Origin of the sequence: Sphingobacterium lactis (genome assembly GCF_051951495.1) — a bacterium.
In the GTDB taxonomy this organism is placed as follows: domain Bacteria; phylum Bacteroidota; class Bacteroidia; order Sphingobacteriales; family Sphingobacteriaceae; genus Sphingobacterium; species Sphingobacterium lactis_A.
The window spans coordinates 57,672-173,014 of record NZ_JBNHAS010000004.1; the positions used below are offsets into that span (position 1 = coordinate 57,672).

Below are 115,343 nucleotides of genomic sequence, written 5' to 3' on the forward strand. Positions count from 1 at the left end.
GTTATTGTGCTTAGGGATATTAAAATCAGGATTGTTTGTAGGGGCGATGCATGCATCGCCCGCATAACTCTAATTTCTTACACCCTTTCTATCTCACATCTAACATCTCACATCTAACAGCGTAGCGGTCTACCCCTCAAACTCCACCTTAATTTCTACTTTCTTGCCATCATTGCCGAGTTGCCAATCTGGTCCATTTTGGATAATCTGAATTGCTTTTTGGTTCAATTCTGGGTTGCTGCTTTTCTTTACCTTAAAGTCAAATGGTCGACCAAAGGAGGAGATATCAAACACAAGGGTAACTGTACCTTTTCCAGCTAGAGATTGTGCCGTTTGGTCCTTTAAGTATTTCTTGTATGCTGTCCAGCCAGCAAGTGGTTCCGATTTAAATCGACTGCTTTTACCACCATAACCAACTACGGTCACTTCTTCAACCATGCCCATTTCTGGTTGTAATTGTACGATTTTATTGTTGCTGGCGATGATACGTTTTGTTTCATAACCTAGGGATAAGATCTCCAATTCTTGGTTTTTGGAAGATAAAGGCATGATGTATTGACCGGAGGAATCTGTAACTGTTACCTCATTAGTTTTGATGTCTCTGACAGTGACATGCGCCAATGGCCTTCCGGAGTTTTGATCTAATACGCGTCCAGTAGCTATTGTCTTTTTATCTTGAGCTGAGGACAGTGGTGCAGATCCTATGATAATATTCCCCTTCATATCATTGTTGCCACGAATTTTTAAAGACCTTTCGTGCAACGCCATATTCTCTGAGTAATAATCCTGCATTTTGTTTTGAGCGATGTAGTTATTATCTGCTTTTTCTTCCTTGGCTTTTTTTGCTCCAAAGGAGTCCGTAGACACCTGGTTTCCCGAAGGAACGGATGGTAATCTTAATGTAGGTCGTTGAATTTCGACTACTGCCTCCTCCGATGTGCGTCTGTTCTTGGCATTCGGGTTATGGAAAGCTATGCGCTGCTCCTCAATAGGTTCATCAATTATGCTGTCTATTGGAGCTACATTGACCGTCGTGTCAGCGGGAGACGCCATGTCGGTATGTGCAATACTATCTTCATACTTAATCGTAGATTGTTCCCGATTCATGTACCAGATCATACCGATACCAAAGGCCAGTAATATAGTAGCTGCAATGGATAACCAACGGTATTTATTGAAATTGATGACTTTCTGAGGATGCGTACGATCGTATATAGCGCTGTCCAAGTCTTTTTGATCCAGTTCAGAATCTAATTCCTTCTCTGCTTCCAATCCAAGGATTAAATCCATCAACAACTCATCTTGATGAGAGGCTTTTTCTATGGCATACATCTCCGAAGGACTTAATTCCCCGTTGACATATTTCCGTAAATAAGCGATATCAAAATGATTATTCATGATTGCTCCTTTCCATGCAGATTTTCAGATTTCGCTTTCCGTTCTGAATATAACTCTTTACATCATTCAAACTAAAGCCTGTCAAATCTGCTACTTCCTTATAACATTTCTGTTCGATGAAGAATAGCTGAATACTCTGTCTTTGCTTTTCCATTAATCCGTCTAAACAACGCTCCATGCGACTCAATTGTTCCTCTTTCTCCGAATAGTTTTCCTCCTGATGCAGGTTTACTCCAAATTCCACAAAATCATCTGTAACAATTTCAACCTTATTTTTTGCAGAACGAAGGGCCATCAAACAATGGTTCTTGCCAACAACATATAACCACCTGGGAAAATCCTGTATCGTTTGTTTCTTGACTTTTTCAATGAGTTCTTCGAAGATGTGCATCACAGCGTCTTTGCTACGCTCAGGCTCCTTAAAATACCTTAAACAAACATAATAGAGCATCTCGCTGTGCCGTTGAAAGAGACCACCCAAATGTATAAGATCACCAGTCTCCAAGTAGGCTTGGAGGAGTTCGTCGTCAGTATGATTGGTTTGCTTAGACAAATTGTAACGGCTTAATTATGGCTGAAAAATAATTTTTTTTTCTCGTTTATGGAAATTTCATTTTTAATGCATCCCTTGAGAAAATTTACACGCTATGAAAAGAATCATCTATTTATTCGCCGTCTTAATCCTCCTAGTAGGTGCAGACCAGGCCATTGCCGCAGAAATATCAGGATATGTAAGGGACAATGCTGATAACAAAGCTTTAGCTGGAGTACAAGTTTTAGTGAAAAATAAAAATATTGCTACGACCACTGATAAGAACGGATTCTATAAAATCAATGCAGAATCTGGAGATCTATTGATGTTTTCCTATTTAGGATACAAAACAAAAGTGGTAAAAGTCCCTAAAAGCAATAGCTTGAATGTACTATTAGATCAAGGAAATAATCAGTTAGAAGAAGTAGTTGTTGAAAGTTATGGCAGACCCAGACATGCGGATGGAAAAGTTGTTGGTAGTGTTAATATGAGTGTGAGAATGCCAATGCCTATGACAACGAATTCGGAGACTTATCAGGACATTAAGGAGAACACCTTTTTATCCCCTTGAAAGATCCTCTTTCTACCTTTGCAGTAGATGTAGATGCTGCTTCCTATAGCAATGTGCGCAGGATGATCAATGCCGGTCAATTACCTCCTAAGGATGCAGTACGAGTAGAGGAAATGATCAATTATTTCCAATATAACCTTAACCCACCTACCAATGGGGATCCTGTTAAGATTTATACCGAACTATCGGTTGCTCCTTGGAATCCAGAGCATAAATTAATGCGTATCGCATTGAAGGCTAAAAATATGCCTACAGAAAAATTACCGGCATCAAATTTTGTCTTTCTAATCGATGTATCTGGTTCTATGTTTGGAGCCAACCGTCTTCCTTTGGTTAAATCTTCTTTGAAGTTATTAGTAGATCAGTTAAGACCAGAAGATAAAGTGGCTATTGTGACTTATGCAGGTTCAGCTGGGTTAAAACTCAAAAGTACTTCAGGGAGTCAGAAGATGACTATTAAGCAAGCCATTGATGAGTTAGAAGCAGGAGGATCTACAGCTGGTGGGGCTGGTATCAAGCTAGCATACAATATTGCTAAAGAAAATTTTATAAAAGATGGTAATAATCGTATTGTCTTAGCGACAGATGGCGATTTTAATGTGGGAGCTTCATCTGATGAAGCGATGGAAGATCTGATAAGCAGAGAACGTCAAAGTGGTGTTAACTTAACTGTACTTGGTTATGGTATGGGAAATTTGAAAGACAGCAAAATGGAGATACTTGCCAATAAAGGTCATGGTAATTACGCCTATATCGATAACATTTCAGAAGCCCGTAAGGCTATGGTGACAGAATTTGGTGGAACCATGTTTACAGTTGCCAAAGATGTCAAAATTCAGGTTGAATTTAATCCTGCCTATGTGCAAGCCTATCGATTGGTTGGCTATGAAAACCGTTTGTTGGAAGCCGAGGATTTTAATAACGACACGAAATTAGGTGGTGATATGGGGGTAGGGCATACCGTGACTGCGCTGTATGAGCTTATTCCAACAGGTATCATCTCCCAGATCTTCGGGAAAGTTGATCCATTGAAATACCAAAAGGATAAGCAAGCACCTGCTGGAGCTAGCAATGGTGAGTTGGCAACTGTCAAGTTCCGTTATAAAGAACCGACTAGCGATCGAAGTAAATTACAACAACAGGTCGTGTCAGATAAAGCTATAGCTATTGAAAATGCAAGTGAAGATTTTCGTTTCGCTACTGCGGTAGCCGAGTTTGGAATGCTTATCCGTAATTCGGACTTCAAACAAAAAGCAAACTTCCAAAGATTAATTACTCGCGCAAAAGCAGCTAAAGGTAAAGACGATGAAGGTTATCGTGCAGAATTTATCCGTATGGCCGAAAATAGTAAATCGTTGTTCGATACCAATGGATTTAAAGAAAGTGAATAATAATGATGGAATAAATCATTCCCATTCATAAATAGGGTGCAAAGAAAAAGAGGAATATTACATTCCTCTTTTTTTGTTTTTATATTCTAATAAATTAAATCCTTATAAAATTTCTGATTAAACTTATCTACTTATCGTGTTTTTGTTTTTCTTTCCATTGCTGTGCAAAGGATTTATCAGCAATTTTTGGAAGTTCTCTTTTATCACCCCAAGCTTTTTTGAAGAAATTGCGTACAAAGAAGTTCTTTGTTTTTCCGCCGAAGAAGTCTATTAATTTACGCTTCTGTATTGCCCAGGTAAACATCTTCCAGCCTTTTTTCTCCATCGAGGTAGCCATGCCTTCTTGCACAGAATCACGACGATTTAATAATAACATTTTCTGAATATCAATTCCCACAGGACAAACTTCCGTACACTTCCCACATAAAGAAGAGGCAAAGCTCAAGTGTTTGAATTCCTTCATGCCGTTCAAATGCGGAGAGATCAAGGAGCCTATTGGTCCTTGATAGGTGGTTTCATAGGTGTGGCCACCGATATTCTGATATATAGGGCAAACATTCAAACATGCTCCACAGCGAATACAGTAAAGTCCTTGACGCTGCTCCTTTTGTTCCAATACATTGGTCCTGCCATTATCCAAAAGGATAACATACATTTCTTCAGGTCCATCACGTTCCGTACCTTTTTTCGGGCCAGATAATAAAGTGTTATATACCGTTAAGTTCTGCCCGGTACCATGTGAAGCCAATAATGGCCAGAACAAATCCAGGTCATTCATATTCGGGATAACCTTTTCAATTCCCACTACTGCAATATGTACCTTTGGAAAGGTAGTCGTTAATCGAGCATTACCTTCGTTTTCCGTAATCGCGATACTTCCTGTATCGGCAACCAGAAAATTAGCACCCGAAATACCGATATCAGCTGTTGTATATTTCTCCCTAAGGATCTCACGAGCCTTCATGGTCAATTCTTCTGCACTGGCCTCCAAAGGTGTGTCGAATTTCTCATGAAATAACTTGGCGATATCTTCCAGACTCAAGTGCATAGCCGGAGTCACAAAGTGATAAGGCTTATGACCTAATAATTGGATAATAAATTCACCTAAATCACTCTCAATGGTTTCAATTCCTTTCTTTTCCAGAAAATGATTTAATTCTATTTCCTCTGTAGCCATGGATTTAGATTTCACAACCGACTGGGCACCATGATGCTCCATGATACGCCAAATCTCTTCCTGTGCCTCTTTAATATCATTTGCCCAAATAACCCGGCCTCCATTAGCCGTGAAATTAGACTCAAAGTCCAATAGATACTTGTCCAAATTCTCCATCACCTTCCATTTAATCAGGTTGGCTTTGACTTTGGAATTCTCTAAATCGAAAAATTTGCTTTTCCCCTTTTCAAAGGCAACATTATATTTATCAATACCGGTATTGATAATCTGACGATGACGAGCGTCAAAAGATTTTGTCGCGCTATCTTGTAGAAATTTGTCAGCTATTGTTTGTGCCATAGGGGTGGAGTTGAATTCTTGCAAAAATAAAAGTTGGCCGGGATACAGCCAACTTTTAAATATAGTAATTTAATATAAATGTTAAACGCTTATCGTCATTTATTGTTTTGGTTCAATAACATTCAAGCTTAACTCATCCAATTGTTCTTTGGCGATTGTTGCAGGCGCATCAATCATCACGTCACGTCCAGAGTTGTTTTTAGGGAATGCGATAAAGTCACGAATAGTTTCTTGACCACCTAAGATAGCTACTAAACGATCTAGACCAAAAGCTAATCCGCCGTGTGGTGGAGCGCCATATTGGAAAGCATTCATTAAGAAACCAAATTGATCTTGTGCTTGTTCTTCAGTAAAACCAAGATGCTTGAACATCAAAGCTTGCATGTCTTTGTCATGAATACGGATAGAACCACCACCGATCTCATTACCATTTAATACCAAGTCATACGCATTTGCACGAACCTTTCCTGGATCAGTATCCAATAAAGGCATATCTTCTATTTTCGGAGAAGTGAATGGGTGGTGCATCGCATGATAACGGCCACTTTCTTCATCCCACTCCAATAATGGGAAATCAATAACCCAAAGAGGAGCAAATTCATTCGGCTTACGTAATCCTAAACGATTACCCAATTCCATACGTAATGCACTTAGTTGCGCTCTTGTTTTGTTGGCTGGACCGGATAGCACCATGATTAGATCCCCAGCTTTCGCTCCAGTAGCTTCTGCCCATTTCGCTAAATCCGCTTGATCGTAAAATTTATCGACTGATGATTTATACGTTCCATCAGCTTCACATTTTACATATACCATTCCTGAGGCACCAACTTGAGGGCGTTTTACCCAATCCGTTAGTTCATCAATTTGCTTACGCGTATAAGACGCAGCCTCTGGTACCGCAATACCAACTACTAATTCCGCATTATTGAAAATGGCAAACTCTTTTTGTTGAGCAACCGCATTCAATTCGCCGAACTTCATACCGAAACGAATATCCGGTTTGTCATTCCCATAAGTTCTCATCGCCTCATCGAAAGTCATTCTAGGGAATTGCTCAATTTCAATCCCATGAATGTTCTTTAATAGATGACGAGTCATACCTTCAAATACGTTTAAGATATCTTCTTGTTCAACAAAAGACATTTCACAGTCAATCTGCGTGAACTCGGGTTGTCTATCTGCACGTAAGTCCTCATCACGGAAACACTTCACGATTTGGAAATATTTGTCTAGGCCACCTGCCATTAACAATTGCTTGAATGTTTGTGGAGATTGAGGCAGTGCATAGAATTGTCCTGGATTCATTCTTGAAGGAACGATAAAGTCACGCGCCCCTTCAGGAGTTGACTTAATTAAATAAGGTGTTTCAACCTCACAAAAATCTAAACTCGAAAGGTAATTACGAACTTCTTGAGCCACCTTATGGCGGAATAATAAGGAATTCTTTACCGGATTACGGCGAATATCCAAATAACGATATTTCATACGGATATCTTCACCGCCATCAGTATCATCTTCAATGGTGAAGGGAGGTAACTTGGATTCATTTAGAACTTCCAAATCACTCACTTTGATTTCTATTTCACCAGTAGGAATCTTATTGTTTTTGCTGGAACGCTCAATGACGGTTCCCGTTACTTTGATTACATACTCCCGGCCCAATTCTCTAGCCTTGCTGCGTAATGCCTCATCATCCTCACTGTTGAAAGTAAGCTGGGTAATGCCATAACGATCCCTAACATCGATAAAGGTCATCCCACCTAAATCACGAGATTTCTGCACCCATCCACTTAGGGTTACCTTTTTTCCGAGGTCTGTGATTCTCAATTCGCCACAAGTATGTGTTCTATGCATGATTATTTTTTAATTTTTTTGCGTTACAAAATTATCGGATTTATGTGAGATAGACAATAGAATAGCAGAATACACATAAAATGAAGAAAAATGATAGATAATAGATAATAGACATCAGACATCAGAAAACAGATTGTAGGATATACTTGATGGCGGGCGATGCATGCATCGCCCCTACAAACAATCGTGAAAATATTGGCAATTATACTTTAACCGTAGGGTCGAAGCATGCTTCGACCGTTTCCCCTTTTCTATCTCATATCTCACATCTAATAGCGAAGCGGTCTCACATCTACTTTCTGTTGTCTTTTGTCTGTTGTCTCAACGTCTCTCACAGGGGTTGGATTCGAGACTCTAACGGATCTCCTTCGGAACTTGTTCGGAACTCCTTCGGATCTCGTTCGGTTCCGACCGAACGAGATCCGAAGGAGATCCCTATCAGATCCAAGGAAATTCCCTAAGTGTAGCGAATCCATATACTGTCAATATCGAAGGAAATATAACCTTGACTTAACTTCTTCTAGACAGAAGAGCTTATCGTTTTTGACGTATCCTAAAATCAACCTAAAGGTTATTCGTTTGAGAGCCAAAAGTTCATCTAGAAAAGAAACATTTTGGAATAAATCTCCCACTTTGCCCCCTTTCAAGGCACAAGTAGTATGACCTTGCTCCACTTCACCCCACAAGGGCAAAAATTTGGTCTTGTAACAGCTGTTTGCTAGTGTTTTAGCTAGTCAAAGGTGCTTGATTTGGACCATTTGATACAAAATGTAATTTATTGTGTTTCAATATTATTATCGCTTTTTGACCAGTTTAAGGCCTATTTTGTAGTAGATAGGCTATGTGGAAAACTTTTTTGTGGGGCATTGTGGGGGATTGTGGGAGAAAGTGTATACTTTTACATAATAATTACCGTAGAAGTATAGAAATGGAACCATTAATTGGCGAGTTTGAATGCAAGCTAGATAGCAAGGGACGCATGGTCGTACCTGCTTCGCTCAAAAGGCAATTGCCTGATGTTGAGCGTCTAGGTCTTGTTGTGAACCGTGGGTTCGAAAAGAACTTGGTGATCTATACGCGGGAAGAGTGGAATAAGAAGATGGCTCAACTGTCGAGTTTGAATCAATATAATCCAAAGACGAGGAATTTCATCCGGATGTTTATGCGTGGTGCTACGGAATTGACTTTGGATGCTGCGGGAAGAGTTTTGTTACCGAAATCGCTTTTGGAATATGCGAATATTCAAGGGGAGGTTTTCTTGCAGTGTCAAATGGATCAGATTGAGGTTTGGGCGAAAGAAGAATACGAAGCATTGATGGAAGCAGGATTTGATGAAGGTTTCTCAGAATTGGCACAAGAGGTAATGGGTAATTTTAATTTTGGGGGAATGCCAAATGAGTAATGAGATTGGATACCATGTTCCTGTCATGTTACGCGAGTGCATAGAAGCACTAGCAATCAAACCAAACGGGGTTTATGTGGATGTGACTTTCGGTGGAGGAGGTCATTCCAAGGAGATCTTGAAACACTTAGGGCCGGATGGCCGACTATATGCATTCGATCAGGATCCGGATGCGGTTAAAAATGCCTTGGCAGATGATCGCTTCCGTTTGATTCATCAGAATTTTAAGTTCTTAAAAAATAATTTACGTCTAGAAGGGGTGAAGCAAGTGGATGGGATTTTGGCGGATTTGGGGGTTTCCTCGCATCAATTTGATGCTGCAGATCGCGGTTTTTCCATTCGTTTCGATGCCGATTTGGATATGCGCATGGATCAAATCTCGGATTTGGATGCGAAGAAGGTGTTGAATACCTATCCAGAGGATGAGCTTCATCGAATCTTCGGCATGTATGGCGAAATTCAAAATGCTAAATCTCTGGCAAAGGCAATCGTTACAGCACGCTTGACCAAAGAAATTCAGACTGTTGCGGAATTGAAGCAGGTGATTCAGAAGCTGGTGCCAAAAGGAAAAGAGCATAAGTACCATGCGCAAGTTTTTCAAGCTTTACGCATTGAGGTAAATAAAGAGTTGGAAGCCCTTCAAGAGTTTCTGTCGCAGACGGAGCAAATATTAAAGCCAGAAGGAAGATTGGTCGTGATGTCCTATCATTCTTTAGAGGATCGATTGGTGAAGAACTACATGGCCAAAGGGAAATTCAAAGGTGAGGTAGAGAAGGATTTCTTCGGTAATGAAATCAAACCATTTAAAGTAATCAGTCGTAAGGCGATAGTAGCCGATGCGGAAGAGGTTGCTCGAAACAATAGAGCCCGCAGTGCAAAATTGCGGATTGCAGAAAAGATTTAACGAGAGATTAGATGGCAAAAAGGAATACGATCAAGCAAAAGGAACTGAGCGAAGAAGTTCAGGAGGAGATGTCGGATGAGTTGGAAGAGAAAGTAGAAGAGACCGAGAATTTCCTCAAGACCTTTTTTTCCTCCCAAAAGCTATCTGCCTATCTAGTTACGAAGAACCTGCCATTTGTGGCTTTTCTTGCTTTGTTAGGTTTGGTTTATATCACCAACAGACATTTGGCAGAGAACACGGTTCGTCGAATTGATAAATTGGGAAGAGAGGTGAAGGAATTGAGTTGGGATTATAAATCCTTGAATGCTGAGTTGATGAAATTAACAACGCAGACGGAGATTGCCAAACGGGCAGACACACTAGGATTAAAAGAGCGGACGGAGCCGCCAATTAAATTAGAAGTAATAAAACAAGAGCAAAAGTAATCACATTACCAAACATGAATATTAGGAAAACCATATTACTGCGGGTGTACCTGGCGTTCGGACTAATGGTCTTCGGGGCCTTATTGGTCTTTGGGAAGTTGTTGCATTTGCAATATGTAGATGGTGCGCGTTGGCGTGAGATTGCTGATAGTTTGACTATCCGCGAGCGGGTTGTGGAAGCGGCACGTGGAAACATCTACTCCAATGATGGAAGTTTACTGGCTACTTCGGTACCAGAATATGATATTAGGTTTGATGCGATGGCCATTCCATCCGAGCATAATGATGTCTTCAATGCTCGGGTGGATTCTTTGGCCTCCAGCTTGGCGAAATATTTTGGTGATCGTTCTGCTCGTCAATATCTGACGCAATTGAAGGAAGCAAGAGCTAAGAAGCATCGCTATGTTTTGATAAAACGTGCTGTTTCGCATCAGCAATTAAAGGATTTGAAGAAATTTCCTTTATTCAAGACTTTTAAAGAAGATAAGCAGCGCTTTTCCAGTAGCTTAATTGCTGTTCGCGAAAACAAACGTATTCTTCCTTTCACCAATCTAGCAGCACGTACTATTGGTTATAAAAATACCAAAGGAGATACCGTTCGAGTGGGATTGGAAGGTGCTTATGGCGATTATATCGAAGGAAAGAGCGGGGTGCAGTTAATGCAGCGTATAGCAGGTGGCGTTTGGATTCCTGTGAATCGCGAAATGGAAGTAGCGCCTACTGATGGTTCGGATATCATTGCGACCATCGATGTCAATATGCAAGATATGGCACAGCGTGCCTTAGAAAAACAATTGCAAATTTCAGATGCGGATAATGGTTGTGTGGTATTGATGGAAGTGAAAACCGGAGAGATTCGTGCGATTGCCAATTTCACAAGAGATGGTGAAGGCGTTTATCGTGAGAAATTCAACTATGCCATTGCTCAAGGAGCTGACCCAGGATCAACTTTTAAAGTAGCCTCTTATTTGGTGGCTTTAGATGATAATAAAGTCAATCTAAATACAACAGTGGATGTTGGAAATGGTACCTATAAGGTTCCTTCCCATACCATTAAGGATTCTCACGCGCCTAAAAAGTCAGTAATGACTGTTTTAGAAGCGTTTGAAGAATCGTCGAACGTGGCCGTTGCAAAACTGATCAACCAACATTATGGTAGCAGTCCTGAGAAGTTTACTGGGAAATTACAATCATGGGGTTTAAACCAACAATTGGGTTTACAGATTCCTGGAGAAGCACAGCCATGGGTGAAAATGCCGGATAGCCGTTCATGGAGTAAATTATCCTTGGTACAGATGGCTTATGGTTATGAGTTGAAATTAACGCCATTGCAAACATTGACCTTATTCAATGCGGTTGCTAACGATGGTAAAATGATAGCTCCATTATTTGTTAAGGAAATTCAGCATTTAGGGCAGCCCATTAAAAAGTTTGAAGCTCGCGTAATTAACAAGCAGATTGCTTCCCCGGAAGCGATTAAATCCATGCAGACCATGATGGCGGGTGTGATGAACGAAGGAACAGGAAAACGCTTGAAAAGCCCATTATACACTTCAGCTGGTAAGACTGGTACAGCACAGATGGCTGATGGTTCACGTGGTTATGGAGCTAGACGATATCAATCTTCTTTCGCAGGATATTTCCCAGCGGAGAATCCAAAATATTCCATGATTGTGGTTATTCGTAATCCGAGAAACGGTTATTATGGTGGTTCTGTTGCGGGACCTGTATTCAGGGAATTAGCAGATATGGTTTATGCGAATGATCTTTCGATGCACCATACGTTTGCTGAGCGTCAGGTGAATGTGGCAGGTGCGAAAGTACCATATACCTTAAGAGGTTCAAAAGAAGCAACAGCTAAAGTTTATGAGAAGTTAGGCTTCAAAACGGTGAATTGGACTTCATTAGTTAAAGCAGAAAAAGATTCAGCAACACAGACAAATTTACCATTTGCAGTAGCGGAGGTTCGTGAGGGCTTAGTTCCAAATGTTAAGGGAATGGGTCTAGTGGATGCGATATATGCCATGGAAAATGCTGGTTTTAAAACCACTGTTCATGGAAAAGGAAAAGTTATCAATCAATCATTGGCAGCAGGACAACGCTTGAAACCTGGTACCCGTGTATTAATAGAATTGAATTAAGATGTTATTAAAAGACTTGTTGCACGGCATACCGGTACAGGAGTACCAAGGCGAATTGGAAACAACGGTTTCCAGTCTGTGTCTTGACTCGCGCAAAGCAGAGGCGGGTTCCGCTTTTGTTGCTGTACGTGGGCATCAAACCGATGGTCACTTGTTTATTGCAAAGGCAATTGAACAAGGCGCAACAGTAGTGGTGGCTGAGGAGCTGCCTCAAGAAATTCAAGCAGCGGTTACTTATGTTTTGGTTCCAGATTCAGCGTATGCCTTAGGGGTAATGGCAGGGAACTTCTACGGTAATCCATCAAAGAAATTGAAACTAGTGGGTGTTACAGGAACCAATGGAAAGACAACCGTAGCAACTTTACTGTTCAATTTATTTGGAAAATTAGGATACCATGTGGGTTTACTTTCTACCGTTCAAAATCAGATCGGTGAACGTATCATACCTTCGACACATACTACACCTGACCCTATTTCTTTGAATGCTTTATTGAAAGAAATGTTGGAAGATGGTTGTGATTTTTGCTTCATGGAAGTGAGTTCGCATGCGGTGGTTCAACAACGTATTGCAGGACTTCGTTTTGCGGGTGGAATATTCACGAATATCACGCATGACCACTTAGACTTTCATGGAACCTTTGCCAATTACATTAAGGCAAAGAAAAAGTTCTTTGACGATTTAGATCGTTTTGCTTTTGCCTTGACCAATGTGGATGATAAGAATGGTCAGGTTATGTTGCAAAATACATTTGCACACCGCAAAACCTATGGTTTACAGCAAATGGCTGATTTCAAAGCGAAGATTTTGGAGAGTCATTTTGATGGTATGCTCTTGCAGATCGATCAGCATGAGCTATGGGTGAAATTGGTGGGTCACTTTAATGCCTACAACCTGTTAGCGGTATATGCTGCGGCGATCTTGTTAGAACAGGAAACCATGCACGTGTTAACAGCACTTTCCGAGATTACTGGAGCAGAAGGAAGATTTGAGACCTTGAAGGCGAAAAATGGGGTGGTTGCAATTGTCGATTATGCACATACACCGGATGCGGTTGAAAATGTCCTAGAGACCATCAATGGATTGCGTCAAGAAGGACAACAAGTATTGACGGTATTGGGTTGTGGTGGTGACCGCGATCGTACGAAACGTCCGGAAATGGCGGAGGTAGCTTGTCGTCTAAGCGATAAAGTTATCCTAACATCAGATAACCCAAGGTCAGAAGAACCAGGAGCTATTATTAAAGAGATGGAAGCAGGAGTTCCAGCTGAGAAGAAAAAGAATGTATTCTCCATTACTGATCGTCGAGAAGCTATCCGAGCAGCCTTTCACCTTGCGCAAGCAGGAGATGTGATTTTGGTGGCTGGAAAGGGGCACGAGAAGTACCAAGAGATAAAAGGAGTGAAGAACCACTTCGATGATAAAGAAGAATTAATAAAGATTTTTAACGAACATAACTAAACGGATGTTATACTATTTATTCACTTGGTTAAACGAGCATATCCACATTCCAGGAGCAGGATTGTTTCAATACATCTCTTTCCGTACGGCAATGGCGGTTATTGGTTCGTTAATTATCACCACTGTCTATGGTAGCCGTTTAATCCGTTTACTGCACCAAAAACAAGTAGGAGAGAGCATTCGTGACTTAGGATTAGAAGGGGAGAAGAAAAAACAAGGTACTCCAACCATGGGAGGTTTGATTATTATCGCCGGTATTCTTATACCGACTTTGTTATTTGCCAAGCTGGATAATATCTATGTCATCATCATGATCATCACTACCCTTTGGATGGGCGCTATTGGTTTCTTGGATGACTATATCAAAGTTTTTCGCAAGAATAAGGAAGGTTTAGCAGGTCGTTTCAAGGTGATTGGACAAGTAGGTTTAGGTGTCCTAATAGCGATTACGATGTATTTTCATCCGGATATCGTTGTTCGTCAACAAGTAACCAACCCTTCTTCATCAAGACCAGTCGAGGTTGTTATCAATCCATCAACCGGGGAGAAGATTTATGCGGAGAATGTGAAATCGACTAAGACAAACATTCCGCTTTATAAAAACAATGAATTCGATTACGCCAAGGTTTTGGATGTATTCGGTTTAAATAATGTATGGGTCACTTTTGGATTGTTTTTGATCGTTGTGGTCTTAATTGTTACCGCAGTTTCCAATGGTGCTAACCTGACAGATGGTATAGATGGATTGGCTACGGGTACATCGGCAATTATCGGTATTACATTAGCGATTCTAGCCTATGTTTCGGGTAACATTATCTTTTCGGACTACTTAAACATCATGTATATCCCGAATTCCAGTGAGCTGGTAATTTTTGCGGGAGCCTTTGTTGGAGCATGTACTGGGTTTTTGTGGTACAATGCCTATCCGGCACAAGTGTTCATGGGTGATACAGGTAGTTTAACTATTGGAGGTATCATCGCTGCATTTGCCATTTTGATCCGTAAGGAATTATTGATTCCGGTATTGTGTGGGGTGTTCTTGTTGGAGAACTTATCCGTGATCTTGCAAGTATCCTATTTCAAGTACACGAAAAAGAAATTTGGAGAAGGTAGACGCATCTTTTTGATGTCGCCATTGCATCACCATTACCAGAAGAAAGGTTACCATGAATCCAAGATCGTAACACGCTTTTTAATCGTATCGATTATTCTAGCCATCATTACGATTGTCACATTGAAAGTTAGATAACATGTCAAATATTGCAAATACATATTACCCACAATCAGGCCGCTTAGTGATTCTAGGTGCGGGAGAGAGTGGTGTGGGTGCCGCAATCTTAGGTAAGGATAAGGGCTTTGACGTGTTTGTTTCAGATATGGGAACCATAGCTGAAGGATATTTGAACAGCTTGCAAGCAGAAGGTATTGCCTTTGAATCGGGACAACATACAGAGGCTTTGATTCATAATGCTGATTTAATTGTTAAAAGTCCGGGTATACCTGAAAAGGCGGCATTGATTCAGCAATTGCGCGCGATGGGCAAACCGATTATCTCGGAAATTGAATTTGCAGCCCAGTATACTGATGCAAAATTATTCTGCATTACAGGTTCCAACGGTAAGACAACGACTACCTTATTGACCTACCACCTTTTAAAGGATGCTGGATTAAACGTGGGCTTGGCTGGGAATATCGGGAATAGTTTTGCTTTACAGGTGGCGCGTGAGCAACACGATTGCTACGTATTGGAAATTTCCAGTTTTATGCTGGATGATATGTATCATTTCCGTGCTGATGTAGCTGTATTATTAAACATTACCCCTGACCATTTGGACAGGTATGAATATAAGATGGAGAATTATGTGGCTTCTAAGTTCCGCATCGTGCAGAACCAAAAAGAGAGTGATTATTTCATCTATTGTCAGGATGATGCGGAGACCGTTGCGGCCTTAGAAAAGCATCCGACTGCGGCAATGCATTTGCCATTTACACAAGAAGGAACATTGGCACAAGGTGCTTATGTGGACAGCGACAAGAACTTAAACATCATAGTACCAAATAGAGAAGCTTTTATCATGAATATTGAAGAATTATCACTCCAGGGCAGACACAACGTGTATAACAACAGCGCAGCAGGTTTAGTAGCGAAGGTTCAGGAATTGCGCAATAAGGTTATGCAGGACAGCATGCGTTCATTCGAGAATGTGGCGCATAGACTGGAGCATGTAGCATGTATTGGCGGTGTAAACTATATCAACGATTCTAAAGCGACGAATGTGAATTCGGTTTGGTATGCCTTAGAAAGTTTCAGCACCGAAATCGTTTTGATTATGGGTGGTGTAGACAAAGGCAATGACTACGAGATGTTGCGTGATTTAGTGAAATCAAAAGTTAAAGCCATCATCTGTATTGGTAAAGATACGAGTCGTATTCATGAGGCGTTTGAGGATGATACCGATGTAATTGTGAATTCCGCATCTATGGGTGATGCTGTTCAGATTGCATCGCATTTAGCGAAAAAGGGAGATACCGTTTTGTTGTCACCAGCATGCGCCAGCTTTGATTGGTTTAAGAATTACGAAGATCGCGGCGATCAATTCAAAGATGCCGTAATGCATTTATAAGAAATTACATAAGGAGGAGCAGGACTATGGAATACATTTTTTCTAAACTAAAAGGCGATAAGTGGATCTGGATCATTGTGATCTTGTTGTCCATTTGGTCTCTACTGGCTGTTTACAGCTCAGTAGGTACGCTGGCTTATAAAGAAGGCAAAGGAACAGAATTATACTTGTTTAAGCACTTCTTTATCGTAGCTGCTGGTTTAGGATTGATGTACTTGTCGCACAAATTGGATTACCGTTATTATGCGGGTATTTCCAAATTGCTCATGATCATCACGATCCCTTTATTGTTATACACGCTATTATTTGGTAGTAAGGTAAATGAGGCGAGCCGTTGGTTAACTATTCCGGTAATCAATCAGACTTTCCAGACATCAGATTTGGCAAAATTGGCTTTGATTACCTTTTTGGCGAGGATGTTATCGCGTAAGCAAGAGGAGATTAAGGACGTCAAGAAATCGTTTATTCCTATTATGGGAGCTGTATGTGCGGTTTTCGTGTTAATTGCTTTAGCGAATCTATCGACTGCATTGATGTTGTTTGGGGTTAGTGTGTTGTTGTTGATGATTGGCCGTATTAGTTTTAAACAGATTGCGGTGGTTTGTGTTGGGGGAGCTGTTTTATTATTGTTGGTCATCTTTTTAGGCCCACGTCGAGCAACGTATGTGAGTCGGGTTCAGGGCTTCTTCAATACGGAGGAAGTTCACGATGGAAAAACCAGTTTTCAAGATGATAAGAACTTCCAGGCTAACAATGCGAAGATTGCCATTGCTACTGGAGAGATGTTTGGAAAAGGCGTAGGTAACTCCGTTCAACGAAATGTATTGCCACACCCGTATTCCGATTTCATTTTTGCGATTATCATTGAAGAATATGGTACAATAGGCGGGGCTATACTCTTGTTTTTATACATCGCTTTAATGTATCGATGTATACGGATTGTGACGATGAGTCCAAGAGCCTTTGGAGCCTTTTTGGCGGCTGGCCTTGGATTTAGTTTGACCATACAGGCATTAGCCAATATGGCAGTAGCTGTTGGTTTGGGTCCAGTAACCGGGGTGCCATTGCCATTGGTAAGTATGGGAGGTACATCCATTCTCTTTACATCGGTAGCCTTGGGTATTATTCTGAGTGTAAGTAGAAATATTGAAGAGTTAAAAAACCAGGAAGAATTGGAACCTGTAGTTCGCCCAGCGAAAAAGGTGGTGGTAGGTACGATTTAATCGGGTTGGATTTTTCAAAAAATTAGTAAAAAAGAATTAACAAATGGCGCATAAAATAATCATAAGCGGAGGCGGAACTGGAGGACATATCTTCCCAGCAATTGCCATTGCTAATGCGCTAAAGAATATAGCTCCGGATACGGAGATCCTGTTTGTAGGGGCAAATGGCAAGATGGAGATGGAAAGAGTGCCGGCTGCAGGTTATGAGATTGTAGGATTGGATATCGTAGGTATCAACCGTCAATCGCTATTAAAAAATATTGGTCTTCCATTCAAGATGTTGAAAAGCATGTGGAAGGCAAGAAAAGTTCTTAAAGAGTTTAAAGCAGAAGCTGCAATTGGAGTTGGAGGGTATGCATCGGGGCCATTGTTGATGATGGCTAATATGATGGGCTTACCAACTTTTATCCAAGAACAAAATTCTTTTGCTGGAGTAACCAACAAGAAATTGGGTGCAAAAGCAAAAAGAATATGTGTTGCCTATGAAGGGATGGATCGTTTTTTTCCGGCAGATCGTATTCTGTTAACGGGTAATCCGATTCGTAAATCTTCAGTCGCTATTGAAGGAAAGCGCGAAGAAGCTATTCATGCATTTGGTCTAGATGTAGCGAAACGCACGGTGTTAGTAACGGGAGGTAGTTTAGGCGCATTAACCTTGAATGATTGTATTCAAGCTGGTATACCAGATTTAGTTGCACAAGGTATTCAGGTTATTTGGCAATGTGGAAGTTACTATTACGAGAAGGTGCAAGCAGAAATCGGAGAACAACTTCCGGAAAGCATCAAGTTGATGCCTTTCTTGGAGCGTATGGATTATGCTTATGCAGCGGCTGATGTGATTGTTGCTCGTGCTGGTGCTGGCACCATTTCCGAATTATGTGTGATTGGGAAACCAGTAATATTGGTTCCTTCGCCAAATGTGTCGGATGATCACCAAACTAAAAATGCCATGGCATTGGTGAAAAAGGATGCGGCGATTATGGTTAAGGACACAGATGCTCGAGGAGCTTTGGTAAAAGAAATTATTGCCTTAATGCAAGACTCTGCGAAGCAGGCGCAATTAGGAGAAGAGATAAAGAAATTGGCTTTGCCAGATGCTGATGAAGTCATCGCCAATGAAGTTTTAGAATTAATTAAAAAATAGAAAATGAATATCGACAAAATAAAAAGAGTTTATCTATTGGGAATAGGTGGAATCGGCATGAGCGGATTGGCTCGTTATTTTCGTCGTTTAGGATGTGAAGTAGCGGGATATGATCGTACTTCTACCGAATTGACCAGAGCTTTAGAAGCAGAAGGGATGCCAGTATCATACGATGATAATGTTGCGACTGTTCCTGCAAACTTTCAAGAGCCAAGTGAAGAGACTCTTTTGATTTTCACTCCGGCTATTCCTAAGGATTTGGCATTAAAGGCATTTTTTGTGAATCAAGGTCATGAGTTGTTTAAGCGTTCGCAAGTATTAGGATTTATTTCCGCTAGCCGCTTTACTATTGCTGTTGCAGGAACACATGGTAAAACAACCACCTCGACCATGGTGGCACATATTTTAAAAGATTCAGGATACGATTGCTCGGCCTTCTTAGGTGGTATCAGCAGTAATTATCAAAATAATGTATTGTTCGGAGAGAACAATGTGGTTGTGGTGGAAGCGGATGAGTATGATCGTTCATTCTTGACCTTACATCCAAACATCGCTATTGTGACTTCAGCAGACGCAGACCACTTGGATATTTATGGAGATCCTGAGGAATTGGTGACCTCGTTCAAGTTGTTCTTGGATCGCGTTGTCGATGGCGGTGATAAGATTGTTAAGAAAGGTCTGCCATTTAGCGGCAACATCACTTATTCTCGTGAAGAGCAATGTGATGCTTATGCTGAGAATGTGCATGTAAGAGATGGTGAGTTCTATTTTGATTACCATTCTGCAGACTTAACCATTAAGGATATTCACTTGGGTATACCAGGATTGCATAATGTGGAGAATGCGGTTGCTGCGATTACTGTTGCGAAGTTGTTAGAAATTGATGCAGATAAGATCGTTCAAGCCTTATCGAATTTCAAAGGCGTAAAACGTCGCTTTGAGTTTTTGGTAAGAACGAAAGAACATGTTTACATCGACGATTATGCACACCATCCTGAAGAATTGCGTGCATTCTTAACCTCGATGAAGAAACTATATCCGAACAAAAAATTGACCGTTGTTTTTCAGCCACATTTATTTACTCGGACTAGGGATTTTATCGATGGCTTTGCGGAAGTATTGGGCTTGGCAGATGAGCTTTTATTGATGGAAATCTATCCGGCTAGGGAGCTTCCGATTGAAGGTGTTGACTCGAGTTGGTTATTGTCTAAGATTGAATTGGAGAGTAAACGATTGGTAAGTCCAGAACAGGTATTGGAGATTGTAAAATCAGAGAGCCCGGAATTAGTTGTGACTGTTGGGGCTGGAGATATTGATAAATTGGTTAAACCATTAAGTGATATTTTGAGAAATGATAAATAAGATCAGAAATATCAAATGGCGTCAGGTTGGCTACTTTTTCTTGAGTATAGCAGCCATCGTTGGTGTTGGGATGTTGATGAGCCTTGTGACCAAAAAGGATCAGGTTCAAGTATGCTCGGCGCTAAAGGTAATGGTTCAGGGAAAAGAAACTTTCATTGATCAAAAGGATATCACTGGAATGATTCAAGAAAAATTCGGACGTGTGGTTGGCCGTACTTTGAATGAGGTTCCATTGCATAAAATTGAAACCGAGTTAAAGAAATCACCATACGTGTCCGAGGCTGATGTGCATATTGATATGGATGGTGTGATGCAGGTGAAAGTACAACAGCGTGAAGTTGTTTTACGTGTAATCAATCAAAATGGTCAGGAATACTATGTGGATTCCAAGAATCAAAAGATTCCAGTGACCTTGAAATATGTGCCGCATGTGATGGTAGCCAATGGGTTTATCCGCGAGGGATATAAAAAAGCTTTGGAACCAGTACAAAGTAAACAAGTAAAAGAACTGGTACAGGTAGTGGAAGAAACGAAGTCGGATGAGTTATGGTCCAATCAGATTGTTCAATTATATGTGAACTCGGATTATGACATCGAAATTGTGCCTCGTGTAGGCGAGCAACAATTGATCATCGGTTCGGCTGATTCATTACAATACAAATTGGATCGCTTGGCCAAGTTTTACACCCATATATTACCTAAGGTAGGTACCGATGCCTACTCGAAAGTGAATGTAAAATATGGCGGTCAAATTATCTGTGAACGCAAAGGAGAATGGTTCATCGATAGTTTACAAATGAAGATCAATAAAGGAATTTAAAAAAAGGAAAAAGAGAATAATTTACAGCATCAAACACAGCATATGAAACCTAGAATTGTAGAAAATGAGAAAGAGAATCCAATCATCGTAGGGTTGGATATCGGTACCACAAAGATTTGTGTTACAGTAGGTCGTCGAAGTGGTTCGAATAAGGTTGAGTTATTAGGAGTTGGGAAAGCCGAGTCTGCAGGGGTTAACCGTGGTGTCGTAGCGAACATCCAAAAAACGGTAACGAGCATTCGCGAGGCAGTTGCAGTTGCAGAAGGCCAATCAAACGTGGACATTAAAGTTGTCAACGTAGGAATTGCTGGGCAGCACATCAAAAGTATCCAACACCGAGGCATCCTTACCAAGAACGATGACGATGAAGTTGGACGCATCGACATTGAGCGTTTAATTTCTGACATGTACAAATTGGTCTTGAATCCTGGAGAGGAAATCGTTCATGTATTGCCTCAGGAGTTCACGATTGATAATGAGCCTGGTATTAAGGAGCCGATTGGAATGGCTGGAAGACGTGTAGAAGCGAACTTCCATATTATCTCTGGTCGAGTAACCGATATCAAGAACATTAAACGTTGTGTGGACAATTCAGACTTAGAGGTATCCGAATTGATCTTAGAACCCCTTGCATCATCAGAAGCTGTATTAGATGAAGAAGAGAAAACTGCAGGAGTAGTTTTGGTTGATATCGGTGGTGGTACGACTGACGTGGCTATTTTCCACGAAGGCATTATCCGCCATACTGCTGTAATTCCTTTGGGAGGAAATATTGTGACAGAGGATATCCGTCAAGGATGTTCAGTGTTGCGTAATCAAGCGGAACAATTAAAAGTTCGTTACGGTTCTGCATTGGCAGATGAGAACAAGGATAATGAGGTGATCTGTGTACCTGGTATCCGTGGAAGAGAACCGAAAGAGATTTCTGTAAAGAATTTGGCCTATATCATTCAAGCGAGAATGGAGGAGATTATTGAGCACGTTTATTACGAGATCAAGTCTTCGGGTTATGAAGATAAGCTAATTGCAGGTATTGTGATCACCGGTGGTGGGGCACAGTTGAAGCACTTGGTACAATTAGTGGAATACATTACGGGCATCGACTGCCGTATTGGATATCCAAATGAGTATTTGGCAAAAACCGATATGTTGAACAAACAAGCATTTGATGAGTTGAAGAGCCCATTGTATGCAACAGGTATTGGATTATTGATCAAAGGTATCCAGTCTTTGGAAGAAGAAGAGAAACGCAACGAAGAAAGAACTACGAAAAAAGCGGGCGGAGTAAAAGAAACGACCAAAGAAGACGTTAAAGTAATAGCGGAAGGGCAGAATAGAAAAGAAGGTTGGTTAACGCGATTCTTAGGCGATTGGATTAAAGATGGAGCTGACATCGATGATGACACTTTCATTGGCAAGAAATAATTATCAACATAGCAGTGTTTTTTCCACATTTTAACAAATGTGGAAAACTCTTGTTAAGTATTTGGTAATATTACATTAGAATTGTTGAGTCAAGTTGCGATAACGTAATAGATTGATGAAGAATTAAATAGGATAAATTATATGTCGATACAATTTGAAATGTTAAAGGAGAATTCATCAATTATCAAGGTAATTGGTGTTGGTGGTGGCGGCGGGAATGCTGTTAACCACATGTACAAGCAAGGAATTAGTGGAGTAGACTTCATCGTATGTAATACGGATGCGCAGGCATTGGAGTTGAGCCCTATTCCAAATAAGGTACAGTTAGGAGCAAGTTTAACCGAGGGAATGGGTGCTGGTGCAGATCCTGACGTTGGTGAGAATTCAGCTATCGAGAGTATTGAGGACATCAAGCGTATGCTTGGTACCAATACGAAGATGTTGTTTATCACTGCGGGTATGGGCGGTGGTACAGGTACTGGAGCAAGTCCGGTATTAGCAAAAGCTGCGAAGGAGTTGGGTATTCTAACCGTTGCTATTGTAACTACCCCTTTTACATTTGAAGGTAAGCGTCGACGTATGCAAGCCGAAGATGGCTTGGAAGAGCTACGTAAATATGTAGACTCCTATTTAGTGATTTCGAACGATCGTTTACGTGAGATCTTCGGAAACTTAACGATGACTGCTGCATTTGCGAAAGCGGATGATATCTTAACGACAGCAGCGAAAGGTATTGCAGAGATCATTACCATTCCGGGATATGTAAACGTCGATTTCAAAGATGTGCGTACCGTGATGAACGATAGCGGTGTTGCTATCATGGGTAATGCTGTAGCCAAAGGAGAGCAACGCGCATTAGATGCTGTAACAGGCGCATTGGCATCTCCATTATTAAAAGACAATGAAATTGAAGGTGCTCGTTATATCTTATTAAACATCACTTCCGGTACTCGTGAGGTTACTATGGATGAGGTGGCGATCGTAACGGATTACATCCAAGAAAAAGCTGGTCTTTCAGCTGATTTAATTTGGGGTAACTGTATCGATGAGGATTACGATGAGGAACTTTCAGTAACGATAATTGCAACAGGTTTTCAGACTGCTGAAGAGCGTGTAAAAGAAAAGGAAAAAGAGAAAATCGCTATTCCCTTGACTCCTGAAGTACAAACTTCTGCATTCGTTAAACCAGTAGCAACCAATCAGTTTGTTGATCGTACGGCAAATGAGCCTTCGGCTTTTGTTAAACCAAGCCAACCTGCTGAACCAACTAACAATCCACAGGGTCCACAAGCTGACCTATTTTCAAACAAAGTAGCTAGCTCTGCGCAAGCAAACGCGGTTGAAAATAAAGAGCCTAACTTGATTCGCCATACCTTGGAATTAGATGATAATGCCGATATGGATGAGGTAGAAGAAGATCCAAATCCACATGGATTTGAATTGAAAACTTCAACATCGATGTTTGAATTCAAACTTCCAACAGTATTTGATTCTTACCAAGCAACGGAAGAGCCTCAAGCAGAAGAAGAGGAGTTTCAACCGAAAGCGGAAGTGGAATTAGAAGAAGCAAAGAAAGAAGAAACAAACTTCGAAGATCAATTAATGAAAACTAAGGAACGCATCCTTCGCTTGAAAGAATTGAGTATGAAATTGAAATCTTCAAATGGTCTACAAGAATTAGAGAATGAGCCAGCGTACAAGCGTAAGCAAAAAACCTTGGATGATGTTCCTCACTCTTCACAATCTCAAGTGAGCCGTTTCACTTTATCATTTGATGATGGTGAGACCGAGATTAGACCGAACAACTCGTTTTTACACGACAACGTAGATTAATCTTATCCTATTTAATAAAGAAAAGGGTGGCCTGTGAAGGACACCTTTTTTTATTTATTGGTGTTTGCTTTTTTAATCGCTTGCATTCTAATTTGATTTGGCGCAAATAAAACGGGCGATAAACAGATATTGTAATTTAATGAACAGGATCACGAAGAATTCTTACTATGGCCTATTCCTCAACTTGTTAAAAACTCAAATTTGTTTTGTTTATTGAAAAAAGGTGTTAATTTTAAGGGAGTTACTAAAAATTATCACAATTAAAACTAAAAGTTATGGCAAGTAATGATAAGTTCAAAGAATTAAAGTCTTTAATCGACGGCTTGGAAAATGATGCAGAGAAATTTTATTCCAAAGGGAATAGCGCTGCTGGGACACGTGTACGGAAAGGGTTGCAAGATATCAAGAATATGGCGCAGTCATTGAGATTGGGTATACAGGAGTTGAAAAACAAGAAATAACCTGTTACATAATCTTGTTACACATGAAGCCCACTACTGGGCTTTTTTTTTGTGCCATAATTAGCTTAAATTTATAGCATGAAGAACCTACAGAACCCGATTTGGCTTATGAGCTCAGCCTATGACCAGCTTAGTCAAGATCAACTTTTAGATAGTGCATTAGCTGCAGGAGCCCAAGGTATTGATCTTTGTGTTTTCCGTAAGGATGGTACTCGTCAAGACCATACAGCTACGCACTTGGAATATGAAGATTACGGTCCAGAACAAGCAAAACAAACAATCCAGAAATTTAATGAAAAAGGGTTAAGGCTTTCCCTTGGTGCCTTTGAAAATATGATTGGTGGTGAAGAGTCAGAGCGCGTGAAAAATCAAAACCACCTGCTTAAATTAATTCGTATCGCCCATTTGTTAGGGGGTGATGAGAATGATGTCATGGTTGGGACTTTTGTTGGTTATAACCATGATTTAGGAAATCAGATTGATGGTTTCCAAAAGAATTTAGATGAATACAAAAGGGTATTTGAACCCATTGTGAAATATGCGGAAGATCTTGGGGTGACTATTGTTTATGAGAACTGTCCAATGGAGGGCTGGAGGTCTTCTCGTTATACCAGTACGTACAATAACCTTCCGGGTGTATTGGCGGCAAGAAAGCTCATGTATGCCCTGATTCCAAGTAAGGCTCATGGTGAGATTTACGACCCCTCGCATGATATTTGGCAAAATACAGATCCAGTAGATGTAATTGATCAGATGGATATAGATCGATTAAAGCGCATTCATGTTAAGACGACTAAGATGAATGCGGATAAAGGTTCTATTGAATGGGGTGGAATGTATCCGATGCAATATGTTGATCCAACATTAGCGGCTAAAGCAGGTGTTAATATCCCGCAAAACGATTGGGATAGGCATCATTATACAGCGATGCTTCCAGGTTTTGGAGGAACAGATGATATGGATTGGAATTCATTCGTCGAGATACTTCACGATAGAGGCTTCTCCGGGCCGTTTGAGATCGAGAATGAGGCCAAGAACTCCAAGGACACTCATAACATGGCCGCGATTAACCAAGGGGCTAAAAACACCGTTAATTTCCTTGCGCCACTTTTATGGGAGCTGGGAGAAAAGGGTTATGCCTTTTCAGAACAGAAAGGTTTGAAAGAAATGGAAAGAAAGGATATCCCAGTTCAGACTATCGACAAACTGAAAAAATAACAGATAAAAGAAAAGGAATAACTAAACGTTATTCCTTTTCTGTATTCATTTTGAATAAGGAAATCAAATCGGGAATATTGGTAACACCCAATTTTTCAAATATCCTGCTTTTATAGGTGCTGACAGTGGAAGAGCTTAAGTTCAACCTACTGGACACTTCAATGATTCCTAATCCTTCGATCAAATGCCTTGCGACATCCATCTCACGATTGGAAAGTTTAAATAAAGGATTTAAGCTATCCACCTTAGATTTGCTGGTTGTCAATTTCTGGACATATAAATCCTTGATTGCATCAGACATGTATCTACCGCGTTCAAATATGCTGTTTATGGCATTGGTGAACTCGGTCATGCTTGTCGTTTTATTCACATATCCAGCGGCACCAGCTTCAATATATCGAAGGGCATACAAACTTTCATCATAAGAGGAGAAGACGAGGATTTTAAGGTCATCCTGGATGTCTAAGAGTTCTCTTATAACTTTAATGTTATTTCCGCCGGGCATATTGATGTCTAGGAGCAATAGATCATACCTATTTCTTTTCAGTTCTTCGAAAACTTCATCATAGGTTTGGGCATGCGTAATTTCTACAGCCTTAATGGTTTCTTTAATGGCAGTAGAGACCCCAAGTCTGACAATGATATGATCGTCGGCTATTAAAATTTTTTTCATCGTATTTTTATCTCTAACCGGCATTTTTTCTGCTTTTTGGCTCGGTTTATTCACCAAAAGACAGGGTTTAAATATTCAATTTAGTAGCTAAATAATTTCTTCAAATATAAGGAAAATGTGACAATTCACTTCTCAATAAACATTTTTTTCAAAATGTAGGTTTCAGACTACCTAATATAGCTAATTATTTTCGATAATATTTTAGTATATCAAGCTAAAGCGTTTTTTTTGTGGATTATTTATGTTATTTTTCAGTTACAATTAACATTTTTCACATTTTAAGACTATTAAATCAATGGGATTTTTAAAAGAATTTAAAGAATTTGCGATGCGAGGCAGCGTTATTGACCTTGCAGTCGGTGTAGTAATCGGTGGTGCATTTGGTAAGATTGTTACTTCTTTAGTAGATGATATTATCATGCCTCCGATTGGTTTTATTACAGGTGGAGTTGACTTCTCCAGCATGAAATATGTGATCAAGGCGGCGGACGAAGCTGCCGGTGTTGCAGAGGTTGCAATTACTTATGGTAACTTCATCAACGTGATGATCCAATTTATCATTATTGCATTCTGTATCTTTTTGGTGATCAAAGGTATTAATTCCTTGAAACGTGAGAAACCAGCAGAGCCAGAAGCAGCTCCAGCGCCTACGAAAGAAGAGGCATTACTTGCAGAAATCCGCGATATCTTAAAAAACAAATAAGTCATCCCACAAAATTTAAAAAAGCAGGTTATGGCGGGGATTCCTAAAATAATTTGCTTTTTTTTATTTATTTGGTCTAAAGGTGTTGCGTAATTGTGAAATAAACTTTATTTTTGCATTCCTCTTTTGAGGGATAAATTGATTAAAAGTATTAAAACAAGCATAAAAGCGTCATGAAGAGAACATTTCAACCTTCGCAAAGAAAAAGAAGAAATAAACACGGATTCAGAGAGCGTATGAGCTCAGCTAATGGTAGAAGAGTATTAGCTTCTCGTAGAGCTAAAGGAAGAAAACGTCTAACAGTTTCTGACGAATACCGTCACAAAGGTTAATCGAAGAAGTTGCCGGTGAGGGTGAGACCGTGCTAATTCAGCCGGCTGAACAGTCATCGCAATGAAACAATATACATTCACAAAAGAAGAACGATTATGTAGTAAAAGGTGGATAGACCATCTTTTCCATAATGGTTCTTCTTTTGTTGTGTATCCTTTCCGGGTAGTATTTGCCCAGTCTCCACAAGAATTGCCCTTCCCGGTACAGGTCATTCATTCTGTATCCAAGCGAAAATTTAAAAAGGCCGTCGATCGCAATCGTTATAAAAGACGTATGCGTGAAGTCTATCGTATAGAAAAAGAAAGCTTATACGTACTTTTGACGGAACATTCCCTACATTTGTTTCTTGCAATTCAGTATATCAGCCAAGAGGATATTGCTTTTGCCGATATGCAGATGAAAATGCAACAACTTATAGAAAAACTGAAGAATGAACTTGTTAAAACTAATCTGGGAAAAGGGGATTAAGCTTCCATTGAAGTGGCTTTTCCTGGTGGTTATTCGTTTTTATCAGTTATTTATTTCACCATTCTTGGGTGCTTCTTGTCGATATTCGCCGACTTGTTCGCAATATGGGAAAGAGGCAATTTTAAAATATGGCCCATTTAAAGGGGGCTGGTTAACCATCAAACGGATTGCACGTTGTAATCCATGGGGTGGACATGGCCACGACCCTGTACCTTAGAACATGACAACACCTAGCTTTATCCTTTCCATAGAAACCGCAACACCGGTTTGTTCTGTATCCATTTCTAAAGATGGTGCTCCTTTCGTATGTATAGAAAGTCCTGAGCCCAACACGCACGCTAGTGGATTAACCGTTTTAATTCAAAAGGCCATCGAGAAAGCTGAAATTACGTTTTCCGATTTATCAGCGGTGTCAGTTAGTATGGGGCCTGGGTCTTATACAGGCCTACGAATAGGTGTCTCAGCCGCAAAAGGATTGTGCTATGCGTTGGATATCCCTTTGATCGGAATCAATAGCTTAGAAGCGATGACAGCAGGTTATCAGGCTAATTCTACTCTTGAAGCTAGTCTAGTTTTGTTGTGCCCAATGATCGATGCTCGAAGACAGGAGGTTTATACTGCTTTCTTTGATTTGGAGAAAAACCAACAAGAGGATACTCAAGCCCTTATTGTTGATGAGCAAAGTTTTGATTCCTATTTGGAAAAAAGCTATGAAGTGTATCTTTTTGGTTCTGGAGCAGATAAGTTTGAAGTTTTATTTGCTGATAAGCCGAATGTCCATATTGTTCCGAAATTTGAAACATCCGCGACCTATCAAGATAAGTTGGCTTATGAAAAATTTCAAAAGCAAGAATTTGAGGATGTGGCTTATTTTGAGCCTTTTTATCTAAAGGATTTTGTGGCTACTAAATCGAAGAAGAATCTTTTATCATAACCATCGCTTGCGTTTGAACCATAGGTAAATAATTACAGCCAATAGGAGCATTCCACCCATCACCATGGGGTAGCCGTAGTACCATTCTAATTCAGGCATGTTTTTGAAGTTCATACCGTAAATTCCTACTATAAATGTCAGTGGCATAAAGAATACGGAGATTATGGTCAGCGTACGCATAATCTCATTGGTATGGTTTGATTCGATATTGAAATATATAGATAAGAGTTGTGCTGTGTTTTCCGATATATTTCGATATAAAGTATTCGTGCGCGAATAGATATCCCGTAAGTCCTGGGTATAAATGTTTTGGTATTCAGGCATGTGGAAGTAATCCACAATGTCTTTATAGAGTGTTAAAATAATCCGAATTAAATCTACCTGTCTCTTCAGGTAGTAAACTTTCCGCATAAATGGTTTTCTTCGGTTGTGCAAGAAAACAATCTCCTCATAACTATCTAATTTTTCCGAAAGTTCATTCATAATGAGATCCTCAAAGGATTTGAGTGAGGATGAAACTAAGGTGTTGACTAAGCTTTTGCTGGATTTCAGTTTCTTATTACCCTTGTCTAACTCCATGAGATTGTTTAAAAAGTCGATTTCATTACGGTGTACCGTAATTAGGAAATCCTGATCATAGAATAGGGAAATGCGATTTGTAATGTCGGTTAGGGTATCGGAACTTTCTGGGAAATGGCTGGTTATGGTTCTTAGAATAAGGAAGTGGTAGCTTTCAAATTCTTCAATCTTTGGTAAATGACCAATTTCCAAGCAATCCTTAATAGAAGCATCATTGAGGTCGAACTTTTCTTTTAAATGTTTGAAATCCTCAATGGAAGGATTTGCAATGTCGTACCAATCAAAACCGTTTTCCTCCTTACTTAGTATTTGCCTAACCATAATTTCGAATTAATGATGGAAATTAGGGAGTTTTCCTTAGAAATCAAAGTTCATAAAGATCAATATTCAGGTTGATGGAATTCGGACTGAATGATAATAAATGGAAGATTTGTATAATAAAAAAGGTGCTTTTCATGGAAAAGCACCTCTATTGATAAAATTTCTGTCTGCCTTATTTCTTTGCAGAAGCGTTTTTATCGCTATATTCTTTGTTTAGGGCATCGATTACCTGTTTAGTGATGTCCATGGATGGTTCAGCATAAAGAACGGTTGGGTTAGTTTTAGAATAGGTTAAAACTAATTTGTATCCTTTTTCTTCGGAGTGTTTTTTCAAATATTCCGTAACTGCTGAATATACTTTTGAGAATTCTGTTTGTTCTTCTTGAGCGATGTTAGAAGATGCATTTTGATCCATACGACCTAGGTCACCTTGAAGACGTACAAGACGCTCTTCAGTAGCCTGGCGTTCTGTGGCGCTCATGGAGCCAGCTTTTTGTTGGTATTCTGCTAACTCACGTTGGTAAGCTTGTCCTTTAGCTTGAAGGTCATTTTGTGCTTTTTTTACTTTTGCCTCTAGCTTTGTGCGGACATCTTTATAGTATTGGTATTTTTCAGAAAGAGAATCTGAATTTACATAAACGATTTTTTCTTCTTTAGCTACCTCTTGGGTACTTGTAGCAGGGGTGCTGCTTGCAGGCGTTTCTTTGCTCGCTTGCTGATTACATGAAACGATAGCCGCCGTAGCAACTACTCCTAAAGTCAATTTTACTAATTTATTCATTCTTTTCTTGTATTTCGATTTTCTGAAGAACAAACCTAAGATAAAAAAATGAAAAATAAGTACATCTTGCTTTAAAAGGCAAAAAAAGCCACTTATTTAATGGTTTTTTTTCTATCCATTTCATGGTATTTTTAGGCTCTTAATGTTTGATTTATAAGGTTATTTTTCGTATTTTTGAAAGTTAATCAACAGTAAATTTTAATACATTTTCATGAGCGAAGAAAACAAAAAACCGTCAACGTATTCAGCGGACAATATTCAAGTTTTAGAAGGATTGGAAGCAGTACGTAAGCGTCCTTCCATGTATATTGGTGACACTGGTCCGAAAGGCTTACATCACCTGGTTTATGAAGTAGTCGATAACTCCATCGACGAAGCTGTTGCCGGTTATTGCGATGATATCGTTGTAACCATTCATAAGGACAACTCTGTTTCCGTAAAAGATAATGGACGTGGTATTCCAACAGGGATCAACAAAAAGGAGAATAAATCTGCCTTAGAGTTGGTAATGACTGTATTGCACGCCGGTGGTAAATTTGATAAGGATACTTATAAGGTTTCCGGAGGTTTACACGGTGTGGGGGTATCCTGTGTGAATGCTTTATCAACCCTTTTACGTGCAGAAGTGCACCGTGAGGGTAAGATTTTCTTGCAAGAATATATGCAAGGAAAACCACAGTTTGAAGTTAAAGAAATTGGAACAAGTAATGACACGGGTACAATTGTAACTTTTCATCCAGATCCGGAGATCTTTACGACTACAATCGTTTATAACTATGACACCTTAGCTAACCGTCTGCGTGAGCTATCATTCTTAAATAAAGGTATCCGTCTAACGTTAATCGATGAGCGCGATATTCAAGATGATGGTAGTTTCCGTAGTGATATTTTCTTTTCAGAAGGTGGATTACAAGAATTCGTGAAATTCCTAGACGGTAATCGTACATCCTTAATTCCTGATCCTATTTATGTTGAAGGAATTAAGCAAGGAATTCCGGTGGAATTAGCTTTACAATATAACGACACCTATTCGGAGAATGTTCACTCTTATGTGAACAACATCAACACTATTGAAGGAGGTTCGCATGTGGCTGGATTCCGTAGAGGGTTGACTCGTACGTTGAAGAAATATGCCGATGATTCAGGATTGTTGAAAAATCAGAAGGTTGAGATTGTTGGTGATGACTTCCGCGAAGGTTTAACTGCTGTTATTTCCGTAAAGGTTGCTGAGCCTCAATTTGAGGGACAGACCAAAACTAAATTGGGTAACTCGGAAGTAATGGGCGCTGTTGATGTGGCTGTAGGGGAGATTTTGAGTGCTTATTTGGAGGAAAACCCACGCGAAGCAAAACTGATTGTACAGAAAGTAATTGTTGCTGCTCAAGCACGTGCTGCAGCTCGTAAAGCTCGTGAGTTGGTGCAACGTAAAACGGTTATGGGTGGATCTGGACTTCCGGGAAAACTTGCTGACTGTTCTGATAATGATCCTGCAAAATGTGAGATTTTCTTCGTTGAGGGAGATTCAGCGGGTGGTACTGCCAAGCAAGGCCGTGACCGTCGTACGCAAGCAATCATGCCGTTACGTGGTAAAATCTTGAACGTGGAGAAAGCTATGGAACATAAGATCTATGAGAACGAAGAGATCAAAAATATGTTTACAGCATTGGGCGTTAGTATTGGTACTGCAGAGGATTCTAAAGCATTAAATACTGACAAACTTCGTTATCATAAGATTATCATCATGACGGATGCCGATGTGGATGGTTCGCACATTGCTACCTTACTATTGACGTTCTATTTCCGTTACATGAAAGAATTGGTAGAGCGCGGGTATGTGTACATTGCTACTCCTCCACTATATATGGTGAAAAAAGGTAAGGATTTTGAATATGCTTGGACAGAGGATCAACGATTAGCAGCCATTCAACGACTTAAAGGAGCAGGAAAAGAGGATAGTGTACATGTTCAACGTTATAAAGGTCTTGGAGAGATGAACGCGGAGCAGCTATGGGAAACTACCATGGATCCTGAAAGACGTACTTTACGCCAGGTTACCATTGAGAATGCTGCAGAATGCGATCGTATTTTCTCTATGTTAATGGGTGATGAGGTAGCTCCTCGCCGTGAGTTTATTGAAAGAAATGCTCGTTACGCTAAAATTGATATTTAAGCTTAACTTGTTAAAATAAAGGAAAGGGATGATCAAATGATCATCCTTTTTTATTTGATAAATAGTTGATTATTTGTAATTTGACTCTTAAAGAAGCCTAAGGTTATGAATTCAATTCTGTCTAATAGAAAAGGGATATGTAGTTATTTACTTGTTTTCTTCCTGTTTCTGATAAAGTTAGAAGCTTATGGGCAACCGGTTCATTTTGATGAAAATTCTAGCTTAGAATCCCATCTTGTTGCATCAAGGAATTCAGGGAAATTGATTTTCATTGATATGTATACGGATTGGTGTGGTTCCTGTAAGTGGATGGATGCTGAAGTGTTTTCTCAAGTGAAATTGGGAAAGAGGATGAATGCAGAATTTATCAATGTCAAAATAAATGCAGAGAAGGGAGAAGGTATTGCCATTGCAAAAAAATATTATGTAACTAGTTATCCCACTTATTTATTTTTAGATCATGAAGGCACATTAATCCATAAAGCTACCGGATTTATGGTTCAAGATAAGTTAGTTGAACATCTCACAAAAGCACAAGAGAGTTTGACCTCCAAGGATAACTTGAAAAAACTAACACAGGAATTTGAATCGAACAGAAAAAATTCAGCATTTTTTTATCAATATCTAAAGAAAAGGACCTCTTTGGCTTTAGACAATGCGGATTTGATGGATGAATATGTTTCACTAATCGGAACTCAGGAAGCGGCAAAATTGATCAACCTTCAATTAATAGCCGATAATGCTTCTTTTAATGCGAGAAGCCTAAAATTAGGTCAAGCATTAGATGTTTTGATTTCACGTTCTATTGCCTATGACTCCTTGGAGAATAGTGAAGATGTAGAAACATATGTGCAGATGGCTCAAATGAATTCACTTAACCGAGCAATTGAAAATCGGGATGAAACATTACTTGAAAAAGTTATTAGTTATAATAAATACCTGGACTTGGCTGTTTTTGATGAGGAGCAGGATGATGCAATTCGGCTAAGGTACTTTTATGCCACTAAGAACCCCGAACAGTATAAGAAAATTGCCAGAATCTATTTAGAGGATAAATTACTTAAATTGAGTCAAGACTCCTTATTAAAGTTGGATGGTTTAATCTACGAATCTGTTAAAAAAAGAATGGAAGATCGTTCGAAGGGTAATCTAAACCCTGAACAGAAAAAACATTTATTGACCTATAGACATACACAAACAATAGTAGTAAATCGAGGAATTCTATCAGTTTGCCAGCGTTGGATGGAGCTTGATCCTAAAACCAATGAAATGTCTCAATTGATTAATTGGATCAACTATTCTTTGAAACTAATGGAAATAGATCAAGATTACTATCATAAAATTATTCCTGAAAGCCTCTCCTTACTTGCTAAAATTCATTATTTAAAAGGTGATAGGAGTTTGGCTATAAAGACAAAGAAGGCAGCTATTAAAGCCTTAAAAGCTAGAGATTTTGAAAATGAAAGGGAGCTAGTCCATTCTTGGGAAAAGGAATTATTATCCATGTAGAATCTTTTCTTGAACAAAGACCTTTTTTATATAGAGTTACTGTTAAATTTAAATTAACTTTTAAAACTTAAAGTGCATTTTTGATTAAATTAATTTCTAATTAATATACCGTACTTATTTTTGGAATATCCAATTGGATATTTGAAAATTTTAAAAGTATGGTCTATAAGCTTGTGTTATTATGTTTAATGTTGCTAGTTATTATTGTCAGCATTAAAGCCCAAGAACAAGAGCAGATTGAATCAGAAATATTGAATGATTTGGAACTATCGGAAGCAGATGAAGATTATGCTGAACGTATAGACGAATTAGCATTTTTAAAGGACAAGCCATTAGATTTAAATCGAGTAAATGAGGAAGAACTGAACCAATTGTTTTTTCTAACTGTAGAGCAGGTTTTGGCTTTTTTTACTTATCGCCAAAAAGCAGGACCTTTTTTATCAATCTATGAACTTCAATCTATACCTGGATTTGATCTGCACACTATAAATCTCATTTTACCGTATGTGAAAATTTCTTCAGCACAGGATGTGTCGAAGGATATTTGGGAATTAACTAAGTCGAGAGGTAGTGGGTGGGTTATGGGAACATATGGACGTATTCTTGAAAATCAAGAGGGCTATATCCGTCAGGGAGATGCTCGCTTACGTTATTTAGGATCAGCAGATAAAACTGCTGTTCGATTCAGGTGGAATCAGAAAGACAAGTTATTGCTGTCTTTAAATTTGGAAAAGGATGCTGGAGAGCCATTTTCAATGGATTCCGGTAAACTTAGTTTTGATCACTATTCAGGATCAGTTTATTATCGTGATTTGCAGAAGGGGAAACACTTGATTGTTGGTGATTATCATGTGCAATTGGGTCAAGGCTTGATGATATGGACAGGATCTCAATTTGCAAATCGAAATAGTCTAGCTCCAGTTTTACAGCAACCAATTGGTATAAGACCCCATACGGGAATGATGGAGAGTAAGTACCTCCGAGGTGCGGCAGGTTCTTGGAAAATTGGCGCACTTACTTTAGTTTCTTTTCTCTCTTACTTACGGCAAACTGGAAGAATTGAGGAAGTTGAGGATGGAAGTCATTATATCCGAAGCATGCAAAGCAGTGGTTTACACCGAACAACTACAGAATTAAAAAATCGGGCTTCTTATGCTGTTTCTCATGGCGGAGCTGCTGTCATGTATAACCTTTCAACACTTAAGGTTGGTTTGGGAGTTTTGCATATGGAGCTTGACAAGCCCTATTCTCCGCCGATTAGAAAATACAACCAAAATAGATTCCGAGGAAGACAGTTAAACCAAGTGCAGATGAACTATCAATACAACTGGAAAAACCTGTTGTTTTATGGTGAAACGGCACATAGTATTGGTTCTGGTTGGGCGAATTACCATGGGGTAAGTGCTGCCTTAGGACGCGCTTATTCCTTAAATATTCGGTATAGAAATTATGACGGGAACTACAAACAAACTTATGCACAGTCTTTTCAAGCACATGGGAATTTGGGCAATGAAAAAGGTTTTTTTGGAAGTTTCGGTTTTCATCCAAATAGAAAAATCAGTTGGATTAGCAGTTTCGACTATGTGAAATTTGATCAGCCATTATATCGGGTTGACTTACCAAGTGCTGGATACCTCCTTCAATCCCAATTGATGTATTCTTGGTATAAAAGGGGACATGTTCGATTTCGATATCAATACAAATGGTATCAGCAGAATTTTTCTGCCTCTAAAAAGAATCTCTCAGGTTTGGCAAATGCCTTGAGGCAGCAATTTAGAATTCAATTTCGATATCAATTAACAGAACGATTAGGAATTGCGAATCATCTGGAGGTGAAATTTCATGGGAAAGATGCAGAGCAAAATCAGCAAGGATTTTTGGTTTACCAAGATGTGTCATGGCGTGGGTTGAAGAATTCATGGCAAAGCAATTTTCGTATTTCCTGGTTTGATGTAAATGGTTATGATGCGCGCATTTTTACTTATGAACGCGATCTACTTTATGCTTTTTCTTTTCCCTCCTTTTATAGACAGGGGTTTCGCACATACCTAAATCAGAAATGGCGAATTAGTAAAAACCTTGATTGTTGGCTTCGTTATGCTTTAACGTGGTATCCCAAGGAAGAGTCAATTGGTTCAGGATTAGACAAGATTATTGGAAATAAAAAATCAGATATAAAATTTCAAATTCGTTATCAATGGAAATAAGAGAAGATGGTCAATCCGTACTAAAAATGCGGATTTTTATAGTGCTATTAATTAATCTCATAGCAGGAATTATTGTTGGTAGTTTTGTTCAATGGAACATTTCTCTCCAATTTGTTTTGTTAGGTTTAGTCGGGATTTTATTGGTTCTTGTAGGTATAAGAAATAGGGGAAGTGGACAGTTTATTAACGATAAACTGCTATTAATAATTCTATTTATTTCTTCCATGTTGGTCATGAGTTTGCAGATGCCCAAGCAGCATGAATTAGAGATCAAAGAAGGAAATTTTGTTGCGGAGGTGGTTTCTATTCCTACGCATACGGATAAGCAATTACGCTGTTTAATGCAAGTAAAAAGCGCATCCGATGGCAAAATTGAGCATGAAATTAATTTAAGGGTACTTGGAGTTTTTTGGAAAGATGGGGCTGATAATCTAGCCTTACATATTGGTGATAAAGTACAGGTCAATGGAAAATTGAAAGCCATGCCTCCAACTTATAATCCTCATCAATTTGATTACAGCAAATATATGAGAAATAAGGCCGTCTATTACTCCTTGGAGGGGCAGGTTTCAAAAATGAATCTATATGCTAATGGTAGTGTTTGGAATTTTCTCCGAATAACCAAAGGTTGGCAAAAGCAATTCGTTCATAAATTTAGCAACTACATCAAAAATAGGGATGCACTTAATATGGCATCTGCAATTGTGCTTGGATATCGAACGAATTTCCCGGGTGAACTAACCAAGATATTTAGTGGTACAGGAACTATTCATGTATTAAGTATTTCAGGAATGCATATCGGTGTAGTTTTCGGATTCCTGATGTTTTGTTTGGGATTTATGCACCGATTGCCAAAGGGTCATGTTATGCAGTTAATTGTGATACTTTTATTGGTTTGGATATACTCAAGTATTGCTGGATTTGCTGCACCTGTATTGCGAGCAGCAATTATGATCACGTTGATTTCATTTGGACGATTACAAAACAAGTTTATCTTTTCCACGAATATACTAGCAGCAACAGCTTTTTTTATCCTGCTCTTTGATCCTCATATGCTCTTCGATATTGGGTTTCAACTTTCCTTCACTGCTGTATTGGGTATAACACTATTTTATCCTTTATTATCTGAATGGCTACCAAAAACAAATTCCTTTTTCATGCCTGTGCAGAAAGCCATATTCGTGTGTATTTCGGCTCAGATTCTGACAACACCACTTACCTTATATTATTTCAATCAATTCCCGGTTTATTTTCTAATTGCCAATCTCTTTATTGCTATCCCATCAACGTTGCTAGTTTGGGCAGGTGGAGTTTTGATGATTAGTCCCATTGAGGATGTGAATAATGGGTTGGGTTTATTTATGGAATATACCTTGAAATATAGTGTTGCAGTTCTTTCTTGGATTGAAACTTGGCCATTTGCAATTATAAAAAACACCTTTATGAACCTTATGCTCGTGGCAGGTTGTTATCTTACTTTACTTCTCATTCTTTCCGCTGCATATCATCGAATGAAAAGCTATATCATCTTCGGTTTAATAGGCTTATTATTCATTATAGTTTATGCCTTGTTTCAACGGATTCATGATATGCGATATTTTGGATTACACATCTATAATGTGCAAAGAAATATCGCTTTTAGCTATATACAAAATGGTGAAGTATTGGTATTTTCCAATAAGGATTCCATTGGTGATAAAAGTTTACAGTATTCCATTTCAGGCGACCTAGATCATTATGCTGATAAAGCCAATCAGCGGTTTGTATCCTTGAAAGATATTCAAAAGTCTCCGATTTATATTGGAATTGATCCTAGGATTCAAGTTCAGGTAGGCGATGTAGACTCTCATGATTTGCAAATTCCTTGAAAGGTTCTGATACTCCGCGAGAATGGAGAATTTAATGAACATGTGCAAGTTGAACTGGTTATTTTAGATGGTTCAAATTCTTGGGAATATATAGCTAATTGTAGCAGGCGGTTGGATTCTCTGAATCAACCCTACTATATAATGAAGGATAATTTTGCGTATGTTTGGGAGAGAAAAATTCATGGAGCAAACAAGTTTAGCCATATTAAAACAATATTGGGGATACGATAGATTTCGTCCATTACAGGAAGAGATTATCCATGAGGTTTTATTGGGTAAAGATACCCTCGGTTTGATGCCCACAGGAGGTGGCAAATCTCTTTGTTTTCAGGTTCCTAGCTTGCAAATGGAGGGAATATGCATTGTTATTTCACCCTTGATAGCTTTGATGAAGGATCAGGTGGAGAATCTTCGTAAAAGAGGCATTCAGGCGGTCGCTATTTATTCAGGGATGACTTATCGGGAAATCGATATTACCTTGGATAATTGTATTTTCGGTAATATCAAGTTTCTGTATTTATCTCCTGAAAGGTTGTATTCCGACTTGGTACAAGAGCGGATACGGCACATGAAGGTTAACCTATTCGCAATTGATGAAGCGCATTGTATTTCACAATGGGGTTATGATTTCAGACCACCATACTTAGAACTAACAAAATTAAGAGAACTACAACCAAAAGTGCCTTTCTTGGCATTAACAGCTACTGCGACGCCACGTGTCGTTCAGGATATTCAAGAGAAATTAGGTTTTCGAGAACAAAATGTATTCTCTAAGAGTTTTCGTCGAGAGAATTTGGCCTATATGGTTTTTGAAGAGGAAAACAAGATGAATCGCATGCTACGTGTTATCAAAAAAATGGGTGGTACCGGAATCATTTATGTTCGAAATAGGAAGGAAACACAGGAGGTTGCTCGTTATTTGTTGAATCATGGCGTACCTGCGGATTTTTACCACGCTGGTTTAAATATGCAGGAGCGGATGAAAAAGCAGGATGACTGGACTCATAACAAAACCCGAGTAATTGTTGCTACGAATGCTTTTGGGATGGGGATTGATAAACCCGATGTTCGATTTGTTATTCATTTGGATATTCCTGATTCCTTGGAGGCTTATTACCAAGAAGCAGGTCGCGCAGGACGAGATGAGAAGAAGGCATTTCCAGTCTTGTTATATGACCAATCCGATAGAGAAAGACTTTGGGAGAATTTAGAAAATGATTTCCCTGGCATTCCTTTTATTCAACAGGTTTACCATCATGTCTGCAATTATTATCAGATAGCTTATGGAGCAGGGAAGGATCAGGTCTTTGATTTTGATTTGGTGGATTTTTGCAAACAGTATAAACTGGAGGTGTTAAAAACTATCAGTGCCCTTAAGTTTTTAGAGAAGGATAAATGGTTAACAGTGAGCGAAGCAGCATATATTCCTTCTCGTTTTAAATTTGAAGTTGACTATCAGGAGCTTTACAAATTTCAAGTGCAGAGTGCTTTTTTTGATCCTTTGATAAAAGCAATTCAACGTTCCTATGGTGGTACATTTGATTTTTTTGTTCCTTTAAATGAATTTGAATTAGCCAAGAAGATTGGTAAATCATATGAAGAGATTGGTAAAATGCTGAAGCTAATGCAGCAACAGGAAATTGCCACTTATATTCCTAAAACTGATGCAGCTCAATTGCAGTTCTTACAAGCACGAGTAGATTATAAGAACCTGTATATTGACAGTCAGTTTATAGCTTCTCGACGTGCATTCCGGGAGGAACAATTAAAAGCCATTTATCAATACTTAGATGAGAAAGTTTGTAGGAGCATTTCCTTACAACGTTATTTTGGTGAACAAGATGTAGAACCCTGTGGTCAATGCGATCTTTGTGTAACAGCAGCCTATAAAGGAGATGTATCTGCAAAGGTTGAAAAGGAGATACAGGAAATACTCATTGCTCAACCATTAGACATTCATGAGCTCATGGACCGTTTAACCATAGGAAAAGAAGAGATACGAATAAAAACCCTTCGTAACTTAATGGATAAAGGACAAATTCGATTAGAAAATGGTATCTATTCATGGATTGTTTTTTAAATAAATAGATCCAAGCTGTTTATTGCTCCAGATAACGCTGTATTTCCCCTTAAATCAATTAGTTGTTGCGGAAAAGTTCCATTGATTACTTTTTGTTTTGTCAAAAAAAGTGATAACTTTAATATCAACCAAATAAACTTTCTATGGAACAATTTATTATCTATTTGCCTGCAGCATTAGCTGTTTTAGGCTTGCTCTTCATGCTTGTAAAAGCACAATGGGTAAATAAACAAGATGCTGGTGATAACCACATGCAGACGATTTCCAAGAGTATTAAGGAAGGTGCTATGGCCTTCTTAAAAGCGGAGTATCGGATTTTGTTCATCTTTGTTATTATTGCCTCCATTGCCTTATTCTTTGTGTCAACAATTGTAGAAACGACGCATTGGATTATTGTGGTTGCTTTTATCTGTGGGGCATTCTTCTCAGCATTAGCTGGAAACATTGGAATGCGCATTGCGACCAGTGCTAACGTTCGTACTACCCAAGCGGCAAGAACGAGTTTGCCACATGCATTAAAGGTTTCTTTTTCAGGTGGTACAGTAATGGGCCTTGGAGTAGCAGGACTAGCAGTATTAGGATTGAGTATTTTCTTTTTATTGTTCCTCAAAATGTTTGTTACCGAGGGAGGTAACTTCACCAATGAAATGACCGTTGTCCTAGAAGCATTGGCTGGTTTTTCTTTAGGGGCTGAATCTATTGCTTTATTTGCTCGTGTGGGAGGGGGTATTTATACCAAGGCGGCTGATGTTGGAGCAGATTTAGTTGGAAAAGTAGAGGCTGGTATTCCAGAGGATGATCCTCGTAATCCAGCAACTATTGCCGATAATGTTGGTGATAATGTGGGCGATGTGGCTGGTATGGGAGCTGACCTTTTCGGTTCTTATGTAGCGACTGTTCTTGCATCCATGGTGCTAGGAAATTATATCATCAAAGAAATGGCCGAGTCTACTGGCACAGTTTATACAGATGCATTCAATGGTATGGGACCAATTCTATTACCAATTGTAATTGCCGGTGTAGGTATTTTAGCTTCGATATTAGGTACTTTTTTAGTGAAGGTGACGAGTAATGATGCCAAGGAAGCTCAAGTACAGAAAGCCCTTAATATGGGGAACTGGACTTCCATTCTCTTGACGGTTATATCTTGTTATTTCTTAATTCAATATATGCTTCCTGAAGTTATTCATATGAAATTTTTCGGAGAAGGCTATAAAGAAATTCCTAGAATGAATATCTTTTATTCCACTATAGTGGGATTGGCAGTAGGTGGATTAATATCTGCTTTCACGGAATTTTATACCGGTTTAGGAAAGAAGCCAGTTTTAAATATTGTACAGAATTCATCAACAGGTGCAGCAACTAATATTATTGCAGGTTTAGCCACTGGAATGAAGTCTACGGCTTCTTCGGTATTGTTATTTGCCTTAGCCATTTGGGGTTCTTATACGTTGGCAGGTTTCTATGGAGTAGCTATTGCAGCTTCAGCTATGATGGCTACTACCGCGATGCAATTAGCCATTGATGCCTTTGGACCAATTGCAGATAATGCAGGTGGTATTGCGGAAATGAGTGAATTGCCGAAGGAAGTACGTCAGCGTACGGATGTATTGGATTCCGTAGGGAATACTACTGCGGCCGTAGGAAAGGGGTTTGCAATTGCTTCAGCAGCATTGACCGCACTAGCTTTATTTGCAGCCTATGTGACCTTTACAGGTATTGATGGTATTAATATTTTCAAAGCCGATGTATTGGCAGCTTTGTTTATTGGAGGTATGATACCTGTTGTATTTTCTGCTTTAGCGATGCAGTCAGTTGGAAAGGCGGCAATGGATATGGTGAATGAGGTGAGAAGACAGTTTCGCGAAATTCCAGGAATATTGGAAGGAACCGGTAAACCAGAATATGGAAAATGTGTGGATATTTCAACCAAGGCTGCATTACGTGAAATGATGTTGCCAGGAGCGATTACGATTATTACTCCAATTATTGTTGGTTTTGTTATGGGGCCAGAAGCTTTAGGAGCCTATATGGCGGGTGTTGCGGTATCAGGAGTATTATGGGCAATCTTCCAGAATAATGCTGGTGGAGCTTGGGATAATGCTAAAAAATCCTTCGAAGCAGGGGTTATGATCAATGGTGAAATGACTTTTAAAGGTTCAGAAGCACATAAGGCTGCTGTAACAGGTGATACTGTTGGAGATCCCTTTAAAGATACCTCAGGACCTTCCATGAATATCCTAATCAAGTTAACTTGTTTGGTAGGGTTGGTTATTGCGCCAATTTTAGGTGGCCATGGTTTAACAACAACTGCTAAAAAAGAGAAAGAAGTAAAAACCGAAAAAGTGGTTATGCTGAATAAGGATCAGAAATAATTAAGATCCAAACAATATAAAAACACCGTATCGAATTATTCGATACGGTGTTTTTTTTATTCATTCAAATTAAGGAATTCAAAATATAAAGGACCCTTATTCTAGTTATTCCTTAATCTTCACTTCTAAGTTTTCAGACCTGGCATTTACAGCAGGATCGTACATACAATCGATGGTCGTTATTCCCGAGTTGAATGTACCCACATTGTTTGCTTTGATCTCATAGCTGAAGGTATGTTTTCCCTTGGCCAGGTAATCGAAGAAATAATTGGTGGAAGCATCCTTCAGGGTGAAGTAATAACCTCTTCGCCACTGATATCCCGAAGCCTGATATACAGGTTCTACTCCGGACGGTCTACTGTCCTTCAGGTGAACATAGTTCAGGTTCTTATCTGCAATGACGGTTATTTCAACCTTGATCTTGTCGCCTAATCGTACCTCTTTTGCCTCTTCCCATTTTCCATTTCTTTCGATCATGTATTTCTTGCTGACCGCAAGTTCATTTGTCGTCTGTTTAACATCCGCTGCAGGTACAAAGTATTGGTGATAGATTCCGCCATAAACCGTGCGGTCATTGTTGTTGGTCACAGCGATGTTTTTATTGGCATTCAATTCTTCTTTGCCCCATTCCTTGCTCACCTGACCCAGGACGACATCATCTAATTTCACATCCTGTTGATCGACTTTCAGGCTGATGTTGTTCACGAGGACAAAGTCAGCCGGATTGTTGGCTAGAAGTAGGGCATAGATGGCATCTACGGTCATCCAGGTGCTGTACCAATGGTTTGCATTTTTCTTATAGTACAGGTACTGTGTGATTCCCATCAGCTTGCTCGGGTCATTCAGCTTGTAGGCTTCTACCATATAGGACTGGAGACTGACATTGTTGTATTTATTGTCATTACTGCGCCAGTAGATTCCCTTGTCCTCATCCGTGATCATTTCCTGCTGAAGCCTATTGCGGATCTCGGTTGCCTCTTTTCCCGTTCCGTATAACAGGTTTACCACCCAGGCTTTTGCGGCATCTCCAGCGCTTCCCGAAGCGGATAGGAGCGGGGTGTTCAGTAACCTTGGTTTAAGCTTGTTTAGGTTATCCTTAGGAATTGTTCTATAGGCCGTCCAATAGTGACGGGCATGTAGGTAGTTCAAGGCCATGTAAGCTCCGGACTTCGGATTGAATACCGCCGTGTCCTTATCCAGGTAATCCATGAGGTTTTGGCTTTTTTGCATTAGACTTGGCTCAATCAGTGATTTATCCAATTGTAATACCTTGCCGAACACTTCCAGGATACGGATGGACATATAGGTATCCGCACGTCCTCCCTTGAACCAAGAGAAGCCACCGCTGGAAAGCTGATTGTCCATGATCTTTTTCTCTATCTCCTGAAGCTCACTTGAAATATCGGATTGGAACAGTTTTGCCAATTGTTTCAATTTCTCCTGATCATTTTCAATCTGTCTGATCCATGGCATCTCTTCCATTTTGATGTCCTTTAGTGCAGCATTGGACTCCAGGTTGCCCTTCATTTCCTTGCTGTCGATGGACTTGAAGTAGTTGGATATGGCAGGATAATGTTTTTCCATGTACTGCAGTACCTTCAACCCGAACCACTTGCTGGCCGATTGTTCGGTACATTCATAAGGATAGTTTTTCAGATAGTCCAGTGCGGAAATGATTTCCAGGATCGGATTGCTCTGCACCTGTACCTTGGCCTGAACATTGTCCTTGCCTCCGATCTTGATCTGATAGGCCTTTTCCTGTTTGGCCTTCAATAGGATCTTCTCCGTATCGGTAATAAGAACTTTATCGGACAATATTGGTAGCTCCACGATTTCACCATCGGAATGAGTGTCCGTGGCTGCAATTACCTTGACCTGTACGGAATGGATATCTGCTGGAATTCGTAGTTTCCAACTGACAGTACCGTTGTTCTGCGGGTCTACCTGGAACGGAACGGTCAGTCCACCTTCCATAAACCTGTTACTGATATTGTTATTGGTTTCCGGATCGATAAGCTCGATACGGGCATTCCCTATCTGGATTTCCTTACTTAGGTTCTGTACCTGCGCTTTGATCAGGATTTCATCCCCTTCCCTGAAATATCGAGGCAGATTCGGACGCAGCATTAGTTGTTTCTGTGTCTGGCTAAAGAATGTTGCTGAACCGGCATTCAATTCCTTATCATGTGCAAACAGAAGTAGTTTCCATTTCGTGAGTGCTTCAGGACTATCAAATTCAAAACGTACCGTTCCTTGCTCATCACTGTAAAGTTTAGGGAAAAAGAAGGCAGTTTCTTGAAGGTTTTTACGTGCTTGGACTTGATTAAGTTGATCCTCTGCTTTTTTATAATCTTTTGTTAGGACAATAATCACCCCATTTGCTGCCCTACTACCGTAAATAGCTGTAGCCTCATTACCTTTTAATACTTTAACTTCCGCAATATTATCTTTGTTCAAGCTATTAAACTGTGCGGCACTGATTACTTCACCATCCATTACATAAAGCGGTGTTTGAGCGTCTCCTGCTGCATCCGCATTTCCTCTAATAGCAACACCTGGAACTGCACCGGTAAGTTCTTGTTTAGCTGATCCTACAACAACTACCTCATTTAACTCCGAACTCCTCGACATACTGTCAAAAACGGCCGGCTCTGGAAATCGAATCATCTGGCTCCATAAACCATAATTAAAAACGACAGGCAACTCGTTGTCTAGGTAATGAAAAGCATCCATACTTTGGAAAATGTCTCGAGGATAGCTTTTCTCATGAAATGTACTATACCAATTGTAGAAATTCGGCGAACCATAATACGGATACCGTAAAGCAAAGGAATAAGGGAATGCATTTGAACTAAAATCATCTAATGCGCTGTCATACATCGTAGCCAGAACTTCTGTTTGCATTTTCTTGTCCTTTTGGCTGATGCTGAAAGACCAAGTTTCCTTTTCTCCGGGACTTATTTTATCTCGGAAACTATGTGTTTTAATGTTTAGATATTTGTCATCTCGATTGATTGGAATATAAATATTCAAGCTCTCAAATTTATTATTTACCAAAAAGACGGCCACATAGCTAAGGTTGTTGTTTACCTCGTCTTTAGCTAGGGTAAAACTGTAGTTTATTGATCCATTTTTCCAAGATAATACCTCGGGATCTAATTTTTTACCATTTTTGATCTTATAAAGGAATAATTTTTTGGCGTCTGGTTCATCCGTTTGGAAGTTGATTTTAACCAAGTCTCCCGCGGAATAACGAATACTATCTAAACTTGAAACTAGAAATTCAGACTTATTAGTTTTTTTGGTAACAGGGTCATATAAATTCACAAAACTAGTACCCACAATAGTATCATTTTCAAAGACTGAATAGGCTTTTACCTCATATCTTCCCATGGTAAATAAGCTAGAATCTATTTTCACCAAATTGGTATCGCGAGTGTCAAAGTTATAGGAAGCAATTAATGTCTTCTGTTCTTCATTCTTAAAACTGAAATCCGGATCTATATTCTTTGGAAAGTATTTTTTGTATTCCTCCTTGCTTAGAATATGCTTGGTAATGGCACTATAAATATTCTTTTCATTTGCAGGAATAACGACATTTGGTTCGCCATATTTATAAATTTCTACCTTTCCAGCAAATTTTAAAGGTTGGTTATTCTGATTAGTGGTATTGACCCACAATTTTGACCAGCGTAATGCTTCTTGTCTATTGTCAGCTTCTACCTGAATTCGCCATGGTTTATTACTGAATTGATAAGATCCCGATGCAGTCTGCAATTCACCTGTTTGATTGACTACTTCGGCAGTGAATCTAAAGAATATATTCTCCATCCCCTTATAGGTACTGTCCATTAAAGGGATTTTGAATTCAAAATTGCCTTTTTGGTCAGTGGAAATCGTATCTGTTAGATTGTTCCTATTTCGGTAATATGGATATTCATTACTAGATACCTCTACTTTTATCCGAACTTCAGCATCAATCAAAGGTGCACCAGAAAGCATTTCCGCTTTTCCTTTAAATATGGTAGTATCTTTCTTGGTATATGTTTCCTTGTTTACCTCTAATTGAACCTTGAAAGTCGGACGCTTATATTCCTCCACCCTGAAATATTTATTTCCAATTTGTTGATTTTTATAATATACTTCCATGGAGAAGTTACCGGCCAAGGTATTGCTTGGGAGATTAAAACTACTGTCTGCTGAACCGTAAGCATTGCTTTTTAGGAATATCGAGTCTATCTTTCTACGGTTGGCATCAAATAAGCGGATTTCAATTTTTTGATCTGCTAAGACTTTTCCTTTTTGATAATGGTTATTATAAACCACAGATTTAAAATATAGCTTTTGACCTGGACGATAGATGGCACGGTCCGTCAATAAAATTGCTTGAATATCTCCTTCTTCGTCTTCCTCGTCACCCGAATTTACGTCATGAGGAAAATGAGAAATCTCTGCTAATTCAATAAGCTGATCTTCGCCTGGTATTGCGAGATAATAATCCTGAAGATCATACATTGCCTTTTTAGCGATGGACTTAAAAGTGAATTGACCCTTTGCATCAGTCTTTAAAGTCGATATTAATTTGGCTTTAGTGGAATCCGGGAAGTCGTATAAACTCAGTTTTTTATTTGAAAAAGGCTCTCCGGTAACTCGATTAATCAAAATACCAGAATACAAATCATAATCATCCTGTTCATCCGTTAAAGAGGCTTGAAAAAATTGATCACTAATATAGATTTGGCTACTTGAAACATCTTCGTATAATCCATCATCCTTAAATTCCTTGTTATTGGATACTATTATAGTATATTGACCATACGGTAACGGATTTAATTTATAGATGCTTATTTGCGGATCATAGCTGTTGAAATCTGTTAATTTGATAACTTCTTCATATACCAAAGGTGCCTGAATGGATGTTATTTTGCTAATGCTATCGTATTTTATGCTGTAGAATTTTGGGTTCTTAGTCTTAAGGGTGCTATTATATACGCGGATATACAGTGAGTCTAAATTTTTACCAGAAACCTTAATGGGTACATATTGATTTGCTGGTGCGAATTTATTATTGCTTATGCCAACATCAACTTTCTTAATTTCTTTGTAAAGACTATTGACATTTACCAACCAAGGTGAGTTCGGATAATCGGATTTTGCTTGATTTAATAGTTTTATAGCTTCTTCATATTGTTGAATCTCAAATTTTCTTTGAGCTAATAAGAAAAGTAGATAGGCATTAAAATTACTCTTTTGGCTATTGATGATTTTTGAGATTTCATCGTTAAAAATTAAATTATTGGAATAGCTAATATCTAGTGTAATAAAACGAAGGTTCGCTTGTGCATCAGCATAATTGTTTCTTTTATTTAATGCACTGAGATGCTTAATTAACTCATCGATCTTCTTTTTATTTTCCTTTTTATCGCGCATTAAAAAGTCCAAATAATCTTTCGTGACAAAATGATATAAAGTAGGGCTTAAGCTAATGTTTTTCTGATCATTTAGCATGGCAGACCATGACCCGATTTTCGATTTTTCTAACTCTTCGCGGTCTTGAATGGATAGCCTATAAATGGAATCGATTATTCGCTTCTTTTTATCTTCATCTGCCTGAAAGAAGATGTTGTCTGATTTGGAAAGATAACGGAATTCATTGGATAGGAGGTAGGAAGCATAGAAGTTCTGTAGAACAGCTTTTCTGAGACCTTTGGACGCGGCAATGTTTGATTTGAAATGCTTTTCTTGGTTCTCGAAAACTTGATCATCATCCACATTATTTCCCTTTGCTAAGCTTTCTGCCAAAAAAGCTTTAACCCAAGTGCCTTCATCATTGTTGCGTATAGCCATTACCTTGATATCAGCTAGGATGGGAAGGGTCTGATCATAGTTCTTAATACCAATAAGACGGTTTACCTCCTTCCATTTATCCTCTAGGCTAGTCTGTGCCAGGGAATAGAATGGAACAATACAGGTAATTACAAATAAAATAGAGATCCAAAGGGCTTTTTTCATAATCAGTTTGACGTTTGTTAATAATGTGCAATTATTTTTAACAACGGATGCAAGATAATTATGTTTTCCATAACTCGAATGAAAAAATAAATAATTGGAGGGTGCTAAGTATTGGTAATCAATGTTATTGATGTTGCCTGCATAATGAATTTACTCAATAATCTTCACTTCTAAGTTTTCTGATCTGGCATTTACAGTAGGATCGTACATGCAATCGATGGTTGTTATTCCCGAGTTGAATGTACCCACATTGTTTGCTTTGATCTCATAGCTGAAGGTATGTTTTCCCTTGGCCAGGTAATCGAAGAAATAATTGGTGGAAGCATCCTTCAGGGTGAAGTAATAACCTCTTCGCCACTGATATCCCGAAGCCTGATATACAGGTTCTACTCCGGACGGTCTACTGTCCTTCAGGTGAACATAGTTCAGGTTCTTATCCGCAATGACAGTTATTTCAACCTTGATCTTGTCGCCTAATCGTACCTCTTTTGCCTCTTCCCATTTTCCATTTCTTTCGATCATGTATTTCTTGCTGACCGCAAGTTCATTTGTCGTCTGTTTAACATCCGCTGCAGGTACAAAGTATTGGTGATAGATTCCGCCATAAACCGTGCGGTCATTGTTGTTGGTCACAGCGATGTTTTTATTGGCATTCAATTCTTCTTTGCCCCATTCCTTGCTCACCTGACCCAGGACGACATCATCTAATTTCACATCCTGTTGATCGACTTTCAGGCTGATGTTGTTCACCAGGACAAAGTCAGCCGGATTGTTGGCTAGAAGTAGGGCATAGATGGCATCTACGGTCATCCAGGTGCTGTACCAATGGTTTGCATTTTTCTTATAGTACAGGTACTGTGTGATTCCCATCAGCTTGCTCGGGTCATTCAGCTTGTAGGCTTCTACCATATAGGACTGGAGACTGACATTGTTGTATTTATTGTCATTACTGCGCCAGTAGATTCCCTTGTCCTCATCCGTGATCATTTCCTGCTGAAGCCTATTGCGGATCTCGGTTGCCTCTTTTCCCGTTCCGTATAACAGGTTTACCACCCAGGCTTTTGCGGCATCTCCTGCGCTTCCCGAAGCGGATAGGAGTGGAGTGTTCAATAACCTTGGTTTAAGCTTGTTTAGATTATCCTTAGGAATTGTTCTATAGGCCGTCCAATAGTGACGGGCATGTAGGTAGTTCAAGGCCATGTAAGCTCCGGACTTCGGATTGAATACCGCCGTGTCCTTATCCAGGTAATCCATGAGGTTTTGGCTTTTTTGCATTAGACTTGGCTCAATCAGTGATTTATCCAATTGTAATACCTTGCCGAACACTTCCAGGATACGGATGGACATATAGGTATCCGCACGTCCTCCCTTGAACCAAGAGAAGCCACCGCTGGAAAGCTGATTGTCCATGATCTTTTTCTCTATCTCCTGAAGCTCACGTGAAATATCGGATTGGAACAGTTTGGCCAATTGTTTCAATTTCTCCTGATCGTTTTCAATCTGTCTGATCCATGGCATCTCTTCCATTTTGATGTCCTTTAGTGCAGCATTGGACTCCAGGTTGCCCTTGATTTCCTTGCTGTCGATGGACTTGAAGTAGTTGGATATGGCAGGATAATGTTTTTCCATGTACTGCAGTACCTTCAGCCCGAACCACTTGCTGGCCGACTGTTCGGTACATTCATAAGGGTAGTTTTTCAGATAGTCCAGTGCGGAAATGATTTCCAGGATCGGATTGCTCTGCACCTGTACCTTGGCCTGAACATTGTCCTTGCCTCCGATCTTGATCTGATAGGTCTTTTCCTGTTTGGCCTTCAATAGGATCTTCTCCGTATCGGTTATCAGGATCTTATCGGACAATATTGGTAGCTCCACGATTTCCCCATCGGAATGCGTGTCCGTGGCTGCAATTACCTTGACCTGTACGGAATGGATATCTGCTGGAATTCGTAGTTTCCAACTGACAGTACCGTTGTTCTGCGGGTCTACCTGGAAAGGAACGGTCAGTCCGCCTTCCATAAACCTATTGCTGATATTGTTATTGGTTTCCGGATCGATAAGCTCGATACGGGCATTCCCATTCTGGATTTCCTTACTTAGGTTCTGGACCTGCGCTTTGATCATGATCTCATCGCCTTCCCTGAAATATCGTGGGAGGTTTGGACGCACCATTAGTTCTTTCTGTGTCTGGCTATAGAAGGTCGCTGAACCGGCATTCAATTCCTTATCATGTGCAAACAAGAGTAGTTTCCATTTTGTGAGTGCTTCAGGGCTGTCAAATTCAAAACGTACCGTTCCTTGCTCATCACTGTAAAGTTTAGGGAAAAAGAAGGCAGTTTCCTGAAGGTTTTTACGCGCTTGGACTTTCTCTAGCTCTTGCAACGTTTTTTTGTATGCAAGACTTTCTTCCAAATTAGGACCTTCAGAATTAATATTTCTTTCGTTTCCCAAGCCTGAAGTACTGAAGCTATGAAATTGGTGCGAAGCAAAATCATAGACTAAATTTTTTGTATGATGATCTAAAGGATTCCAAAGGGAGTAGTTAATAACACTTGGTAGATTACTAGTTAAATAGGAAATCTTTTTCAACTCCTTATAATTAGTTGAAGAGTAGCTTTTTGGTAAATATTCATATAAGTCATCATAAGTCAAAAGTCGACTATTATAAAAGTCAATTTCTGAATAAAAAGAACTAGGAATACCATGTGATTCAAACATATCCAAAGAAGCATCGTACATAGTTGCTAATGTTTCAGCTTGTACTGTTTTGTTGTCTTTTTTGATACTAAAGCTCCAATTCTCCAATTTGCCGGGAGTTATTTTATCTCGAAATGTCTGAACCTGAATTTGCAATTCTTTTTTTGGAACAATTATTTTTATCCTGGCGGTAGTATTTTGAATTTTATTGTTCACAATTAAGACAGCATTAAAATTAATCGTGCTAATCCTTTCATGGACAGGAATATTAAAAGTATATTTTATTTCTCCATTATTCCATTCAAGCACTTCTGGTAAATAATTGATGTTATCTTTTTTCTTGTAAAGAATTAGAGTTTTGGCATTGGGTTCATCTGAAAAGAATTGTAAAGTGACTTGATCACCTGGAGAATAAGTTGCCTTGTCTAATTTTGAAATTAGAAATACCTTGTCCGATGTTTTATTGGTAGCAGGATCGAATACTTCTATATTTTTTCTTTCTATAATGGAGTCTTTTCCAATATATGAAGTAGCCACAATTTGATATGTTCCCCTTGGATAAAGGTTTGAATCAATATTTATAACACTAGATTCGTTACTATCGAATGAATAAGACGTAATTAAAGTTTTAGTTCTCCAGTTTTTTTCTATTAAAAAGAGCTTTGCCAATTCCGGGAAAAACTTTTTATACTCCTCCTTTTGGAGAATATGTTTCCTGATTGGGTTATATAGGTTTTCAATTCCTTTGGGAAGGAGGACTGGTGATTCATTTATTTTATAAATATCAATTTTCCCTTTCAACCCTAAAGTAATATTGTTATGATTTGTAGTATTGAGGATTACTTTAGTCCACCCAAATTCTTGTTGATATGTTTCTGACTTAATTTCAATTCTCCAAGGTTTCTTATGGAACTTATAAGTTCCTTTCGAAAATTGCATTTCTCCAGATTGGTTGATTACTTCTACATTATAAGTTATTTCAGCTTTCTCTATTTTTCCGAAAATTGAATCTGTCAAATGAACCTTGAATTTGAAGTTCCCATCTTTATCGGTGTAAAGTGTGTCTTTTTTTAGAATGTTATTAGAAGACACGATATTATCCCAACTGCCTAAAATAACCATCACATGTACTTTTGACTCTTTTAATGGGACACCCGAAAAGCTTCTAGCATTTCCTTCAAATATGGCAGTGTCTCCTGAGTGTAGCGTCTGTTTATTTGGGGTAAATTTCACTTGGAATGTGGGACGTTTATACTCTTCAATTTGAAAATAGTAATGCCCCAATTCTCTTCCTTTTGATTTAACTTCCAAAAAGTAGTGTCCTGGTAAACAATTTGCTGGTATTAAAAAGCTACTATCAACCGAACCATATTCATTCGTTTTTAGATTTTGCTTATTTAATGTTCTCCAACCGGCATTAGAAAATCTTACTTGTACATCAAGATTTGGAACTACTTCTCCTTGATTTAATAGTTTGTTATATACGATAGCTTTAAAAAATACACGCTGTCCTGGCTTATAAATGATTCGGTCAGTTAATAATAAGGCTTCATTAAAATAACCATTGTTTGAATATCCTCGAAAATTATTAATGAATTTGATGAAAAAATCAGTTTTAATAAATTGACCTTCTGAAGGATTATATAGATAGAAATTTTCGGCGTCCTGATTACTAAAATATTCTATATCTGAATAAAAGAAAATACCCTCTTTATCTGTTTTGAGTTTTTCTACAAATTCAAATTCACCTTGCAAGTTCAACTTATATAATATTAAGGAGGTATTCGCATATGGTTTCCCTGTCTTTATATTTAAGGCAATCCCAGATGGAGGAGTCATATGACTATTCCAAGAAGGAGTATTTTTTTGTAGGTATAAATCTGTCGTGATAAAGTCTAATGATTTGACTTCATTTAATAATCCATCGTCCTTAAACTGGCGATTATTTGAAATCAAGAGCGTATAACTGCCGTACTCCAGAGGATTTATTTTATATATCGTAGTTTGTTCATTAGGATTATTAAATTCTTTTGTACCTAAATGTTCTTCATAAACTAATTTAGCCTTTATAGAAGCAATATTCGATGAGTCATTATATTGAATATGTGGTTGGTTAGGGTTGGTTAGGGTTGTACTCGTATTATAAACTTTTATAAATATGGAGTCTATATTCCTTCCCCTAATCATTAATGGACTGTATTGTTGGCTTGGAATATTTTGATCTAAAGTAACATCTAATATTACCGCTTGAATTTCTTTTTTTAATTGAATGGCATTTTCAATCCAAGGAGAATTTGGGTAATTTTGTTCTGCTTCATTTACTCGAGTTAAAGCTTTACTAAATTGGTGATTATCCACCATTCTTTTGGCGATTACCCATAATATATAAGCGTTATAATCACTTTTCTGCGAATCCACAATTTGTTGAAGATCTTCTAAATCATAGCTATTGTTATTTATCGATTTTTGTAGGAAAAGAAAATTAGCTTGCGCATTTGCTAATCCCAAGCTTTTATTCAAGGAGTCTAAATTTCTGGTTAACTTTTCCAGTTTTACGCTGTTTTCCTTTTTGTAATAACTTAAAAATTGGAAATAATTTAAGGCTATATGATGGTAGAGTGTAGGACTTAACTCCAAATTCTCTAAACCTGTAAATAAATAGTTCCAACTTTCAATTGGTTCTTTTGCTAAAATTTCCTTCATTTTCAATGAAGACTGAAATAAAGAATCGACAAAGAATTCAATTCCGTTGTTTATTGGTTTGTGCGCGATTTCTTTACGGCTGATTATAAACTTCGCATAAAAATTCAATAACACAGCTTTTTTAAGGCCAGAAGTACTTTCAATTTGTTTTTCAAAATGTTCACTCCTTGCTGCAGTAGGATTTATTACATTTTTATTCGCTCCAATAATTAGATTTTCAGCTAATATAGCACGAACCCAACTGCTATTATCTTTCCTGATATTAGCGATAGATTTTATCTCTTTAATTAATGGAACTGCCTGATCAAAATTCTGAATAGAAATTAAATAATCTACTTCTTTCCACTTTTCCGCTAAGGATTTAGAATTGTTGACTTGTCCAATTGAAACCAAAGGAAAAACTAATAAAAGGAAGTAATAAAAAAATTTCATAGTTAATATTAGGTTAAAGCAAATTATGTTGCTTAGCTTAATGATGAATTAAGCTTCCTTTTTCCATAAAAAACTGGAAAATAAATGAGATCTATAATAGGAGTTTATATCAATGAATCTACAGTTTGTAGAAATAATGAAATCCCCGGATTCCTATTCCCTTGATTCCACACCAACGACAAAGTAGTCCTTTGTGGTAAATGACTTAAATCCAGAAAATCAACATGGGTATGGTATCCTTTCTTTAAGGAGGAAGGTACTATTGCTACCCCTAAACCTTGGCTTACCAAATTAAAAATACTTAATGCATTTACCGTTTTCAAGGTTACATGTGGCTCAAAACCATGGTCCTGAAAAATACTCATAACCAAATCATAATAGGAACTGCTATATGCCTTGGAAAATAAAATAAAAGACTCCTCTCGAAAGTCTTGAAGGTTTACTTTTTTTATCTTTTTGTTTTTCTCATTTTTGGGTACTACCAAAGAGAAATGATCAGTCATAACCGGAATGGATTGAAGCGGACTTTGAGCATTGTCAATACGAACAAATCCAAAGTCCAATTGATTCTTTAAAAGAAGATCCAATTGTACCTCATTGGAGAGTTCGCTAAGTGTAATGTCAATAAGGGGTTGCTCCTTCTTAAGATTGACCAATAGTTGAGGAAAAATAGTCTGAACTGCAGAACCAATAAAACCCAGTTTTAGGGATGTTAGTTTACCATCCTTAATCTTTTCTACCTGCTCTTTGATTCTATTCATTTGGGTGAACAATAAATCAACTTCTTTTTTCAAGTAATACCCAGCTTCTGTCAGTTCCACATTTCGCTTATCACGAATAAAAAGAGGCGTCTGGTAATAATCCTCCAGTTGTTTAATTTGTCTTGATAGGCCAGGCTGTGCTATAAATAACTTTTCTGCGGCTTTGCGAAAATGCAATTCTTCAGCAACCGTTTTGAAATAATGCAGATGTCTGAGTTCTATTTGATAATTCATAGTTATCAATCCTTGTGAAAAATGGTATTACTAATTATCAAATATAGGGGCTAAATTTGATAGATAAGGTTGAATATTATGGAAAATTTTAAATACGGTGAAGATTTTTTAAGCAGTTCCCTAGCCATAGGTATTGCTAAAGGTGAAATTAAAGGCTATCTAAGCGAAGATAGTCAAGCTAAGGTAAATCAGAGTGCACAATATGTACAAGATATTGTAGATGCAGGAAAAGTGGTTTATGGTATTAATACGGGCTTCGGTCCATTGTGTACCACCTTGATAGGAGCACAAGATACGCGTAGACTTCAAGAGAATATTTTGAAAAGCCATGCTGTAGGTATGGGTGAAGCAATCGACAAAGAATTGAGTAAGCTGATGCTGATCTTGAAGGTGCATGCTCTAGCGAAAGGATTCTCGGGCGTACAGATGAGTACCATAGAACGTATTATTTGGCATATCCAAGAAGATGTTATCCCTGTAGTTCCTAAGCAAGGCTCTGTTGGTGCATCGGGCGATTTAGCACCATTGTCGCATTTGTTTTTACCGCTTATCGGTCATGGTAAGATTTGGAAAGACGGAAAACAGGTGAATACTGCGGAAGTACTATCTGCCTACAACATGGAGCCCATTGCTTTGGGTGCTAAGGAAGGGTTAGCATTAATTAATGGTACTCAATTCATGGCTGCACATGGTGTCAAGGCTGTTGTAGAAATGAACCGATTAATGAACAATGCCGATTTAATTGCTACCCTAATGATCGAGGGATTGAATGGTTCAATCAAACCTTTCTTTACAGAATTACATCAGCTAAGGCCATATAAAGGAAATAGCTTTGTCGCTTCAACTGTTTTTAACCTGTTGAAAGGTTCAGCTATTTTAGAATCGCATAAAAACTGTTCCCGTGTACAAGATCCTTATTCTTTGCGTTGTATACCTCAAGTTCATGGGGCATCCCGTAATGCTTGGTTACACTTTAAGGAAATCATCGAAACAGAAATCAACTCCGTAACGGATAATCCTATTATCATCAATAATGAACTAACTATCTCGGGAGGTTCTTTCCATGGTCAACCAATTGCATTACCATTGGATTATGCAACATTGGCATTGTCCGAATTGGGTAATATATCCGACCGCCGCGTGTATTTATCCTTAGAAGGTGAAACCAATGGCGTTCCTAAGTTGTTGATGAAAAGTACTGGTTTAAACTCTGGATTTATGATTCTTCAATACAGTACAGCAGCAATAGCATCTGAAAATAAAGGATTATGTTTCCCAGCTTCAGCGGATAGCATCCCAACCTCATTAGGTCAGGAAGACCATGTCAGTATGGGTTCAATATCCGGTAGAAAATTACTGCAGGTCTTAGATAATGTCGATAAGATCCTAAGTATAGAGTTGTTATGTGCAGCACAAGCTAAGGATTATCATGCACCATTAAAATCTACTCCTATTGTAGAAGCTTTGCATGCGCATATTCGTCAGGTTATTCCGCATATTGAAGAAGATCAACCAATGCAGGATATTTTAGATCAAGCATTGGCCTTGGTGAAATCAGGTGAACTGATTGAGCTGGCGAAGAAAATCTCCAAAGAGCAAGAAGTTGCTTATTTTGGTGAAGGAACAGATTATTTTGAAAACTATTAATTATGGATCAAAGAAAGAAGTTAATAGGACCTTTTAAGCAATTGCTCAGCCTAGCCAATCTTCCAATTAAAGGTGCATTGAAAGATGCCGATATGGAGGTTTTGGAACATGCTGGATTGCTGTTAGAAGGTGATAAGATTAAAGCAGTTGGCACTTTTGAGGAATTGAAGGCTGCCAATACACAGGATACTGAAATCATCGAATTAACGGATAATTACGTGGTTTTACCTGGATATATTGACTGTCATACGCATATTGCTTTCGGTGGAAACCGAGCAAATGATTTTGCCATGCGAAATGCAGGTAGTTCCTATCTGGAAATAGCTGAAGCGGGTGGTGGCATATGGAGTACGGTAAAACATACCAGAGCATTATCAGAAGATGAATTAGCCGATCTTACCAGCAAAAGAGCTGATACGCTCCTGTTGCAAGGTATCACGACAGTGGAAGTGAAAAGTGGCTATGGACTAAATGTAGAAGAAGAACTAAAGACGCTTCGAGCCGTAAAACAAGCAAACCAACATAGTGGAGCAGATTTGATAAGTACTTGTTTGGCAGCGCACATGTGTCCAAAGGATTTTGAAGGAACCCCGGAAGAATATTTGGCAGAAATTGCGGATCAATTGTTCCCGATTTTAAAAGAAGAAAATCTAACCACACGCATTGATGCTTTTGTAGAGCGTAGTGCTTTTTCTGCAGAACAAACTAAGCCTTATTTTGAAAAGGCTAAGGATTTAGGATTCGATATTACCATTCATGCTGATCAATTTAGTACCTCTGGCTCCGCATTAGCGGTGGAATTAGCTGCGGTATCTGCTGACCATTTAGAAGCATCTGGAGATACTGAGGTATTGGCACTTGCTCAATCAGACGTTGTTGCAGTTGCTCTGCCTGCGGCATCATTGGGTATTGGATGTGCTTTTACTCCTGCTAGAAAGCTACTCGATGCAGGTGCTAGCTTAGCCATTGCTACAGACTGGAATCCTGGATCTGCACCAATGGGTAAATTAATCGAAAGCGCAAGTATACTAGCGACGATGGAAAAATTAAGTAATGCAGAGGTTCTGTCTGCCATTACCTACCGTGCAGCAAAGGCTTTAAACCTAAAAGATCGTGGTCGCCTAGTTGAAGGCCTTTTAGCGGATTTTGTAATTTATAAAACAGATAATTATCAAAACATTACCTACCTACAGGGTGCTTTACAACCAGCACAGGTTTGGAAGACCGGAAATAAGGTGGTTGATAATTCTAATTCCTAAACGATGAACACTACATTTCAAGAAGCTATTAAGCAGGGGATTCCAAGTGAATTACCTGCGAAAGCTCAACTCGATACAAGCGTGAGCCATGCTCCAAAACGCAAAGCTATATTAAGCAAAGACGAAGAGAAATTGGCAATTCGAAATGCCCTACGTTATTTTCCTAAAGAATGGCATGCTGAATTAGCTGTTGAATTTTTGGAAGAACTGCGTGAATATGGAAGGATCTATATGTATAGATTCCGCCCAACCTATCCAATGCATGCTCGACCGATATCGGAATATCCAGCACAGAGTGAACAAGCTGCAGCTATTATGCTGATGATCCAAAATAACCTTGATCCAGCCGTTGCACAACATCCCCATGAATTGATTACCTATGGTGGGAATGGTGCAGTATTTCAAAACTGGGCACAATACCTAGTTACCATGAAATACCTATCGGAGATGAGTAATGAGCAAACTTTGCACATGTATTCTGGTCACCCGATGGGATTATTCCCATCTTCAGAGCAGGCTCCACGTGTGGTAGTTACCAATGGGATGATGATTCCTAATTACTCAAAACCGGATGATTGGGAGCGGTTTAATGCTTTAGGTGTGACCCAATATGGTCAAATGACCGCTGGATCCTATATGTATATCGGACCACAAGGGATTGTTCATGGTACTACGATTACCGTGATGAATGCCTTTAGAAAACACCTGAAACAAGGAGACTCCATTAAGGGTAAAATCTTTTTGACTTCTGGACTTGGAGGCATGAGTGGAGCTCAGCCAAAAGCAGGTAATATTGCCGGATGCATAACCGTATGTGCGGAGGTGAATCCTGCCGCTGCCCATAAGCGCCATGAACAAGGATGGGTAGATGTGTTGGTAGATAACATGGAAGACTTAATAAACCGTGTCAAGGAAGCTCAAGAAAAAGAAGAACTGGTTTCCATTGCCTATATTGGTCATATTGTCGATGTCTGGGAGCGGTTCTACGAGGAAGAAGTTTTTGTGACTGTTGGTTCTGACCAGACATCATTACACAATCCTTGGTCTGGAGGATATTATCCAGCAGACTTAAGCTTTGAAGAATCGAATGAACTGATCGCTAATAATCCAGATAAATTCAAACAAGAAGTACAGAAAACCTTGGTTAGACATGCTGCTGCTGTCAATAAACATGCAGAAAGAGGTACTTATTTCTTTGATTATGGCAATGCCTTTTTATTGGAAAGCAGTCGTGCAGGTGCAGAGGTCATGGCCGAGGATGGCATCAATTTCAAATATCCTTCTTACGTTCAAGATATTTTAGGACCTATGTGTTTTGACTATGGCTTTGGTCCATTCCGTTGGGTTTGTACCTCCGGAAAAGCAGAAGATTTACGTCTAACGGATCAATTGGCATTGGAAGTAATGAAAGAGCTTCAAGCTGATGCTCCAGAAGAAATTTATCAGCAGATGGCAGATAACATCAAATGGATAGAAGAAGCGGAACAAAATAAATTAGTCGTAGGTTCTCAAGCACGCATTCTTTATGCGGATGCTTTGGGTAGAGCGCGTATTGCCGAAGCTTTCAATAAAGCCGTACAAGATGGTCGCTTGTCTGCTCCTGTGGTGTTAGGACGCGATCACCACGATGTTAGTGGTACTGACTCGCCTTATCGCGAAACCAGCAATATTTATGATGGTAGTAAGTTTACTGCGGATATGGCTATACACAATGTCATTGGTGATAGCTTCCGTGGCGCTACTTGGGTGTCAATCCATAATGGTGGTGGAGTAGGTTGGGGAGAAGTAATCAATGGCGGATTTGGCCTATTATTGGATGGCAGTACAGACGCAGACCGTAAATTAAAGCAGATGCTTTTCTTTGATGTGAACAATGGTATAGCACGTCGTGCCTGGGCGCGAAATAAAGAGGCACAACAAGCTATTGAAACGGAATTAAATAGAACATCCACCTTGAAGGTTACAAGAGCAATAGGGGTAGAGGATGAGCTAATAGATAAGCTGTTTTCTTAGGCAATTAATAGCGAAATATGGAAGCATTAGGAAATGTACTTTATAAAGCTGCTGATGCAGCAAAATGGACTGGCCGAATTGATGGTGAAGATCCTTCATCCAAGCGTTGGCATCAAATCATAGATTTGATTGACCTAGATAAAGAATTGCCCGTTATGCAATTCAAAACTGTATTATTAGGCTTTTGTTGTGATGAGGGCGTTCGAAGAAATCAAGGTCGAGTAGGAGCGAAAGATGCTCCAGCAGCGATGCGTAAAGTGCTTGCAAACTTACCTGACCATTTATTTCCTTCCTTCGAGATTGCCGATGCGGGTGATGTCATCTGCGTTGCGGAAGATTTAGAAGCTGCTCAGCAAGAGTTAGCTAAGCGAGTGCAACAGATTCTAGAAATGGGCGGACTACCTATCGTTTTAGGTGGCGGACATGAGGTAACTTATGGTCATTATAAAGGCCTAAGATTAGCAAATCCCACCAAGAAAATCGGTATTATCAACTTAGATGCCCATTTAGATATTCGTCCATTGAAAGATTGCAAAGGGAATTCAGGTACAGGCTTTTTTCAAATCGCAGAAGAGTCAAAAACCGAAGGACTTGAATTCAATTACATGGCCATCGGTATACAGCAAATCAGTAATACGCAAGCTTTATATCAATATGCAGAGGAACATCATGTCGAGATTATTGAAGCTTATGATGTTCACCCTTGGGAATTAGAGAATATTCAGGAAAGAATTCAAGCTTTTGCAGATCGCGTAGATTGCCTTTACCTAACGATCGATATGGATGTTTTTGCAGCGCCATATGCGCCCGGTGTCAGTGCCCTGAATTTCAATGGACTGGTACCAGATGCAACATTTATTCGAATTCTGGAATGTATTCTTGGGCAAGCCAATTTATGGACTGTAGACATTGCAGAATTGAATCCACTCTACGATATTGACAATAGAACGACAAAGTTAGCGGCAGATTTAATCTTTCGTATTGCGAGTAATCCTTAATTATCCCTAACTTTAATTGCACTGCAACAAAAACTATTATCATGTCAAATATTGATTTCATCCGAGAGGAAACTGCGGCTAATATTGGGAACTTTATGGTAGGTCGTCTTTTGCCTTTTCGTCAAAAACGTTCTATAGGTCCCTTTGTTTTTATTGATCATATGGGGCCAGCTTGTTTAGCTGACCATGAGAATTTAGATGTAGGGCCTCATCCACATATCGGTTTATCGACACTAACTTATTTATTTGAAGGTTCTATTTTTCACAGAGACAGTATAGGTTCTGCTGTTGAAATTAAACCTGGTGCTGTCAATTGGATGACAGCGGGTAAGGCAGTTGTACATTCGGAAAGAACGCCCGAATACCTTCGTCAAAAAGATAAGTTCTTACATGGATTACAAATTTGGGTAGCATTGCCTAAGGAGTTGGAATTTCAAGAACCAGAATTCCACCATATCGATGCCGAAGCTATTCCTCAATGGGAAGAAGATGGTGTCTCCTATAAACTAATTGCCGGAGAAGCTTTTGGACGTAAATCCCCTGTTCCGGTTCATAGCAAGCTATACATGATTGAGATTAAAGCTAGTCAGGATAGCTTTATCGATATACGAAATGAACTATATGGCGAAAGTGGCTTATATATTTTGGAAGGCGATATCAAAAGCAATGGCTTCGATTATGGACCTAAACAAATATTAATCACATTAGATGCGCATTTATGTTCTTTTGAAATGAAAGCAGGGACTACCGTTTATATCTTCGGTGGAGAACCATTCCCAGAGGAGCGCTTTATCTATTGGAATTTTGTCGCAACCTCTAAAGAGATTATCGAAGAAGCAAAGCAGAAATGGATAAATCATGAATTTCCAAAGGTGCCAGGTGATGATGGCTATGTGCCTCTACCGGAACCTCGAAAATAAAATTTATATTCAAAATATAAAGGCCTTGTTTACGACAAGGCCTTTTTTATGCTTTATTATTGTTCAATTGGGCTATTGGGATCTGCGCCCCACTCGCTCCAAGATCCATCATAAACGGCTATTTGTTCAATTCCTAATTCATGGGCTGCTAAAGCTAATATGGCAGCTGATACTCCAGATCCACACGTAAAGATATTACGTTTATCCGGATTTGTTTTTCCGTCAAATAATAAGGCTAATTCTTCCTTGTCCTTATAATCTATGCCATCCATTATGGTGTCAAATGGAAGGTTTTTAGAGCCTGGTATATGTCCAGATCGTAAGCCTGGTCTTGGTTCTGCTGCGGTGCCATGAAAGCGTCCAGAACTGCGGGCATCAATAACCTGAACATGCTTATCATGATATAGCGATAGCAATTGCTCCTTGCTTACCAACCATTCTTTTTGTGGACTAGCCTTAAAGTTCCCAGGTTGTACAGCAGTCTCATCCATATAATGATCTTCTAAGGGTAATCCCGCAGCTTTCCATGCTGGAAGACCTCCCTTTAAAACATATACTTGTTCCAATCCCATATAGCGGTACATCCACCAAGCCCGAGGGCTCGAGTATATTCCCCAACGATCATAAATAATTAATACCGAGTCTTGATTAATTCCTAATTTTTGAGCTTCCTGTTCAAATTGTTTAGGAGAAGGTAGGGTATGCGGGAAAGGACTATCATGATCTGAAAATGCACCTTCGATTGCAAAGAATTGGCTGTTAGGGATTAATTCCAAGGTGCTGTTGTCCAATTTCTGGTTTACCTTATCGATGCTGGCATCCAAGATGATTGCGTCCTTTTCGAGGATCAATTGCAGGGCATGATCTGTAGATATGATGGCTGATGATGACATGTTTATTTCATTGTTTTGATTAAAGCTACGGAAATCTAAGAACAAAAAAAGCCCCGAATTATCTTCGGGGCTTCAGATTATGTTTTAGAATCTAATTACTTAGATTTTTTCTCATTATCTTCCATTTGCTCTTTCAATTGAGCTAGAACGTCAAGATCTCCTAAAGTTGCTTTTTCAACTGAATCTTTAACTTTCTTCACTGCTGCGTTAGCAGTTTTAGCTTCTTTTTTACGAGCGTTGAACTCTTCGATACGAGCTTCAGCTTTAGCATCTTCCCAGATACGAGAGTGAGAGATAACTAGACGTTTGTTCTCTTTGTTGAACTCAATGATTTTGAATTCAGCAACTTCGTCAACTTTCAATGCAGAACCGTCTTCTTTTACAGAGTGTTTGTTAGGGCAGAAACCTTCAACACCATATTGTAAAGCAACGATATCTCCTTTGTCACCAACTTTGATTACAGTACCTTCGTGAACAGAACCTTCAGTGAAGATTGTTTCGAAAGTATCCCAAGGGTTTTCCTCTAATTGTTTGTGACCTAAAGAAAGTTTGCGGTTTTCTTCGTCTAATTCCAATACCACAACATCTAATTTCTCACCTACTTTAGTGAATTCGTTAGGGTGGTTAACTTTCTTCGACCAAGAAAGGTCAGAGATGTGGATAAGACCATCGATTCCGTCTTCTAACTCAACGAATACACCGAAGTTAGTCATGTTTTTAACAACAGCTGATTGTTTAGAACCTACCGGGTAACGCTCAGTGATGTTTTGCCATGGATCTGGAGTCAATTGTTTGATACCTAAGCTCATTTTACGCTCTTCACGATCTAAAGTTAAGATCACAGCTTCGATTTCGTCACCTACTTTCAAGAACTCTTGAGGAGAACGTAAGTTTTGAGACCAAGACATTTCAGAAACGTGGATTAATCCTTCAACACCAGGGATGATTTCTAAGAAAGCACCGTAGTCAGCTACAGTAACGATCTTACCTTTAACTTTAGAACCGATTTCTAAACCTTTGTCTAAAGATTCCCAAGGGTGCTCAGAAAGTTGTTTCAAGCCTAATGCGATACGTTTTTTCTCATCGTCAAAGTCAAGAACAACCACGTTAATAGTTTGGTCAAGTGCAAGAACTTCTTTCGGATGCTCGATACGGCCCCAAGAGATGTCTGTAATGTGAAGTAATCCGTCAACACCACCCAAGTCGATGAACACACCGAAGTCAGTGATATTTTTAACAGTACCTTCCAATACTTGTCCTTTTTCCAATTTCGCAACGATCTCTGATTTTTGGTTTTCCAAATCGTCTTCGATCAATACTTTGTGAGATACTACAACGTTTTTGAACTCATGGTTGATCTTAACAACTTTGAATTCCATTGTTTTACCTACATAGATATCGTAGTCACGGATCGGTTTAATATCAATTTGTGATCCTGGTAAGAATGCCTCAACACCTTTGATGTCTACAATTAAACCACCTTTAGTACGTGATTTAACGAAACCATCAATGATTTTGTCATTTTCCAATGCCTCGTTGATCTCTTCCCAAGATTTTTGTGTTTTAGCACGTTTGCGTGATAATACTAATTGACCGTTTGCGTCTTCTTGAGACTCAACGAATACGTCAACAGTATCACCAACTTTTAAGTCAGGTAAGTCACGGAACTCAGATAATGCTACTAGACCGTCTGATTTGAAACCGATGTTTAAAACAACATCTTTGTTATTGATAGATACAACAATACCCTCAATAATTTCACCTTGATTGATTTGGTTAAACGTACCTGCGTACTGCTCTTCTAATTGAGCACGCTCAGTGTCGCTGTAGTTACCAAAAGCTTTCTCATCAAGATCCCAATCGAAGTCTCCTTGTGGAGTACTCCAAGTGTTCGATTTAATCTCATCGATTAAATTTGAATCTGCCTCAGACTCAATCTTTTCAGTGTCCTTCACAACTTTTGTGTCAGCACCTTGTAGCTCTGCGTTTTTCGCCGCTAACTCTTTTTCTGCTTCTTGTTTTTTTGCCATTAATTAATTTTCTCCTTTTCCCTACGTGGTAGGGACTGCAAAGATACGAAAAAAGTTTATTTACAAGAGTTTAGAGAAAAAAAAGTTTAGCTTACCGATATCCTATAACTTTTCCCCCGAATCCTCAAAGATAGGATACAAGGTTTTTAAGATGATTTCCGTAAGCTTCTTCTCATTGAATGGCTTAATCAAGATCCCGTCAAATCGTACCTTACGTAACTTCTCAAGATTCTTAACTTGCTCGTTATCAGATGATGTGGCGATTATTTTTACCTGATCCCATTCTGCGTTTTGTCTGATTTTCTCCAATAATTCATCACCAGTCATAATGGGCATATTAATATCGGTAACTACAACATCAATTTTTTCCTGCTCAAGAATTGTTAAAGCCTCTTTTCCATTTGTAGCCGTAAACACTTTATTATGTAACGAGAAGAATTGCCGTAAATAAAGAAGGTTTAACGCATTATCATCTACAATTAGCCAACCCAAATCAGTAGATAGTTCATTTACCCGATGTACATTAATCGTGTTCTTTCGTCTGTATTTCGGTTGGGGAATAGGAATGTCAACTATAAAGGTGGTACCAGAACCTGTGGTGGTGCGGAATCCAATCTTACCATCCAGCATATTGACGATGTTCTTTGTGATATATAGTCCCAAACCAACACCACTGTCAATTTTATTAGACTTATTAACTGTATAGTATTTCTTAAAGATGTTTTTCTTTAGATTATCAGGAATGCCTTCTCCTTGATCTGAAACTTGAATAATCAAATGACCCTTCTCGTTTACCCGCATACTACTGGTTACAGTACCTTTAGAAGAATATTTTATCGCATTGCTGACCAAGTTGTTCAAAATCTGCCGAACCTTGACTTCGTCAGTGTAGATAATGGATGGTACATCTCGGTTAATCTGATAATCTAAGCCTATGTTTTTCAATTTCGCCTGATGCTGATGCCCTTCAATTACTTCCAAAAGCAAATCATTATAGTCAAAATGTGTCGGGTCAATCGAATCGTGTTGGTCAATCTTACTTAAATTTAAAATATCATTAATGGTTTTGGAAGTCATGGTGATATTTGAATAAGCAGATTCCAATAAGCTAATATCTTTAGGTTGGTATAAATCCTTCCTACTCTTCAATAAATCCACTATACCGATAAGCGAATTCAATGGTGTCCTTATCTCATGTGTGATCTCTGCTAGAATATCCGTTTTCTGTTCTGCTAACTTGGATGCATACACTTTTTCTTCCATCAACTTACGTTCATAATAAGCAGAGAAGAATTGGTAATAGACCAGAATACAGATAATAATAAAGACGAAGGTTAAGGATACAATTATCTGCCAACGGAAAGTATCGGTACTGGCAATGAGTGTGCTCAATTCACGATCTGTATTTCCACGTTGAATATCAATTCTTTCATCGTGGATCATTCGAATCAATTGATTGGCACTGTGTAAGAGGGTGAAATTATCCGCTAACAAGGCTCTTTCATTCTTACGAAGCTTGGACATGGTTGTCCGAAGCTCCTTCAGCTTTTCAGCAGTTTGCAAGTTGTTTTCTGAGATAATCTCTTCCAAAGTTTTGAAAATCTCTGTTTTTTCAACATTATACGTGTCATATCCATTAACCGAAACTGTATCTTCCTTTTTCTGAAAAATCCGTTGTAATAAAGGCTTACGCTTAATGACCATTTGTGTATTTCGCTCACTTTGCAATTGAAACCTATCGGTGTCTGCTATGGTATTTTGCTTAGGAATGCGAAACATGGAATCATCTGAAGCTTTGGCTTGAATGTCCTTTAATAATTCTGATGCCGAGAGCATAGAATCGACTTTGGCATTTAACGAATGATATTTAGGTAAGAGATCGGCAACTCGTGTAGAGGTGGGAGATTCAGAATTTCCTAAGGTTATAAAATCTTTAGTTTTTATTAAGGAGTCAACTGCAGACTTTAAACGTGTCAAACGATCCCTGTAGGTGTCGTAATCCTGTTTATTATATGAAATCGAAAAATTACGGAAGCTGTTTTCTGCCTCATTGAATAGATTCAGTAATTCGCTGAAATCATTTTTATCCCCATTGATAGCCACGTAGATAGATTGAATTCTATTTTGAATGGATTTATATTGGATAAAAGAAAATAGGAAAACTACGACAAACGTAATGAACAATACGATGATGGAGGATAATAGGATATTACGAACATTTCTGTTTCGTTTACTGCTTCTTAATATTTCTTTATCTTCCATAGATCGTGCAAAGTTAATTAAAAAGCGTTATTATTTGTTACATGAGTTATTTAAGTTTTGTCTGGCTTAAAGGAATTGTACACTCTAGGTTTGACAATTTTTATACTCTGTTTTGATAGGGCAATACTTGCGTTTAATTCAAATCCAATAATTAATATTAAAGCGTTAATATACATCCAAATCATCACTACGATCAATGTACCGATAGATCCGTATAGTTTATTGTAAGCTCCAAAGTTGTTAATGTAGAAGGTAAAAAGGGAGAAAGAAAGCATGGCCAAGAAGGTTGCTAAGGTAGCGCCGGGAGTGAATAATTTCCATTTTTTTGTAGAGCTTGGTCCAAATTTGTAGATCAAACTGACTGTAAAAAAATAGATACTGAAGAGAATTAGCCACTGAGCGGTCTTAATAAGCATGGCCCAAAACCATTTTAAGTCGTAATCAATATGTGATTTTAGGTAGTTGATTAAGTAGTTTGATCCTGCATATAAAGCAATCCCAACGGCCAATGCTAATACGATGGCAATCGCCAATCCTAAAGCAATGATGCGTCGCTGTAACCAAGTCCTTGATTCCTTCGATAAGGCTGCTTTATTGAAGGTCATCATTAAGGTCGTCATCCCATTGGTCGAGAAGAATGTACAGAGAACAAAACCCGCCGATAATAAACCTGAATTCTGACGTTTAATGATGTCCACTAAGGTAGTTTGCAAAACCTCAAAAGCATTGTTTGGTAGTGCCAATTGAATCAGATCCAGCAGTTGTTCCTGGAAATTATCAACTGGAATATAAGGGATAAGCGTAAATACAAAGATGATTCCCGGAAAGATTGCCAACATAAAGTTGTAGGCTAGGGAAGAGGCTTTGTTTAAGATAGACTCTCGAGCGATCTCCTGAAAGAAAAAGGCCAAAACAGTATACAGTGGTAACTTCCCAAATCCAGGCAAGGTAGCACCTTTTGACCATTCTATAAGTTGGTCATAAGGTTTGAACCGCAGAAGTTGCTCTTGTACTCTTTTCATTTATTCTCCAAAATATGGAGCCATCTTGTCAACGAATACTTGTGGTGGCTTGCATGGACGACCTCGTTCCATATCTACAAATACCAATTGGGTATAACCGGTGTTTAGCAGCTCGCCCGCTTCGTTAAATAGCTCGTATTCAAATTTAATACGAATGCCTGGCTTTTCCCGAATATAGATATTAATCGTTACTAAATCATCATATTTCGCCGCTTTAATGAATTTACAATTCAGATCTGTAACAGGCAACATCACACCCATATCTTCCAGTTCCTTATAGGAAACTCCAGTACTACGAAGCATCTCTGTGCGTGCTTCCTCATAATAGGTGGCGTAATTCCCATAATATACATAGCCCATCTGGTCAGTTTCCGCATAACGAACGCGGATATGGTGTTTAAAACTAAACATGTTTATTTCTTGATGTTTCTAGCGTCTAATGCTTTTTGGAACTTACGGGCATTGATCTGATGTTCTGCAACATTCGTAGCAAACAAATGGTATCCTGAAAAATCATCCTTCGCACACATGTAGATGTATTCATGATGATCGTAGTTTAATACCGCATCAATAGATGCAATGCTAGGCATCATAATCGGTCCCGGAGGAAGTCCTTTGAAACGATACGTATTGTAAGGGTTGTCAACAACCAAGTGTTTGTTAAGTACACGACGAATCGTGAAATCATTGTTAGCGAAAATAACCGTCGGATCAGCTTGTAATAACATGCCTTTTTTCAAACGATTTAAATATAAGCCTGCGATTTTTGGCATTTCATCCACGTGTAAGGCTTCCCCTTTTACGATAGATGCTAATACGCTAACCTCCTGAGGGCTTAGGTTTAATGCTGCTGCTTTTGCTTTTCGGTCAGCATTCCAAAATTTTTCATATTCCTTAGAAAAACGTTCTATGATTTCTTTAGGATTTGTGTTCCAATAGATTTCATAGGTATTTGGGATAAACATGGTAAAGAAATTATCCTTGTTAAATCCGTGCTTTTCAGCCAAGGCCTCATCGTTTAATAGGTTTAAGAATGCCAAAGAGTCTGCTTCAAATTCTTTTCCTAATAGCCCAGCAAAGTTTTCTTTGAGACGAATGTTTTGGAAACGAAATTTTACAGCATCTTGATAGCCTGCACGCAGGTTACCAATAAAGCGACGGTTGCTTAAATCTTTAGATAATTTATAACGTCCTGCTTTAATCCCTGTCTTCTCCAAATCCATGAATTTCGCTGCATAGTTGAATAGACTGCTGTTCTTTACGATTCCTTCAGATTCTATACGTTTCATGACATCCGCATAGGGCTCATCCGTTTTTACGTAAAAATATTCTTCATCAGTTGCAATGGAAGGAGCCATAAACATAAAGTAGGCTGTACCTGCCACCGTCAATCCGAGGACAAGAATTAATAATCCAATATAAAGGGAGGTTTTGCTCTTTTTACTATTCGTTGCCATGTTATGGATTTTGTTGAGGTGTAGTTGGAGTTGTTGGAGTTTCTGCTGCTGGCTTCGCTAATGTAACATGGATAGCTGAACCAATGGAAATAATACGTGCACTTGTATCAGGGCTTTGTTTCACAATAACCGAGTTTAAGGAATCATTGGATCCATCGGAGAAGGTCACACCACCTAAGGTCAAACCTACACCTGCCAAAGCAAATTTAGCCTCGCTTAATGGTAACCCCAATAAATTTGGGATCTCTACCTCACTATCGCCACGGCCATTTCCTAATACTAAACTAATCTTAGAACCCTTAGGAACCATACGCCCTGCACGCAAAGGCTGCCCTGCAAATTTGACATCTAATACCACATCGCGAGCGATATCATTGATATAAGTAGTATCCGCAATTTTTAAAGAGTGATTCTTTAAAATTGCTGACGCCTCAATAAAAGTCTTGTCCAATACCTCTGGAAAAGCAATTTCAGGAGCAGTTTGTGTAATGATCGTTAAATAGATCGTACGACCACTCTTCACATGCGCTTGAGGATCTGGATCCTGATCAATGACCAAGCCCGGTTTGGCATCCATCTGGTAAATGGAATCCACTTCATATTCTAATCCAGCCTTATCTAATATGCTTAATGCCTCAGAAATATGTAAACCTTTCAATACGGGTACTTCTTGTGAGTCTCCATGTTTGGTGTAGAGTTTTAAACCAAAATAAACAACAACAAAAAGAACCACTAAGAAAATAATGGATCCGATAAGGTTTTTCCTGAACGCATCCGTTCTTAGGTATAAAAAGAATTTCGACATTGATCTTTTGCTTTTTTATGTTTGTCCTAACAATATTAATTCCATTTTTCGGAATTCTAACAATCAGGCATGAATATAAGCGCAAAAATATTCGTTTTATCTCGTATCTCAAATTATATTTGCTTCTTGAATTATACATATGAAAACTAAAGTTGCTCTAATTACAGGCGGATATACCGGTGAAGCGGAAGTTTCATTCAAAAGCTCGGCATTTGTTTATTCCCAAATTGATAAGGAAAAATACGATGTTTATACCATTAACCTTGGTTTAGACTCTTGGTTTTATACCGATGAACAGGGAGTGAAACATGAAATCGACCGTCAGGATTTCTCCTTGAACCTGAATGAGAAAATCAACTTTGATGTAGCATTTATTATTATTCATGGATCGCCTGGTGAGGATGGCAGGTTGCAAGGTTATTTTGACATGATTGGTTTACCTTACACCACTTGTTCTGCTTTAACCTCTGCATTAACCATGAACAAGGGATATACGAAGGCTATAATCCAAGATATTCCCAATCTACATGTTGCACCATCGGTTTTACTTTTTAAGGAACACCGTCCTGCAGCAGTTGACCTTGTAAAAGAAAATCTTACTTTACCATTATTTGTAAAACCGAATGCCGGTGGCAGTAGTATTGGTATGAGCAAGGTGAAGACATGGGAAGAGCTTCCCGAAGCTTTGAACAAGGCTTATGATGCGGAGAACACCGGAAAGCAAGTGTTGGTTGAAGAGTTTGTTACAGGCCGTGAATTTTCTCAAGGTATTTATAGAAATGCCAAAGGCGAATTACAAGTCCTTCCAGCAACAGAAGTGAAGACCACACGTGAATTCTTCGACTTTGAAGCGAAATATACGCCAGGACTTACAGAGGAAATCACGCCTGCCGATTTGACAGCAGCACAAAAAGATCTTGCAGACCAATTAATACAAGAAATCTATATTCGGTTAAATTGTAAAGGAATGGTTCGTGTCGATTTCTTTATCGAAAACAATACTGATAAATTCTACTTTATCGAAATCAATACCGTACCGGGTCAAACTGCCCAAAGTTTTATCCCTCAACAAGTACGAGCATCCGGCAGAAAAGAATCTGATTTCTACGGAGAATTGATTGAAGCAGCTTTGTTGGTTTGAGACCGCTGCGCTGTTAGACATGAGATATGAGACCGCTTCGCTGTTAGATTTAGATATTAGTGGTGAAAAACGGAGGTTTGTAGGGGAATGATTTACGGTTAGCTCTAGTGTCGATGCATGCATCGACCGCCTATAAAACAATTTCAAAACCCAATTTGCTTTTCGAAGCAAGACTTTAGATTTTGAATTTAATTTAAACGGTCGAAGCATGCTTCGACCCTACAGTTATCATCGTTTTTACTAATTAAATCACGATTGTTTGTAGGGTCGATGCATGCATCGACCGTTAATAAATAATATCTAAAAAACACTTACAACAGGTTTCTTAAAAACGGGCGGACATTCCGTTCGTTTTCGTTGGGGGTGAACCCCCTTTCCTCAAACTCACTCAGTACCGCCCCTACCCAACGTACTACTTAGACAGTTTAAAGGTTTTTATCTTCGATAAGCATTGACTCGGCCAAGTGAGGGAAACAAATACTCTTCGCTCTGAGGTGTAAATGATACATCTATTTTCTCGTCTTAGGTCTTTATACTCAATACTTTCTACTATATACTGCCCGCAGGGCTCTGACTCTTCTCTTCGCTCTGAGTAGTATGTCTTATTAGGCCAATAAGTCTTTTAGACAGATGCCTTTTGTCTCCAATCTAATAGCGTAAAGATATCCTATCTCATATCAAATTCATATCTATTATCTGTTGTCTGTTGTCTGTCGTCTCTTAAGTAATCTACTCGTATTACCTTCGGTATTCACAGTATATGGATTCGAGAACCCTAGGGAATTTCCTAGGATCTGCTAGGGATCTCCTTCGGATCTCGTTCGGTTGGAACCGAACGAGATCCGAAGGAGATCCGAACAAGTTCCGAAGGAGATCCGTTAGAGTCTCGAATCCAACCCCTGCTAAACCCCTGCTAAACCCCAAGCAAACCCCTTGAAAGTCCAAAGGAATATGCAGGAAAACTAGACATAAAAAAGGGAGTAAACTGTTTTGAATTTAGCTTACTCCCTTTGATTTTTTGCAGTTATTATTTATTGCAATTGATTAAATAGTAATTTGAACGTTCCGTGAGTTTGTGAACGGAAATTGATATCATTTCCGAAGGATACTAGTTTTCCTTTTCCGATTGGGGTTTCGAATGCTAAAACGCCGTCCTTAAGGTATTTTTCTCCCCATGACCATCCGCTTTTCAGAACCTGATCACTTGCAAACCATAACAATGGTTTGATTTTATCATCCTTGATCTTGTAGAGGTTATCGTTGCTGTAATATAAATCGATCTTTTCACCATAACCCCAAGTGCTTGGGCTGTTTTGGCCAACATGAGCAATTAATACGGATCCAGGCGTGTAGAAGTCTGTGCGTTTTAACGGTTTGTGATCTGCATCTACTAAGGCATCTTCTACAGCTAGGTTCAGGTGTTCAGCCAGATCGGAGCTGTTGCCAATGGTAATTACCTTGCCACCTTTTTCCATAAAATCTTTCAATACAGGGATGGATTTATCGACCGATAAGCGACCCCAACGCTCTTGGTATTCTGCTGGAATGTTCTCCGGCATTTCCAAGCTTCCTCCACGGGAAAAGGTTGGATTACCTGTTCCACTGTATCGAGGGATGGAGTTACCTGGGAATATCAACACATCGTATTTAGCGTTCAGATTTCCTTTGTCAATTGCAGAAGGGTAAACTACTTCAAAATTATAGGCATTTTGTTCCATAAGGAATCTCAACCATCCTGACGGCATAGAACCACCGTAGCTGTCCCATAGGCCAATGCGAAGGGATTTCAATGGTTTGGCAGATTTCGGAAGTGCATTAACACCTGTAGCATCAAATGTCAAGTCTACCTTTTGATTATTCTCTACGTAGAAATCACCAGATACTTGATCACGCCAAGCTTTTGATTTTTGGTTCAATTGCTGGTTAGCAATCTTATAGCTATCGTTGATACTTGCAGGCAATTTGATGTATTTGCCAACAGGTTTATTGGTTGCCTTAATAGGGATAACTTCACCAATGCTTAGGTTTTCAAATGGACCTTGGAAGTCATCTAGAATCCGATCGAACTTGACATCCATTAAGTATGCTAGAGTCCATCCAGCAGCATCGTACGGTGGGATAGGAGGGCCTCCTGGGTATTCAAAATCATCCGGGTGATCCTGTGGCTCAAACATATCAAGGATATGTGGACGGAATGCCTGATTGGTCTTGATCACATAAGATCCTTTTGGATAGGATTTACCGTTTACCGTAAAGCTGTTATTCGCTTGTTGGACCTGAATGCCGTTTTGAATTAAGGCATTTAAGAATTTCTTGGCCGTGCTAAAGTCCGCTTGGTCCGCAGGGATGATGTATCCTCGAGGACCTCGTAGATCTTTATTCTGAAAAAGTTCGCCTAGAATATTTTGAACCTGAGAACGGTTTACTTGGTTGTTTCCTTTTCTGCGAGCTTGATTGAGTGCTGTGTCGATGATGGCTACCTTTGATGGAGATAATGGCCAAAAGTCTTTGGAACCTCTTTCTATGGAGTTTCTTCCCATTCGATAGATGTTGTAAAGTACCTCATCTTTATAACGACTGGCATAACCCATTACCGCATAATTCAATGAAACCGAATAATCTATCGACTGTTGGAAGTGCCATTTTTGAGGGACTACCGGGTTTTGTGTATTGCTTGAAGGGATTAAACGACTCGGCACGAGCGGGATTTCATAGGGTGTAGGGTTACCAATGATTTCGGTTAATAATCCGATCACATTGTGGAAATAAGTCGTTGTTCTCAGTCCGCCATTATACCAAGTAGAGAATACAGATCCCCCTTTGGCGGTGTAGCCTGGTTTGTTTTCTGCATTCATTCGAGAAGACATGGCTGCGCCAAGCGCATCAATGCCCGACATGAGTAATGGGTCAAATACATAGTTGAAAGGGTCACGATATGGTGCTCCAGCAACCACAGCACCTGCAGGGGCAGTTTGGTGGTGGTTGTACATGATTTGAGGTACCCATTCTACAAATAATTGTTTCGCGATGTTTTGACTCTCTTTAAGGTTTAGCATGAAAAAATCACGGTTATTATCATGTCCCGCATACTTTTGATACAGTTTAGGAATATAACTGGTTGATCTTTTTAATGGATCTGACTCGCGCATATACCAATCGCCTACCAATTCATGTCCGTCAGGATTAGCATGGGTAAGTAGTATGATGGATTGATCTAGAATTCTTTGGGTTTCCTCGTTGTTAGAACTCGCTAATAAATAAGCCGTTTGAATCAGTTGATGAGTAGCTACTACTTCATTGGAGTGTAATCCACCGTCAATCCACACGACCGATTTTCCTTCTTTTGCTAATTTACGCGCTTCCACCTCTGGTAGGTTCGCTTGCGCCATTGTCCTGGAGATGGTTTGGAAACGATCGATATTTCTTAAGTTCTCCGGTGAGCTGATGATCAACATGAGTTGATCGCGGCCTTCCTCGGTTTTTCCAATGACTTGAAGTTTGACACGGTCAGATTGTTTGGCGAGCTTATGGAAGTATGCCTCTGTCTGTGTATAGTTTGCCAATTGGTAATCATCACCAATATTAAAACCAAAATGTTCTTTGGGGCTGCTTATCTGTTGAGCCTGAAGCGGATGAAAGGAAATCCATGCTAGGGCCAACAACCAATAAGGCTTTCGAAATTTTATCATAATCTAATTGGGTTAAAATGATTGACCTAAAGATAGAAAAGGATAAGGAAAGACAAGGCTAAAGTGTTGGTAAAAAACAATTTTCACGATAATATTACAGAACGATTCTAGGGATTGCTTTGTTCTTAGTGCAAACTGTTTCGTGCTTAATAAAAATATTCTACATTGCTAAGCTGTTCTGTCTTAAAACAATAGCGATTATTTTTGTTAGAGCCATTTGTAATTTTGTATATTTGGGTTTGATGATATTTTAACAATATGATATTAGTTGCAGATAGTGGTTCATCAAGATCAGACTGGATGCTCCAGCTTCCAGATAGTAAACCATTAAGTTTCAGTACCAAAGGCCTCAATCCGTTTTTTGTAAGTGAAAAAGAAATTACCAATACCATGTCTGATGTTCAGGAAATTATTCCATACATCAATGAGATACATGAGGTGTATTTTTTTGGAGCTGGGTGTTCCACCCCCGATCGTCGGGAGTTGGTATCTAATGCCTTATCCGAAATATTTCCGAGTTCCTATATTTCCGTGGAGAGCGATATTTTAGGTTCAGCCTATGCTACCTTTGGAGAAAGCAAAGGATTGATATGTAATCTGGGTACTGGCTCCGATATAAGCTTTTTTGATGGTGAAGTTCTAGCGCCGAGTGTGCACGGCAATGGCTATGTGCTAGGGGATGAGGGTTCTGGTGCATGGTTCGGGAAACAATTGATTACAGATTATCTGTATGAGACTATGCCTCGTGATTTAATGCGTGTATTCAAAGAAGCCCATCACATCACCAAGGACATTATCATTAAGAATGTTTATCAACGCGACCGTCCAAATGCTTATTTAGCAAGTTTCGCCAAGTTTATGGGCGATAATCGTGCGCATCCTTATATCGATAATTTACTGCGTAATGGTTTTGATGAATTCGTTCGTACCAATATAATGACCTATCCGGAATTCTGGGAACATGAAGTGCACTTTGTAGGACAGATTGCTTATCATTTTGACTTGCATCTACGTGAGGTGTGTTCACTTCATGGCGTCAAAATTGGCACGATATTGAAGAATCCTATAGAAGAGATTTTCCACTTTGTGGTGAATCGTGAATTGAACGTTGAAATTTAAAAATAATAGAAAACATGATGTATTCATTGATTATGGTATTTACCCTGTTGTTTCAACAGCCTACGGTATATGATTATAGCTTTAAAACGCTAGATGGAAAAAAGGTTTCCCTTTCCGAATTTAAAGGAAGACCGATGCTGATCGTTAATACAGCTTCAAAATGTGGCTTTACACCACAGTATAAAGAATTGCAAGAATTGCATAAGAAATACGGTGATAAACTAGTGGTTATCGGCTTCCCATCAGACAACTTCAAGAATCAAGAATTTGGAAGTAGTGAGGAAATTGCTGAATTCTGTGAAAAGAATTATGGTGTGACATTCCTATTGTCAGACAAAGTTGATGTAACAGGAGAAAAGATGGATCCACTTTTCAAGTACTTAACTACTGCTGAGAATCCTGATTTTACAGGTGCCATCAACTGGAACTTCGAGAAATTCCTAATTGGTAAAGATGGTAAATTAGCACACCGCTATCGTTCGAAAGTTACACCAATGGATCAGTCCATTATTAAGAATTTATAATTCATAAGAATTGAAAAAAGCATCTGAAAAGATGCTTTTTTTATGCCATATAATTTTTGGTAAATATCAATTTTATGCCTTACAGAAGCTGATTGGCTGTTCTTGTGATCTGTTTAATCAAAGTCGTTAAATGACTGTTTTGGAGGTCAGCGGAATAACACAGATAGACTTTGCTAAACATTTGCAGGTTTTTCCTGCTTGGACTGAATAGGCTTAAGTCCTTCCGGTTTATGCACATGCTTTTTGGAGCGATGGCTAATCCCAAACCTAAACTTACTAATTCTAATATCGCATTCATATTATTGCATTGATGTCGGAAGCTTGGCTCTATTCCCAGTTGCTGGCAGTAGTCCAGCGTTTCTTGGTAATATTGCGGGGCATACTGTGGATTGAAGGATATGAAATTCAATTGTTTCATGCTTTCATTCCAATTTCTGATACCTGCAGGCCCAACCAGGCAAAGTTCCTCTTGATACAGCAAAGTTTGATTGATTCCCGAAGGGATGTTGTCCGTGCGAATAATGGCTAAATCTAATTTTCCTTCTTGGATTGCTGATAACTGTTTGATGCTCGAAGCTTCAAATAAGTTGATCTGTAAAGCAGGGTAGCTTGTTTTCAATTCTTCAAGAATTCGAGCAATTAATATTTTAGAGGTGGAGCTGATAAAACCAAGTTTTATCTCACCTGATAATTGATCATGGATTAATTTTGTGTTATTTTTTACCTGTGCTAATTGCTGCAATAGGCTTGCTGTCTGTGTGTATAAATATCTACCTGCATCTGTTAGTGCCACTTTTTTGTTCGTTCGGTTAAAAAGACTGACACCTAATTCGAGTTCCAATTCCTTAATCTGCCTACTCAATGGTGGTTGGGAGATAAATAAGCGTTTTGCTGCATTGCCAAAGTGCAATTCTTCGGCTAAAACTTGAAAGTATTGAATGTGTCTAAGCTCCATGATACCTTTTTGGTATTGATTTATGATAAAAATAGTATTTTTTAGGTATTGATAGGACAATTATCTTTGAGAATATAAACTTTAGGGTATGAATAAATCGAGTATTAAAGAAATTGAACAGCGTTTTGATGCTGATGTGGAGCGTTTTTCCAATTTAGAAAGCAGTCAAGCCAATACGATTGATGCGGTGTTGAACATGGAGTTAATAACGGATGGTATTCAACGTTTGTATCCGAATTTGGAAAACCTGTTGGATATTGGATGTGGTGCCGGAAATTATGCGGTTAAAACCATTATGAAGACACATAATCAGGTTAATGTGGATTTGGTTGATTTGAGTCAGCCCATGCTGGATCGAGCAAAGCAAAGGGTTGAGGAAGTGAGTAATGGACGCGTTGAAGTCTTTAAGGGAGATTTTAGAACTGTTTTTTTGGAAGAGAATAAATACGATGTCATTATCGCTACGGCTGTTTTACATCATTTGAGAGAAGATGCAGATTGGGAAAAATCCTTAAAGAAAATATACAGTCTGCTGAAACCTGGTGGGAGTCTATGGGTTTTTGATTTGGTGGAACAGAATAGTCCTGCTCTGCAAGAATTCATGTACAAGGAGCGATATGGAGATTTCTTGGTTGAATTGAAAGATAAAGCTTATCAGGAGCATGTATTTGCTTATATCGAGAAAGAGGATTCGCCTAGACCTTTACTTTTTCAATTGAAGATGATGGAACAAGTGGGATTTAAAGATTTAGATATTCTGCACAAGAATCTATGCTTTAGTTCTTTTTTGGGATTTAAATAGGATAGGGGAGTTTAAATTAACAGGGGTCCTCAGTATCCAATTCAAAGTAGCAGCTACGGCATCTTGGTTCGTAGCTTTCTTTTTCACCTAGCAATACACGCGCATCACTTTGTTGGGTTCGGTAAGAATAATTTGCAGGAGCCCCACATTGCACACAAACGGCATGTACTTTAGTGACTTCCTCCGCAATCGCCATTAGGCTTGGAATAGGGCCAAATGGTTTGCCTAGATAATCCATGTCCAATCCAGCAACGATAACCCGAATACCGCGATTTGCTAATTGAATGCAAACATCGGGAAGCTCCTCATCAAAGAATTGAGCTTCATCGATACCAACTACTTTAGTTTCTGAACTCAGCAAGAGAATAGCTGAAGAATGGGCAACTGGAGTAGAAGGAATGGAATTGCTATCGTGGGATACGACCTCGTTTAATCCATAGCGGATATCCACCTCAGGCTTGAAAATCTCTACTGGTAACTTCGCAAATTGAGCACGCTTCATCCGACGGATAAGTTCTTCCGTTTTACCCGAAAACATTGATCCACAAATAACTTCAATGCTCCCGATACTATCGCGACGACGATTAAAATTATGTTCTGAAAACAACATCATGATGATTGCTCGTATTTATAAAATTAAAGGATATTTTTAGCTGAAGAAACCTGAATTTCTTCGGTCTATTCGCTTACGAATATCAGAATTAAATCTTATTTTTGAAGGAGAGGCTATAAATAAAAACCTAAACTAAGTAAGAGTCAGTTTGTTTAATTTTTATAAGTTGCCAAAAAACGGATAGCAAAAATTAGAATCAATACACAAGACTATGTCATATACAAATCAGGATATTTTAGGAAGAATTGGAGATTTATTAGTTGATTTAAACGAGCGATATGCAGCTTTAAATTCAGATGACTTGGGCAAAAATCGTTTGGAATTACTGATGCTTAGTGCGAAAGCTAAGTATTTAGCAGAGCATCTGACGATTTTAGCACATGAGCAAGCGGATCCTAATCAGCCTGCGAAATCTGTTGTTTCGGAAGAATCTATTTTCACTCCTCCGGTTGAGGTTTCTGCTCAAGAAGCGGATAACCAACCTGTAGAAGAGGAAATCCAAGAAGTAGAGCCTGTAGAAGAGGAAGAGTCTTCGGTAGAAGAATATCATGAAGAGATTCCATTCACAAGTCAATTTGGTGCAGAAAGCAACAAACAGGATGAGGAAGTAAGAAAAGAGGAGCAAGAAGAGGTGGAGAATACAACGGAAGCGGATAAAGAGGAGATAGAAGAAGCAACGACATCCATTACGGATTCTTTACCAGAACCGGAACCTGATGTAGAAGAATATAAAGAAGAAGAGAAACACGATCAAGAGGTTGCTGAGGAAGAAGCTTCAGAGATTGAGCATTACGAGGAGGAAAAGGAAACGGAGCAAACGGATGATACAGAAGAAAAAAATGCTCCTGTTTCTGAAGAACCTGCTAGCTATCAATCACAATCGAGTCCGGTACACACACCTGAGTCGAATTATACATCGGTAAAGCCTGCCTACGAACAAGAGGCTAAAGAAGAGGCAAAACCTGTTGAAAAGGCAGAGCCAATCGCAACAGAACCAGTTGTTAATGAGGTTCGAATCGAGGAGAAAGAAGTGCGAATTGAAGAGCCTACTAAACCTGAAGCTACGCTAAATGATTTGGCGAAAGAGGCAGAGGCTAAACCAAACCGTCCATTGACCTTAAATGAGCTGATTCAGCAACAGAAAAGAGCTGGGATGACCCATGCGCAGCAATTCAACACATCGTCCAGTAGAAGCTCGGAAACCATAGTAGATTTGAAGACTGCAGTTAGCTTGAATGATAAATTGCTTTTTATAAAAGATCTTTTTAATGGCTATAGCTTAGCCTACAGCGAAGCCATCGAATTATTGAATAGATTTGACAATTTCGCCGAAGCAGACGCCTTCCTGCAATCAAACTACGCCCTTAAAAACAATTGGGCCACTAAACCTCAGACAGTCGATAAATTGTATGAGCTGTTGAGGAAGAAGTTTGGGTAGGTGAGACCGCTGCGCTGTTAGACATGAGATATGAGACCGCTTCGCTGTTAGATATGAAATATGAGATTGTGGAGCTGTCAGATATACGTGATTGAAGTCATTTAGAGCATAAAATGATAAAGAAGAAAGGAACAATGATATCGTTGTTCCTTTCTTCTTTTTATAATAAATGGAAGCAAATTATGCTATCCTTTTAACGGTAAAGTTTAAAGTTTGTTCGGCTAGCCTCACAATGACCCAATTTTGTGGGGAGAGAATGAGACTCTTCGCTTTGCTCTGAGTTGTAAATGCAATACTGTTTCTGAATAGATTTTGATCTGACAGTCTAATATCTGTTGTCTGACGTCTGTTGTCTTATAAAGAGAACTTAACCCAGCTATTTCCTTCGTGTCCATAGATGAAATACTTGGACTGTACGATTTCGGCAAGGATTTCGATGTCTTGTAGGTAATCGGATTTTACAGTTCCGAAGTTTGCTTTATTGATGATATAGATTTGGTTGTCTTTTACGGCTTTGATTTCTGCGTATTGTGTTTCCAGAAGTTGTGGAAGTTTACTGAAGAAATCTGGTGCGTCGTGAATAAAGATAAGGAAATCGGCTTCGTTTAAGTCTTGGTTGCTGGCAAGTAATTTACCCCCTGCTACTTGCATGATTTCCTCAAGGTAATCCTGGTCAATAACACTGCTGTTTAAATGTTGGATAAGGACATTTGGACGGCTTTCCATTGGGATGAACTTCAGCTTGTGGATGAGGATGTTGATTTCTTCTTCCAATGTTTCAAAAGCTTGAGGATTGCGTCCTTCCAATTCGTTGGCTATTTCCGTATAATGTTTTAGTTGATCCATTTGTATGAATAATTGTAGCTGCAAAGGTAATCAAGCTGCTTAAAAGAACCTACAAAGTTTGTCAAGATTAGTAAATAATTCGTATTTTGGAATGGTTAAAAACAAAGAGAATTATGTTTGATAAGTTATTTGAGGCGCAACAGAAAGCGAAAGAAATTAAGGATAGATTGGATCATGTTTCGGTGTCAGGAGAGGCTGAAGGTGGAAAGATCCGTGTTATTGCAACAGCAAATAAAGAAATTAGAGAGGTTAAGATTGATCCGGAATTTTTAGCTGAAGCGGATAGAGAGGAATTGGAAGAGCTATTGATCGTAGCGATAAATAAAGCGATTAGCCAGGCTGAGAACATCTCACAAACAGAGATGCAAGCTGCTTCACAAGATTTACTTGGTGGCTTTGGCGGATTAGGAAATTTATTCGGTAATAAATAAGCAAATCATGAAATATACTTATTACGGACATTCGTGTTTTGAATTCGATTTCAATGGCTCAAAAGTATTGTTGGATCCATTTGTGACTTACAATCCACTTGCAAAATCACTTAAAGCTGAGGATTTAAGTCCTGATTATATCTTCTTAACACATGGACATGAGGACCATGTTGCTGATTTGGTAACGGCTCAAAAGAGTAAAGATGCAGTGGTTGTTAGTATTGTGGAGACTGCTGCTTGGGTTAGAAAACAAGGGATTGCTAAGGATAAGGTGATTGAGTTTAACTTAGGTGGTACAGTACATCTTCCTTTCGGTAAAGTGAAAATGGTATTTGCCGCACACTCCAATAGCACTCCTGATGGCCAATATGGTGGTTTTCCGGTAGGATATGTGTTCTTTGTGGATGGAAAGACCATTTACGTTTCGGGAGATACTGCCCTTACCATGGAAATGAAATTGTTGGAGCGTTTTAATATTGATTATGCATTCTTACCAATCGGTGGTCACTATACCATGGACGCTGAAGATGCAGTAATAGCAGCACAATTTGTGAAATGCCAAAATATCATTGGTACACACTTTGACTCTTTCCCACCTATTAAAATTGATCATGACGCTACAGAAAAGTTATTCAGCGAAGCTGATTTGACATTGACTTTGCCGGTGATTGGCGAGACTTATTCATTGTAGGTGAGACCGCTTCGCTGTTAGATATGAGATATGAGACCGCTTCGCTGTTAGATAGTGAATTGTTGATATTATCGATTATTTAGGTAGTAAGGTAGGTAGGGGCAGTACTGAGCGAGTTTGAGTGTGAGGGTGTATCCTCACCGAAAACGAGCGGAATGTCTGCCCGAAAAATTAATAGGAGACCGCTGCGCTATTAGAGGGGTGGAATTCAGGTCTTATAGCGTAAAAAATGATAAAAAGAAAGGAACAATGTTATGGTTGTTCCTTTCTTTATTTATAAATGGTAACAAATTATGCTATCCTTTTATTGGTATAGTTTAAAGTTTGTTCGGCAAGCCTCACAATGACAAGGCCTTGGGGTAGAGAATTGAGACTCTTCGCTTCGCTCTGAGTTGTAAGTAGCAAATATGTTTTCCCCGCCAATAGGTCTAATTACTAAATACTTACTACTAAATACTAAAAAAGGCCCTATATGGGGCCTTTTTTTTATTTTATGCAACGCTTTGTGCTCTATTGATGTGGAATTGAACCAGATCATCAATAGGTGAGCGAAGGATTTTTCCTACTTTCATGCCATACTGGGTAGCTTTTTCTTCCAATACATTACGGAAGTTGTAGCCTACTGAACCGATACAGTTAAATGTATAGGTTTGGTAGTCTGGGTATTTGCTAACCAAGTTGTTGAAGAATGCTTCGAAAGCATCATCAACGATTTTACGTGTATATTGAAGATTCACATTGTTGTCATATACAAACTTGCTGAAGCTAGCGCAGAAACGGTTAGCTAGTGGTTTTGTATATACATTATCCATAATCTCGTCTGGAGATAATTTATACGTTTCGTAGAATACATCAGCTACATCCTTAGGCATAAGACCACGGATGAAGTCTGTCAATAATTTCTTTCCGATATAACTTCCACTTCCTTCATCACCTAAGATATAAGCTGCAGAGTCAATGTTGTGGGTAATATCTTTACCATCATAAATACAGGTGTTTGTACCTGTTCCAAGGATTGCAGCAAATCCTGGATTATTTCCTAATAATGCGCGAGCAGCAGCTAATAAGTCGTGTCCAACTTCGACTTTTGCTTGTGGGAATACCACTTGGATAGCGTCTTCTACAATCTTTGCCTTCTCTTCATTGTGTACACCTGCACCATAATAATTTACCTCAGTGATCTTTTCGAATGGAATATCCTGTGGTAGTCCTTTTTTAAGGGATGCAACAATGTAATCGCTATCTACAAAGTATGGGTTGTAACCCTCGGTGTTGAAATAGATCTTTTTATTAGAATCATCTAACAAACACCAGTTTGTTTTTGTAGACCCTCCATCTGCAATTATTATCATTATTTAAAAGATTTAAATTTTATTAACTTGTTTGTTCGTTTTACAATGGTAATTTTTAAGTATTGACCCCAAAATAAGGGATTTATTGCTAAAAATAAGAATTTTTATGTGATATAATCAAAATAAAAGCTACCGAAAAATGGTATTATTACACACAAAAGCTCACAATCTTCTGATTGTGAGCTTCTTGTAAGGTTAAGAAATGTTTAACTACTTAGTGTATTTTTTACAATTAGTTGTCGCTTTAGTGTGCGCCCTCAGCTTCAATATCATCAATATTAATACCCTGTTTCGTTAAGAATTTACGAACCAAAATTGCAAAGATTATGATGTACACAAAGCCAATCACTGGAACGATATAAGAGTTGTGGATACCAATGATATCTGAAAGTTTTCCTTGTATTGGAGGGATGATACCACCACCTAAAATCATCATTACTAAAAATGCAGATCCTTGTTCAGTGTACTTGCCTAATCCTTGGATGGATAAACTGAAGATTGAACCCCACATAATGGAACATGCTAAACCGCCTGAAAGGAATGCATAAATCGCAACAGTTCCGCTGGATAATAAGCCCACAATCATAGCTAATAAACCAAAGGTCCCGAAGATAATAAGGGTGCGAACTGGTTTCTCTTTACTAATGAAGAAGGCAACAATTTGAATGGCCACACAGATGATATAGAAGTACAATACAGACATGTCAAAGCCTGCCATCGTATTGACACCTATAATGATACTGAAGGCTACAATTGGAACTATAATAGTTAACAATTGCTTTCTAGAACTTGTTAAATTAAATGCAGTGATTGCTCCAGCCCAACGCCCAATCATCATACCGCCCCAATACATACTAACATAAGGCGTGATCTGAGACGATTGTAAATTACCGAATTCCTCTAATGTCAACAATTCACCTAGGTTAGAACCTATTGCTACTTCAATGCCTACATAAACAAATAGAGCTAACATACCCAAGACCAACTGCGGGTATTTCATGGCTCCCCAACCTGCTGGATTCTTTTTAGCTGAACTGTATGAAAATAACAATCCGCCAACAACCACTACCAGAGCCCCTAGTAACCAAAACATACGACTTAGTTCAAGTTTATGTGATAAAGCCTTCAAATTCTCGGCTATGCTGATATCCGTATTGGTTTTTACTATTTCTTTTAACTTCTCTACTTCAAGAGCTGCATCAGAATTATAACTGGTGAATACCGGAATAAAAGCACATAATAAAAGCACAGTCATAATGATTAAGGTGGTTCTGGCTTTTTTTGCAGGCTCCATAGGTTCTAAGTTATAACCATCAGGAACTTTCTTGGAAAAGTAAAATAGGGCAGAGGCTAATAAGAACAATAGACCAACACCTACATAGAGGTAAACTACTTTATTTAAAGGTAGGTTAGCTATCTGATCATCGGAGATGGTTTCGAAGGTCCCAAATAAGGCAAATCCAATGATTAAGGGTCCAATAGTCGTTCCTAAGGAGTTAATACCGCCACCAAGGTTTACACGGGAGGCACCAGTTTTAGGGTCTCCTAATAGCACCGCAAAGGGGTTTGCAGCAGTTTGTTGTAATGAAAAACCTAAGGCTACGATAAATAATCCAATTAACATCCCAAGGTAGATATTCACCTCCACGGCTACAATCATGGCTGCAGCACCTAGCGCGGAGAATAATAAACCATAAACAATACTTCGTTTATATCCCCACTTGCCGACAAGATCTTTTCCGGAGATTGTACCAAAGATAAATAGCAGAAGTGCTCCAATGTAATAGGCTGTATAGAAAGCAAAGTCAATTAATTGGGATTGAAATTGATCTAGATGGAAATAATTTTTACAGAAAGGAATAAAGACACTGTTACCAGCGGCGATAAATCCCCAGAAAAAGAACACCACAATGAGGGTGTACAGTGCGGGGTAATTGGTGTTTGTCTGTTGGTTATTCATATGAATCTTAGCTGATTTATAATTTTAAAGACACAAATAAAGAATTTTTTTTTGATTTATCTTATAAATTAACAGAGTGCTAAAACAATTTACTAAGTTTGTCTGTCCTTTGGATAGTGAGGAATTGAAAAAAAATTACTATTTTTCTTTTGAAATTACATTTCTTCTTTTTTTCTTTGTGGCGGTTCTAAAAATTGTCTTTCAGTAAGGTATATGGAAAATCTGTTAAAGAAAAGATTTTGATTTACCTGAATCCCATCTTACATTCAAGAAGTTTTGAGAAATACAATTTCATATAAAAATAAAAAATCCTATAAATCATAGAATAAATTAATGGATATTAATGAATTGAATACGAAACTCGTGTCTGAATTGCGCGAGATCGCTAAAGTTCTTGGTATCAGTGATGCCGAAAAGCTTAGAAAGCAAGAGTTAATAGATCGTATTACTGTTATAGCCCAAGAGGCACAACAAGCTCGTTCAGAAGAAGCGCCAGCTACCGAGACAGATGAGTTTGGAGGTGCAGATCGTCCGCGCAAGCGCGTACGTACGGTCAAGGTTGCTGAACCTGTTGCAGTAGGTCGTAAAAAATCTTCAGAAGAAGAACAACCCAAAATTGATTTCCCTAGTGCGCCCTCCGAACCTGAACAAGTAGAAACTCCAAGACCATCCACTCCACCTGAACCAGCAGCAAAATCAAATGCTACTGACTTTGATAATGTTATTGTCAATGAAGGTGTATTGGAGATCATGTCTGATGGATATGGATTCCTTCGTTCTTCGGATTATAATTACTTGACTTCTCCAGACGATATATATGTATCGCAATCGCAGATTAAATTATTCGGTCTTAAGACTGGTGATAATGTGCGTGGATGTATTCGCCCTCCAAAAGAAGGTGAGAAATATTTCCCATTAGTTCGTGTAGAAGCGATTAATGGTCAAGATCCTGCAGAGGTTAGAGACCGTGTACCATTTGATTATTTAACGCCATTATTCCCAGATGAGAAACTAAATCTTGACTTAGGTCCAGGTAATTACTCAACTAGAATCATGGATTTGTTTACACCAATTGGTAAAGGTCAGCGTGGATTGATCGTAGCTCAACCGAAAACAGGTAAAACCAACTTGTTGAAAGAAGTAGCTAACGCGATTGCTAAGAATCACCCGGAAGTTTATTTGATTATCTTATTAATCGATGAGCGTCCAGAGGAGGTAACTGATATGGCACGTAGCGTACGCGCAGAAGTAGTTTCATCTACATTTGATGAGCCTGCTGATCGTCACGTAAAGATTGCTAATATCGTGTTGGAAAAAGCAAAACGTATGGTAGAGTGTGGACACGATGTGGTTATTCTATTGGATTCCATTACACGTCTTGCACGTGCCTATAACACCGTAGCTCCAGCATCTGGAAAGATTCTCTCCGGTGGTGTGGATGCGAATGCTTTACACAAACCTAAGCGCTTCTTTGGTGCTGCCCGTAACATTGAAAACGGTGGTTCACTTACTATTTTAGCTACTGCCTTGACCGAGACAGGTTCTAAAATGGATGAGGTAATCTTCGAGGAATTCAAAGGTACTGGTAACATGGAATTGCAGTTGGATCGTAAGTTGTCTAACAAACGTATCTTCCCTGCAATTGACTTAACAGCATCCAGCACGCGTCGTGATGACCTATTGGTTGATCGTGAAGAAATGCAGCGTATGTGGGTATTAAGAAACCATTTAGCGGATATGAATTCTCAAGAAGCAATGGAATTCTTATTGACTCAAATGCGCGGTACGAAGTCCAATTCCGAATTTTTAATTAGTATGAATGGCTAAAATGCCATGATTAATTGATATTTTTGAGCCATCTTTGTTAAGAAGATGGCTTTTTTTTATTTATGAAGAAATACATTCCAAATACCATAACCTCCCTCAATCTTTTTTCCGGATGTATCGGTGTGATCATGGCTTTGCGTGGGGAGTTTAACTATGCTTTTTACTGTGTTCTTGCATCCGGGATATTCGACTTCTTTGATGGGATGTCGGCCAGAGCTTTACACGTAAAATCATTGATTGGAAAGGAATTGGATTCTTTAGCCGATGTGATAAGCTTTGGTTTCTTACCAGGTACGATTATCTATATGTTATTAAAAGAATCAACCACGAATGAATACATACCTTATTTAGCTTATATCCTGACGGTATTTTCCGCTTTACGATTAGCTAAATTCAATATCGATACCAGACAAACAACAGACTTTATCGGTGTGAACACACCTATGAATACCTTTGTTATTATTTCACTTCCATTTATTTCTCAGCAGTTTCCTGCAATCATCAATACCTATGGGTTACTGCTAATTACGATCGTGTCCAGCTTATTACTAGTATCTGAGATTAAGCTGTTCTCTATGAAATTAAGTTCCTTGAAATGGGCAGTCAATAAGTATAAATACCTGTTCCTGTTAACAAGTGTTATCTTATTGATATTCTTGAAATTTTTAGCTCTTCCGATTATTCTGGTACTCTATATTATCTTTTCTTACATCCATTTTTCTTCCGAAAAGTCGCTGGATAATCAAGACAAAGTAGAGGCATAATCTTCCAGTTCTTCCATTGCTAGGGTAAAATCTTGTTCTAGTTTGGTGAAAATCTGCTGGATGTCTGAGAATGCTGCGTTTGCTGCTGCTTGTGATTCTAGTTCCTGGAATTGTAGTCTGATGTTGCTGGCGCCAATATATTCCATAGTTGGCTTAATGTGATGTGCTTTACTTTTGATTTCTGTGTAATCTACCTTCCCTATGGCTTGTTTTAACTCTTGGAAATCTTCCTTTCCTTGTCCTAAAAACATACCGATCATTTGCTTAACTACATCAACATTGTTCATCATGTTTGACATGATGAATTCGGGATTAATGATCTTGTAATTCATTATGATTTTAAAATATTCACTAACAATTGGTCTTTTGACCCCAATAATAAGTCTTTGTTTGATTTCTTTAAAACCGGATGTATATATTGTGGCGAAATTTCGACTAATGGAACTAGGGTAAAGTTGCGTTGATGTAAAAATGGATGTGGTATCTTCAAATTCTCAGAATCAATAATTTCCTCATTATAGTATAGCATATCGATGTCAATGACTCGAGAACCCCATTTCTTAAAACGGATTCTCCCTAAATCATTCTCTATACTTAAGGCAATCTGTAAAAATTCCTCTGCAGAAAGCTCGCTTTCCACCAATAACACTTGATTTAAAAAAATGGGCTGGTCTTCTACACCCCAAGCCTCAGATTCATAGATGCTGGATGCTTGCTCGATATGTCCTAATTTTTGACTTATCTGTTCGCGTGCCTGTGCGAGTTGATTTAATGGATCGCCAATATTAGCACCTAACAAAACGTAAACCTGATTCATTTGTTTAATATAAGAATTGTTAATAGGATAATTCAAATAATAACTTATTTTTACGACAGCGACAAAAAATTATCGATGAAAGCATTTTTTAAATACGTATTAGCGACTATTACAGGGATATTGATTTTCAGTGTCTTGATGTTCTTTATTATGATTGGTATTATTGGAGCCATGGTGAGTTCCGTAGGCAGTAAATCTGAAACCGTTACACCTAGTAACGCGGTATTACTGATTAACCTTGATCATACCATTACCGAAAAAACAGAGCCTAACCCCTTTGAGAATTTAGATCTACCCGGTTACACTGGTGCCCGTAGTCTTGGTTTGAATGATATGGTTTCTCGTATTAAAGCTGCTAAAGATGATGGTAATATTAAAGGTATTTATTTAAATGTATCAGGGGTAAATGCAGGATTCTCAACTGCAAAAGCAATTCGCGAAGCTATTTTAGATTTCAAAACTTCAGGAAAGTTTGTTGTAGCTTTCTCCGATGTCATGAGTCAAAAAGGCTATTATATCAATAGCGCTGCTGATGAGATTTATCTGAATCCACAAGGAAGTCTAGATTTCCGTGGATTAGCTACTTCCGTGATGTTCTTCAAAGAAGCTATGGATAAATTAGGTGTTGATATGCAAATCCTGAAGGTTGGCACCTATAAGAGTGCTGTCGAGCCATTTATGATGAATAGCATGAGTGAAGCGAATAAGGAACAAGTAAATTCCTATTTGGGTAGTATATATGATACTTTTCTTTCTGATATTTCAGCAAGCAAAAAATTATCTGTTGACAGTCTTCGTGGGATAGCGAATGGCTATTTAATTCGTGAACCAGAGGATGCAAAGAAATATGGATTTGTAAACAACCTATTATATAAGGATGAGGTTTTCGCAAAGATCCGTACAAAACTTGGTATTGATGAGAAGAAGGATATTCCTTATGTATCGATCTTAGACTATACAAATAAGCCTAGTGCTGGAGAAGCAGGAGGTGATCGTGTAGCTGTATTGTATGCATACGGTGAGATTATTGATGGCGAGGGAATGGATGGTCAGATTGGTGGTGATAAAATTTCGCGTGAGCTCCGTCAATTACGTCTAGACGATAAGGTTAAGGCGGTTGTGTTGCGTGTTAACTCTCCAGGAGGTTCTGCTTTGGCATCCGAAAATATCTGGCGTGAGGTTGATCTTACGAAAAAGGTGAAGCCAGTTGTTGTTTCCATGGGCGATTATGCTGCTTCTGGAGGCTATTATATCTCTGCTGCCGCAGATTCAATCTTCGCTGATCCTACTACCTTAACAGGTTCTATTGGTGTATTCGGTATGATTCCTAATTTCCAAAAGCTCTTTAATGAGAAGCTTGGGGTTCATTTTGATGCGGTTAAAACAGCTAAATTTGCGGATATGGACGTAGATATGGATCGTCCACTGACCGAAGAAGAGAAGACCATTATACAAGGTGGTGTCAATAAAATCTACCAAGTGTTCATGAAGCGTGTTGCTGATGGTCGTAAATTGGATGTTGCCTATGTAGATAGCATTGGTCAGGGTCGTGTGTGGACCGGTAAACAAGCTGTAGATTTGAAATTGGTTGACCGTATAGCGACTTTAGATGAGGCTGTCAAGGCCGCAGCTAAGAAAGCGAAATTAGATAATTATCGTGTTTCTGAATACCCTCGAATGAAAGATCCATTCTCAAGTATTCTTTCCACTTCAAAAGAGAAGATCAAAATGTGGATGCTAGAGGACGAACTAGGAGACTATGTCAAGTATTATAGTGAATTGAAAAAAGTAAGTAAACAAAGCGGGATTCAAGCGAGGATACCGTATTTAGTTGAAATATATTAAACATAAAAAGGCGCTGATTCGAGTTTTGAGATCAGCGCCTTTTTTATATCTTTAGACACGTAAAATCAACCGGAAATAAAACATAAGATGAAAACTATCGACGATTTAAATTTTAATGGAAAAAAAGCATTGATCAGAGTTGATTTCAATGTACCCCTAGACGAGAACTTCCAAATTACAGATGATAATAGAATTCAAGGCGCATTACCAACGATCAAAAAGATCTTGAACGATGGCGGTTCTGTTATTTTGATGTCGCATTTGGGTAGACCAAAAGAAGGTCCTACGGATAAATTTTCGCTTAAACATATTGTAAAGCATTTATCTGAAGTTTTGGGTGTAGAGGTACAATTTGCTAATGATTGCATTGGTGAAGAAGCTAAGGAAAAAGCAGCAGCCTTGAAACCAGGGGAAGTGCTCTTATTGGAAAACTTACGCTTCTATAAAGAAGAAGAGAAAGGTGATAAAGATTTCGCTAAGAAATTGGCGGATTTAGGAGATGTTTATGTGAATGATGCCTTTGGAACAGCACACCGTGCGCATGCTTCAACGGCTATTATCGCAGAAAACTTCCCGAATAATAAATACTTTGGATACTTGATGGCAAAGGAAATTGCCAATGCAGAGAAAGTGATGAACCATCCGGAGCGTCCTTTTACCGCTATTATGGGTGGTGCGAAAGTATCTGATAAATTGGAGTTGATCGAGGCTTTATTGGATAAAGTAGATAACCTAATCATTGGTGGAGGTATGGCTTATACCTTCATTAAAGCACGTGGTGGTGAGATTGGTAAATCTCTTGTCGAATTAGATAAATTGGATCTAGCGAATGATTTGGTGAAGAAAGCTGAAGAGAAAGGGGTGAACTTGGTATTGCCTACAGATGCTCAAATTGCAGATCGTTTTGCTAACGATGCGAATGTATATGACGGTCCGAATGATGAAATCCCTGCGGACATGCAAGGTTTAGATATCGGAAAGGAATCGTCTGAGCATTTCCACGATGTAATTATGGCTTCAAATACCTTATTATGGAATGGTCCAATGGGTGTGTTTGAAATGGAAACCTTTGAAAAAGGTACTCGCGCAGTAGCAAATGCTGTTGTTGCAGCTACTGAAAGAGGTGCATTCTCCTTGATTGGGGGAGGTGATTCTGCAGCGGCAATCTCTAAATTTGGAATGACTGAACATGTAAGCTATGTAAGTACCGGTGGTGGTGCTTTATTGGAATACATGGAAGGAAAAACACTTCCAGGGGTAGCTGCTATTCTTGATTAATTCAGATTATAAGCATATTAAAAAAGCCGCAGTGATTGTTTCACTGCGGCTTTTTTAATATCAAGAAACCATCTTTCAGAAGCTTTTTCTTGTTCTGAGTCTTCCTTTCCTTGATCTCCGATTTCCCATCATAGTCTTAATAACTATAATTGAAACTAAAGCTAGGCACTACTTTTCCTCGTGCACTCGGATGATTGATGTAGCTTAATTTCGATCCGAAGCCAAAATCTGGTAGTTTATATCGTAATAAATTGAAGTCTACGGACAGTCCTACGCCATAAGAAGCAGGCGCTAGATTGTTCTTTCCAACGTTTTGATGATCACTAAATAGATAACCATGAAGACGTTTTACATAAGCTAAGGGACCAATAGACCAGTCTGGATAAGCAATAGGGAAACGGTAGTTTAAGAGCAAAGTATTATCTACTTTTTCCGACTTAAAATGTGCCCATCCACCAACCATGGGAAGTTCATTGGATGCTAAGTATCGACCGTCTCCATGTTGCCAGGAGAACCTCGCCTGAAAGGCGTGGTTAGCATAGAATCCTGGGAAATAGAAGTTACTTCTTAAGCTGAAATATTGCCCATTCATGTTGTTGCTAAATGGTACATGACGGTAAATAAAGCTGATGTTTTGTCCCCATCGTGGTACCAGATCCATGGTACTACGGCGCTGATTTCTGTTGAAATATACCTGGTAATTGAGAGGGAAAGCTATCTCATATTGAAAGCTTCGAATGGTATTTAAGCTTAAATCATAACGTTTTTGGTAAGAAGTACCGAAGTTTAGACCATAGCTATACAGGTCTTTCCCGCGGTATTTTTGAAAAGGAAGCTGTAAATCTAAGGTGTAAACATGCTCTCTGTAGTCAAAATTTACAGTCTCATTTGGCTTATTTGCTACCTTTGCTTGGCCTATCATGCCTCTGTTTTTATAGGCAAATGTCAGTTTTGGGAAGTATCTCTGATAAGAAATCTCCGCTGAATAGGTGCTTTTTTCCCTTTCTAAATCATACTCATATCCTATTTTTATCTGGGAAGTATTGAGTAAATCATTCGCAATCCAGAAGATTCCAGGCTTATAATTATCGAAACTTTCGAAATTATTCGCACTAATACTAAGGCTATGGAAGTTCAAAAAGTGGCTCCAAGGACTATATTTTTTGCTGCTTAGTGCGATATTCTCAGTTGATTCAGGTAGAAAATAAGGCTCTTTTACCGTGCTATCAACCAGTGTTGGGACGTATTCTTGCAGCGAAATTCTTGATTTCTCTACCGTATTTAAGTCTAATTTTGCCATCTTATAGCCGTTAAATCGATAGCTGTTGTAGAGGATTTCGCCTTGATTTCCTATGCTCGGATTACGGAATCCAAGTTGAGATTGACTGATTTGATAGAGCTGATTGTCCGAATTATCCAGTAAAAATAGGTTGTCCGCATCCGTACTTTGCCCCTTGAATACGATGCCTTTTTCGCTGTAGACAGGTCGTTCCAATTCTTGATTTGACCAAGGAAGGAGCCATCGAGTAGCCTTTGTTTGTAGGTCAATTTCGATCAGATTATTGCCTTTTTCTCCAATAACGATGGCGGCTATTTTGGTGTGGTCTGCGTTTAAAGAAGGTTGTAATAGCTGTGATCCATCCGCTAAATTTATGATTTCACTAACTGATTTTGTGGAAATTTCGATTTTAACGAGGCTGGAGACATTATTTTCATTTACATGAACTGCATATACGTTTTGAGAATTTACGTCGATTATAGGGCTGTAAAATCGGCTGTTTTTGCTGAGGTCTTGGCTTTTTTTCGTCTTAAAATCAAAAATTCGGATAATATTATAGGTCTGTTTCCCAAATCGAGCATCTCTACGGATTTCGTCCCAAACTATATAATTGTTGTTAATATTAAAATAGGGTCTCAGCTGATAACCCAATTTTAGGATGCTTTTTTGCTTTTCACCATCCATTTCAACGATCTCATCTATCCTTTGCGGACTCTCTTTTAAGGCATAAATGAGGTTGGAAGCATTCGTTTGTGGTAAGAAATAGTTGGAGAAATAGCGGTCATTTTGGTTTGCTAATAGTTCTCCTTCTTGGTTTTTCCAACTCGTTTGCCATACCTTATTTAAGCTGTCCATACTATGCTGATGGAGCTGGCGACTATATAAACCGGTATGTTTTTTTAGTGCCAAATTGAAGTTGAAAGGTCTTAATAAATGACGGCTCATGTCCTTTAAGATTTGCTCTTTTACAGCTTCGCCTTTTGTGTTGTTTAGGTAGGCATTCATCACATATCCGGTCAAGTAATAGGAGGGGGTAATGTCTTTAAAAGAACCAATGATGTTCTTACTAAAGCTGTAATTTCTACCACTCAATAAGTTTGCCTTTAGAGGTGAAAACCAATCGTTCGACCGGCCTCTACCACCATTAGAAAATCGGGTTTCGATATCCACGGCGTCTCCCTCAAAGTACCAAGCCGGAAGGTGAATACCATATAAAGCCAAGGCAAGTTGTTCGAAAAAAGGGCCTTTGATTTTACCTGTCAATTTGTCAAACTGTGCTACATGTCGAAGCTCATGTTGAATCAGGTTGGTAAGCCAGGCAGTGTTGTCGGTAGCAGGTCCAGGGGTGCTATACAGTTCCACTTTTCGAGGAGCTAATTGAACGAATCCATTCTGTTCAATATGATTTTCTTGAAATATTATGGAGATTTTTTTTGGCTTGATCTTTAAATCCTTCGAGGCATTATCAAGCATGGTTTGTATTTGTTGGGCTAGGAGAGATGCACTACGCTCAAACTCCTGTGGGTAGATCAACTGAAAATTCGGACTGTTGATTTGTCTCCATTTCACCTTAGGAGAGGGTTGATCGTAGTCAAAAATCTGTGAAAATAAGTTTGATGTATTTATTGTTAATAATAATACAGTTAATATACTGATAAATATATTCTTATATTTCATAAATATGCTAAAAATAGGCTAATGCTAAATATATTAGTAAGAAATGCTAATATTGTATAGTTTAAAAGTTTATATAAGTGTGTGTAAACTATTGAATATAAGTATTTAAAGGTTAATTTTAAAATGGTTAATTTTTGGTGTTTTTTGATTAAAAATGACCTCTTTTTAAGTTTTTATAAGAACTGATTGTTGCTCTAAATCAAGCTCTGTAAATGTAGACTATTTCGAATTATTTACCAAATTTGTTGCTATTGGCCTGCTATTTTTTGGCTTTGGTGAAATTTATGATTTTAACTGACTCACATTTTTTAGTTCTAAGCTGTGAGTTTTGTAGTCGGTCAGATTCTGATTCCAATTTTTTATGTGCATATTTTTGCTTGAAAAAAATCACCTCATTTTGACGTTCAGGTTATCACTAATTTTTTAAGTGATATTTTATCAGACTACTTCTAAAATTTCATCTAATAAAATCTCCTATTGCTTACTGACATACTGACATGTTATTTTGAATAGTCTAGCTCCTGCTTTCCTGATATTGTCTACTATATTTTCTTACATAACTTCAAAAGTTTGTTTGTCAACTTAGGTTGTTGTCTGAAGATTTTGTGTGAATTGGATTTTGTTTTTAGGTGTGAATTGTTTTTCGATTCTGATTTTGTTTTACCATCTAAATGGGTTGATTCTCCTTAAGGGTATAGGATTTAATTTGACTGGAAATTTTGGTTCTAAGGCTAAGGTCTTCGGGTAGCATCAACAGGGATGAATTTAATGATTTGAGCTGTTCTAGTTTATTCGAATTGATCTTGATTAAGATCAATCAAAAAGTCTTTGAATTTTGGGTTTCATTAATAATGATGAGTCTGGTTTTTTGAAGGTACTGTCTTGGTTGATATTAAGCGCTGTCGATGCATGTATTTTGGGCTATGCTGTGGCTGTTATGCTTGGTCTTCCATCTCCAGTGTTTTGATGACTAAAGTCTAGATTAAAAGACACTATATCATTGATGGATTTTTCAAGTAAATTCAACTTGGTGAATTTGCATCTTCCATTTCAATCGATGTTATCATAAGGTTAAAATAATTTAAATAAGATTAAGTTGTGCTAATATATTGCATTTTAGTATTTGTTGTTCTTTATGAATGGTCTGTATTCTACTTTTTATTTTATGAAATGTATTATAATGTCAAATAAATTAACAAATAAATAAATATTACAGTTTTCATTTGTTTTTCTTTTCACCTCTTCTTTCTCGATTTTAACGTTTTTTGTTAGTGAAAAATAGCTTGATAATGATATGATTAAATCTGTTTTATGCTGCTTTTCTTTTCATCCTATTGGACGAGTTAAATTAGACTATTACTAATTAGTTTGTAATTCCTGTTGTTTTTCAATTAAAAAAAACGACTTTTGCACAAAGAATTTTTAGGGACCAATGTAGGATCATATAAATAAAGGAGGCGTATGGAAGAATTAGCAATGCTTGTTGCGCATGTCGAGCAATTGATAGAACGTGGTGATAGGGCCGAGCTTGCAGATTATTTGAATGAGTTAAACATTTCAGATGTAGAGGAGCTGATTGATGAGCTCCCGGAATATGGCCCCTTGTTTCTTGAGATACTAAGTATCAAGCGATCGGTAAACGTGTTTCGTATCTTGGACTTCCCAACCCAGGAACGTATTTTCAAAAAACTACCGAACTCAAAAATCAGAGAACTTCTTAATGAATTGCCACCGGATGACCGGACCTCATTTTTCAGTGAGCTCTCAGGTGATGTCGTAAAGCGTTTGATTATCCTCCTTACTCCTGAGGAACGTAAGGAAGCTCTTTCCCTATTGGGGTATCCTGAAGATTCCGTTGGACGTCTTATGACGCCTGACTACATCACAGTCAAAGAGCATTGGACGATGCCTCGAGTCCTGGATCACATCCGTCGCTATGGTAGTGCATCAGAAACCATCGACGTGTTATATGTCATTGATGCCGAAGGTAAGCTGATAGACGATATCCGGATCAAGGATGTCTTGGTTGCCGAAGAGGATAAAGTGGTTGCCGATCTTATCGATAACCGGTTGATATCTCTGAAGGCAAATGATCCGCAAGAAGAAGCAGTAACGATCTTCCGTATGAACAATCGTGTGGCACTTCCGGTAGTGGATGAAAAAGACATCATGTTAGGTATTGTGACGATCGATGATATCCTTTGGGTTGCTAATGAAGAGTACTCGGAGGATATGCAACGTATCGGGGGTACGGAAGCTTTAGATGAACCGTATCTGGATGTTTCCATATTTCACCTTGTGAAGAAAAGAGCAGGATGGCTTATCGTGCTATTTTTAGGCCAGCTGTTGACTTTTAATGTGCTTCAGCACTATGAGGATAGGATGAACATCATTCTTGTCCTCCTGATGCCTGTAATCATGTCTAGCGGTGGTAACTCCGGTTCCCAAGCATCCACGTTGATCATTCAGGCGATGGCCATGGGTGAGGTGACGCTTCGTGACTGGTGGTTTGTTATGCGAAGAGAAATAATATCTGGTTTACTATTGGGTGTTATCCTAGGGATATTAGGTTTCTTCCGCATCGCGGTTGATGAATTGATTTCCCACAAATATGGCGATATCTGGTACCTGTATTCCGCAGCCATTGGCTTGTCGCTAGTAGGGGTCGTGTTATGGGGTTCCTTAATTGGGTCGATGTTGCCGTTCATTCTGCGTCGCTTCGGGGCTGACCCAGCGAGTTCATCAGCACCATTCGTATCCACTATTGTCGATGTGACGGGGTTAATTATCTACTTTTCGTTCGCAACTTTAATCCTTCGAGACGTTCTGTTTTAATTATTCTGATTGGTTCTGAATGAATTGCAGAAAATCGAAAAAAAATATTTGCACTTGTCGGTGAAACTTCCGATAATTGCATCACTGAAACCGAAAGGGGTAGTGAAATTCCTGAATAGCTCAGTTGGTTAGAGCATCTGACTGTTAATCAGAGGGTCGCTGGTTCGAGCCCAGCTTCAGGAGCGAAAAAAGCTTGTCATTCGACAAGCTTTTTTTAGTATATAGTAATTAGTATTTAGTAGTTAGACCTAGGGTGGCTATTAGATTTTTAGATTATAGAGGGGTATTATTCCTAAAGCTCCTTTATTCCATAAAGAATTTCATGTGTTGTATCCTGTAGTTCAAATTTGTGTGGCCTTTCATTCCTTCTCAGGTATATTTAAGATTTTAACACATTCAGCATTCTCTTTTATTCGAAGAAAATAGACTGAGCTTTGCTTTGATGGTAATCAAGTAGCTCTTTTAAGATAGAGTTAGGGTATCAAAAACTAAATCCTAGTATTGAGTTAAAGTCATCCTATATCAACATTTCATAGACAACATATTACACGAAATCGTTATTGTGATTATAATTCGGAATGCCAATCTTTGTTAAAACCTCTGTTTATGATTTCCGTAGCTATTGTTGAAGATGAGAAGTTTTATAACAATACCCTGAAAAGGTTGTTGGATATCCACAAGGAGTTTGTTTGTATAGCGCAGCTCTACACAGGTTCAGATGCCTTGGTCCAACTGCCTTCGCTTCGTCCAGACGTGGTATTGATGGACTTGCATTTGCAAGACCATACGGGCAGTGCCATCATCAAGCAATTGAAGGATCAATTGCCAGAAACGAGTTTTGTTGTCATCACCAGTTTTGAGGATGATGAAAAAGTCTACGAATCTTTCCGTGCTGGTGCGGTTGGTTATTTGATAAAGGGGGAGAGCATGGAGAATATTGTCAAGGCAATTCATGATGCCTTCAATGGTGGAGTCCCTATGTCCAATGCCATTGCACAGAAAGTCGTGCGATTTTTCCGGGATCAAGAAACAAAGCCCAACAAGTCTATGGGTTTATCAAAGACCGAGCAACAGGTATTGGAGCTATTGGCGAAAGGGCAGCAATACAAGGAAATTGCCTATAGTAAAAATGTTTCCGTTGAAACCGTTAAGAAACATATTAGCAATATTTATCGGAAATTGGGGGTAGGTAATAAAGTTGAAGCTATTAACTTTTTGCGACAAAACAGTTAACTCCCAAATATGATCAATGAAACTTACTTCAGTTTACTGAATATCGGGTTTAACATTTGTTTTATCCTGTATTTGGTGTTCAAATATTTTTATGAGAAGCAAAGTCGATATTACCTGTTTTTGGCTTTATTGAGCCTGTCCTTCGCAGTTAACCTCATCCTCCGCTTAGAAGTGGTGAATGGCGATTTTACTTGGGTGCGAGTCTCCAGAAAGGCAGTAGTGCTGTTTTTTTATGTCTTTATGCTTTCTTTTTTAGATCTACGCTCGAGTAAACTTGTCCGTTATAGTCTGATTGGAGGGATAGTTTTTATTGGAATAGGTATAATATCCAGGTTGTTAATGTCCGAGAATCCCACTTTCACTTCTATTAATACCTGGTATAAATCCCTCTATACCGCTGTTGATCTTTTCCTAATTGTCGTTCTGCTATACCACATCAGTATGGATCGTCGAGGATATAACAAGTATATTTTTTGTGGATTATTGGCAGTAATCCTTTGCGCAGTGCTGATTTACTTTGGGGATAGCTGGTTTGGGCTCAATCGATATGTTTCGGGATTTATCATTTTTCAAGTTGAAATATTAGTCTGTTTTTGTTTTTTCTTTTTGGCCATTATCACCAAGGAGAATGAGCAAAAAAGAGAAAACGAGCGCTTGGAGAACTTGGTGAAAACGCAAAAGTTAGAAAAGGAAAAGTCATTGCATCGCGAGCGCGAGCGAATTGCCTTTGATATGCACGATGAACTGGGGGCAGGGATATCTGCCATTAAATTGCAATCAGAGATTCTGAAAAAGCAATTACCTCAAGAGCTGAATTCAGAAGAGATCGATAACCTGATTAAAATCTCCGAGCATATGAACCGTTCCATGCGCGAGATGCTTTGGTCTATTAATCCGGATAATGACAACCTCAAGAACTTTGAGGAGTATTGTATTCGATATGGCGAATCTTTTTTCGATTGCACTGATATTAGCTTTCAGTACCATTCCAATTTGGAAAATCCCGAGTCAAAACTACATGCAGAAGTTCGGTATAACCTGTTACTCATCCTTAAAGAGGCTTTTAACAATTGTGTGAAGCACAGTCAAGCAAGTGAGGTCAGCTTGACGATCAATGCCGATTCACAATTCATAAATATTGTCATTCAAGATAATGGAATTGGGCTTTTATCCGACAATAAGGACGGATATGGACTAAAGTCCATGCGCAAGCGTGTAGAGAAGCTGCGTGGAGAAATCGACTTCCAATCGGATGATAACGGAACGAAAATTACAGCCACTGTCTTTACCAATTTTTAATATTCTTTATATCCTCATTCCCCTTTTTCAGTATTGTTGACTTTATGACAAAAAAAATCTCAACTTTTAATTTTAATATCGTAATATTGCGATATATAATCTGGTATAATATCCATGGGAATTACTAAATCCGACATTTTTAATGCCAAGCAGAACCGATTGGCCAATTACTTTAAGGTATTGGGGCACCCTGCACGTTTAGCTATTTTGGAATACGTAGCCAAGCAAGAGGGTTGTATTTGCAATGATTTGGTCGATGAGCTGGGATTGGCTCAGGCTACCATCTCCCAACACTTGAAAGCTTTAAAAGAAAGTGGTATCATTCAAGGGACAATTGATGGGAAATCAGTGTGCTACTGCATTAATCAAGAAGTTTGGGGAAGTATTCAAGTAGAAATTAAAGACCTCTTCAAACAGGAGCTTAGCGTTAAGTCTTGTTGTTAAAAAATTTTTAACCCCATACATCGTAATATACCGATATGATTATTCCTAACATAAAAATGAACAGCTATGAAACTATCAGCTATTAAGGCATTATTGCCGACATTAGATCAATTAACATTTGTTGTAGAAGGTGGGGAGGAAGTCCCTGCTCATTTCCATGTAACAGAGGTTGGTCAAATCCAACGTGATTTCATCGACTGCGGAGGTGTTGTCCGTCATGAGAAGTTTGTAAACTTCCAACTTTGGTTCGCGAATGATACCGATCATCGTTTAGAACCCGGAAAACTATCCAAAATTATCACACTTTCTGAAGAACAATTGGGTTTACAGGATGCAGAGGTAGAAGTAGAGTACCAAGGGGCAACTATTGGTCGTTTTGATTTGGAATTTGATGCTACTAAATCCCTTTTCGTTCTTCGTAATAAACAGACAGCCTGTTTAGCAGAGGATGCATGTGGTATTCCAGCAGAAAAAATTAAAAAACCTTTGTCGAGTTTGAATGTCATTTCATGCGCGCCTGGATCAGGTTGTTGTTAATTTGAGGAATTAAGATGAATCTTACAGAACGAAAAGCGCATTGGGAAAAGATTTACCAGAGCAAGGCTTTGGAAGAAGTAAGCTGGTACCAACCCAATCCGGAAGCATCTTTGGCTTATATTCAATCTGCCAACTTGGATAAGGATGCGCAAATAATTGATGTTGGTGCGGGAGACTCCTTTCTGGTTGACTATTTACTGGATCAGGGATATGAACATATCACGGTTTTGGATATCTCGGAGGAGGCCATTGCACGTGCTAAGAAAAGGTTAGGAGATCGTGCTGAACTAGTAAACTGGGTGGTTTCCGATGTGGTCAATTATACTCCGGATCAAACTTTTGATTTCTGGCATGACCGTGCTGCCTTTCATTTCCTAACTAACCCGGCTGATCAAGAAGCTTATGCAGCTTTGGTTTCGAAGGCTGTCAAGTCTAATGGAAAAATGCTTGTCGCCACGTTTTCTGATCATGGCCCTACCAAATGCAGTGGAATTGAAATTCAACAGTACAGCGAAGAGCAACTGGCTCAATTTTTCTCGAAAGATTTTTCCATGCTTTCCAGTCAAAGACTAATTCATCCCACACCATTTGCTACCGAACAGGAATTTTTATTTGCCTACTTTGAGCACCAATAAATGGAAACAGCAATCTATCCTAAAATAGGTGACTTCTTAAATTCCCTCGATGCCAATCAGGTTTCCTCGGAAAGAGCAGCGGTTTTAAAGGAATTAGCCCATCAGGTAAAAGAACGCCTTGAGCAAGGGCTTCCTGTTGAACTTCGTTTCATTTGCACCCACAATTCCCGTAGAAGCCATTTTGGGCAGATATGGGCTCAAGTAATTGCTGAACACAATGGAATGTATGAAATTACTTTCAGTTCCGCAGGGACAGAGATAACCGCCTTAAATCAACAGGTAGTTCATACGTTGATCCGGCAAGGCTTTGAAATTCCTATTCCAGAACAAAAGTCGAACCCTCACTATGAAATTCAATACGCTGATAATAGAGCAAGCATCCTAGCGTTTTCCAAAAACCTCCAAGAAGAAAGCCTTTTGAAAAGTAATTTTATAGCCATCATGACCTGTTCAGAAGCCGATCAAGGATGTCCGTTCGTACCAGGAGCACTTTCACGAGTAGCTTTACCTTTTGAAGATCCCAAAATAGCCGATGGTACAGCTGAAGAAGAGAAAGTGTATCTGGAAAGAAGTATTCAAATAGCTCGTGAAATGAAACTCCTTTTTCAATATATCGTTTAAGAATTCAGCATTAGAATAGTGTATTTTTTCAAATAGCTTTTCGTATAAATTCATTTGACTATCATTCGGATTTCCTTAGGGTTTGCTTAGGGTATGCTTAGGGTTAGCTTAGGGTTTGCTTCGAGACTCTCAAGGAATTTCCTTGGATCTGATAGGGATCTCCTTCGGATCTCGTTCGCTTCTAACCGAACGAGATCCGAAGGAGATCCGAACAAGTTCCGAAGGAGATCCGAAGGGTTCTCGAATCCAACCCCTAGCAAACCCTAAGGAAAGACGATTAGAATACAGACAAAAGACAACAGAAATAGATAGGAGATATGAGACCACTGCGCTGTTAGATGTGAGACAAACTGAGGAGACAACAGACGAAAGACGCCAGGTTTTAGACCTATTGACGAGATAGAATTTATTGGATTTTGGATAACGGTCGAAGCATGCTTCGACCCTACAGTTATGGTGGTCTGGACAACAAAATCACGATTGTTTGTAGGGGCGATGCATGCATCGCCCGCCATAACCCTACCTTATGAGGCCGCTACGTTATTAGATGTGAGACAAACAGATGAGACAACAGACGAAAGACGCCAGATTTTAAACCTATTGACGAGATAGAATTTATTGGATTTTGGATAACGGTCGAAGCATGCTTCGACCCTACAGTTATGGTGGTCTGGAACAACAAAATCACGATTGTTTGTAGGGGCGATGCATGCATCGCCCGCCATAACCCTACCTTATGAGACCGCTGCGCTACTATATGTGAAACGAAGGACAGATGACATAAATGTCTGTTATTTGATGTCTGTTTTCTGAAATCTCATTTAATAGCGCCTTTACGTAGTGGCAGCTATCAGCGCAGCGGAATGTTTACCCGATTTTTTAGTATTTAGAGCATTAAAAAGAAATTGAATGAATTCATTTTTCTGGTTTTTAATGCTATTTGAAAAGATTAAGTGCTTGATTTTTTGTTGTTTGTTGGTTTTAATGACGATAAACGAAGATTTTTTAACAAAAAGTTTGGCAATTAAAATGTAAAGTCCTATTTTTGTACCACTTTAAAGATGACAGCAAGTCATTGACGAGAATCCTGAATAGCTCAGTTGGTTAGAGCATCTGACTGTTAATCAGAGGGTCGCTGGTTCGAGCCCAGCTTCAGGAGCACAAAACAACAAGCCGGCCTAGATGCCGGCATTTTTTTTATTTAAAAAAAAGCATTCATGAGTTTAGTAATTGTAGGTACAGTTGCCTTTGACGCCATCGAGACGCCATTTGGTAAAACCGATAAAATTGTAGGTGGTGCAGCAACATTTGCTGGTTTGGCCGCTTCATTCTTATATCCGAAGGTGAAATTGGTTTCTGTGATTGGTGAAGACTTTGGTGATGAAAACCTATCCATCCTGACTAACAAAGGGATTGATGTAGAAGGTGTAGAAATTATCCCTGGGGGTAAATCATTCTTCTGGTCTGGAAAATACCACAATGACATGAATAGTCGTGATACTTTAATCACGGAATTGAATGTTTTGGCTGATTTTGATCCCAAAATTCCTGCAAACTACCAAGACTGTGAATATTTATTGTTGGGTAATTTGACTCCTTCTGTTCAAATGGCAACATTAGAACGCTTAGAGAACAAACCGAAATTGGTCGTTCTGGATACCATGAATTTCTGGATGGACATCGCGATGGATGGTTTATTGGAAGTGTTGAAGAAAGTGGATGTATTGACCATTAATGATGCTGAAGCAAGACAATTGTCTGGAGAATACTCTTTAGTAAAAGCTGCAGAAAAGATTTTGACAATGGGTCCTAAATACTTAATCATTAAAAAGGGTGAGCACGGTGCCTTGTTATTTGGCGAAGGTCAGATTTTCTCAGCTCCTGCATTGCCACTTGCTGATGTATTTGATCCTACAGGTGCTGGTGATTCATTCGCTGGTGGATTTATTGGTTATTTAGCAAAATTACAGTCCATCAACTTCACCAACATGAAAAATGCATTGATCTTTGGGTCAGCATTAGCATCTTTCTGTGTAGAGAAATTTGGTACAGAGCGTTTGCAAAACCTAACAAAAGAAGAGATTAATGAACGAATTCAACAATTTGTTCGTCTTTCTAAATTTGAGATTGCAGAATAAAAGAATAGGAGAGCAGGCGAATAGTATTATTCCAAGTTTTCCTGATATGACCTGAAAGGTCAAAAAAGAATTTCATAAAATCCCAAATGTTTCCAGTTTGCTGAAAACATTTGGGATCTTTTTTTATCAGCTGTATTCGTTGAAAGCTTATTCGGCTTCAAATTTATACGCTGCCAAGGTTTTTTTCATGGATTTCCGAGCCACATGTATTCTAGTTTTCACAGTTCCAATAGGAATCTTTAAGTGATCGGAGATTTCATGGTATTTGTAACCTTCGAAATACATCGTAAAGGGCACATAATACTCATCGGAAAGTTTAGATAAGGCATAATTGATGTCTTCCATGACAAATTTGTTTTCGCCTTTATTCTTGGCCGCTGACACAACTAGATTTGTTTGGGAGATTTCCTCTTCCTTGGTGATGAAAGAGTTTGTTTTAACAACTCGACGGTAATTATTGATAAACGTGTTTTTCATAATGGTATAAAGCCATCCACGAAGATTTGTTCCGTCTCTAAAATTCTTGAAGTACGTTACTGCCTTCAATAACGTGTCTTGCACTAGATCGTTTGCATCCTCTGAATCTCTCGTGAAGTTTCTAGCATAACTTCGTAGGGATTCCGAATGTTGTACGACTAATGAGTTAAAATCGAGCTTGTTCATACAATTAGTGATTATAGTATAGTTAAATGATGCGATTCGCAGGTTAACCTACGCTAAGTTTCAATAACATTGTCACTTAGGAGTTAAGCTAGTTGCAAGGATTGTGCAAGAAAATGATCGGAAATGTGGAATATTCCGGAATGGACTTATTGACTTTCGTCTTAAGAAAGCTTAGATTTATTGATAATCGTTGCTTAGAGCCCGTTGAAGGCGATTTGTTGTTTTATAATAAAATAATTTCGACGTTCGCGAAAATGTGGAAAACTTTTATAAGAGGTTAACTTCTTGTTCCAAGTGTATACCAAACCTGTTTAGTACATCGTCCACAATAGTAGACGCTATTTGAAAGATCTCATTTCCAGTTGCATCACCTACATTTGTGATGACCAAAGCTTGATTTTTCCACACTTGAACTTGTCCGACTTTTTTACCTTTCCAACCGCATTGCTCTATTAACCAGCCTGCTGCGATCTTTTCAAAGTTTTCATTTATAGGGTAATGAACAATATCGGGAAATTGATTTTTTAACGATAGGAATTGTTCTGCGGAGATAATAGGGTTTTTGAAAAAACTTCCGGCATTTCCGACTGTAGAAGGGTCTGGAAGTTTCTCTACACGGATATGGGATACCACTTCGGCAACATCTTTAATAGAAGGCTCTGAGATGCCTCTTTTCTGAAGCTCGGCCTCAATTGCCCCATAGGAAGTGTTTACTTTTCCAAACAGTTCTAATTTATAGGTGACACTGCAGATAATGAACCTGCCTTTATGATGCTTTTTAAAGATACTGTCTCGGTAGGAGAACTGACAATCATCATTGGAGAAGGTGACAAATTCACCCGTTTCGGTATCAAATGCACGGCAAGAATAGAAGATGTGCATCAATTCTTGTCCGTATGCACCGATATTTTGAATAGGCGATGCACCAACTGTTCCTGGGATAAGTGCCATGTTTTCCATTCCTGGAAAATCATGTTCAATGGCATACCATACCAAGTCATTCCATACCTCACCAGCTTCGGCCGTAATAAAAACATGAGAGGCTTCAATGAAATGTTGAATTCCTTTATTAGCCATATGGACGATCAATCCGGGGTAATCTTTCGTGAATAGCACATTGCTACCTCCACCGAGAATGAAGAATTCAGATTGAAATAGCTGTTGGTCAAAAAGGTCTACGAGCGTACGCTCATCTTGGATCTTGATGTATTGCTCGGCAATGGATTCAATACCAAAACTGTTGAGCTTTTTAAGGGAGATGTGTTGCTGTAGTTCGTTTTTCATTTTTTTGACCGAATCTTTTAAAAGTTCGAAAAATTAAGCTATCTTTAGTTAAGGCGTAAAGATAGGGAAACGCTAAAATATTAACTAATTAAATTGTTCATGGCAAAGAATGCAGATGCGAAAAGAATAAAGATATTGGAAGCCGCCAAGAAAAGGTTTGCTCATTATGGTCTTGCAAAGACCACAATGGCAGAAATTGCGCAAGATTTATCGTTCTCAAAAGCATTACTGTATTATTATTTTCCAGATAAGAATCGCCTGTTTGCTGCGGTTATGGAATTGACCATAGATGAATTATTAGAGCAGAGTACCATTAGCATTGAAAAAGCTAAGACGGTCCAAGAGGCCATTGATGCCTTTTTAGAGACACGATTGAAAATTATCAAAGAAAACTACAATGTATTTGAGTTTTCATATTCCTTACGTGCTGATATGCCACCAGATCTAGAATGTGTCACTCCGGTTTTGTTTGAAAGAGAGATTGATCAAGTGCGAATGATATTAGAAAATGGGGTTGCGACAGGTGAGTTAAAGCCTATAGATGATATTATGGTAACTGCGAAAATCCTATTAATATCCATGTTAGGCATGCGGTTAGGGATATTGAAAGAATTCAAGAATCTATTTTTCCCACCAACTAAAGAAGAATTTGATTATATCTTAGAGCTACAACGTAAATTGTCGAAGATCTTCATTGATGGCTTAAGAGGCTAGGTTCTTTTTCAGGATGTCCAATATGATTAAATTGGCGTGTACTCTAGAATTTTCTATAAACCATAGGTGCGTATTTAATCCTCCACATACCACTCCAGCTAGATAAAGGCCTTCCACATTAGTTTCCATTGTTTCTGGGTTATGCACTGGGATGCACGGCGCCGCATCAGGTACCTCTACACCAATTTTCCTTAGGAAACTAAAATTAGGTCTATAACCCGTTAATGCCAGGACAAAGTCATTTTTTAAGTGTATGGTGCCTTCGGCTGTCTCTATTTCTACTTCTTCCTCGGTAATGTTGGTGATATTGGAATTGAAATAAGCCTTGACTTCACCAAATGCTATGCGATTATCGATATCCGGTCTTACCCAGTATTTTACCCTTGGGCTAATTTCAGGACCCCGAACCACTAAAGTAACTTCAGCACCCTTACGGAAAGTTTCTAAAGCTGCATCAATTGACGAATTGCTCGCACCAACCACAACGACCTTCTGATTGGCATAATAATGTGGGTCATCGTAATAATGTCGAACCTTGGGAAGATCTTCTCCAGGTACATTAAGGTACATAGGGATGTCGTAAAAGCCTGTGGCGATAATGACCTGCCTAGCCATATAATTGCCTTTGCTGGAGTTAACATGGAAAATGCCTTCTGCTTTTCGAATAATGTTGACTTCCTCAAATAAGCGACAATTCAATTGAAATTTACGCTCTACACGTCGATAATACTCTAGCGCTTCTGCACGCTTAGGCTTTGGATTAGTCGTCACAAAAGGTGTGTCACCAATCTCTAATCGCTCAGACGTAGAAAAGAAACTCATGTTAATGGGATAATTGTACAGGGAATTTACCAGACAACCTTTTTCCAAGATGATATGACTTAAGTTGTTTTTCTTAGCTTCTATTCCGCAGGCTATGCCAATGGGACCTGCACCCACAATAAGTATATCGTAGATATTATCCATTTGTTATTTCCAGTTTTTCCAATTGAATGCTTTTTTCCTTCTGCATGACATCCACGGTAGATTTATATAAATCTGCAGATATTTTATTTAAAAATTGCAATTGCTCTGTAATTAATTTGGACTCTTCCGGGTCAAGGGTATCGGCTGTAAGCTCGGGGAATTCGGTCACTTCCATGAAATTCTCTTCCTCCGTTGGTTCCAATAGAAGGGTGGCCTTGGAAAGGTTAGTCAATATTTTCTTTAATATCACCAAATGTTCTTTGGTGTAATTTGTCTCTGTCGCCTCGGTCAATTGACTTAATAGCGTTGCTCCGTAAGAGGATAAAATATGATTTAGGATAACAAATCTATTGACTTCCTTGGTGCTTTTCTGTCTCCATTTAGGTTCAGAAAGCATACGCTGAAAGGTTGATCCCATATTCGCTGAGGAGATGTACAATTGCTTGCGTGCAAGTTTATAGCTCGTCACACTGATGGTTTCACCATAGAGAATCCGCACGGCTTGAGACAGGTAATTGTAGTTGGCAATAAGGACTTGCCGCATATTGCTCTTGATCTGGAAACTTTCCCAACTTGGGAATATGAGGTAGCTGGAGAGAAAGGCTATCATACCACCTAAGAAGGTGTCAAATACTCTTTCCTTAGCCATGACAAATGTATTTACACCTGTAAAGCTCAGCATGATCATCACATAAGGCGTCATAAACAGTACGGCAACAATATAATTGACACGGAATAGGCTATAGGCAGTCAGGAAAAAGAAGATCAAGAGGATAAATCGGATGACCTCATCATGTATAGTCATCAATACAATGGCGCCGATGACTCCACCTATGATGGTTCCCATAAGTCGTTGAACGTTCCTTTCCTTGGTTAGACCAAAACCTGGTTTCAAGATCACCATAATGGTGAGGAGAACCCAAAAGGAACCCATCTGTCCGATGTTAAAGAAGTTGAGGTTTAATATCAGGTAGGTCAAGGACATGACAATGGACATGCGTAAGGCATGCCTGAAAATGGTTGAATTTAAGGAAAGGTTATCCTTGAAGCTACGCCAGTTGATATGTTCTGTTTGAATAAACTTATGTGCTTCTTCAATTTCTTGTTTATGAACCTTGTTTGGTCGAATAACACTGTAATTGTAAATGTTATGAATGAAAACCGTAATACTTCGAATACTGATTAGGATTTTCTTCAATGGGATGATGTTCAATCCTTCTTTCTTTTCCAATCTGTCAATGGAAACGAGTATATAATCAATATCCTTAGTGAAATTGTAAAGTGGTTTAGGTGCTCTATTGGCGTTCAATTGGTAAGCCAAATGATCCAATTCATTAGCAATCTTAATCAGTAGAATGCGGTATTCCTTTAATATGCCGGTGTGCCCATAAGTCTTACGAATGAGTTCATAATCGTAATGGGTGGTCATGGATTGCTCAAATAGATCCACGATATCGTTGAAGGTTAATGTCAGGAAACGCCCAATTTTAGTGGTATCCTTAATGGATCTTTTACTTTGAAAAAGAAGGTCCCTAACATTCTCCTGGTGTTCATGTACCTCGATTTGTTTGTCGATAAGTTTACTGTAGTTCTCATCGAAATCCGCACGGACATCATAGAAATTTGCCCTTAGACGGATGAAATCACCTACATGTCGAATAGATTCGGAAAGCTCTTGTTGGGCGAGTCGGTATGGTCTTACCTGTGTCAGGGAGAAACTAATCAGCATGTACCACAGCGCACCAATGATGAAATAGCCCAAGAACATCCATTCATCATGTACTTCCTTGCTATCATCTACATACATGAGCATAATCAGGATACCCATGGAACCAACAGTGGCTGCCCGGGCGTTGAAGACAGCGAACATGGAGTAGATAAAACATAAAAGCGCAATGACAACCGTCATTAGCCAGATATTACTGTTCACCAAAACCGTGATAAACTGTGTGGCTAAGCAGACGATGAAACTGGCAATCATACCGGTTCTACGATGACTTGGCGCACCTGGTGTGTCGGATAGACCGACCAATAAGGCACCTAAAGAGATGTAAGTTCCTAAGATAAATTTGCCTAAAAGCGCACAGATGATAATGGGTACAATACATCCTATGGTGATGCGCAAGCCATCTGCAAAGTATTGGCTGTAGAAGAAATTACTGATATCTTTCGTTTTCATCATGGCTTGTCCGAACAAAGATAAGCAAGGCTTGTTTATATTACGATATTAGCGGGTTGATTTTTTGTATTGCAATATAGGTTTTTGAATTGAAAAAGGAGGATTTTTGATAAATTGTCAACGAAATAAATTTAATAGTGTAAAAATTACAATTAGTACCTGATAAATCTATTAAAATGATATATTTGTAGGATTATTATCCTATCGAATCGGGATTTCACGAGATACTTAAAAAACTATGAGATTAAGTCAGAAAAAAGCAGCTTTTCAAAATCAAGTGCTGACGCGTTTTGATTTGTTCAAGAGCCTGTTTCTAACACTTCCATTCCAACGCGTTCGCCACACAGGGACGCTGTTGCCATTTTTTACGACACATTGTGAGCAGGGTGTAGAAAAACACCAGACACCAGAGCGAATTATTGACAGCTTCTTTGATCAATACGAACAGTACGTGCAAGAAGATGATCGCTTGGATTTGTTGTTTCGAATTGTTCAATACGTAGAAAGGCAGGTGGTATTGTTTGATGCGGTAGAAGATTCTGCATTTAAATCCGTAGGAAAGAGCGATGAAACCGGGGGATTAGATAGCATCTTAGGTGCTACACAGTCGAACCCACAAACCAGAAAACAGGTTATCAATCGGTTAAAAGAAATGTCCGTGCGCTTGGTATTAACGGCTCACCCGACACAGTTTTACCCTGGACCTGTATTGTCTATCATCAACGATTTAATTGAGGTATTAAAGAAAAACGATATTCCTAAAATCCATTTGCTGCTTCAGCAATTGGGTAAGACTCCATTTATCAATAAACTGAAGCCTACGCCTGTTGATGAGGCAGCGAGTTTGGCTTGGTACTTGGAAAATGTATTCTATAAGGTGGCTTCGGATATTCAAGCTAGAATTGATGATGAATTGGAATTGTCGACCAAAGAGCTTGATCATTTAATTGAATTAGGTTTTTGGCCAGGAGGGGACCGAGATGGTAATCCGAATGTGACTTGGGAGAGTACCAAGAAAGTGGCAACCTTGCTTCGTACCATACTTTTCCGTTGTTATTATCGTGATTTCCGAGTAGTAAAACGTCGTATTACTTTCCGTGGAGTTGAAAGTTATATGGAAAAGCTACAAGAGTTGTTTTATGATAATAGTTTTAATCCGGTGGAGAATCCAGTGGATGAAACGGAGAAGATTTTAGAGAACTTAACAGCAATAATCCGTGTTCTTCGTGAAGATCATGATGGTCTTTTCGTTGAGATTGTAGAAGATTTGAAGCGTAAGGTATTGACTTTTGGTTGCTATTTTACCACGTTGGATATTCGTCAAGATAGCAGTGTCTTGCGTCAGACTTTCAATTGGTTGTTGGAAAATTATCCAACAGAAACGGGTATATCATTGGAGGAGATTGGTGATTCAGAGGAAGCAAAGGAGCAGCATATCAAGTTCACAGAGCATAATCTGGCTTTAAATGAAAGTGCTGAGCCTTTGGTGGAAGATACCTTGAAGGTCATTCAATTGATTAAGCAGATTCAGCAATCAGGAAGTGAGCGAGCGGTTCAACGTTTTATCATCAGTAACTGTCAGCAGGCATCCGATATTTTAGGTTTGATGCAACTGTTCCTGTGGCAGGGTTGGAAGAAAGAAGATCTAACTATGGATTTTGTTCCATTGTTTGAGACGGTAGATGATCTGAAGCATGCAGCAGATGTGATGCGTAGTTTGTATTCCAATGAGGTTTATGCTCGTCATTTGAAAAAACGTGGAAATAAGCAGACGATCATGTTGGGATTTTCAGATAGCACCAAGGATGGGGGTTATTTGATGGCGAACTGGTCCATCTATAAGGCGAAGGTTGAGCTAACAGCCATATCTAGGGAATACGATATCGACTTGATTTTCTTTGATGGTCGTGGAGGCCCTCCAGCACGTGGTGGTGGTAAGACACAACGTTTCTACGCCTCGATGGGCAAGGAAATTGAAAATAACCATATTCAATTAACAATTCAAGGACAGACGATCAGTAGTCAATACGGGTCTTTGGATTCAGCAAGATATAATATTGAACAATTGATTCAAGCGGGATTGGTATCGGATTTACAGCAAAAAGTAGGGGATACCTTGACACCAAAACAAAAGGATGTTATTGATCAGATGGCGGCGGAAAGCCACCATAAATTCTTAGAATTAAGACATCATCCGCAGTTCTTGCAATACTTGGAAACCTTGAGTCCATTGAAAGCCTTGTCTTCAATCAATATCTCCAGTAGACCGATGAAGCGTAATTCGGGTAAGGAATTGCGTTTGGAAGATTTGCGAGCGATAAGTTTTGTGACTGCTTGGAGTCAATTGAAGCAAAATATTCCGGGATTCTTTGGTGTTGGAACAGCCTTACAATGGGCTGAGGACAATAACTTATGGTCTTATGTGAAGAACCTATATGAAACATCGGGAATGTTCAATACGGTGATTGATAACTGTATGATGTCGATGACAAAGTCAAATTTCCATATCACGGCATACTTGAAAGATGATCCGGAATTTGGGGAATTCTGGACCTTGCTGAAAGAAGAGTTTGATTTGACCAAATCGTATTTGATGAAGCTGACCGGGATGGAGGAGTTAATGGAGAATTATCCGGTGGAGAGAGCATCTATTTTAGAGCGAGAGAAAATAATTTTGCCTTTGTTAATCATACAGCATTATGCGATTCGATTATTGGAAAAACAAGCTGTAAAGGATGAAAAAACAGAAACTTATCAGAAATTAATTGGCCGTACGATCTATGGTGTGGTGAATGCTGGGCGAAATTTAGCTTAGAATGAATATGATTTGTTTATAAATAGGCATTAATAGGGATATTTTTTTATTTTTGTGTGTTTTTAAAAATATAAAGCGATGAAATTAAATACATTATTTGTTGCAGCGGTTTTAGCAAGTACAACATTGTCATCATGTGTGTTTGACACTGCAGCTGAGAGACAGTTGAAATACACGCATACGACCTTAGTTGATGGGGATGCATATGCATTCTTCAGACAAATAGGTGCAATGGCTCCTTATGAGGTAGATTACGCGAAACATGTAGGGACTGTAGGAAATGCGCAAGCGAAAGATGCTGCTAGCAAAGTTTCTAAATTCTTCAGTGAGATTCTTCCAACGATGGATACATTGGCAACAAAATATCATGTTGATTTCCCAATCTTAGGTCAAGAGGTTTATGGTTCATCTGATGCTCCTGCAGCAGTTGATACAGCACATAATGACTCTACACCATCAGCTCCAGCTGCACATGCAGCGGTAGCAGCACATGGTGCTGGTTATTCTGATGAGGCTTACTTGCATCACATTCAACACCAAGTGGCTGTGGCAAAAGAGCATTTTAGAAGATTGTCTACAAACACCAATAAAGACCTTCGTGATTTTGCACAATCTAAAACAGAATCTATTGCTGAGTTGTTTACTGCTATAGGTGGTAAAGCAGATGCCCATGCGCATCACTAAGCAAAAAGATATTAATGATTAATAATCAAGTAATTACAGGTGTATTGTCGTATGGAATGTCCGGAAGGGTATTCCATGCGCCGTTTATAGAGGTCAACCCAAACTTTAAATTTCATGCGGTTGTCGAGCGACATCACAAGTCTGCTCAAGAGAAATATCCGAATGTCATCAGTTACGATCGGGTGGAAGACTTGTTAAATGATCCTGCAATTGAGTTGGTTATTGTCAATACGCCTAATGATACACATGTCGCTTATGCTGAACAAGCATTATTAGCGGGTAAACATGTGCTCATTGAAAAACCATTCGCTCCAACAGCACAAGAGGCTGCGCGCCTCTATCAACTAGCGGAGGAACAAGGCAAGCATATTCTTCCTTACCACAACAGAAGATTCGATT

The 115,343-nt window shown here is 38.8% G+C and carries 86 protein-coding genes and 2 tRNA genes (1 of these 88 only partly in view); 58 read left to right on the plus strand and 30 right to left on the minus strand.

All coding sequences use genetic code 11. The features are described 5' to 3' along the window. Positions 1-129: 129 nt before the first annotated feature. Together ACP6L2_RS14405 and ACP6L2_RS14410 are read right to left on the minus strand one after the other, a co-directional pair. Positions 130-1,398 carry a carboxypeptidase-like regulatory domain-containing protein gene (locus tag ACP6L2_RS14405; RefSeq protein WP_440510032.1) on the minus strand — a complete coding sequence of 423 codons (1,269 nt, stop codon included), beginning with the start codon at positions 1,396-1,398 and terminating at the stop codon, positions 130-132. Further along, complete coding sequence (locus tag ACP6L2_RS14410; RefSeq protein ID WP_440510033.1) at positions 1,391-1,951, minus strand: RNA polymerase sigma factor; 561 nt, start codon at positions 1,949-1,951, stop codon at positions 1,391-1,393. Before ACP6L2_RS14410 ends, ACP6L2_RS14405 begins: the two co-directional genes overlap by 8 nt. Before the next feature lie 94 nt (positions 1,952-2,045). Between ACP6L2_RS14410 and ACP6L2_RS14415 the strand changes: the two genes are divergently transcribed. Next, the gene (locus tag ACP6L2_RS14415) at positions 2,046-2,501 is read left to right on the plus strand and encodes a carboxypeptidase-like regulatory domain-containing protein (RefSeq protein ID WP_440510034.1); all 456 of its coding nucleotides are present in this window, start codon (positions 2,046-2,048) and stop codon (positions 2,499-2,501) included. Beyond that, positions 2,498-3,892 (plus strand): vWA domain-containing protein, encoded by a 1,395-nt coding sequence (locus ACP6L2_RS14420; protein WP_440510035.1) that lies wholly within the window; start codon positions 2,498-2,500, stop codon positions 3,890-3,892. Before ACP6L2_RS14415 ends, ACP6L2_RS14420 begins: the two co-directional genes overlap by 4 nt. A 127-nt stretch (positions 3,893-4,019) precedes the next feature. Here ACP6L2_RS14420 and ACP6L2_RS14425 read toward each other — a convergent pair whose 3' ends face one another. Then, positions 4,020-5,408, minus strand: coding sequence for a LutB/LldF family L-lactate oxidation iron-sulfur protein (locus ACP6L2_RS14425; protein WP_440510036.1), 1,389 nt, complete (start codon positions 5,406-5,408; stop codon positions 4,020-4,022). 99 nt (positions 5,409-5,507) lie between these two features. Further along, the gene (aspS, locus tag ACP6L2_RS14430) at positions 5,508-7,262 is read right to left on the minus strand and encodes an aspartate--tRNA ligase (protein WP_440510037.1); all 1,755 of its coding nucleotides are present in this window, start codon (positions 7,260-7,262) and stop codon (positions 5,508-5,510) included. A 928-nt stretch (positions 7,263-8,190) separates the two neighbouring features. Here aspS and mraZ point away from each other — a divergent pair. The 15 genes from mraZ to ACP6L2_RS14505 all read left to right on the plus strand — a co-directional run bounded on the left by mraZ (position 8,191) and on the right by ACP6L2_RS14505 (position 25,703). Then, entirely contained in the window at positions 8,191-8,664 is a 474-nt protein-coding gene (gene mraZ / locus ACP6L2_RS14435; protein WP_344673527.1) for a division/cell wall cluster transcriptional repressor MraZ, read from the plus strand. Beyond that, positions 8,657-9,568 carry a 16S rRNA (cytosine(1402)-N(4))-methyltransferase RsmH gene (gene rsmH / locus ACP6L2_RS14440; RefSeq protein WP_440510038.1) on the plus strand — a complete coding sequence of 304 codons (912 nt, stop codon included), beginning with the start codon at positions 8,657-8,659 and terminating at the stop codon, positions 9,566-9,568. The genes mraZ and rsmH overlap by 8 nt, the downstream gene beginning before the upstream one ends. 11 nt (positions 9,569-9,579) lie before the next feature. Next, the gene (locus ACP6L2_RS14445; protein WP_344673529.1) at positions 9,580-9,993 is read left to right on the plus strand and encodes an FtsL-like putative cell division protein; all 414 of its coding nucleotides are present in this window, start codon (positions 9,580-9,582) and stop codon (positions 9,991-9,993) included. A gap of 14 nt (positions 9,994-10,007) precedes the next feature. Beyond that, positions 10,008-12,134, plus strand: coding sequence for a penicillin-binding transpeptidase domain-containing protein (locus ACP6L2_RS14450; RefSeq protein WP_440510039.1), 2,127 nt, complete (start codon positions 10,008-10,010; stop codon positions 12,132-12,134). 1 nt (position 12,135) lies between these two features. Then, complete coding sequence (locus ACP6L2_RS14455; protein ID WP_440510040.1) at positions 12,136-13,593, plus strand: UDP-N-acetylmuramoyl-L-alanyl-D-glutamate--2,6-diaminopimelate ligase; 1,458 nt, start codon at positions 12,136-12,138, stop codon at positions 13,591-13,593. Between the two features lie 4 nt (positions 13,594-13,597). Continuing rightward, complete coding sequence (gene mraY, locus ACP6L2_RS14460; protein ID WP_440510041.1) at positions 13,598-14,842, plus strand: phospho-N-acetylmuramoyl-pentapeptide-transferase; 1,245 nt, start codon at positions 13,598-13,600, stop codon at positions 14,840-14,842. A 1-nt stretch (position 14,843) separates the two neighbouring features. Next, complete coding sequence (gene murD / locus ACP6L2_RS14465) at positions 14,844-16,217, plus strand: UDP-N-acetylmuramoyl-L-alanine--D-glutamate ligase (protein WP_440510042.1); 1,374 nt, start codon at positions 14,844-14,846, stop codon at positions 16,215-16,217. 26 nt (positions 16,218-16,243) lie between these two features. Next, positions 16,244-17,440, plus strand: a complete 1,197-nt coding sequence (locus ACP6L2_RS14470) for an FtsW/RodA/SpoVE family cell cycle protein (protein WP_344673534.1) — start codon at positions 16,244-16,246, stop codon at positions 17,438-17,440. 43 nt (positions 17,441-17,483) lie between these two features. Continuing rightward, positions 17,484-18,584, plus strand: coding sequence for an undecaprenyldiphospho-muramoylpentapeptide beta-N-acetylglucosaminyltransferase (gene murG, locus ACP6L2_RS14475; protein ID WP_440510043.1), 1,101 nt, complete (start codon positions 17,484-17,486; stop codon positions 18,582-18,584). Positions 18,585-18,587: 3 nt separating this feature from the next. Next, complete coding sequence (gene murC / locus ACP6L2_RS14480; protein WP_440510044.1) at positions 18,588-19,946, plus strand: UDP-N-acetylmuramate--L-alanine ligase; 1,359 nt, start codon at positions 18,588-18,590, stop codon at positions 19,944-19,946. Next, a complete protein-coding gene (locus ACP6L2_RS14485) occupies positions 19,936-20,766 on the plus strand; it encodes a cell division protein FtsQ/DivIB (RefSeq protein WP_440510045.1) in 831 nt (276 codons plus the stop codon). Before murC ends, ACP6L2_RS14485 begins: the two co-directional genes overlap by 11 nt. 42 nt (positions 20,767-20,808) lie before the next feature. Next, entirely contained in the window at positions 20,809-22,191 is a 1,383-nt protein-coding gene (gene ftsA, locus ACP6L2_RS14490) for a cell division protein FtsA (RefSeq protein ID WP_344673538.1), read from the plus strand. A gap of 141 nt (positions 22,192-22,332) precedes the next feature. Next, positions 22,333-24,024, plus strand: coding sequence for a cell division protein FtsZ (gene ftsZ / locus ACP6L2_RS14495; protein WP_440510046.1), 1,692 nt, complete (start codon positions 22,333-22,335; stop codon positions 24,022-24,024). A 275-nt stretch (positions 24,025-24,299) separates the two neighbouring features. Next, the gene (locus tag ACP6L2_RS14500) at positions 24,300-24,485 is read left to right on the plus strand and encodes a histone H1 (protein WP_344673540.1); all 186 of its coding nucleotides are present in this window, start codon (positions 24,300-24,302) and stop codon (positions 24,483-24,485) included. Between the two features lie 78 nt (positions 24,486-24,563). Then, positions 24,564-25,703 (plus strand): sugar phosphate isomerase/epimerase family protein, encoded by a 1,140-nt coding sequence (locus ACP6L2_RS14505; RefSeq protein WP_440510047.1) that lies wholly within the window; start codon positions 24,564-24,566, stop codon positions 25,701-25,703. Between the two features lie 28 nt (positions 25,704-25,731). On the opposite strand, the gene ACP6L2_RS14510 is transcribed toward ACP6L2_RS14505, so the two are convergent. Then, a complete protein-coding gene (locus tag ACP6L2_RS14510; RefSeq protein ID WP_344673542.1) occupies positions 25,732-26,376 on the minus strand; it encodes a response regulator transcription factor in 645 nt (214 codons plus the stop codon). Between the two features lie 295 nt (positions 26,377-26,671). On the opposite strand from ACP6L2_RS14510, the gene mscL reads away from it, so the two are divergent. The 5 genes from mscL to tsaB all read left to right on the plus strand — a co-directional run bounded on the left by mscL (position 26,672) and on the right by tsaB (position 28,814). Beyond that, positions 26,672-27,079: a large-conductance mechanosensitive channel protein MscL gene (gene mscL / locus ACP6L2_RS14515; RefSeq protein ID WP_440510048.1), complete on the plus strand. Its 408-nt coding sequence runs from the start codon at positions 26,672-26,674 to the stop codon at positions 27,077-27,079. 173 nt (positions 27,080-27,252) lie between these two features. Beyond that, complete coding sequence (gene rpmH / locus ACP6L2_RS14520) at positions 27,253-27,411, plus strand: 50S ribosomal protein L34 (protein ID WP_075991291.1); 159 nt, start codon at positions 27,253-27,255, stop codon at positions 27,409-27,411. Between the two features lie 61 nt (positions 27,412-27,472). Further along, positions 27,473-27,880, plus strand: a complete 408-nt coding sequence (locus ACP6L2_RS14525) for a ribonuclease P protein component (protein WP_440510049.1) — start codon at positions 27,473-27,475, stop codon at positions 27,878-27,880. Next, positions 27,843-28,097 (plus strand): membrane protein insertion efficiency factor YidD, encoded by a 255-nt coding sequence (gene yidD / locus ACP6L2_RS14530; protein ID WP_344673545.1) that lies wholly within the window; start codon positions 27,843-27,845, stop codon positions 28,095-28,097. Before ACP6L2_RS14525 ends, yidD begins: the two co-directional genes overlap by 38 nt. Before the next feature lie 3 nt (positions 28,098-28,100). Beyond that, the gene (gene tsaB, locus ACP6L2_RS14535) at positions 28,101-28,814 is read left to right on the plus strand and encodes a tRNA (adenosine(37)-N6)-threonylcarbamoyltransferase complex dimerization subunit type 1 TsaB (RefSeq protein WP_440510050.1); all 714 of its coding nucleotides are present in this window, start codon (positions 28,101-28,103) and stop codon (positions 28,812-28,814) included. Here tsaB and ACP6L2_RS14540 read toward each other — a convergent pair. Next, complete coding sequence (locus ACP6L2_RS14540; RefSeq protein WP_440510051.1) at positions 28,809-29,714, minus strand: magnesium transporter CorA family protein; 906 nt, start codon at positions 29,712-29,714, stop codon at positions 28,809-28,811. The two genes, tsaB and ACP6L2_RS14540, sit on opposite strands and share 6 nt — an antisense overlap. Before the next feature lie 172 nt (positions 29,715-29,886). Next, entirely contained in the window at positions 29,887-30,495 is a 609-nt protein-coding gene (locus ACP6L2_RS14545) for an OmpH family outer membrane protein (RefSeq protein ID WP_440510052.1), read from the minus strand. A 211-nt stretch (positions 30,496-30,706) separates the two neighbouring features. Here ACP6L2_RS14545 and gyrB point away from each other — a divergent pair, with 211 nt between their 5' ends. The 6 genes from gyrB to ACP6L2_RS14575 all read left to right on the plus strand — a co-directional run bounded on the left by gyrB (position 30,707) and on the right by ACP6L2_RS14575 (position 42,704). Further along, entirely contained in the window at positions 30,707-32,665 is a 1,959-nt protein-coding gene (gene gyrB / locus ACP6L2_RS14550) for a DNA topoisomerase (ATP-hydrolyzing) subunit B (protein ID WP_344673549.1), read from the plus strand. Between the two features lie 105 nt (positions 32,666-32,770). Continuing rightward, complete coding sequence (locus ACP6L2_RS14555) at positions 32,771-34,174, plus strand: thioredoxin family protein (protein WP_440510053.1); 1,404 nt, start codon at positions 32,771-32,773, stop codon at positions 34,172-34,174. Between the two features lie 188 nt (positions 34,175-34,362). After that, entirely contained in the window at positions 34,363-36,381 is a 2,019-nt protein-coding gene (locus tag ACP6L2_RS14560) for a ComEA family DNA-binding protein (protein ID WP_440510054.1), read from the plus strand. Further along, positions 36,372-38,249 carry a ComEC/Rec2 family competence protein gene (locus ACP6L2_RS14565; protein WP_440510055.1) on the plus strand — a complete coding sequence of 626 codons (1,878 nt, stop codon included), beginning with the start codon at positions 36,372-36,374 and terminating at the stop codon, positions 38,247-38,249. The genes ACP6L2_RS14560 and ACP6L2_RS14565 overlap by 10 nt, the downstream gene beginning before the upstream one ends. Before the next feature lie 181 nt (positions 38,250-38,430). Next, positions 38,431-40,329 (plus strand): RecQ family ATP-dependent DNA helicase, encoded by a 1,899-nt coding sequence (locus tag ACP6L2_RS14570; protein WP_440510056.1) that lies wholly within the window; start codon positions 38,431-38,433, stop codon positions 40,327-40,329. Between the two features lie 143 nt (positions 40,330-40,472). Then, on the plus strand, positions 40,473-42,704 hold the full coding sequence (locus tag ACP6L2_RS14575; protein ID WP_440510057.1) for a sodium-translocating pyrophosphatase: 2,232 nt from the start codon (positions 40,473-40,475) through the stop codon (positions 42,702-42,704). Positions 42,705-42,809: 105 nt separating this feature from the next. Here the strand turns inward: ACP6L2_RS14575 and ACP6L2_RS14580 are convergent, their stop codons facing one another. From ACP6L2_RS14580 to ACP6L2_RS14590, 3 genes are all read right to left on the minus strand, one after another. Beyond that, complete coding sequence (locus ACP6L2_RS14580; protein ID WP_440510058.1) at positions 42,810-48,716, minus strand: MG2 domain-containing protein; 5,907 nt, start codon at positions 48,714-48,716, stop codon at positions 42,810-42,812. Between the two features lie 150 nt (positions 48,717-48,866). Continuing rightward, positions 48,867-54,548, minus strand: a complete 5,682-nt coding sequence (locus ACP6L2_RS14585; RefSeq protein ID WP_440510059.1) for an alpha-2-macroglobulin family protein — start codon at positions 54,546-54,548, stop codon at positions 48,867-48,869. A 104-nt stretch (positions 54,549-54,652) separates the two neighbouring features. Beyond that, a complete protein-coding gene (locus tag ACP6L2_RS14590; RefSeq protein ID WP_440510060.1) occupies positions 54,653-55,543 on the minus strand; it encodes a LysR family transcriptional regulator in 891 nt (296 codons plus the stop codon). A 78-nt stretch (positions 55,544-55,621) separates the two neighbouring features. Between ACP6L2_RS14590 and hutH the strand changes: the two genes are divergently transcribed. From hutH to ACP6L2_RS14615, 5 genes are read left to right on the plus strand one after another with little or no spacing between them, the layout of a single operon-like run. Beyond that, positions 55,622-57,190: a histidine ammonia-lyase gene (gene hutH / locus ACP6L2_RS14595; RefSeq protein ID WP_440510061.1), complete on the plus strand. Its 1,569-nt coding sequence runs from the start codon at positions 55,622-55,624 to the stop codon at positions 57,188-57,190. A 2-nt stretch (positions 57,191-57,192) separates the two neighbouring features. Continuing rightward, positions 57,193-58,449, plus strand: a complete 1,257-nt coding sequence (gene hutI, locus ACP6L2_RS14600; protein WP_440510062.1) for an imidazolonepropionase — start codon at positions 57,193-57,195, stop codon at positions 58,447-58,449. Between the two features lie 3 nt (positions 58,450-58,452). Then, on the plus strand, positions 58,453-60,462 hold the full coding sequence (locus ACP6L2_RS14605) for a urocanate hydratase (protein ID WP_440510063.1): 2,010 nt from the start codon (positions 58,453-58,455) through the stop codon (positions 60,460-60,462). A gap of 17 nt (positions 60,463-60,479) precedes the next feature. Continuing rightward, on the plus strand, positions 60,480-61,460 hold the full coding sequence (hutG, locus tag ACP6L2_RS14610) for a formimidoylglutamase (RefSeq protein ID WP_440510064.1): 981 nt from the start codon (positions 60,480-60,482) through the stop codon (positions 61,458-61,460). 41 nt (positions 61,461-61,501) lie between these two features. Next, positions 61,502-62,380 (plus strand): pirin family protein, encoded by an 879-nt coding sequence (locus tag ACP6L2_RS14615; protein ID WP_440510065.1) that lies wholly within the window; start codon positions 61,502-61,504, stop codon positions 62,378-62,380. A 56-nt stretch (positions 62,381-62,436) separates the two neighbouring features. On the opposite strand, the gene ACP6L2_RS14620 is transcribed toward ACP6L2_RS14615, so the two are convergent. The 7 genes from ACP6L2_RS14620 to ACP6L2_RS14650 all read right to left on the minus strand — a co-directional run bounded on the left by ACP6L2_RS14620 (position 62,437) and on the right by ACP6L2_RS14650 (position 70,849). After that, the gene (locus tag ACP6L2_RS14620) at positions 62,437-63,273 is read right to left on the minus strand and encodes a sulfurtransferase (protein WP_440510066.1); all 837 of its coding nucleotides are present in this window, start codon (positions 63,271-63,273) and stop codon (positions 62,437-62,439) included. 95 nt (positions 63,274-63,368) lie between these two features. After that, positions 63,369-65,303, minus strand: coding sequence for a 30S ribosomal protein S1 (gene rpsA, locus ACP6L2_RS14625; RefSeq protein ID WP_440510067.1), 1,935 nt, complete (start codon positions 65,301-65,303; stop codon positions 63,369-63,371). A gap of 102 nt (positions 65,304-65,405) precedes the next feature. After that, a complete protein-coding gene (locus ACP6L2_RS14630; protein ID WP_440510068.1) occupies positions 65,406-67,565 on the minus strand; it encodes an ATP-binding protein in 2,160 nt (719 codons plus the stop codon). A gap of 50 nt (positions 67,566-67,615) precedes the next feature. After that, on the minus strand, positions 67,616-68,587 hold the full coding sequence (locus tag ACP6L2_RS14635; protein WP_440510069.1) for a YihY/virulence factor BrkB family protein: 972 nt from the start codon (positions 68,585-68,587) through the stop codon (positions 67,616-67,618). Further along, entirely contained in the window at positions 68,588-68,998 is a 411-nt protein-coding gene (locus ACP6L2_RS14640; protein WP_440510070.1) for an acyl-CoA thioesterase, read from the minus strand. It abuts the gene before it with no gap. 2 nt (positions 68,999-69,000) lie between these two features. Beyond that, on the minus strand, positions 69,001-70,044 hold the full coding sequence (gene mltG / locus ACP6L2_RS14645) for an endolytic transglycosylase MltG (protein WP_440510071.1): 1,044 nt from the start codon (positions 70,042-70,044) through the stop codon (positions 69,001-69,003). 1 nt (position 70,045) lies between these two features. Further along, positions 70,046-70,849, minus strand: a complete 804-nt coding sequence (locus ACP6L2_RS14650) for a PASTA domain-containing protein (RefSeq protein WP_440510072.1) — start codon at positions 70,847-70,849, stop codon at positions 70,046-70,048. Positions 70,850-70,988: 139 nt separating this feature from the next. Here ACP6L2_RS14650 and ACP6L2_RS14655 point away from each other — a divergent pair, with 139 nt between their 5' ends. Then, positions 70,989-71,990: a D-alanine--D-alanine ligase gene (locus ACP6L2_RS14655; protein WP_440510073.1), complete on the plus strand. Its 1,002-nt coding sequence runs from the start codon at positions 70,989-70,991 to the stop codon at positions 71,988-71,990. Positions 71,991-73,021: 1,031 nt separating this feature from the next. Here ACP6L2_RS14655 and ACP6L2_RS14660 read toward each other — a convergent pair. Then, positions 73,022-75,679 (minus strand): M14 family metallopeptidase, encoded by a 2,658-nt coding sequence (locus ACP6L2_RS14660; protein ID WP_440510074.1) that lies wholly within the window; start codon positions 75,677-75,679, stop codon positions 73,022-73,024. Between the two features lie 258 nt (positions 75,680-75,937). Here ACP6L2_RS14660 and ACP6L2_RS14665 point away from each other — a divergent pair, with 258 nt between their 5' ends. Together ACP6L2_RS14665 and ACP6L2_RS14670 are read left to right on the plus strand one after the other, a co-directional pair. Then, on the plus strand, positions 75,938-76,798 hold the full coding sequence (locus tag ACP6L2_RS14665; RefSeq protein WP_440510075.1) for an N-acetylglucosamine kinase: 861 nt from the start codon (positions 75,938-75,940) through the stop codon (positions 76,796-76,798). A gap of 14 nt (positions 76,799-76,812) precedes the next feature. Next, positions 76,813-77,322, plus strand: a complete 510-nt coding sequence (locus tag ACP6L2_RS14670; RefSeq protein ID WP_440510076.1) for a glutathione peroxidase — start codon at positions 76,813-76,815, stop codon at positions 77,320-77,322. 79 nt (positions 77,323-77,401) lie between these two features. Here the strand turns inward: ACP6L2_RS14670 and ACP6L2_RS14675 are convergent, their stop codons facing one another. Then, on the minus strand, positions 77,402-78,277 hold the full coding sequence (locus tag ACP6L2_RS14675) for a LysR family transcriptional regulator (protein WP_440510077.1): 876 nt from the start codon (positions 78,275-78,277) through the stop codon (positions 77,402-77,404). A gap of 88 nt (positions 78,278-78,365) precedes the next feature. On the opposite strand from ACP6L2_RS14675, the gene ACP6L2_RS14680 reads away from it, so the two are divergent. After that, complete coding sequence (locus tag ACP6L2_RS14680; protein ID WP_440510078.1) at positions 78,366-79,079, plus strand: class I SAM-dependent methyltransferase; 714 nt, start codon at positions 78,366-78,368, stop codon at positions 79,077-79,079. Between the two features lie 16 nt (positions 79,080-79,095). On the opposite strand, the gene ACP6L2_RS14685 is transcribed toward ACP6L2_RS14680, so the two are convergent. Continuing rightward, entirely contained in the window at positions 79,096-79,689 is a 594-nt protein-coding gene (locus ACP6L2_RS14685; protein WP_440510214.1) for a thymidine kinase, read from the minus strand. 214 nt (positions 79,690-79,903) lie between these two features. Here ACP6L2_RS14685 and ACP6L2_RS14690 point away from each other — a divergent pair, with 214 nt between their 5' ends. After that, on the plus strand, positions 79,904-81,130 hold the full coding sequence (locus ACP6L2_RS14690) for a hypothetical protein (protein WP_440510079.1): 1,227 nt from the start codon (positions 79,904-79,906) through the stop codon (positions 81,128-81,130). A gap of 354 nt (positions 81,131-81,484) precedes the next feature. Here the strand turns inward: ACP6L2_RS14690 and ACP6L2_RS14695 are convergent, their stop codons facing one another. Beyond that, positions 81,485-81,976, minus strand: coding sequence for an ABC transporter substrate-binding protein (locus ACP6L2_RS14695; protein ID WP_440510080.1), 492 nt, complete (start codon positions 81,974-81,976; stop codon positions 81,485-81,487). 113 nt (positions 81,977-82,089) lie between these two features. Between ACP6L2_RS14695 and ACP6L2_RS14700 the strand changes: the two genes are divergently transcribed. Continuing rightward, positions 82,090-82,407, plus strand: a complete 318-nt coding sequence (locus ACP6L2_RS14700) for a YbaB/EbfC family nucleoid-associated protein (RefSeq protein WP_344673578.1) — start codon at positions 82,090-82,092, stop codon at positions 82,405-82,407. Positions 82,408-82,414: 7 nt separating this feature from the next. After that, a complete protein-coding gene (locus ACP6L2_RS14705) occupies positions 82,415-83,098 on the plus strand; it encodes a metal-dependent hydrolase (protein WP_440510081.1) in 684 nt (227 codons plus the stop codon). A gap of 491 nt (positions 83,099-83,589) precedes the next feature. Here the strand turns inward: ACP6L2_RS14705 and ACP6L2_RS14710 are convergent, their stop codons facing one another. Next, on the minus strand, positions 83,590-84,450 hold the full coding sequence (locus tag ACP6L2_RS14710; RefSeq protein WP_440510082.1) for an N-acetylglucosamine kinase: 861 nt from the start codon (positions 84,448-84,450) through the stop codon (positions 83,590-83,592). 244 nt (positions 84,451-84,694) lie between these two features. Continuing rightward, positions 84,695-86,410, minus strand: coding sequence for an MFS transporter (locus ACP6L2_RS14715; protein WP_440510083.1), 1,716 nt, complete (start codon positions 86,408-86,410; stop codon positions 84,695-84,697). A 333-nt stretch (positions 86,411-86,743) separates the two neighbouring features. On the opposite strand from ACP6L2_RS14715, the gene rho reads away from it, so the two are divergent. Both rho and pssA read left to right on the plus strand, forming a co-directional pair. Further along, positions 86,744-88,237: a transcription termination factor Rho gene (gene rho, locus ACP6L2_RS14720; protein WP_440510084.1), complete on the plus strand. Its 1,494-nt coding sequence runs from the start codon at positions 86,744-86,746 to the stop codon at positions 88,235-88,237. Between the two features lie 62 nt (positions 88,238-88,299). Further along, on the plus strand, positions 88,300-89,001 hold the full coding sequence (gene pssA / locus ACP6L2_RS14725; protein ID WP_440510085.1) for a CDP-diacylglycerol--serine O-phosphatidyltransferase: 702 nt from the start codon (positions 88,300-88,302) through the stop codon (positions 88,999-89,001). On the opposite strand, the gene ACP6L2_RS14730 is transcribed toward pssA, so the two are convergent. Both ACP6L2_RS14730 and folK read right to left on the minus strand, forming a co-directional pair. Further along, a complete protein-coding gene (locus ACP6L2_RS14730) occupies positions 88,980-89,333 on the minus strand; it encodes an Hpt domain-containing protein (RefSeq protein WP_440510086.1) in 354 nt (117 codons plus the stop codon). The genes pssA and ACP6L2_RS14730 overlap by 22 nt on opposite strands. After that, a complete protein-coding gene (gene folK / locus ACP6L2_RS14735; protein ID WP_440510087.1) occupies positions 89,333-89,818 on the minus strand; it encodes a 2-amino-4-hydroxy-6-hydroxymethyldihydropteridine diphosphokinase in 486 nt (161 codons plus the stop codon). The genes ACP6L2_RS14730 and folK overlap by 1 nt, the downstream gene beginning before the upstream one ends. Positions 89,819-89,893: 75 nt before the next feature. Between folK and sppA the strand changes: the two genes are divergently transcribed. Continuing rightward, entirely contained in the window at positions 89,894-91,663 is a 1,770-nt protein-coding gene (gene sppA, locus ACP6L2_RS14740) for a signal peptide peptidase SppA (RefSeq protein ID WP_440510088.1), read from the plus strand. Positions 91,664-91,750: 87 nt separating this feature from the next. Next, entirely contained in the window at positions 91,751-92,941 is a 1,191-nt protein-coding gene (locus ACP6L2_RS14745) for a phosphoglycerate kinase (protein WP_344673587.1), read from the plus strand. 136 nt (positions 92,942-93,077) lie between these two features. Here the strand turns inward: ACP6L2_RS14745 and ACP6L2_RS14750 are convergent, their stop codons facing one another. Beyond that, positions 93,078-95,897, minus strand: coding sequence for a hypothetical protein (locus ACP6L2_RS14750; RefSeq protein ID WP_440510089.1), 2,820 nt, complete (start codon positions 95,895-95,897; stop codon positions 93,078-93,080). Between the two features lie 1,476 nt (positions 95,898-97,373). On the opposite strand from ACP6L2_RS14750, the gene mgtE reads away from it, so the two are divergent. From mgtE to ACP6L2_RS14800, 10 genes are all read left to right on the plus strand, one after another. After that, a complete protein-coding gene (gene mgtE / locus ACP6L2_RS14755) occupies positions 97,374-98,732 on the plus strand; it encodes a magnesium transporter (RefSeq protein ID WP_440510215.1) in 1,359 nt (452 codons plus the stop codon). A 109-nt stretch (positions 98,733-98,841) separates the two neighbouring features. Next, a tRNA-Asn gene (locus tag ACP6L2_RS14760) sits at positions 98,842-98,915 on the plus strand. A gap of 423 nt (positions 98,916-99,338) precedes the next feature. Then, positions 99,339-99,965 (plus strand): response regulator, encoded by a 627-nt coding sequence (locus ACP6L2_RS14765; protein WP_440510090.1) that lies wholly within the window; start codon positions 99,339-99,341, stop codon positions 99,963-99,965. A gap of 9 nt (positions 99,966-99,974) precedes the next feature. Beyond that, on the plus strand, positions 99,975-101,264 hold the full coding sequence (locus tag ACP6L2_RS14770; protein WP_440510091.1) for a sensor histidine kinase: 1,290 nt from the start codon (positions 99,975-99,977) through the stop codon (positions 101,262-101,264). A 114-nt stretch (positions 101,265-101,378) separates the two neighbouring features. Beyond that, on the plus strand, positions 101,379-101,708 hold the full coding sequence (locus ACP6L2_RS14775) for an ArsR/SmtB family transcription factor (RefSeq protein ID WP_440510092.1): 330 nt from the start codon (positions 101,379-101,381) through the stop codon (positions 101,706-101,708). A gap of 66 nt (positions 101,709-101,774) precedes the next feature. Then, positions 101,775-102,245, plus strand: coding sequence for a DUF6428 family protein (locus ACP6L2_RS14780; RefSeq protein WP_344673594.1), 471 nt, complete (start codon positions 101,775-101,777; stop codon positions 102,243-102,245). A 14-nt stretch (positions 102,246-102,259) separates the two neighbouring features. Continuing rightward, complete coding sequence (locus tag ACP6L2_RS14785; RefSeq protein ID WP_440510093.1) at positions 102,260-102,880, plus strand: class I SAM-dependent methyltransferase; 621 nt, start codon at positions 102,260-102,262, stop codon at positions 102,878-102,880. Continuing rightward, complete coding sequence (locus ACP6L2_RS14790; protein WP_440510094.1) at positions 102,881-103,501, plus strand: protein-tyrosine-phosphatase; 621 nt, start codon at positions 102,881-102,883, stop codon at positions 103,499-103,501. It abuts the gene before it with no gap. Between the two features lie 1,085 nt (positions 103,502-104,586). Next, a tRNA-Asn gene (locus tag ACP6L2_RS14795) sits at positions 104,587-104,660 on the plus strand. Positions 104,661-104,718: 58 nt separating this feature from the next. Further along, the gene (locus ACP6L2_RS14800; RefSeq protein ID WP_440510095.1) at positions 104,719-105,639 is read left to right on the plus strand and encodes a PfkB family carbohydrate kinase; all 921 of its coding nucleotides are present in this window, start codon (positions 104,719-104,721) and stop codon (positions 105,637-105,639) included. A 147-nt stretch (positions 105,640-105,786) separates the two neighbouring features. On the opposite strand, the gene ACP6L2_RS14805 is transcribed toward ACP6L2_RS14800, so the two are convergent. Then, on the minus strand, positions 105,787-106,302 hold the full coding sequence (locus ACP6L2_RS14805; protein WP_344673598.1) for an RNA polymerase sigma factor: 516 nt from the start codon (positions 106,300-106,302) through the stop codon (positions 105,787-105,789). Between the two features lie 267 nt (positions 106,303-106,569). Next, a complete protein-coding gene (murB, locus tag ACP6L2_RS14810) occupies positions 106,570-107,586 on the minus strand; it encodes a UDP-N-acetylmuramate dehydrogenase (protein ID WP_440510096.1) in 1,017 nt (338 codons plus the stop codon). Between the two features lie 99 nt (positions 107,587-107,685). Here murB and ACP6L2_RS14815 point away from each other — a divergent pair, with 99 nt between their 5' ends. Continuing rightward, positions 107,686-108,300, plus strand: coding sequence for a TetR/AcrR family transcriptional regulator (locus tag ACP6L2_RS14815; RefSeq protein WP_344673600.1), 615 nt, complete (start codon positions 107,686-107,688; stop codon positions 108,298-108,300). Here the strand turns inward: ACP6L2_RS14815 and ACP6L2_RS14820 are convergent. Next, the gene (locus tag ACP6L2_RS14820; RefSeq protein ID WP_440510097.1) at positions 108,289-109,266 is read right to left on the minus strand and encodes a YpdA family putative bacillithiol disulfide reductase; all 978 of its coding nucleotides are present in this window, start codon (positions 109,264-109,266) and stop codon (positions 108,289-108,291) included. The genes ACP6L2_RS14815 and ACP6L2_RS14820 overlap by 12 nt on opposite strands. Further along, positions 109,259-111,448, minus strand: coding sequence for an FUSC family membrane protein (locus ACP6L2_RS14825; protein ID WP_440510098.1), 2,190 nt, complete (start codon positions 111,446-111,448; stop codon positions 109,259-109,261). The genes ACP6L2_RS14820 and ACP6L2_RS14825 overlap by 8 nt, the downstream gene beginning before the upstream one ends. Positions 111,449-111,683: 235 nt before the next feature. Between ACP6L2_RS14825 and ACP6L2_RS14830 the strand changes: the two genes are divergently transcribed. The 3 genes from ACP6L2_RS14830 to ACP6L2_RS14840 form a co-directional block, all read left to right on the plus strand. Then, positions 111,684-114,260, plus strand: a complete 2,577-nt coding sequence (locus ACP6L2_RS14830) for a phosphoenolpyruvate carboxylase (protein WP_440510099.1) — start codon at positions 111,684-111,686, stop codon at positions 114,258-114,260. Between the two features lie 78 nt (positions 114,261-114,338). Further along, positions 114,339-114,944: a hypothetical protein gene (locus ACP6L2_RS14835; protein WP_440510100.1), complete on the plus strand. Its 606-nt coding sequence runs from the start codon at positions 114,339-114,341 to the stop codon at positions 114,942-114,944. A 14-nt stretch (positions 114,945-114,958) separates the two neighbouring features. Continuing rightward, positions 114,959-115,343, plus strand: partial view of a Gfo/Idh/MocA family oxidoreductase gene (locus ACP6L2_RS14840; RefSeq protein WP_440510101.1) — the start only. The gene runs 638 nt beyond the window's last position; the window shows 385 of its 1,023 coding nt (coding positions 1-385); its start codon is at positions 114,959-114,961; its stop codon lies beyond the right edge, outside the window.

What these genes read in the sequence shown, in the direction of transcription:
- ACP6L2_RS14405 (WP_440510032.1), bottom strand. Translation starts at nt 1,398, where the DNA reads ATGAATAATCATTTTGATATCGCTTATTTACGGAAATATGTCAACGGG.
- ACP6L2_RS14415 (WP_440510034.1), top strand. Translation starts at nt 2,046, where the DNA reads ATGAAAAGAATCATCTATTTATTCGCCGTCTTAATCCTCCTAGTAGGT.
- ACP6L2_RS14425 (WP_440510036.1), bottom strand. Translation starts at nt 5,408, where the DNA reads ATGGCACAAACAATAGCTGACAAATTTCTACAAGATAGCGCGACAAAA.
- aspS (WP_440510037.1), bottom strand. Translation starts at nt 7,262, where the DNA reads ATGCATAGAACACATACTTGTGGCGAATTGAGAATCACAGACCTCGGA.
- mraZ (WP_344673527.1), top strand. Translation starts at nt 8,191, where the DNA reads ATGGAACCATTAATTGGCGAGTTTGAATGCAAGCTAGATAGCAAGGGA.
- rsmH (WP_440510038.1), top strand. Translation starts at nt 8,657, where the DNA reads ATGAGTAATGAGATTGGATACCATGTTCCTGTCATGTTACGCGAGTGC.
- ACP6L2_RS14445 (WP_344673529.1), top strand. Translation starts at nt 9,580, where the DNA reads ATGGCAAAAAGGAATACGATCAAGCAAAAGGAACTGAGCGAAGAAGTT.
- ACP6L2_RS14450 (WP_440510039.1), top strand. Translation starts at nt 10,008, where the DNA reads ATGAATATTAGGAAAACCATATTACTGCGGGTGTACCTGGCGTTCGGA.
- ACP6L2_RS14455 (WP_440510040.1), top strand. Translation starts at nt 12,136, where the DNA reads ATGTTATTAAAAGACTTGTTGCACGGCATACCGGTACAGGAGTACCAA.
- mraY (WP_440510041.1), top strand. Translation starts at nt 13,598, where the DNA reads ATGTTATACTATTTATTCACTTGGTTAAACGAGCATATCCACATTCCA.
- murD (WP_440510042.1), top strand. Translation starts at nt 14,844, where the DNA reads ATGTCAAATATTGCAAATACATATTACCCACAATCAGGCCGCTTAGTG.
- ACP6L2_RS14470 (WP_344673534.1), top strand. Translation starts at nt 16,244, where the DNA reads ATGGAATACATTTTTTCTAAACTAAAAGGCGATAAGTGGATCTGGATC.
- murG (WP_440510043.1), top strand. Translation starts at nt 17,484, where the DNA reads ATGGCGCATAAAATAATCATAAGCGGAGGCGGAACTGGAGGACATATC.
- murC (WP_440510044.1), top strand. Translation starts at nt 18,588, where the DNA reads ATGAATATCGACAAAATAAAAAGAGTTTATCTATTGGGAATAGGTGGA.
- ACP6L2_RS14485 (WP_440510045.1), top strand. Translation starts at nt 19,936, where the DNA reads ATGATAAATAAGATCAGAAATATCAAATGGCGTCAGGTTGGCTACTTT.
- ftsA (WP_344673538.1), top strand. Translation starts at nt 20,809, where the DNA reads ATGAAACCTAGAATTGTAGAAAATGAGAAAGAGAATCCAATCATCGTA.
- ftsZ (WP_440510046.1), top strand. Translation starts at nt 22,333, where the DNA reads ATGTCGATACAATTTGAAATGTTAAAGGAGAATTCATCAATTATCAAG.
- ACP6L2_RS14500 (WP_344673540.1), top strand. Translation starts at nt 24,300, where the DNA reads ATGGCAAGTAATGATAAGTTCAAAGAATTAAAGTCTTTAATCGACGGC.
- ACP6L2_RS14505 (WP_440510047.1), top strand. Translation starts at nt 24,564, where the DNA reads ATGAAGAACCTACAGAACCCGATTTGGCTTATGAGCTCAGCCTATGAC.
- ACP6L2_RS14510 (WP_344673542.1), bottom strand. Translation starts at nt 26,376, where the DNA reads ATGAAAAAAATTTTAATAGCCGACGATCATATCATTGTCAGACTTGGG.
- mscL (WP_440510048.1), top strand. Translation starts at nt 26,672, where the DNA reads ATGGGATTTTTAAAAGAATTTAAAGAATTTGCGATGCGAGGCAGCGTT.
- rpmH (WP_075991291.1), top strand. Translation starts at nt 27,253, where the DNA reads ATGAAGAGAACATTTCAACCTTCGCAAAGAAAAAGAAGAAATAAACAC.
- ACP6L2_RS14525 (WP_440510049.1), top strand. Translation starts at nt 27,473, where the DNA reads ATGAAACAATATACATTCACAAAAGAAGAACGATTATGTAGTAAAAGG.
- yidD (WP_344673545.1), top strand. Translation starts at nt 27,843, where the DNA reads ATGAACTTGTTAAAACTAATCTGGGAAAAGGGGATTAAGCTTCCATTG.
- tsaB (WP_440510050.1), top strand. Translation starts at nt 28,101, where the DNA reads ATGACAACACCTAGCTTTATCCTTTCCATAGAAACCGCAACACCGGTT.
- ACP6L2_RS14540 (WP_440510051.1), bottom strand. Translation starts at nt 29,714, where the DNA reads ATGGTTAGGCAAATACTAAGTAAGGAGGAAAACGGTTTTGATTGGTAC.
- ACP6L2_RS14545 (WP_440510052.1), bottom strand. Translation starts at nt 30,495, where the DNA reads ATGAATAAATTAGTAAAATTGACTTTAGGAGTAGTTGCTACGGCGGCT.
- gyrB (WP_344673549.1), top strand. Translation starts at nt 30,707, where the DNA reads ATGAGCGAAGAAAACAAAAAACCGTCAACGTATTCAGCGGACAATATT.
- ACP6L2_RS14555 (WP_440510053.1), top strand. Translation starts at nt 32,771, where the DNA reads ATGAATTCAATTCTGTCTAATAGAAAAGGGATATGTAGTTATTTACTT.
- ACP6L2_RS14560 (WP_440510054.1), top strand. Translation starts at nt 34,363, where the DNA reads ATGTTGCTAGTTATTATTGTCAGCATTAAAGCCCAAGAACAAGAGCAG.
- ACP6L2_RS14565 (WP_440510055.1), top strand. Translation starts at nt 36,372, where the DNA reads ATGGAAATAAGAGAAGATGGTCAATCCGTACTAAAAATGCGGATTTTT.
- ACP6L2_RS14570 (WP_440510056.1), top strand. Translation starts at nt 38,431, where the DNA reads ATGGAGCAAACAAGTTTAGCCATATTAAAACAATATTGGGGATACGAT.
- ACP6L2_RS14575 (WP_440510057.1), top strand. Translation starts at nt 40,473, where the DNA reads ATGGAACAATTTATTATCTATTTGCCTGCAGCATTAGCTGTTTTAGGC.
- ACP6L2_RS14580 (WP_440510058.1), bottom strand. Translation starts at nt 48,716, where the DNA reads ATGAAAAAAGCCCTTTGGATCTCTATTTTATTTGTAATTACCTGTATT.
- ACP6L2_RS14585 (WP_440510059.1), bottom strand. Translation starts at nt 54,548, where the DNA reads ATGAAATTTTTTTATTACTTCCTTTTATTAGTTTTTCCTTTGGTTTCA.
- ACP6L2_RS14590 (WP_440510060.1), bottom strand. Translation starts at nt 55,543, where the DNA reads ATGAATTATCAAATAGAACTCAGACATCTGCATTATTTCAAAACGGTT.
- hutH (WP_440510061.1), top strand. Translation starts at nt 55,622, where the DNA reads ATGGAAAATTTTAAATACGGTGAAGATTTTTTAAGCAGTTCCCTAGCC.
- hutI (WP_440510062.1), top strand. Translation starts at nt 57,193, where the DNA reads ATGGATCAAAGAAAGAAGTTAATAGGACCTTTTAAGCAATTGCTCAGC.
- ACP6L2_RS14605 (WP_440510063.1), top strand. Translation starts at nt 58,453, where the DNA reads ATGAACACTACATTTCAAGAAGCTATTAAGCAGGGGATTCCAAGTGAA.
- hutG (WP_440510064.1), top strand. Translation starts at nt 60,480, where the DNA reads ATGGAAGCATTAGGAAATGTACTTTATAAAGCTGCTGATGCAGCAAAA.
- ACP6L2_RS14615 (WP_440510065.1), top strand. Translation starts at nt 61,502, where the DNA reads ATGTCAAATATTGATTTCATCCGAGAGGAAACTGCGGCTAATATTGGG.
- ACP6L2_RS14620 (WP_440510066.1), bottom strand. Translation starts at nt 63,273, where the DNA reads ATGTCATCATCAGCCATCATATCTACAGATCATGCCCTGCAATTGATC.
- rpsA (WP_440510067.1), bottom strand. Translation starts at nt 65,303, where the DNA reads ATGGCAAAAAAACAAGAAGCAGAAAAAGAGTTAGCGGCGAAAAACGCA.
- ACP6L2_RS14630 (WP_440510068.1), bottom strand. Translation starts at nt 67,565, where the DNA reads ATGGAAGATAAAGAAATATTAAGAAGCAGTAAACGAAACAGAAATGTT.
- ACP6L2_RS14635 (WP_440510069.1), bottom strand. Translation starts at nt 68,587, where the DNA reads ATGAAAAGAGTACAAGAGCAACTTCTGCGGTTCAAACCTTATGACCAA.
- ACP6L2_RS14640 (WP_440510070.1), bottom strand. Translation starts at nt 68,998, where the DNA reads ATGTTTAGTTTTAAACACCATATCCGCGTTCGTTATGCGGAAACTGAC.
- mltG (WP_440510071.1), bottom strand. Translation starts at nt 70,044, where the DNA reads ATGGCAACGAATAGTAAAAAGAGCAAAACCTCCCTTTATATTGGATTA.
- ACP6L2_RS14650 (WP_440510072.1), bottom strand. Translation starts at nt 70,849, where the DNA reads ATGTCGAAATTCTTTTTATACCTAAGAACGGATGCGTTCAGGAAAAAC.
- ACP6L2_RS14655 (WP_440510073.1), top strand. Translation starts at nt 70,989, where the DNA reads ATGAAAACTAAAGTTGCTCTAATTACAGGCGGATATACCGGTGAAGCG.
- ACP6L2_RS14660 (WP_440510074.1), bottom strand. Translation starts at nt 75,679, where the DNA reads ATGATAAAATTTCGAAAGCCTTATTGGTTGTTGGCCCTAGCATGGATT.
- ACP6L2_RS14665 (WP_440510075.1), top strand. Translation starts at nt 75,938, where the DNA reads ATGATATTAGTTGCAGATAGTGGTTCATCAAGATCAGACTGGATGCTC.
- ACP6L2_RS14670 (WP_440510076.1), top strand. Translation starts at nt 76,813, where the DNA reads ATGATGTATTCATTGATTATGGTATTTACCCTGTTGTTTCAACAGCCT.
- ACP6L2_RS14675 (WP_440510077.1), bottom strand. Translation starts at nt 78,277, where the DNA reads ATGGAGCTTAGACACATTCAATACTTTCAAGTTTTAGCCGAAGAATTG.
- ACP6L2_RS14680 (WP_440510078.1), top strand. Translation starts at nt 78,366, where the DNA reads ATGAATAAATCGAGTATTAAAGAAATTGAACAGCGTTTTGATGCTGAT.
- ACP6L2_RS14685 (WP_440510214.1), bottom strand. Translation starts at nt 79,689, where the DNA reads ATGTTGTTTTCAGAACATAATTTTAATCGTCGTCGCGATAGTATCGGG.
- ACP6L2_RS14690 (WP_440510079.1), top strand. Translation starts at nt 79,904, where the DNA reads ATGTCATATACAAATCAGGATATTTTAGGAAGAATTGGAGATTTATTA.
- ACP6L2_RS14695 (WP_440510080.1), bottom strand. Translation starts at nt 81,976, where the DNA reads ATGGATCAACTAAAACATTATACGGAAATAGCCAACGAATTGGAAGGA.
- ACP6L2_RS14700 (WP_344673578.1), top strand. Translation starts at nt 82,090, where the DNA reads ATGTTTGATAAGTTATTTGAGGCGCAACAGAAAGCGAAAGAAATTAAG.
- ACP6L2_RS14705 (WP_440510081.1), top strand. Translation starts at nt 82,415, where the DNA reads ATGAAATATACTTATTACGGACATTCGTGTTTTGAATTCGATTTCAAT.
- ACP6L2_RS14710 (WP_440510082.1), bottom strand. Translation starts at nt 84,450, where the DNA reads ATGATAATAATTGCAGATGGAGGGTCTACAAAAACAAACTGGTGTTTG.
- ACP6L2_RS14715 (WP_440510083.1), bottom strand. Translation starts at nt 86,410, where the DNA reads ATGAATAACCAACAGACAAACACCAATTACCCCGCACTGTACACCCTC.
- rho (WP_440510084.1), top strand. Translation starts at nt 86,744, where the DNA reads ATGGATATTAATGAATTGAATACGAAACTCGTGTCTGAATTGCGCGAG.
- pssA (WP_440510085.1), top strand. Translation starts at nt 88,300, where the DNA reads ATGAAGAAATACATTCCAAATACCATAACCTCCCTCAATCTTTTTTCC.
- ACP6L2_RS14730 (WP_440510086.1), bottom strand. Translation starts at nt 89,333, where the DNA reads ATGAATTACAAGATCATTAATCCCGAATTCATCATGTCAAACATGATG.
- folK (WP_440510087.1), bottom strand. Translation starts at nt 89,818, where the DNA reads ATGAATCAGGTTTACGTTTTGTTAGGTGCTAATATTGGCGATCCATTA.
- sppA (WP_440510088.1), top strand. Translation starts at nt 89,894, where the DNA reads ATGAAAGCATTTTTTAAATACGTATTAGCGACTATTACAGGGATATTG.
- ACP6L2_RS14745 (WP_344673587.1), top strand. Translation starts at nt 91,751, where the DNA reads ATGAAAACTATCGACGATTTAAATTTTAATGGAAAAAAAGCATTGATC.
- ACP6L2_RS14750 (WP_440510089.1), bottom strand. Translation starts at nt 95,897, where the DNA reads ATGAAATATAAGAATATATTTATCAGTATATTAACTGTATTATTATTA.
- mgtE (WP_440510215.1), top strand. Translation starts at nt 97,374, where the DNA reads ATGCTTGTTGCGCATGTCGAGCAATTGATAGAACGTGGTGATAGGGCC.
- ACP6L2_RS14765 (WP_440510090.1), top strand. Translation starts at nt 99,339, where the DNA reads ATGATTTCCGTAGCTATTGTTGAAGATGAGAAGTTTTATAACAATACC.
- ACP6L2_RS14770 (WP_440510091.1), top strand. Translation starts at nt 99,975, where the DNA reads ATGATCAATGAAACTTACTTCAGTTTACTGAATATCGGGTTTAACATT.
- ACP6L2_RS14775 (WP_440510092.1), top strand. Translation starts at nt 101,379, where the DNA reads ATGGGAATTACTAAATCCGACATTTTTAATGCCAAGCAGAACCGATTG.
- ACP6L2_RS14780 (WP_344673594.1), top strand. Translation starts at nt 101,775, where the DNA reads ATGAAACTATCAGCTATTAAGGCATTATTGCCGACATTAGATCAATTA.
- ACP6L2_RS14785 (WP_440510093.1), top strand. Translation starts at nt 102,260, where the DNA reads ATGAATCTTACAGAACGAAAAGCGCATTGGGAAAAGATTTACCAGAGC.
- ACP6L2_RS14790 (WP_440510094.1), top strand. Translation starts at nt 102,881, where the DNA reads ATGGAAACAGCAATCTATCCTAAAATAGGTGACTTCTTAAATTCCCTC.
- ACP6L2_RS14800 (WP_440510095.1), top strand. Translation starts at nt 104,719, where the DNA reads ATGAGTTTAGTAATTGTAGGTACAGTTGCCTTTGACGCCATCGAGACG.
- ACP6L2_RS14805 (WP_344673598.1), bottom strand. Translation starts at nt 106,302, where the DNA reads ATGAACAAGCTCGATTTTAACTCATTAGTCGTACAACATTCGGAATCC.
- murB (WP_440510096.1), bottom strand. Translation starts at nt 107,586, where the DNA reads ATGAAAAACGAACTACAGCAACACATCTCCCTTAAAAAGCTCAACAGT.
- ACP6L2_RS14815 (WP_344673600.1), top strand. Translation starts at nt 107,686, where the DNA reads ATGGCAAAGAATGCAGATGCGAAAAGAATAAAGATATTGGAAGCCGCC.
- ACP6L2_RS14820 (WP_440510097.1), bottom strand. Translation starts at nt 109,266, where the DNA reads ATGGATAATATCTACGATATACTTATTGTGGGTGCAGGTCCCATTGGC.
- ACP6L2_RS14825 (WP_440510098.1), bottom strand. Translation starts at nt 111,448, where the DNA reads ATGATGAAAACGAAAGATATCAGTAATTTCTTCTACAGCCAATACTTT.
- ACP6L2_RS14830 (WP_440510099.1), top strand. Translation starts at nt 111,684, where the DNA reads ATGAGATTAAGTCAGAAAAAAGCAGCTTTTCAAAATCAAGTGCTGACG.
- ACP6L2_RS14835 (WP_440510100.1), top strand. Translation starts at nt 114,339, where the DNA reads ATGAAATTAAATACATTATTTGTTGCAGCGGTTTTAGCAAGTACAACA.